Origin of the sequence: Reyranella sp. (genome assembly GCF_965229815.1) — a bacterium.
Classification (GTDB): Bacteria; Pseudomonadota; Alphaproteobacteria; order Reyranellales; family Reyranellaceae; genus Reyranella.
Window position 1 is genome coordinate 727004 of record NZ_CBDDJN010000006.1, and the last position, 112796, is coordinate 839799.

Genomic DNA, 112796 nt, shown 5'->3' on the forward strand with positions numbered 1-112796 from the left:
ACGTCGAGGAATTCGAAGACCCGAACGAGGCCATCGCCCGCGAGAAGCAGCTCAAGGGCTGGAAGCGCATCCGCAAGAACGAGCTCGTCCGCGCGGCCAATCCCTCATGGGAAGACCTGATGCCGCCATCGTCGTGAGCATTGGCGACAGGGGGCAGGGTTGCCGCCGTCGATGAGGTCCTTCGCTTCGCTCAGGACGACACAAGGTCGAGGGGGCACCGGCCAGGCCATCCGGAACGGGACCGACCGGCAGGGGACTGTCGGTCCCAAAGGACAGGACGTTGCGCGCTGGCTCTCATGTCGTCCTGAGCGAAGCGAAGGACCTCATCGCCTTCCGCCATGGGTGATCGGCGGCACTACCGGGTGACGACGCTCGTCCATGTCGAGGAATTCGACGATCCGACCGAGGCCATCGCATTGACGCCGGCGATGAGGTCCTTCGCTTCGCTCAGGACGACAAGAGGGTCCCGTCAACGATCGGGCCGGGCATCTCAGGGGCGACGAACTGTTCCCGCCAGCCCGGCCACCTCTGTCATCCTGAGCGCCAGCGAAGGATCTCATGCCGGTTGTTACCGGCGATGAGGTCCTTGGGAATACTCGGACAGCCGGATCAACCCAGTTCCTTGCGCACGATGGCGGCACCCTCGGCGAGGGCCTTGAGCTTGCCGAAGGCGGTGTCGCGCGGGAGGTACTTCATGCCGCAGTCGGGGGCGGGCAGGAGCTTGTCCGGCGACAGGTACTTCAGGCCGGCGCGGATGCGGTCGGCGATCTTCTGCGGCGTCTCGACCTCGGGGTCGGCGAGGTCGATGACGCCCAGCATGACCTTCTTGGGCGCGAGGTCCTTCAGGACGCCGAGATCGAGCTTGGGCTGGGCCGATTCGATCGAGATCTGCTGGGCGAGCGAATCCGCGAGCTGTGGCAGGAAGGCGTAGCCGGTCGGCTTGCCGCCGGTGACCACCGCGGCGTAGCCGAAGCAGAGATGGACCACGGTCGGCACGGTGATGCCCTGCAGGGCGCGGTTGATCACCTTGACGGCGTAGCGCTTGGCTTCCTCGGGGTTGTTGCGCAGCCACGGCTCGTCGAGCTGGATGACGTCGGCGCCGGCCTTGACCAGCTCCTGCGCCTCCTCGTTCACCGCCGCGGCGTAGTCCATGCACATCGCCTCGGCGTCCTTGTAGAACTCGTCCTTGACCTGCTGGCCCATGGTGAAGGGGCCGGGCAGGGTGATCTTGGCCAGCCGCTCGGTGTTGCTGCGCAGGAACTGCATGTCGCGCAGCTCGACCGGCTTGCTGCGGCGGATCTTGCCGACTACGCGCGGCACGGCGGTCTTCTGGCCGGTGCTGTTCACGATCTCGGCCGGATTCTCGTCGTCGATGCCTTCCAGCGCCGTGGCGAAGCGGTTCGAGTAGCTCTCGCGGCGCATCTCGCCGTCGGTGATGATGTCGATGCCGGCTCGCTCCATGTCGCGGATGGCAAGCACGGTGGCGTCGTCCTGGGCTTGCTCAAGGTAGGGCTCGGACACCCGCCAGATCTCGCGGATGCGGGTGCGCGGCACGATCTTGCTCAGCATCTTGCGGTCGATCAGCCAGTCGGGCTGCGGATAGGAGCCGACGACGGTGGTCTGCAGCAGGGTCGAGGTCATGGGTACGCTCCTTGGCGGGAAAAGGGGATCAGACCGGGGCAGGCGCCGGCATGCCGGCGGCATCGCCGGCCGGCCGGCCGCGGCCCGCGGTCTGCCAGGCCAGCGTCCGGCGCTCGACGGCGCGGGCGCCGAGGTCGAACAGGATGGACAGGACCAGGATCATCAGGATCGCGGCGAAGACGCGCGGGCTGTCGAGGATGGTGCGGTAGCGCGTCACCAGGTAGCCGATGCCGGCCGAGGAGGTCAGCATTTCCGACACGACGACGCCGATGATCGTGAGCGCGCCGCCCAGCCGGAGGCCGGTCAGCACGGTCGGGATCGAGGCGGGAATGATGACCCGCGTGATCTGCTGCGGCACGGTCGCGCCCATGCTGCGGGCGGCCAGCAGGTACTGCGGGTCGATGGTGCGGATGCCGGCGGCGGTCGAGAGCATCACCGGGAAGAAGCCGTAGAGGCCGGCGAAGGCGATCTTGGATTCCGACCCGATGCCGAACCAGGCGGTGAAGATCGGGTAGAGGATGACGATCGGCACGGCGTAGAGGCTGGAGAAGACCGGCAGCAGCAGACCGCGCAGCGCCGCCAGGCCGCCGACCAGGGCGCCGGTCAGGATGCCGGCGCCGCAGGCGATCAGCATGGAGATCGCCACCTCGTAGAGCGTGACCAGCAGCGCATGGAAGTACTCGCCGCGGCCGGTCCACAGCACCGTCAGAGTCTTGGAGAGCGAGGGCAGGAAGAGCTCGGGGATGAGTCCGGTCTGCGGCACCAGCTCCCAGAGGACGAGCAGGAGGACCAGGATCCCCCAACGGACGGTGACGGGCTTGGGCAGGCGCATCGCCGGCTAGACCTTGCGGATCTGCTGCCAGATGCGCTCGCGCAGCTGGCCGAAGGTGTCGGTCGCCATCATCTCGTAGGTGCGCGGACGGGGCAGGGTGACCGGGATTCGATCGATGATGCGGCCCGGCCGCGCCGACATCACCAGCACCTCGTCGGCGAGATAGACGGCCTCGGTGAGGCTGTGGGTGATGAAGACCACCGTCTTGCGCGTCTGCGACCAGATGCGCAGCAGCTCGTGACCCATGGTCATGCGCGTCTGCTCGTCCAGCGCGGCGAAGGGCTCGTCCATCAGCAGGACCGGCGGGTCCTGCACCAGGCCGCGGGCGATCGACACGCGCTGCTTCATGCCGCCCGACAGTTCGTGCGGATAGCGGGCGCCGAACCCCTCGAGGCCCACCAGGCGAAGCATGTCCTCGGCACGCCGGCGCCGCTCCTCGCGGTCGATGCCGCGCAGGGTCAGGGGGAACTCGGTATTGTCCTGTGCCGTCAGCCAGGGGAACAGACTCGCCTCCTGGAAGACGACGCCGACGCGGCCGGGATCGGGGTCGGTGATCGGCCGGCCGTCGCACAGGATCGTGCCCGAGCTCTGGTGGCGCAGGCCGGCCAGCATCATCAGCAGCGAGGTCTTGCCGCAGCCGCTGGGCCCCACGATGACGACGAACTTGCCGGGCTCGACGCTCAGCGAGATCTCCTCCAGCGCGGGAACGCCGCCCTCGGCGCCGGAATAGACGTGACTGAGGTTGTTGACCTGGATTGCCGTCATGGGATCGCCGTCATGTACGCCACTTCGATACGCGGACCTCGACATGGCGCACCGCCTCGTTGAAGGCAATGGCCACGGCGGCCAGGAGGATGACGCCGGCGAACAGTTCCGGCATCTGGTAGTTCTCGCCCCAGTTGGCGATGAGATGGCCGATGCCCGTGCGCGAGGCGTACATCTCGGCGATCATCACGCCGGTGAAGTTGAAGATCATCGAGATGCGCAGCGCCTCCAGCAGCACCGGCATCATGCTGGGCACGTAGATGCGGCGCAGGATCTGCGCTCGCGTGGCGCCATAGGAGCGGGCGACCAGCACGTGCTCGGCCTTGACCGATTCGACGGCCGCCGTCGCGCTCATGATGACGATGAAGACCGTCGAGAAGGCTGCGTAGGCGACCTTCTGCGGAAAGCCGATGCCGAAGACCAGGATGAACATCGGCAGGAAGATCGATTTCGGCACGCTGAAGACGTAGAACAGCATCGGCTTGAAGATCTGGCCGAAATACTCGTTCTCGGCGGCCAGCACCCCCAGCGCCGCGCCGAGCGGCAGGGCGATCACGAACGCCACCACGACCTCGAGGGCGGTGACGCCGATCGCCTCGTGGACCAGCGGCCGGCCGAGCTGCTTCACCAGCATGGCGAGCACGTCGCCGAGCGGCGGCAGCAGCAGCGGGTCTACGACGCCCCAGCGCGGAAGGAAGGCCCAGGCGGCCAGCACTGCTCCGAGCAGTGCCAGCCGTAGGGCGACGATCTGGACCTGGCTCACGCCGGGGTCGGCACCGGCTTGAAGGTGTCGACGTACATCTGGTCGACGGGGGCGAGGTCCTTCATGCCGATCATCTGTGCCATCTCCAGGGCGCGGACCATCCATTCCTTCTCGAAGTGGCCGTCCTTGGACAGTTTCTTGATGTTGCCGTCGAGCTCGGCGGCCGCGATCGGGTCGGGAATCTCGTCGATCTCCGCGATGATCTTGACCGCCTGCTCGCGATTCTTGTCGGCCTGCAGGAAGGCGACGCCGCCGTAGATGGCGTTCAGGGCCTTCTGCAGCGCCTGGGGCCGCTCCTTGATGATCTTGTCGGTGGCGATCCAGCTGGCCGTGGAATGCGGCGGCACCTCGGCGCCGTAGTCGATCAGCGGCCGCGCCTGCTTCGCCTGCATGACCTTGTAGGTGAGGGGCGAATAGAGGACCGTGGCGTCGATGTTGCCCGACAGGAGGTTGGGCACCAGCCCGCCGCCGCCCAGGGGCACGCGGGTGAACTCGACCTTGCGCGCGTTGACCGTCCACAGCGCCAGGATGTCGGAGCCCGATCCGGCCGAGGTGATTCCCACCTTCTTCCCGGCCAGCTCCTCGACCTTCTGCACCTTGGAATCGGGTTTAACGACCAGGTACCAGCCGTAGTAGCCGTTCGAGCCGTTGGCGACGCACTTGACGTTCACGCCCTTCTTGATGCCGGCGGCGACGCTCGACGACGAATTGAGGATGAGGTCGGCGGCGCCCGCGGCGATCGCCTCGAAGCCCTCGGCGCCGCCGCGATAGATCGTCAGCTCGGCATCGACGCCGGCCTTCTCGAACAGCTTCTGGCGGATCGCCGTCTCGCAGACGATGGTGGGCCAGTAGGTCTTGGTCGGCACGCCGATGCGCACCTTCTCGCGGCCCTGGGCAATGGCGAAACGCGGCAGGCTCGCCGCCGCCGCCGCGCCGGCAAGCACGGCGCGCCTCGAAGTCTTGATCATGTTGCTTCCTCCCGAAAGTGGCGGCGACTTTACAGCGCGACTGCGCGCCGATGCCAGCACTCTCGGCAGGACGACCGTGCATTAATGAGAGGATGCCGTCCGCGTGGGGCCGCTGGCCGCTGCGTACCGCATGGCGCGACGAAACTGCGTGCCGTCATCCCTTCTCGGGGTCGATCGGCGTCACCACGCCTTCGCAGGCCTCGATCACCTCGCCGGCATCGAGGCACAGATCCTCGCGGTTGCGCATCGCCATGATCTGGACCCCGGTGCGCAGCTTCTCGTGGCTGCCGACCGGCACCGCGAGCCCGGGCAGGCCGAGCAGCGGCGCGAGCAGCGCCGAGCGCATCGATTCCAGGATCGCCTTCTGCCCGTCGACCGTGACATCGCCGCGCTGCTTGGGCGGCAGGTCGCACAGCGTCGGCAGGATGACGAGCGGCCACTGGTGCATGAAGGTCATCCAGCGCAGCAGCAGGGCCTCGCGCTCGGTGAGCGCGGCAACATAGGTCGCGAGGTCGACCGGCTTGTGCAGCTCGAGCCAAGCCTTCATCGCCGCGATGCCGTCGGGATCGCCCATCTTCTGCATCTGCGGCCACAGGCCGCCGAACACGTCGGTGACGCAGATCATGTGCCAGAGCTCGACGCCGCGCTCGAGGTCGGGCGGCAGGATCTCCTCGACGACATAGCCCGCCGCCTGCAGGTGCTTGCCGGCCAGCCGCACGGCGGCCGCCTGCGCGGGATGGGTCTTGCCGCCCGGCATCTCCGGCACGATCGCGACCTTGATCGGACGGGCCGGCGGCGGTCCCTGCATCGGCACGTCGTTCCAGCGCCAGTCGCGGCGGTCGCCGCGCGCCATCACCTGCAGCGCGAGGCGGGCGTCGCGAACCGAGCGGGTGTGCGGCCCCTGGGTGGCCATCAGCACGGCGCCGATCGGCCGGCCCGTCGGTGCGCTGGGATTGAGCGACGGAATGCGCGCGAAGCCGGTACGCAGGCCGACGACACCGTTGCAGTAGGCCGGGATGCGCACCGAGCCGCCGATGTCGTTGCCGTGGGCGATGGCGCCGATGCCGGTCGCCGTCGCGGCACCGGCACCGCCGCTCGAGCCGCCGGGCGTCACGCTGCGGTCGCGCGGATTGTAGGTGCAGCCGTGCAGGGCGTTGTCGCTGAAGATGCGCATCGAGAAGGCGGGTGCGTTGGTGCGTCCGACGATGATGGCGCCGGCGTGCTTCAGGTTGGCGACGACGGGGCTGTCTTCCTTCGCGATGAAGTCCTTGAGCGGGACGACGCCGTTGTCGGTCGGCAGGCCGGCCTGGTCGACGTTGACCTTTGTCGTGACCGGAACGCCATGCAGCGGCGGCAGAGCATGGCCGCGGGAACGGGCGGCGTCGGCTGTCTCGGCGGCGGCGCGGGCCTCCTCGTCGAGCACGCGGACGACGGCGTTGATCGTCGGGTTGACCGCCTTCAGGCGGGCGAGGACCGAATCGACGGCCTCTGTCGCCGAGGCCTGGCCGGTTCGGATGAGGCGGGCGAGGTCGGTCGCGTCGTACTGCCAGAGTTCCATGATTCGTGTCCCCGCGGAGAGAAAGCGCCAGAAGATCATGGCGCCGGCCGCGAGGGCAACGCCCATGTCCTGCGGCCTTGCCGCGCGTCACGTGCGCCGAGCGTGGCCTCGTTCGGGCAGAATCGCGTCGAGAAGCTGGTCGACGAAGCTGCGGGTGATCGGCGCATGGCCCATCAGCAGGCGGTAGAACAGCGCGCCGAAGACGAGGTCGAGCGCGAGGTCGACGCCGGCGCGCGGGGCGACCAGGCCCTCGGCGATGCAGCGCTCGACCAGCAGACGGGCGGCATCGCGATTGCGCGCGATGAACTCGTTGCGGAAGGCCTTGGCGAGCTCGGTCTCCGACTGCGCGGCGGCGACCATGGCCGCGACGCTGCGGCCGGCGGGAGCGGCGAAGGCGTCGGCGACGGCATGGAGCTGGGCGCGGAGCGCGACCAGCGGCGAACGGGCGTTGCGGCCCGCGGTGGACTCACTCGAGGCTTCGAGAAAGGCGGCCATCGCGACCGCGGGCGCGTTGGGCCAGTAGCGGTAGATGGTCGGGCGGCTGACGCCCGCCCGTGCGGCGATCGCCTCGATGGTGACGGCGGTCAGCCCGCCCTTCTCGAGGAGCGCGCGCGCGGCGGCCAGGATGGCGGCGCGATGGCGCGGGTCGCGGGGACGGCCGCGCGTTGCGGTGGGGACTTGACTGGACATGTATTAACGTTACGATACGTAAAGTAAATATAACATGGGTGACGTCATGAGCGCAAAGACCGAGCAGACGCTGCGAGCCCACATGACCGTGCACGACGCGGGCGAAGCCCTCGCGTTCTACGCCAGGGCCTTCGGGGCGACCGAGCTGTTCCGCCTTTCCGAGCCGTCGGGCAAGGTGGGCCACGCCGAAATCCGGATCGGCGACAGCGTGTTGATGCTGAACGACGAGTATCCCGATTTCGGTGCCCGGAGCCCGGCGGCGACGGGAGGCTCGCCGGTGGCCTTCCACATCCGCGTCGACGATGCCGATCGGGCGGTGGCGCGGGCGGTCGAGGCGGGCGCCACGCTGATGCGCGCGGTGGAGGACCAGTTCTACGGCGACCGCTCCGGCATGGTCGCCTGCCCGTTCGGCTACCGCTGGTTCCTGGCGGCCACCAAGGAGGTGGTCAGCCCCGCCGAGATGCAGAAGCGCTGGAGCAGGATGCTGGAAGGCGGGAAGGTGGAGTAGGGCCGGCGAGGCACGCCACTGAAGTTGTCATCCCGAAGCGTGGCGATTGACCTTTCCCGCGGCTTCAAGGGTCCCTCGCTTCGCCCGGGATGACACCGAGCTCTTATCCGCCGGCATTCTCCGCGATCCAGTCGGCGTAGTCGGGATCGACATGCTCGAAGGCGTAGGCATGGATCGCCGGCAGGTCGTAGGGATGCAGCTCGCGGATCGTGCTCTCGACCAGGGCGTATCGCTCGTCGGTGGTCTTGAACAGGAGCCGCAGCTCCGGCTCCTGCTGGATCGCGCCCTTCCACTGGTAGAAGCTCTCGATCTCGGAGATCTGGGCGCAGGCGGCGAGCTTGCGCTCGACGAGGGTCCGCGCCAGCCGGTGCGCGTCCTCGCGATTGGCGACGGTAGTGACGACGGCAATGGGCTTCATGACTTTGCCTCCGCGGTGCGTTCGGTCGGCACGACGACGATCTGCTTCAACGCGGCGCCGGCGATCACGGTCAGCGTGGTCTCGATCCCGATGCGGGCGCCTCCCAGCAGGCGCACCAAGTCGTCGGCGCCGGTTACCGGCTCGCAATCCAGGGCCAGGACGATGTTGCCGGTCTGCAGGCCGGCCTTCGCCGCCGGACCCTCGGCCTCCAGGTTGGCGATCGCCACGCCGTAGGCCTGGCGCAGGCCCAGCGCCACGGCGAGGCGGCGCGGCAACGGCACGGTCTGGCCGGCGACGCCGATGAAGGCCCGCCGCACGCGGCCGTGGCGCACGATCTCGCTCACGACGTGGCTCGCGGTGTTGCTGGCGACCGCGAAGCAGATGCCCTGGGCACCGGCGATCACCGCCGTGTTGATGCCGATCACCTCGCCGCGCGAGGACACGAGCGGCCCGCCGGAATTGCCGGGATTGAGCGCGGCATCGGTCTGCACGACGTCGTCGATCAGCCGGCCGCTGTAGGAGCGCAGTGAGCGGCCGAGCGCCGACACGACGCCGGCCGTCACCGTCGATTCGAAGCCCAGCGGGTTGCCGATGGCGACCACGAGCTGGCCGCGCCGCAATTCCTTCGAGTTGCCGAGCCGCGCCGTCGGCAGCGACACGTCGTCGACGACGCGCAGCAGCGCGAGATCGGTGTGGGGATCGTCGCCCAGCACGCGCGCCTTGACGGTGCGGGTGTCGGCGAGCGCCAGCCTCACCGAGGACGCGCCCTGCACGACGTGGCTGTTGGTGAGCACCAGCCCATCGGGCGAGATCACGACGCCCGAGCCGGTGCCGCCGCGGTGGCGCTTCTCGCGGTCGGGCGGCGTCTCGACCCGCACGACGGCGGGACCGACGCGGTCGACGACGTCGACCACGGCTTCGGAATAGGCGTCGATCAGCGGCCGGTCATCGGGGGCGGTTTCCGCGGAGGAACCTGCTTCCCCCGATGGGATCGCCTCGTCGAGGACGAGGGAGGGATGGAGGTCGAACATGCCGGTATATGGGGTGCGGTCCGTAAAACGTCATGTCGTCCTGAGCGCAGCGAAGGACCTCATCGCCGTGGGCAACAGGGATGAGATCCTTCGCTGCGCTCAGGATGACGGCTCCGCCGTCAGAACAGCGAAAAATATTCCCGCTGCTCCCAGTCGCTGACCTCGGCCTCGAAGCGGTCGATCTCGGCCTGCTTGAGGCGCCGGTAGTAGTCGATGAAGAAGTCGCCGAAGCCCGCGCGCAGCGCCGTGTCCCCGTCGAGGGCCGCCAGGGCCTCGGCCAGCGACTTCGGCAGCGCCTCCGCCGTGCTGTCGTAGGGCGTGTCGGCCGAGGGGCCGGGATCGAGCTTGCGGTCGAGACCGTCCAATCCGCTCACGATCTGGCTCGCCATGTAGAGATAGGGGTTCGCGGCCGGCTCGCCGACGCGGTTCTCCAGATGCGTCGCCGGGTCGCCCGGGCCGCCCAGCACGCGCACCATGACGCCGCGATTGTCCTGGCCCCAGACCGCGTGGTCGGGCGCCAGCGAAAAGGGGCGGTAGCGCTTGTAGCCGTTGAGCGTCGGGGTCGAGAAGGCGGCCGCGCCGCGGGCATGCGCCAGCAGCCCCGCCATGTAGTGCCGGCCGACGGCGGAGAGCGGCTCGCGCCCGTCCATGAAGGCGTTGGCGTGGGTCTTCCGGTCCGTCAGCGACTGGTGCAGGTGCCAGCCGCTCGACATGACGTTGGCCAGGCGCGGCCGGCACATGAAGGTGAGGTGGAAGCCGTTGCGCTGGGCGATCTGCTTGGCAGCGCTGCGGAACAGCACCATGGCGTCGGCCGGCTCGAGGCCCGTGCCGGCGCGGAAGGTGAACTCGACCTGGCTCGGCCCGAACTCGACCTCGATCGAGCGCAGCGGCAGGCCGAGATCGACCAGGTTGGTGCGCAGGATCTCGAGGATCGGGTCCATCTCGTCGTAGCGCTGCTCGGTCAGGTACTGGTAGCCCTGGTTCAGCAGCGACACGTCGGGCGGCTCGCCGGGCTGGCCGGGAGCGCCGGCGTCGCGCACGCCGAGCCGGCTCTGCTCCAGCTTGAAGAGATGGAACTCGACCTCTAGGCCGGCCACGAAGTCGTAGCCGCGGTCGGCCAGGGTCGAGAGGGCGCGACGGTAGACGTGGCGCGTGTCGAAGGGCACCGGTCGGCCGTCGGCGAAGACGATGTCGCACAGCATCCAGCCCGAGTGCGGCGCCCAGGGCAGGGCGCGGAAGGTCGCGGGATCGGGCAGCATCAATACATCGGCCGCGCCCTCCAACTCCTTCATCGCGAAGCCGGCGCCCGGCTGCCAGACGGGAAACACGGTCTTGTGCGACGTGTCCTTGAGCAGCATCGTGGCCGAGAAGCCGACGCCGTTCTTCAGCGCCGCGTCGATCTCGCCGGCGGCGTAGGTCTTGCCGCGCAGCACCCCGTGCTGGTCGGCGAAGGCCAGCCGCACCACCGACATCTCGCCGGCCTGGATGCGCCGCTCGGCCTCGCGCGTGGCGGCCTTGCGGTCGTCCGTCCAGAGGCCGGCCCGTTCGACCAGCGTCATTTGTTGCCGCGCTCGTACCAAACAACTGTCATGCGGAGGAAGGTGGCCACGCGATCGCCTTATGCGACCAACGGCGATCGGGTGGCGGCTGCCCAGCTCGAATCGCTGCGGCGGCGGGCGTCGAATTCCTTCCAGTAGTCCTGCCAGCCCTGGGTCGGCCCCATGCCGTCGACGGTCACGGGACCGCGGACGGACGCCGCGCCCGCGGGGTCGAGCCACATCGGCGGCTTCTCGCCGCGCGCAACCTGGCCGATCGCCGAGAGCAGCAGGCGGCGATAGGCGACGATCGCCTTGTCGCTGTAGCCGAGATGCTCGCGCGTGCGGTCCTGGATGCGGCCCTGGCTCTCGACCGCCCACTGGTCGTGGACGTTGATGTCGAAGCCCATGCCGGTGAAGGTCCGCGTCTTCTGCTCGGCGATGTCGTAGCCGTAGTTGTTCTGCCGGCCGATGCGCGGCCGGTAGTCGGGCAGGTCGTAGAGTTGCAGCCGCTGCTCGCGCATCTGCCGGTGGTCGACCGGCTTCCCGAAGCTGGTGAAGATCGCGTACCAGTAGCAGGACTGGTCGTCGATCGGCACGTGCCACTGGGTGATCGTCATCTCGGTGCTCATCGGGATGACGAAGGCGTAGGGGAAGACGAGGTTGGTGACGCGGACGTGGGTGTGCTTCTCGCTGATCCGTCGCAGGGTGAACAGGCGCAGCCCGTAGTCGGTGCCCTCGAAGTCGATGGTCGGGCGGGCGTACTCGCGCATCATGCGCGTCATCGGGATGTTGGAATCGGCCGAGTTGGCGCGGAACTGCTTGCCGTAGGCGTCGCCGCTCGGATCTTCGTCCTCGTAGAAGCGGTGCAGGTAGGAGGCGTGGGCGGGGTCGATACCGACCTCGAGCGCCTGCAGCCAGTTGCAGTCGATCAGCCCCTTGAAGGCAAAGGCGTGGGTCGAGGGCGCCAGGAAGCAGTCGAAGTCGGGGAAGGCGGGCGCTTCTCCCTCGCCGAGGTAGGCAAAGATGATCCCGTTCTTGACCACGACAGGATAGCTCTTCTGGCGCACGCGCTGGCAGAGGACGCTGCCCTCCGGCTCGGCCGGCGTCTCCAGGCACTTGCCGTCGACGTCGAACAGCCAGCCGTGGAACAGGCAGCGCAGGCCGCCGTCCTCGAGCCGGCCGTAGGCAAGGTCGGCGCCGCGGTGGGGGCAGTCGCGGTCGAGCAGCCCGTGGCGGCCGCGCTCGTCGCGGAACAGCACGAAATCCTGGCCCAGCACCCGCACGGCCTTGGCCGGACGCTCCTCGGGAAGCTCGTCGGCCAGGGCGACCGGATGCCAGTAATGTCGCATCAGGTCGCCGCATTTCGTGCCGGGACCGACGCGCGTGATCAGCTCGTTCTGCTCGGGGCTCATCATGGGGCAAAGAGTGACGGAATCCGGAGGGAGGCGCTATAGAGAACGCATGAGTCTGACCAACGGCATGCCGGGACCGACGTCCCGCCACTACTATTCCCAGCGTCTGCGTTTGCACTATGTCGACTGGGGCAACCCCGACGCACCCCCCTTACTGCTCGTGCACGGCGGCCGCGATCACTGCCGCAACTGGGACTGGGTCGCGCAGTCCCTGCGGAAGGACTGGCACGTGATCTGCCCCGACCTGCGCGGTCACGGCGACAGCCAGTGGTCGCCCGACGGCAACTACGCCATGTCGTCCTACATCTACGACCTCGCGCAGCTCGTCCACCAGCAGGGGCTGGCGCCGGTGACCATCGTGGCGCATTCGCTGGGCGGCAATATCTGCCTGCGCTACGCCGGCATCTATCCCGAGAAGGTGCGCAAGCTGGTGGCCATCGAGGGGCTCGGCCCGTCGCCCAAGGTGATCGCCGAGCGCGGCACCCGGTCGATGGCGGAGCGCATGCGCGAGTGGGTCGACGAGCAGCGCAAGCTCTCGGGCCGGCTGCCGCGGCGCTACCCCACCATCGAGGATGCCTTCAAGCGCATGCAGGAAGAGAACTCCCACCTGTCCGCCGCCCAGGCCCGGCATCTCACCCAGCAGGGCGTGAACCAGAACGAGGACGGCACCTACAGCTGGAAGTTCGACAACTATGTCCGCGCCTGGCCGCCCTATGACATGAGCTACGGCGACATCGAGCAGTTGTGGACGCAGATCACCTGCCCGACGCTGCTGGTCTACGGCAAGGAGAGCTGGGCCTCCAACCCGGAGAAGGACGGCCGCATCGCCCACTTCAAGACGGCGCGCGTCGTCGAGTTCGACCGCGCCGGCCACTGGGTGCATCATGACCGGCTTGAGGATTTCCTGACGACGGTGAAGGAGTTCATCGCATGAAGGCAGCGATCTTCCGCGCCGGCGACATCGTCGTCGACGAGATTGCCGATCCCAGGCCGGCGGCCGGCCAGGTGCTGGTGAAGACACTCGCCTGCGGCATCTGCGGGTCGGACCTGCATGCCGCCAAGCACGCCCACAACATGGTCGAGATGTCGCGCCGCGTCGCGGGCCGCGTGCCGATGGACCTGTCGCGCGACGTCGTGTTCGGGCACGAGTTCTGCTGCGAGGTGCTGGACTACGGGCCGGACACCGAGCGCTGCCTCACGCCCGGCAGCCGGGCGGTCTCCATGCCGGTCATGCCGCTGGGCGAGGCCCGCCAGACGGTGGGCTATTCCAACGACTATCCCGGCGGCTATGCCGAGCGCATGGTGCTGGCCGCGCCGCTGCTGCTGGCGGTGCCCAATGGGCTGCCGGCCGAGCATGCGGCCCTCACCGAGCCGCTCGCGGTCGGCATCCATGCCGTGGAGAAAGCGACGCTGTCGGTGGAAGACGCGCCGCTGGTCGTCGGCTGCGGCCCGGTCGGCCTTTCGGCGATCGTCGGCCTGCGCCTGAAGAGCGTACGGCCGATCGTAGCGGCCGACTTTTCGCCCAAGCGGCGCGAGCTCGCCACCCGCATGGGCGCCGACATCGTCGTCGATCCCGCCGTCGAGAACCCCTATGCAAAGCTGCCGGCCGGGCGCCGGGCGGTCGTCTTCGAATGCGTCGGCGTGCCCGGCCTGCTGCAGCAGATCTTCGAGGCGGCGCCGCGCGACACGCGCATCGTCGTCGCGGGCGTCTGCATGGAGCCCGACCGCATCGAGCCCTTCTTCGGAATCGTGAAGGAACTCGCGCTGCAGTTCGTGCTCGGCTACACGCCGGAGGAGTTCGCCTGGTGCCTCCGCCTGCTGGCGGAAGGCCAGGTCGACGCCCAGGCGCTGATCACCGGGAAGGTCGGCCTGGCGGGCGTGAAGGACGCCTTCAGCGAGCTCGCCAATCCCGAGCGTCACACCAAGATTCTGGTGGAACCGTGGCGGTGACGACACGCGCCGGCTGTTGACCGCCGGGCGGCCGGTTGATAGCGCTGGCCCCGCTCAGGGAGGAGCCAGCCCATGAAGTTCTTCAATTCAGTCGGACCGAATCCGCGCATGGTCAGGATGTTCATGGCCGAGAAGGGCTTCGACGTCCCGAAGGTCGAGGTCGACCTGCGCGGCGGCGAGAACCGGCGCGAGCCCTATGTCAGCCAGGTCAACCCGTCCGGCCAGTGCCCGGCCCTGGAGCTCGACGACGGCACCGTCCTCGCGGAGATCACGGCGATCTGCGAGTATGTCGACGAGAAGAAGAAGGACACGCCGTCGCTGATCGGCGAGACGCCCGAGGAGCGGGCGAAGACCCGCATGTGGGTTCGCCGCATCGACCTCAACATCGTCGAGCCGGCGGCCAACGGCTTCCGCTTCTCGGAAGGCCTCAAGATGTTCCAGAATCGTATCCACTGCATTCCCGAGGCGGCCGAGGGGCTGAAGGCGACGGCGCGCGAGAAGCTGCAATGGCTCGACGGGCTGATGGGATCGAAGCCGTTCGTCGCTGGCGACAAGCTCACCATGGCCGACATCATGCTGTTCGCCTTCCTCGACTTCATGGGGAACGTCGGCCAGCCGCTCGATCCGGCCTGCAAGAACCTCACCGCCTGGTTTGCCCGGATGAAGGCACGGCCGAGCGCGGCCGCCTGATCCGGAGACCCCTACGATGCGCCGTCTGATCGCCCTGCTTGGTTTTCTGCTCGCGGCCGTCGTGCCGGTCCCCGGCTTCGCCCAGCCCGAACAGCCGCCGCGCGGCCTGTTCCTCACCACCGACTATCCCTCGCAGACCGTGCGCGCGGGCGAGGTGACGACCATCCGGCTCAAGCTGACCAATGCCGGACTGCCGCCAGAGCCGGTCGCCCTGTCGCTGGCCGATGTGCCGGCGGGCTGGAAGGTCGACATCCTGGGCGCCGGGCAGCCTGTCGCCGCGGCGATGCCGGGGGTCAACCAGGATGTCAGCCTGCAGCTTCGCGTCGATGTGCCCAAGGACGCGAAGCCGGCCGCTCACACGATGACGATCAATGCCAGGGGACCGGTCGCCCAGGCGATCTCGCTGCCGCTCACGCTCACCGTCGGCACCGAGGCGCCGGCCAAGCTCAGCATCAAGTCGCGCCTGCCGTCGCTGCGCGGCACGCCGCGCTCGACCTTCGACTACACGGTGACGATCGGCAACGACAGCGGCAAGGACCTGACGGTCGCGCTGTCGGCGCAGGGGCCGGCCAACTTCCAGACCACCTTCACCGAGGGCTATGGCAGCAACGAGATCAGCTCGATCCCGATCGAGGCCGGCCAGACCAAGGACATCAAGGTCAAGGTGACGCCGCCGCGCGACGTCAAGGCCGGCGACTATCCTGTGCTGGTCAAGGTCGCCTCCGAGGGCGCCACGGCGGAGATGCGCGTCACGCTGCAGATCAGCGGCCAGGGCCGGCTCGCTCTGTCGACGCGGGACGGACGCCTGTCGGGCGAAGCCGAGGTCGGCAAGACGGCGACCTACACGCTGGTCCTGTCGAACGACGGCACCGCCCCAATCGACGAGGTCGAGATGGCGGGCACCGCGCCCACCGGCTGGAAGGTCGAGTTCAGCCCCAAGACCCTGCCCAGCCTGGCCCCCGGCGAGAAGAAGGACGTCCAGGTGGCGGTGACGCCGGGCGAGAAGGCGATCGCCGGCGACTATGTCGCCTCGTTCCGCGCCAACGGCCGCGGCGAATCGGCCTCGGCCGATTTTCGCATCACCGTCACGACCTCGACCCTGTGGGGCGCGGTCGGCATCGCCATCATCGCCATCGCACTGCTGGTCATGCTGGGCGCGGTCGCGCGCTTCGGCCGGCGCTAGGCGCGGCGATGGCCAGTCCGGAGTCAGCCGACGACACCGTCATCGCGGCGCGCGGGCTGCTGAAGCTCTACGGCAGCCAGCGCGCCGTCGACGGCATCGACCTCGACGTGCGGCGCGGCGAGATCTTCGGCTTGCTGGGCCCCAACGGCGCCGGCAAGACGACGACCATCCTGATGATGCTGGGACTGACCGAGATCAGCGGCGGCTCGATCCGTGTCCTGGGATTCGATCCGGTGCGCGAGCCGCTCGAGGTCAAGCGCCGGGTCGGCTACCTGCCGGATTCGGTCGGCTTCTACGATCATCTGACGGCGCGCGAGAACCTGTCCTACACCGCCCGCCTGCTGCAGATCCCGCGCGCCGAATCGGGCCGGCGCATCATGGAGGCGCTGGAGAGCGTGCGGTTGGCTGACGTCGTCGACCGGCGGGTGGCGACCTTCTCGCGCGGCATGCGCCAGCGCCTGGGCATCGCCGAGATCGTCATGAAGCGGGCGGAGGTCGCGATCCTCGACGAGCCGACCTCCGGCCTCGATCCGCACGCGACGTTCGAGCTGCTGGAGATGATCCGCGGCCTCAAGCGTGCGGGCATTGCGGTGCTGCTGTCCTCGCACCTGCTCGACCGGGTCCAGAGCGTCTGCGACCGGGTGGCGCTGTTCAGCAAGGGCAAGGTCGCGCTGGTCGGCACGGTGGTGCAGCTCGCCAATCAGGTGCTGGGGGCGGGGCACCCGATCCTGGTCGAGGCGGCGGGCATCGACGTCGCGAGCGTGCTGCGCGGCCTGGACGGCGTCCAGAGCGTGCGGCCGGAAGGCGCGGCGTGGCGGGTCGTGGCCGATCGCGACGTGCGGGCGGCGGCGGCGCGAGCGATCGTGTCCGCAGGCGGCGCGCTCACCCGGCTCGACGACCTGCAGCCCAGCCTCGAGGAGGTCTACACGCGCTACTTCGAGGAGGCGCGCCATGCCGCGTAGCGGCGCGCGTCGCACCGGATCGCCGTTCACCGGGCTCGGGCCGGTGTTCATGAAGGAACTGTCCGATCACCTCGGCAGCACCCGGATGCTGGTGCTGACCCTGTTCGTGATCGTGTTCGGCGCCCTGCCGGTCGGCTTCGCGCTGCAGGACCTGCGCACCGTCATCTCCTCGGATCCCTACCTGTTCCTGCGCATCTTCACCGTCGCGCCGGAGCGGGTCGGCCTGTCGTTCATCCTGGCGCTCAGCTTCGTGATCCCGCTGATGGCGATCGGGCTGGGCTTCGATTCGGTCAACAGCGAGTTCAACCGGCGCACCCTGTCGCGCGTGCTGTCGCAGCCGCTCTATCGCGACGCCCTGCTGCTCGGGAAGTTCCTCGGCGGCCTCGCCACGCTCGCCATGGCGCTGGTGGCGCTGTGGCTGATCGTGGTGGGCGCGGGGCTGCTGCTGCTCGGCCTCCCGCCGCGCGGCGTCGAGGTGGCGCGCGGGATCGGCTTCCTGGTCGTGGCGATCGCCTATGGCGGCGTGTGGCTGGCGGTGGCCATGCTGTTCTCGGTGATCTTCCGCTCGACCGCGACCTCGGCGCTGTGCGCGCTCGGCCTGTGGCTGTTCTTCTTCATCCTGTGGCCGATGATCGCCTCGGCCATCACCGTCGGGTTCGCGCCGGCCCAGATGACCTCGGTCGACGAGTACGTCGCCCTGCAGGAGCTGGGGCTCGCCCTTCAGCGCCTGTCGCCGGGCACGCTGTTCAGCGAGGCCGTGGTCGGGCTGCTCAATCCCGAGACGCGGACGCTGGGCTTCGTGCTGCCGATGCAGATGCGCGGCGCCATCCCCGAATCGCCGCTGCCGCTCGACCAGAGCCTGGTGCTGATCTGGCCGCAGGTCACGGGCCTGATCGCCAGCATGATCGGGGTGTTCGCGATCGCCTACGTGATCTTCCAGCGAGAGGAAGTCAGAGCCTGAAGGACTGGACGCGCGCCGCCGCCCTCAACAATGCCCGCTGGTGCGATGCCGTCTGCCGCGTGCAGGCCCGGCCGGGCACGTTCCTGCCGCACGCCTGGGTCAATGCCGAGACCGTGCCGCGCTTCTACCCGAACCTCGTCACACTGGACCCGGGCGAGGCCGCCCTCGGCGAGCAGCTCGGAACGGTCGAGATCCTCGGCCAGTCCAACCTGCCGGGCCGCTGGGCGGTGAAGGACAGCTTCAACGCGCTCGACCTGTCGCGCCGCGGCTTCGAGCTGCTGTTCGAGGGCTCGTGGATCCGGGCCGGCATGCCGGCCGGCGAGGCCGCGAGCGACATCGAGTGGCGGCGCGAGACGACAGGGAAGGGGCTGCCGTTCGACGATCCGGCCTTCGCCATGTTCACCGGCCGTCGCGGCTTCGGGGTCGTCGCGGGCGGCATGCTCTATTCCAGCGACGGCGTCGTCGGCCTGTCCAACGTCGTCGCCGAGGCGGCCGACGCCGTCGCGGTCTGGCGGTCCCTGATCCTGCAGGCGGCCCGGACGTTCCCACGCCTGCCGCTGGTCGGCTACGAGGCCGGCGGCGATCTGGCGGCGGCGCTGGATGCCGGCTTCGAGATTGGCGATCCGCTGCGGGTCTGGGTCAGGTCGGAGGACTGAAGCCGCAGGCGCGCAATGCCGCCAGCATATGATCGGGCGGCGGCGCCTCGACCACGATCGGCGGCTTGGCCTTCGACAGCGGCAGGACGATGCGGCGTGAATGCAGATGGAGCTGGGCGCCGGGCTCGGCCTGGCCGTAGAGCCGGTCGGCGATCACCGGGCAGCCGGCGGCCGCGCAGTGCACCCGGATCTGGTGCGTGCGGCCAGTCTCGGGCCTGAGCTCGAGCCAGCTCATGTCCGGGCCGCGACCCAGCACCTTGTAGCAGGTGACCGCCTCCTGGCCCTTGTCCGAGACCATGACGGACCAGCCGGCGCGGCTGTTCACCTTCAGGAGCTTCTGGTCGAATGTTCCTTCATCGGCCGGCGGCGCGCCGCGCACCACGGCCCAGTAGGTCTTCTCCGTGTCGCGGCCCGAGAACAGCCGGCCGAGCTTGCTCAGCGCCTTGGGATGGCGGCCCAGCACCAGCACGCCCGACGTGTCGGCATCGAGCCGATGGGCCAGTGCCGGCGGCCGCGGCAGGCCGAAGCGCAGCGCGTCGAAACACTCCTCCAGGTTGGGCGCGCCGCTGGGGCCGGCGTGGACCGCGAGGCCGGCCGGCTTGTCGATCACCAGGATCAGCCCGTCGCGATGGAGGACTCGCGCCTGGATCTCTTCGGCCGTCAGGGGCGGGGGCCGCCTGGAGCGCGCCACTCCCGTGGCGCGTCTTGTGATGCTCTTCTGGACCGCGCGCATCCTGCGCGCTCAGGAATCATGAGCGAGCCGGAGGCTCGCGGTCCGGAAGGCCATGACGCGCCACAGGAGTGGCGCGCCCCCGGCTACAGGTCCGGCCATCGGTCGAGCCAGGATTCGCTCGCCTCGTAGAGCGCGGCGGCGCGCAGCACCGAGGCTTCATCGCGGAAGCGGCCGACGATCTGCAGGCCGATCGGCAGGCCTTCGCGGTCGTAGCCGCAGCACAGGCTGAGTGCGGGGTGGCCGGTGATGTTGAACGGCATCGTGTAGGGGAACCAGTTGGCCCTGAGCTCGCCCGCCTCGACGCCGTCGATGTCGATGGGATCGAACAGGTCCTGGTCGATCGGCAGGGCGGTGCGCGACAGGGTCGGGGTCACGAGATAGTCGGCCGTCTCGAACCAGTCCTGCATCTTCCGGAAGAGGTTGGTGCGCTGGAACATGGCCTTCTGGTAGTCGGCCCCCGACCAGTCGGCGGCCATCTTCACCTGGCGCACCAGCGAGGACGACAGCCGGTTGTCGGGGCGCCGCACCAGCTCGTCGAAGCGAGCCCGCCAGGTCGTGTGGTTGATGACCTTCCAGATCGGCTCCATGTCGGGCAGCGCGCCGTCGAGCTCGACCAGCTCGGCGCCCAGCGCCCGCAGGCGGCCGAGGGCGGCCTCGAAGGCGGCGCGGACGTCGCGGGCAACGAGCGTGTTGCCGAGCGTGGCGCTGTACAGGATGCGCCTGCCGGCGAGGTCGCCCTCCGGGTGGGCGGCGGCAAGATAGTCCTGCGGCTGGACGCCGATCGACCACGGGTCCGAGGGATGGGGACCGGCCATCGCCTGCAGCATCAGCGCCGTGTCCATGACCGTGCGCGTCATGGGCGTCACGTAGGTGTAGTTGCCGAAGGCGTCGGCCACCTGGCTGTGCGGGATGACGCCGTTGCTCTGCTTCAGGCCGACCATGCCGTTGGCGGCGGCGGGGATGCGGGTCGAGCCGCCGCCGTCGGTGGCAATGCCGATCGGGCCGATCCCGGCCGCCACCGCGACCGCCGCGCCGCCGCTCGAGCCGCCGGACGTGCGCGCGGCGCTCCAGGCGTTTCGGGTGCGGCCGAACAGCGGCGCGTCGGTCAGCGACTTGTGGCCGAACTCCGGCGTCGTGGTCTTGCCGAACAAGATGCCGCCTGCTGCCTTCACGCGCGCCGCAGAGACGGCGTCCTCCCGGGGTACATTGTCCTCGTGGTGCAGCGAGCCGAAGGTCGTGCGCACGCCCTTCGTGTTCACGAGGTCCTTGGCGGCGAAGGGGATGCCGTGCAGCAGGCCGAGCGGCTGGCCCTTCATGACGGCATCCTCGGCGGCGCGCGCGGCGGCGCGGGCCTGCTCGGGCACGAGCGTGACGAAGCAGTTCAGCACGGGCTGCAGCGCGTCGGCGCGCGCGAGCACCGCGTCGGTGAGTTCGACGGGAGACACCTTCTTCGCGGCGATCTGCTCACGCAGCACCGACGCGGGCAGGCGGGTCAAGTCGCTCATGCCAGCAGGCCGCGGCGGGCGAGATTGCGCATCAGGGCCGACACGCCGAACGTCCAGGGCGCGATCTTGTCGCAATAATTGACCCGGTTGGTGAGCGTGCCGAGCTTGGGCGAGCGGATGGAGACGACGTCGCCCACCATGTGGGTGAAGCCGTGGCCGCCCGGCGTGCGCTGCTCGGTGGGCGCGAACAGGGTGCCGGTCATCAGCACCATGCCGTCGGGATACTGGTGGGTGTCGCCCATGGCGTGGCGCACCAGGTCGGTCGGGTCGCGGCTGATCTTCGACAGGTCGCTGGCACCGCGCAGGCGGAACTGGTCGGGGCCCGTGACCTCGAGTTCGACCTTCGCCTGGCGCACATCGTCCAGGGAGAAGGTCCGGTCGAACAGCCGCACGAAGGGACCGAGCGCGCACGAGGCGTTGTTGTCCTTGGCGATGCCCAGGAGGAGGGCGCTGCGGCCCTCCATGTCGCGCAGGTTGACGTCGTTGCCGAGGGTGGCGCCGACGATCGCGCCGGCGGCGTTCACCACCAGCGTCACCTCGGGCTCGGGATTGTTCCAGTCGGAGTCGGCGCGGATGCCGATCTCGGCTCCGTAGCCGACCGCCGCCATCGGCGGCGCCTTGGTGAAGATCTCGGCGTAGGGGCCGATGCCGACCTCGAGATAGGGCGACCAGGCACCGCGGGCCATCAGGGTCTTCTTGAGCGAATCGGCCTCGGGCGAGCCCGGCCGGATCGTCGTCACGTCGGCGCCGATGATGGAATTCAGCTCCTTGCGAACCTGCTCGGCGCGGCCCGGGTCGCCCTTGCACTGTTCCTCGATCAGGCGCTCGAGCAGGCTGACGGCGAAGGTGACGCCGGCCGCTTTCACCGCCTGCAGGTCGATCGGGGCGAGGAGAGCGGGCACCAGCTCCTCCAGCGCGCCGATCCGCTCGCCCGGCGTCCGGGCCAGGCCGACAGGATCGGCCGCGTTGCACAGGTCCGCGACCGTCGGCACGGCCCGGGTGATGTCGAACACGCCCCCGGCGCGGACCGCCACCACGCAGGGGCCGTCGGGACCCTGGACGCGGCCGATCAGGGTGCCCGTCGTCCCGTCCTCGGGAAGGATTTCCGCTGTCGAAGGTGCCACGGCCAAGCTCCTACTGGACGTTCCCGGCGCTTCGTTGCAGAAAAGGCGCGCCATCCCGGGAGAAGTAATCATGGCCGCTCAGCGGATCAAAGGCGTTCTTTCGCCGGTCGTCACCCCCTTCAAGCGCGACCTGTCGCCGGATGTCGGCCGCTTCATCGCCCACTGCAAGTGGCTGCTGAGCCAGGATTGCGGCCTGGCGGTGTTCGGCACGAATTCCGAGGCCAATTCCATGGCGGCCGACGAGCGCATGGGCCTGCTGGAAGCGGCCGTCTCGGCCGGCGTTCCGACCGACCGCATGATGCCCGGCACGGGCGCCTGCTCGATCACCGAGGCGGCAAAGGTCAGCGCGCATGCGACCAAGCTCGGCGTCGGTGGCGTGCTGATGCTGCCGCCCTTCTACTACAAGGGCGTTCCGGAGGAGGGGCTGTTCCGTTTCTTCTCGGAAGTGGTGCAGCGGGTCGGCGACGACCGCCTGCGCGTCTATCTCTATCACATCCCGCCGGTCTCGGCCGTGCCCATCACGCACAAGCTGGTCGAGCGGCTGATGAAGGCCTATCCGAAGCAGATCGCCGGCATGAAAGACAGCGCCGACGACTGGCCCCACACGAAGAGCATGATCGACGCCTTCGGCAAGGATGGGTTCGACGTTTTCTCGGGCAACGAGAAGCCGCTGATCGAGAACATCAAGGCGGGCGGCGCGGGCTGCATCAGCGCCACGGCCAACATCAACCCGGGCAAGATCGCCGAGACCTACAAGAAGCACGCGACGCCGGAGGGCGAGAAGCTGCAGGCCTGGATCAACGAGGTCCGCGGCGTCATGCAGGGCTACGTCATGATCCCGGCGCTGAAGTACTGCATCGCCCACTATGGCGACGATGCCGCCTGGACGCCGGTCCGACCGCCGCTGGTCGAGACCGACGAGAAGGCCGGCAAGGACATGATCGCCAAGCTCGACAAGCTCGGCTTCACCATGCCCGGCCTCAAGCAGGCGATGGCGGTGGCGGCGGAGTAGCCGCCGCCCCATTCATGGTCGCTACTGCCGGGTGATGTCGGCGCCGCAGGCTGCCAGCTTCTCGGCCATGCCGTCGTAGCCGCGATCGAGATGGTCGAGGCCGTCGAGCACGGTCTCGCCTGACGCGCCCAGCCCGGCCAGGACGAGGGCGGCGGCGGCCCGCACGTCTGTGCACGTCACCGACGCGCCGTTGAGGCGGCGGACGCCGCGGATGCGCGCGGTGCGCCCGTGAATCGCGATGTCGGCGCCCATCTTGCGCAGCTCGTCGACGTGGCGGAAGCGCTGCTCGAAGATGGTCTCGTCGACCGCGCTGACACCGGTGGCGAGCGTGAGCAGGGCCATGGTCGGCGCCTGCATGTCGGTGGCGAAGCCGGGATAGGGACCGGTGACGAAGTCGACCCCGGTCAGGCCGGACTTCGAGCGGCGGGCGATCGCGCCGTCGCCGGTATCGTAGAGGTCGACGCCGGCCGCCTCGAACGTCGTGGCGGCGACTCCCAGAAGGTCCATCCGGCCGTTGGGCAGGACCAGCATGCCGTCGGTGAAGGCGGCAGCACAGGCCATGGTGGCGAACTCGATGCGGTCGGGCAGCACGCCGTGTACTGCGCCCTTGAGCGCGGAGCCGCCCCGCACGGTGAGCCGGTGCGTGCCGATGCCCTTGATGGCGGCTCCCATCGCGCGCAGGCATTGCGCCAGGTCGGCGATCTCGGGCTCGCGGGCGGCGTTGCGGATGGTCGTCGTGCCGTCGGCGCCGACCGCTGCCAGCAGCAGGTTCTCGGTGGCGCCGACCGACGGCTGCGGCAGCAGGATGTCGGCGCCGCGCAGGCCGCCGGGTGCCGTCGCATGGATGACGCCGCCCTCGATCTCGACGGTCGCGCCCATGGCGCGCAGGCCGGCGACGTGGAAGTCGATGCCGCGCAGGCCGATCGCGTCACCGCCCGGCATCGGGAGCACGGCTTCGCCGCTGCGGGCGAGCAAGGCCCCCAGCAGAAGGACCGAGGCGCGCATGCGCGTCACCAGGCCGGGGTCGATCTGCCGCGCCTCGACCCGGTCGGCGCAGATCGTGACCGAAAGCCCGTCGCTGCCGGTCGACCAGTGCATCTCGCAGCCCAGGCGCTGCAGCAGCGCGGCCAGCACGGCGACATCGAGCGTTGCCGGCACATTGCGCAGGGTCACGAGGTGCGGCGTGAGCAGCGCCGACACCATGAGCGGCAGGACGGCGTTCTTGGCGCCGCTGATCGGATAGGTGCCGTTGAGCGGACGGCCGCCGCGGATCGCGAGGCGGTGTCCGCTGTCAGGCCGCCACCAGGGAGCGGCCGACGCGAGAGGAACGTTCATGGCCGACCGGTATAGGGGCGCCGCGTTGACAGTGCCACCATGCCGGCGCTATATGATCGTCATGCTCACGAACCTGCTCCAGAAGGGTTGGTACTTTACGCTGCTGACATAGGCGGCGCGAAGGGTTGTGACCTGACGAAGCCGCCGCTTCCCGGCGGCTTCTGTGTTTCTGGAATAGGGCCTCCGGGCCGCGGCGGGACCGCAAACGGAGGACGAGATGTCGATTACCGAAGCCGAAGAGTCCGAAGCGCCGCCGCCGTCCATACGCGTGCGCCTGGCAGGTCCGCGCGACTGCGAGGCCCTGGCCGCCCTGCTCGACGATGCCAACCATGCTCGCGACCAGGTGATGACCTGGCTGGAGACTCCCGGCACGACGCTGCTGGTGGCTCAGAGCGAGATCGGGGTGCTGGGCGTGGCCGTGCTGCTCACCCGCATCATGCCCAAGCCGGGCGGCGGGATGCACAAGGTGATCGAGGTCGACAATCTCGTCGTCCATCGCGATCGCCGCGGCCAGCGCATCGGGCGGCGCCTGCTCGCGGCTGCCGTCGAATGGTCCCGCCAGCGGCGCGCCGCCCAGGTCGAGGTGCTGGTGGGCGACGCCAACCGGGACGCCCGCCGCTTCTACGAGAGCTTCGGATTCGCGACGTCGGTCGACCGGCTGGTGCTGGCGGCGTGACGGGCCCGGCGCCCGTCCTCGTGCGAACGGCGCGTCCGGGCGAACACGCCGCCCGGAGCGAGCCGTTCGCCGCGCTGGACGCGTTCCATCGGAGGACGCGGCCCGATGCCTTCCGGATCGATGGGTTCGGCTTCGTGTCCTCGGTCGACCGTCTGGTGCTGCGGGCCTAGTCCTGCCAAGCTCGCGTGAAGGCCGGCCGCTGACGGCGCCGGACCGACCGAGCATCGGGGGGAAAGTCATGCCGACGAACAGCAAGCATCCGGAGACCGTCGTGCTGCATTCGGGCTACCGCAGCGATCCGGCGACGAACGCCGTGGCGGTGCCGATCTACCAGACCACGAGCTACCAGTTCCGCGACACGCAGCACGCGGCCAACCTGTTCGGCCTGGCCGAGCTCGGCAACATCTACACGCGCATCATGAACCCGACCAACGACGTTCTGGAGCAGCGGGTCGCCGCGCTCGAGGGTGGCGTGGCGGCGCTGGCGCTGGGCTCGGGACAGGCGGCCTCGCTGTTCGCCGTCCAGAACATCTGCCATGCCGGCGACAATTTCGTCGCCTCGACCGATCTCTACGGCGGCACCTGGAACCTGTTCGCCAACACCATGAAGACGATGGGGATCGAATGCCGCTTCGTCGATCCGGCCGATCCCGAGAACTTCCGCCGCGCCACCGATGCCCGGACGCGCTGCTACTACGCCGAGACGCTGCCCAATCCCAAGCTCACGGTCTTTCCGATCGGCGAGGTGGCGCGCATCGGCCAGGAGCTCGGCGTGCCGCTGATCATGGACAATACGGCGGCGCCGGTGATCTGCCGGCCGCTCGACCATGGCGCGGCGATCGTCATGCATTCGACGACCAAGTATATCGGCGGCCACGGCACCTCGATCGGCGGCATCCTGGTCGACGGCGGCACCTTCGATTGGGAGAAGCACAAGGACCGCTTCCCGATGCTGAACACGCCCGACCCCAGCTACCACGGGGCGGTGTGGACGCAGGCGGTGAAGCCGCTGGGACCGATCGCCTACATCCTGAAGGCGCGGGTGACGCTGCTGCGCGACGTCGGCGCGCCGATGAGCCCGTTCAACGCCTTCATGTTCATCCAGGGCCTGGAGACCCTGCCATTGCGCATGCGGGTGCATTGCGACAATGCCGACAAGGTGGCGCAGCACCTGTCCAAGCACGCCAAGATCGCCAAGGTGATCCATCCGTCGTTGATGAAAGGTGAGGCGAAGAAGCGGGCCGAGACCTACCTGTCACGAGGCATGGGCGCCCTGCTTGGTTTCGAGCTGAAGGGCGGCGCCGACGCCGGGCGGAAGTTCATCGACAGCCTGAAGATGTTCTATCACGTCGCCAATATCGGCGACGCGCGCAGCCTCGCCATCCATCCCGCCTCGACCACCCACAGCCAGCTTACTCCAGAGGAGCAGGCGCAGACCGGCGTGACGCCGGGCTACGTCCGCCTCTCGATCGGCATCGAGCATATCGAGGATATCCTGGCTGACCTCGACCAGGCGCTGGCGGCGGCGTGAGGCAAGGCGATGGGGGCCGGCTAAGCCGGCTCCTTCTCGCGGTCTTCCCACATCTTCCGAAAGGCCGGACGCGCCTGGCAGGCGTCGAGCCAGGCCTTCACCCTTGGATTGGCGTCGAACAGCTCCCGGGCCGGCGTGGCGTAGCGCACGACCTCGGCGACGTTGATGTCGGCCACGGTGAAGCGGCCGCCGACCAGCCAGCCACCGGACACGGCGTCGTTCAGCACGGCGAAGGGCGCGCGCAGGGCATCGACAGCCTCGCGGGGCGCTCCCTGCTGGAGGACCGCCAGCGCATGGCCTTCCACCTCGGTGGCGGCCCACAGGGACCACATGATCATCTGGCCTTCCTCGGCGATGTCCTTCGGCGCCAGCGGTCCGCCGTGCTTGCGCGCGAGGTAGAGGTTGATGGCGAGCGATTCGTGCAGCACCAGACCGTCATCGTCGATCGAGGGAACGTGCCCGTTGGGATTGACCTTGAGGAAGGACGGCGAGCGCGTGTGGGTGACGCCGGCCGGGATGGGCTCCTTCAGGCGGTAGAGCTGCATGACCGGTTCGAGCCGGAAGGGCAGGCCGAGCTCGTGCGCCAGCCAGATGTTGCGCGAGGCGCGGGAGCGGTGAACGCCGTAGATCGTGAGCATGGGACCTCGTCCTGTCGATGGGAACGCCAACGGAAACGGGTCATAATCCCTCCCGGACCAGCGGGAAAGGACGCGCCATGACGGCAGACCACAGGCTCAAGCCGGTGCCGAACGCGGACCATCTCTACGAGGTCGAGCGGAGGGACCGCCACGCCGAGCGCCCCGGCTTCCGCATCAGCGAGCTGCAGCTCTCGCCGACGCAGACTGTGCCCTGGCACTACCACACGAGCGTCAGCGACACGTTCTATGTGCTGGCGGGCGAGATGCGGCTCTTCCTGCAGAAGCCCAAGCAGGAGGTGCGCCTGAATCCGGGCGAGAGCTTCGTCGCCGCGCCCGGCCGACCGCATCTGGTGACCAACGCCGGGCAGACCTCGCTTACCTTCCTTGTCCTGCAGGGGATCGGCACCTACGACTACGTGCCGATGGTGTAGACGACGAAGCTCAGGTGATCGCCGGCTTGTCCGTGCCGACGAACTGGACGCGCAGTTCGCGCTTCAGGACCTTGCCGGTGGCGTTGCGCGGCAGCACGTCGACGAAGACGACTTCCTGGGGAACCTTGAACTTGGCGAGCTGGCCGAGGCAGTGGCGGATGACGTCGCCTTCCTCCAGCGCCGCATCCGTCTTGCGCACGATGACGGCGAGGCCGACTTCGCCCCAGCGCTGGTTGGGCACGCCGATGATGGCGGCGTCGGCGACCTGCGGGATCTGGAACAGGACATTCTCGACCTCGGCCGGATACACGTTCTCGCCGCCCGAGATGTACATGTCCTTCCAGCGGTCGACGATGTAGACGAAGCCTTCCGCGTCCTGGCGCGCGGCGTCGCCGGTATGCAGCCAGCCGTCGGTGAAGGACCGCGCCGTGGCCTCGGGCTTGTTCCAGTAGCCGGGCGTGATGTTGGGCCCCTTGATCAGCAGCTCGCCGATGCCGCCGGGCGGCACGTCCTCGCCCGCATCGTCGACGATGCGGATGGCCGTGTGCATCAGCGCCTTGCCGGCCGAGCCGACCTTGCGGATCGCGTCGGCGGCGTCGAGCATGGTGCCGGCCGGGCTGGTCTCGGTCATGCCCCAGCCCTGGACCAGCGGCACGCCGCGGGCGCTCCAGGTCTCGAGGATGGCCAGCGCGCAGGGCGCGCCGCCGACGCCGGCGATGCGGAGCCGCGACAGGTCGGCGCCCTGGAACTTCGGATGCTGCATCATGAACTGGTAGGGCGCCGGCACCGCGAAGAAGTGGGTGATGCCGAGCGCGGGGTCGGAGATGCAGTCGAGCGCGGCGCCGGGGTCGAAGGTCCGCATGATCAGGATCGTGCCGCCGGCGTGGAGCACGGGATTGGCGTAGCAGTTCAGCCCCCCGGTATGGAACAGCGGCAGGACCACGAGCTGCACGGTCTGCGGTGTGATGAGGGCCGGGATGCCGAGGTTCACGCAGTTCCAGAAGTTCATGCCATGCGTGATGATGGCGCCCTTCGGATGGCCGGTGGTGCCGGACGTGTACATCACCATGGCGATGTCGTCGTGGGTAAGCGCCTGTGGTGCGGGCGCCGGCGGTGCGGCCGCGAGGGCCCGTTCGTATTCGCTGCCGGGATCGCCGGAGTCGATCTCCAGCCTGGGGTAGGACAGCTGCTGCGCCGCATCGGCGAAGCCGCGGTCGTGGACCAGCAGGGACGGCGTCGAATCGTCCAGGATGTAGCGGAGCTCCGGGACGGCGAGCCGCCAGTTGAGCGGCAGCAGGATGGCCCCCAGCCGTCCGCAGGCGAACTCCAGCTCGAAGTACTCCGGTCCGTTCTGTGCCAGCAGCGCGACGCGGTCGCCGCGGCCGATCCCGCGCGCCGTGAGCGCCGCGGCCAGGCGGTCGGCGCGGGCGTGCAGGGCGGCGTAGCTGAGGCGCCGGCCGGTCTGCAGGTCGTGGATGGCGAGATGGTCCGGGCGACGCCCGGCGTGATGGGCGATCCAGTCGAAATAGGGGATGACGGGCATGTCAGTTCACGGCCTTGGGCGCGTCCTTCCAGTAGGGAGCGCGCAGCTCGCGCTTCAGCACCTTGCCGGCGCCCGACAGGGGTAGGGGCGTGTCGCGGAACTCGACGCTGCGCGGGCACTTGTAGCCGGCGATGTGGTGGCGGCAATGCGCGGTCACGGCGTCGGCCGTGAGCGTGGCGCCGGACTTGGCGACGATGACGGCGTGCACCCGCTCGCCCCAGCGCTCGTCCGGGACGCCGATCACGGCCACCTCGGCCACTTCCGGCATCAGCGAGATCGCGTTCTCGACCTCGGCCGAGTAGACGTTCTCGCCGCCCGAGATGATCATGTCCTTCAGCCGGTCGACGATGAAGACGAAGCCTTCCTCGTCCATGTAGGCACCGTCGCCGGAATAGTACCAGCCGTCCTCGAGCACGGCCGCCGTCTCCTCGGGTTTGTTCCAGTAGCCCTTCATGATGTTGGGACCGCGCACGGCCAGTTCGCCGGTCGTGCCGCGCGGCACCTCGCGGCGGTCGGCGTCGACGATCCTCACCTGGCAGGCAAGGGCGGCCTGGCCGCACGACTTCAGCCGGCCGGCGAACGGCCCGTCGAGGGTCGTGTAGCGCGGGTCGAGCAGGGTGACGATCGGGGCTGCCTCGGTCATGCCGTAGCCATGCATCAGCTGGACGTGCGGCATCACCTCCATGGCGCGCCGCAGCACGCCCTCGGGCATCGGCGAGGCGCCGTACAGGATGAAGCCGAGCGAGCCGATGTCGAACTCGCCGAACCTGGGATGGTTGACCAACATGTTGATCATGGTCGGCACGAACTGGGCGTGCGTCACTTTCTCGGTCTCGATCGTCTGCAGCACCTCGAGCGGCTCGAAGCGCGGCACGAAGGCGTGGCGGCCGCCGGCCAGGGTGACGCCGAACGTCGAGGCGCCGTCGGCCAGGTGGAACATGGCGCCGGAATGGAGATAGGCGGTGTCGGCGGTGAATCCCATGCCGGCCACGGCGTTGAGCGCGTTCACCACCAGGTTGGCGTGGGTCAGCATGACGCCCTTGGACCGGCCGGTGGTGCCGCCGGTATAGAACAGCCCGGCCAGGTCCTCGCGGCCGGCGCCGGCGTCGGCGACGGGTTCGGCGGTCGCGAGATCCTCGTAACGGAGCATGCCTTCGGGACCGGCCGTGTCGTCGAGCCAGACGATCTCGCGCAGCGCGCCGACATCCGTCTCAATCGCCGAGAGATGGTGCGCCATGGCGGTGTCGACGAAGAGGACGACAGCGCCGGAATCGGCCAGGACGTAGGCGATCTCGGGGGCGGCCAGGCGCGTGTTGATCGGCACCATGGCGGCGCCGGCCCACGGGATGGCGTACATCAGCTCGAGGTAGCGGTCGCTGTTGAGCGCGAGGATCGCGACCCGGTCGCCGGTCCGCACGCCCAGCGCGGAAAGCGCGCCGGCCACCCGGCTCACCCGGCCCTGCGTCTGGCGCCAGGTGAAGCGCCGCCCGGCGAAGTGGGTCGAGATCGCGTTCGGCCTGATCTGGACGGCGCGGCGAAGTCCCTGGGTCAGAGAGAACATGGCCGGATGCTAGTAGGGAATCCCGGCTGAGAAAACGGCCTGCGTTCGCGCCGCGAATGCCTTCGTGCTAAGAAGCGGCATGAACGACATGACCCCGCCCGCCCAGGCCGGAGAGCCGCTTGAGTTCAATCCGCTCGACCCGGCATTCATCGCCGATCCGTATCCTCTCTACCGGCGGCTGCGCGAGACCTCCCCGGCCTTCCGGACACCGCAGGGCCTGTGGCTGATCACCCGTTACGAGGACGTGGCCTTCGCGCTGCGCGACCGTCGCTTCGGCAAGGATTTCGCCGGCAACATCGAGCGCCGCTACGGCGACACGAGCCGGATGAGCGAGCCGGCCATCGCCAGCCTGTCGCACACGATGCTGGTGCTCGACCCGCCCGACCATACGCGCCTGCGCGGGCTCGTGACCAAGGCCTTCACCGCCCGGCGCGTGGCCGACATGCGGCCGCGCATCAAGGCGCTGGTCGACGAGCAGCTCGACCGGGTGATCGACAAGGGCGAGATGGACGTCATGCGCGACCTCGCGCACCGCCTGCCGGTGATCGTGATCTGCGACATGCTGGGCATCCCCGAGGACCAGCGCGCGCCGTTCCTGGCCGCCAGCAACGTCAACGGGCGCATCCTCGAGCCCGTGCCCATGACGCGCGAGGAGATGGACCTCGCCAACCAGAACACGCTGATGGCCAGCGTCTACTTCCGGCATCTCTGCGAACTGCGCCGCCGCGAGCCGCGCGACGATCTCACGACCGAGCTTGTGCGGGCGGAGGAGGCGGGCGACAAGCTCAGCGCCGAGGAGCTCGAGGCCAACATGGCGCTGCTGTTCGGCGCCGGGCACGAGACGACGACCAACCTTATCGGCAACGGCCTGCTGGCGCTGCATCGCCATCCCGACCAGTGGGAGAAGATCAAGGCGGATCCCTCGCTGATCCCCAACGCCGTCGAGGAGCTGCTGCGCTACGATTCGTCGGTCCAGCTCACCGGCCGCGTCACCAGTACCGAAGTCGAGGTGGGCGGCATCACGCTGCCGGCAAAGTCGAGTGTGGTGGCTCTGCTAGGCGCCGCCAACCGCGATCCTGCGCAGTATCCCGATCCCGACAGGCTCGATATCGGCCGAGAGCACATCCGCCCGCTGTCGTTCGGCGGCGGCATTCATCATTGCCTGGGCGCACAGCTGGCGCGCCTCGAGGCCGAGCTGGTGTTCACTGCCCTGGTCGAGCGGCTGCCGACCCTCTCGTTGCCGGAAAAGGACGCGCCGGCCTGGCGTCGCAGCTTCACCCTGCGCGGACTGAGCCGGCTGCCGGCTGTCTGGCACTAGACGTCGGGGAGCGGAAGAGGCGCATGCCGGGACGCTGGCGGGGCGAGGGCGCCCAACACCAGGGTGCTCGCCCGTATCAGGAGGACTGCTGGGCGCTGCGGCCGCTGGCCGACGGGTCGCTGCTGGCCGTGGTCGCCGACGGGATGGGCGGCCATGCTGGCGGCGCGGTCGCCAGCAAGGTCGCGGTCGAGGCCTTCGTCAATGCCGTCGAGCAGGGGGGCGGGCTGGCCGACGGGCTGGCCGAGGCCAATGCCGCTGTCGGAAAGGCCCAGGCGGGCCGTGCCGATCTCGCCGGCATGGGCGCCACGCTGGTCGGTGTGCAGGTGCGCGGCGACGAGGTGCGCTGGATCAGCGTCGGCGATTCGCCGTTCTTCCTGGTGTCGCCGGCGGGGCTCGAGCGCCTCAACGCCGATCACTCCATGGCGCCCCAGATTGACGCGCTGGTGAAGCGCGGCATGCTGACGGCGGAGGAGGCCGAGCACCATCCCGGCCGTCACACGCTGCGCGAGGCCGTCATGGGCCAGCCGCTCAGCCTGATCGACAGGGGCAGCCGGCGCGTCGACGGCGGCGCGACGCTGCTGGTCTGCAGCGACGGTGTGCAGTCGCTCGGCGACGCCGCCATCGCGACGGGCGGGCGACAGTCGGCCGAGGCTCTGGTCGCCGCCGTCCTCGGCGCGGCCAAGGCGCACCAGGACAATGTGACGGTGGTGAAGCTGGAGCGTACTTCGTGAGCGGCCCCGTGGTGATCGAGGTGACGCGCGGCCCGATCGTCGAGAGCCGCCACGAGGGCATCGCGGCCATCGTCAAGCCGGACGGCAGCGTCGTGGCGTCCTGGGGCGACATCGACCAGCCGATCCTGCCGCGGTCGGCCAACAAGCCGATCCAGGCGATGGCCTTCGTCGAGAGCGGTGCCGTCGGGCGCTTCGGCCTGGGTGACGAGCACATCGCGCTGGCCTGCGCCTCGCACAGCGGCGAGAAGCGCCATGTCGAGACGGTCCAGGACTGGCTTGGCCGGATCGGGCTGAGCGAGGCGGATCTCGAATGCGGCGTCCACCCGCCGCGCCTGCAGGGCACGATCGAGGAGCTCGCGCGCGCCGGCCGCCAGCCGACGCCCGCCTTCAACAACTGCTCGGGCAAGCATTCGGGCTTCCTGACCACGGCGGTGCAGTACGGCGAGCCGACCAGCGGCTACATCGGCTACGACCATCCGGTGCAGCAGCGCCTGCGCGCGGTGATGACCGATCTCTGCGGCAGCAACGCGGACGAGTTCCCGTGGGGAACCGACGGCTGCGGCATCCCCACGCTGGCCACGCCGCTGCGAAGCCTGGCGCGCGCCATGGCGAGCATGGCCGATCCCTCGCTCCTGTCGGACCGGCACGCCGAGGCGGCCGGCCGCATCCGCACCGCGATGAACGCCGAGCCGTTCATGGTGGCGGGCAGCGGCCGCTTCTGCACGCGCCTCAACGCGGCATTGCCCGGCGTCGCCCAGGTCAAGACCGGGGCGGAAGGCGTTTTCTGCGGCATGCTGCCGACCCTGGGGCTGGGCGTGGCGCTCAAGATGTGGGACGGCGCGGCGCGGGCCTCCGAGGTCGCCATGGCGGCGCTGCTCGACCATCTCGGTGTCCTGCCTGCCGACCAGCGCGAGGCGATCGTGCACCCGCCGGTCAGGAACGTCGTCGGCCTGCTGGTCGGCGAGATGCGGCCGGCCCGGAGCTGGCTCGGCTGAGACGGCGCGTGTCCGTCACGCTCGACATAATGGAGATCGGCTCGCGCGGCGACGGCATCGCCGAGGCCGAAGGGCAGCGCTGGTTCGTGCCCTTCGTGCTGCCCGGCGAGACGGTCGAAGCCGAGCCGCGGGAAAAGCGCGGCGAGGGGATCGCGGCCGACCTGGTGGAGATCCTGTCGCCGTCGCGCCATCGGGAGCCGGCGCCCTGCGGTCATTTCGGCACCTGTGGCGGCTGCGCGCTGCAGCACTGGCGGCACGATGCCTATACGGCATGGAAGGTCGAGCAGGTCGGTCGCGCGCTGGCCCAGCACGGGGTCGCGCCGCCGCGCTTCGAGCCGGCGCTCGCCGGCGCGCCGGGCGAGCGGCGCCGGGCAGACTTCGTCGTGCGGCGCCAGGGACGGCGCATGATCGCCGGCTTCCACGAGCGTCGCAGCCGCGGGCTGGTCGATGTCGGGACCTGCGTCGTGGTGCGACCGGAGATCACGCGGCTGCTGGAGCCGCTGCGGGCCGGGCTCGCCGCCGTGCTGCCGGACGGCGGCGCGGCCGACGCCATCGTGAACGAGACCGACAGCGGCCTCGACCTGCTGCTGCGGCCGCACAAGCGCCTCGACCTGTCGCTCGGGCGCCGCGAGGCGCTGGTCGCGCTGGCCGAACGCGCCGACCTGGCGCGCGTGAGCTGGGGCGACCGCGCGACGGCGGAGCCGGTTGTCATGCGGCGCACGCCGATCCTCGTGTTCGGCGACGTGCGCATCGAGCCGCCGCCGGGCGTCTTCCTGCAGGCGACGCGTCGGGCCGAGGCGACGATGCGGGCGGCGGTGACAGCCTGGACCGGCGCGGCGGCGAGCGTCGCCGACCTGTTCGCCGGCATCGGCGCGCTGTCCCTGGGACATGCCGGCCGGCTGGCGCTGTTCGAGAGCGATCGGCCGGCGGTCGCCGCGGCCGATGCGGCGGCCCGGCGGCTCGGCGGCAAGGTGCGCGTCGAGCGGCGCGACCTCTTCCGCAATCCGCTGACGGCGCGCGAGCTCGCGGCGTTCGACGCCGCGCTGCTCGATCCCGCGCGCGCCGGCGCGGCGGCGCAGGCGGCCGAGCTCGCCCAGGCGAGCGTGCCGCGCATCGTCTACGCCTCGTGCGATCCCGGCAGCTTCGCGCGTGACGCGCGCACCCTGCAGGATGGCGGATACCGGCTGGAGAAACTGATGCCGCTCGACCAGTTCCTGTGGTCGCCGCACGTCGAGCTGATTGCGCTGTTCGTCCGCCCGCCGCTAAGGTCGCGCCACGACTGAAAGGGCAGGAGACACGACGATGATGTTCGACCTCAGCGGCAAGGTGGCGGTGGTCACGGGCGGCAGCCGCGGCATCGGCCGCTCGATCTGCGAGCAGATGGCCGCGCACGGCGCCAAGGTCGTCGTCTCCAGCCGCAAGCTGCCGGCCTGCGAGGAGGTGGTGAAGGCGATCAAGGAGAAGGGCGGCGAGGCCACCGCCGTCGCGGCCTCGATCTCCGACAAGGCGCAGCTCGAGAACCTGGTCGCCAGTGCGCGCAAGGCCTACGGCCGGATCGACATCATGGTCTGCAACGCGGCGTCCAATCCCTACTTCGGCCCGCTCAGCGGGCTGAAGGAGGAGGTGTTCGCCAAGATCATGCAGAACAACGTCATGTCCAACCTCTGGCTGATGAACATGGTCGGGCCGGAGATGGCGGAGCGGAAGGACGGCGTGTTCATCATCATCTCGTCGATCGGCGCGCTGGTCGGCTCGGCCCATATCGCCGCCTACAACATGAGCAAGGCCGCCGACCTGTCGCTGGTGAAGTCGCTCGCCATGGAATGGGGCAAGCACAATATCCGCGTCAACGCCATCGCGCCGGGCCTGATCCAGACCGACTTCGCCAAGGCGCTGTGGGACAATCCCGAGATCCGCCGCGCCAACGAGAGCAAGGCGGCGCTGAAGCGCATCGGTCAGCCCGACGATATCGGCGGCGTGGCGGTGTTCTTGGCCTCGAAGGCCGGCAACTTCGTCTGCGGCCAGTGCATCATCGCCGACGGCGGCGTGATCGGGTCGGGAGCGGAATGACGGCCCGTGGCCGTCATCCCGAGCATTTGGCGAGGGATCCGATTACGTGAAGGATCATCGCCTCACGGCAGCGGCGATGAGATCCTTCGCTTCGCTCAGGACGACTGAAAGTCCAATTCGCACCATACCGGCACATGGTCCGAGGGGTCGGGCCGGCCGCGCTCGGGCTTGTCGATGGTGACGCCGGCCAGCCGGTCGGCGGCCTGCGGCGACAGCAGCAGGTGGTCGATGCGCAGGCCCCAGTCCTTGGCCCAGGCGCCGGCCTGATAGTCCCAGAACGTGTAGCAGGGCGTGTCGGGATACCAGGCGCGCACCGCGTCGGTCAGGCCGAGGTTCAGCAGCATGCGCAGCGCGGCGCGCGACTGCGGCTGGCACAGCGCATCGTTGGCGAAGCCCTTGGGATCGTAGACGTCGCGATCGGTCGGGCAGACATTGTAGTCGCCGCCGAGGACGAACATCTCCTCGCGCGCGAGCAGCTGCCGGGCGCGCTGGAGGAGCCGGTCCATCCAGGCGATCTTGTAGGCGAACTTATCGGTGTGGATCGGATTGCCGTTGGGCAGGTAGATGCCGCCCACCGTCAGCGGCCCCTTCGGGGTCGCGATGCGGCCCTCGATGTAGCGCGCCTGCTCGTCGCCTCCGCCGTCGGGCAGGGCGCGGGCGGTGATCTCGACCGGATGGAGCGAGAGGAGGGCGACGCCGTTGAAGCCCTTCTGTCCGACGATCTCGACCTTGTAGCCGGCGGCCTCGACCTCCAGCCGCGGGAACTGCGCCTCCTGGGCCTTGATCTCCTGCAGCACCACGACGTCGGGCCGGGCGGTCTCCAGCCATGCCAGGAGGTTTCCCGTCCGCTTGCGGACGGAATTGACGTTCCAGGTCGCGATCTTCATCGCCGCCGGATCAGAGGCTGAACGAGTTGCCGCAGCCGCAGGACGAAGTGGCGTTGGGGTTCTTCACCTGGAAGGACGAGCCGACCATTTCCTCGACATAGTCGAGCTCGCTGCCCTTCAGCAGCTCGAGCGACGTGCTGTCGACCAGGACCGAGGCGCCGTCGCGCTCGATCACGAGGTCATCGTCGTTCCGCCCCTCCTCGAAGGAGAAGTTGTACTGGAAGCCTGAGCAGCCGCCGCCCAGCACCGCCACCCGCATCATGACGGGCCGGGCTTCCTTGGAAGCCAGGAAGGCGATCCGCTTGGCAGCATTCGGGGTCACGGAGAACGAGGTGTCGATCATGCCTACAAGATGTGGTGGCCGGAGCCTTTCGTCAATGCCGCGGCGCGGCAATAAAACCCCAATCCATCAAGGGGTTACGCCGCCGTTTCCGGTGCCAGGGCGACGTCGTGCTGGCGCGCCCGGACGCGCTCGCGATGGAGGATGTAGAGGCCCGAGGCGATGACCAGCGGCAGGCCGAACCAGACCGTCCAGGACGGCGTCTCGCGGAACCACAGGAAGCCGTAGAGCATGGCCAGCACGATCGAGGCATAGTCGAACGGCGCCAGCACGGCCGCCGGCGCGAGCCGCCAGGCCCGGGTCATCAGGATCTGGGCGAAGCCGCCCAGCAGGCCGAGCAGGATCAGCCACAGCCAATCGAGCGGTGTCGGCCAGATCCAGACCGGGATGGCGCCGGCCAGCGACACCGCGCTGGCGGACAGCGAAAACCAGAAGAGCATGACGAGGTCGGAGTCGTGGCGGCTCAGCAGGCGCACCATCACGGTCGACAGCGAGTAGCAGAAGGTCGCCCCGAGCACGATCAGGGACATGGCGTGGAACTCGATCCCCCAGGGGTCGAGCATGACGAGCACCCCGGCGAAGCCCACGCCGACCGCGCTCCACCGTCGCCAGCCGACCGGCTCGCCCAGCAGCGGCACCGACAGCGCCACCATGAACAGCGGCGCGGCATAGGAGATGGCGTAGGCGTCGACCAGCGGCATGCGCGGGAACACGTAGAAGAAGCCCAGCATGCTGCCGAAGCCGACGCAGATGCGCAGCGCCTGCAGCCACGGTCGGTTGGGGCGCAGCGAGCGCAGACCGCCGGAGCGCCAGATGATGAAGGCGAGCGGGGCCATGGCAATGGCGCTGCGGGCCAGCATGAGCTGGAACGCGTCGTAGACGCCGCCGAGTGCCTTCACCATGGCGTCCATGGTGCAGAACAGCAGCAGCGAGCCCAGCTTGAAGTAGATGCCGTGCAGGACGGCGGATTTGGGTTCGGGCGACAAGCGGCGCAATTTGGCTTGCCCGCCATCCTTCCGTAAAGTGACTCGGCAGGAGGGCAGGGGCGTCTGATGCGCATGCGTTGGCTGTTGGGCCGCAACAATGTGCGGTTGCCCTGGATCGTCTCGCTCCTCGTGCTGTTCGGTGCGCTGGCGCTGCGGGCCGGCGATCCGGAGGGCCTGTCGAGGCTGCGCGACTTCGCCTTCGACACCTACCAGCGGCTGAAGCCGCGAACCTACAATCCGCAGACTCCGGTGCGCATCGTGGACATCGACGAAGCGGCGCTGGCCGAGCACGGCCAGTGGCCGTGGCCGCGCACGATCGTGGCCAAGCTGGTCGACCGCCTGACCGAGAAGGGCGCGGCGGTCATCGCCTTCGACGTGCTGTTCTCCGAGCCCGACCGCTCCTCGATCAGCCGCATGGTGCGCAGCCTCGTCTCCTACACCGACCCCGAGACCGTGCAGCGGCTGGCGGCGGCCATCCAGGACAACGACCAGGTCCTGGCCGATGCGATGGCGCAGTCGACCGTGGTCCTGGGGTTCGGCTTCGACCTTAACGCCAGGCTGGAGCCGCCACGGCGCTACCATGGCGTGGCCTTCGCCGGCGACGATCCCAGCCAGTTCCTGCCGGTGCAGCAGGGCGCGGTGAAGGCGATCCCGATCCTCGAGGCCGCGGCGAAGGGCAACGGCAGCGTCAACACGGACCTGGGCGGGGCGGTGATCCGGCGGGTGCCCATGCTCTATCGGCTGGCCGGCCAGGAAGGGCTCTTTCCGGCGCTCGCCATCGAGGCCCTGCGGGTCGGCCAGGACGCCAGCACCTACGTGGTGAAGTCGTCCGGTGCCAGCAGCGAGCTGTCGTTCGGCGTCAAGAGCGGCATCGTCGCCATCCGGACAGGCGACCTCGAGGTGCCGACCGACGCGCATGGCCGGCTGGCCCTCTACGACACCGGGCACCGTGCCGAGCGCTACGTGTCGGCTCGGGACGTGCTCGACGGAAAGGCACCGCCCGACCGGCTGGAGGGCAACGTGGTGTTCGTCGGCACCAGCGCGATCGGCCTCAAGGACCTGCGCGCCACACCGATCGATTCGGCCGTGGCCGGGGTCGAGGTGCATGCCCAGCTCGCCGAGCAGATGCTGGAGCAGAAGTTCCTCTCGCGGCCGGACTTCGCCGACGGCGCCGAGCTTCTGTATCTGGCCGCGATCGGCGCGCTGTTCGTCTTCCTGCTGCCGCGCCTGGCGGCCGGCCGCATGGCGATCACCGCCGCGGTCTTCATCGCCATCGGCCTGGTCGTGCCGTGGATCGCCTTCTCCCGCTACGACCTGCTGTTCGACCCGATCTATCCGCCGGTCACGCTGGCGGCGATCTACGTCAGCGGCACGGCGCTCGCGTTCATGCGCACCGAGCGCGAACGGTCGGCGATCCGCGGCGCCTTCGGCCTTTACCTGTCGCCGGACGTGGTCGAGCAGCTGGCGCGCCACCCGGAGCTTCTGCAGCTCGGCGGCGAGATGCGCGAGATCACCGTCATGTTCACCGACGTGCGCGGCTTCACCCGGATCTCCGAGCAGTTCGATCCGCACGGCCTGACGCGCTTCATGAACCGCTTCCTGACGCCGATGACCGACCTGGTGCTCGGCCACCGCGGCACGATCGACAAGTACATGGGCGATGCCATCATGGCGTTCTGGAACGCGCCGCTCGCGGTGGACGGTCATGCCGCGCGGGCTTGCGACACCGCGCTCGCCATGCAGGAGCGGCTGCGCATCCTCAACGAGGAATGGCGCGTCGAGGCCGAGGCGGAGGGGCGCCACCACTTGCCGGTCAACATCGGCATCGGCCTCAACACCGGCATGGCCTCCGTCGGCAATTTCGGCTCGACCCAGCGTTTCACCTATTCCTGTCTGGGCGACGACGTGAACCTGGCGTCGCGGCTGGAGGGCCAGTGCAAGGCCTACGGCGTGGGCATCATCATCGGCGACAAGACCCGGATGGCGGTGCCGGGCTACGCGGTGCTGGAGCTCGACCTCATCACGGTCAAGGGCAAGTCCGAACCCGAGCGCATGCACGTGCTGATGGGCGGCATTGAACTGGCGCAGACGCCAGCCTATCACGAGCTGGTGCGCCGGCAGGCGGCGTTCCTCGCGCAATACCGCAGCGGCGGATTCGCCGAGGCTCTGGAGCTGATCGCGGCGTGCCAGGAGGCGGCCGAGTCTGTCGGCTGGCGCCAGGGCTACTACGAGATGATGCGGGCGCGCGTCGACAGCCTGATCGACGATTCGCCGACCGACTGGACGGGAGTGTATGTCGCCAGGGAAAAGTGAGGCGGAGCGTATCGCCGCCATCGAAGCGCTGGTCTGTCGCGATGTCGGACGCCGGACGACGGAGCTGATCGCGGCCAGCCGGGGCGGGCTCCAGGCCGCCGCCGAGGCGCTCGCCGGGGCGACCAGCGTCGGCCTGATCACCGGGTTCTTCGTGCCGCGCGACGGCGTCGAGGCGCCCGAGACCGACGGGCCGGTCGGCACCGTGCTGCTGGCCGCTTCCCTGGCGGACTGCGGCCTGCCGGTGCGCATCGCCGTCGACTCGCCGTGCGCCGGCGCGGTGCGGGCCGCCATCGCCGCCGTCGGCCGTCCGATCGCCGTCGACGAGGTGGGGGTGGCCGACGCGGCGGGGCTGCGCGCCCTGACCGAGGCCTGGCGTCGCGACGGGGTCAGCCATGCCGTCGCGATCGAGCGATGCGGCCGCAGCGCCGACGGCCGGCCGCGCAACATGCGCGGCGTCGACGTCTCGCCCTGGACGGCGCCGCTGGACGATCTCTTTCTCGGCGGGCCGTGGACCCGGCTGGCGGTCGGGGACGGCGGCAACGAGATCGGCATGGGCAAGCTGCCGGCCGGGCTGATCGCCACCACCGTGCCCAACGGCGAGTCGATCGCCTGCGTGACGGCGTGCGACCATCTCGTGGTCGCGGGCGTCTCGAACTGGGGCGCCTACGGGCTGATGGCGACGCTGGCCGTCGTGCGCTCCGACTGGGCAGCGGCGATCGCGCCGTTCCTCACGGCCGAGCGCGACCTCGCCGTCACGCGGGCGACGGTCGAGCAGGCCGGCGCCGTCGACGGCGTCACGGCGCGGCGCGAGCCCACGGTCGACGGCTTCGGCGCCGATGTCCACGGACCGCTGGTCGACGCGCTGGGCCGCCTGGCGCAAGGACCGGCTGTTCAAGGCGCGTCGAAAGTGCTCTAGGGTCGCCCGCCATGGACAATCCCTACGCCCCCACGCACCCCGAAATCCGCGATGCGGTCCGCCAACTCTGCCTCAAGTTCGATGGCGCCTACTGGCGCAAGCTCGATCGCGACCGCGGGTATCCGACGGAATTCGTGCGGGCGCTGACCGAAGCCGGCTGGCTCGCCATCCTGATCCCGGAGGAATATGGCGGCTCGGGACTCGGCATCTCGGCTGCCGCGGCAGTGCTCGAGGAGGTGCAGCGCGCCGGCTGCAATGGCGCCGCCTGCCACGCCCAGATGTACATCATGGGCACGCTGCTGCGGCACGGGTCCAAGGAACAGAAGGAACGCTACCTGCCGAAGATCGCCACGGGCGAGCTGCGCCTGCAGGCTTTCGGCGTCACCGAGCCGACCAGCGGCACCGATACGCTGGCGTTGCGCACGACGGCGGTGAAGAAGGACAACAGCACCTACCTGGTCAACGGCCAGAAGGTGTGGACCAGCCGCGCCGAGCATTCCGATCTGATGCTCCTGCTGGCCCGAACGACGCCGCGCGAGCAGACCAAGAAGCGCACCGAGGGCCTGTCGGTGTTCCTGGTCGACATGCGCGAGACGCTGTCCAAGGGGCTCACCATCAAGCCGATCCGCACGATGATGAACCACAACAGCACCGAGGTGTTCTTCGACAACATGGAAGTGCCGGCGGAGAACCTGATCGGCGAGGAAGGCCAGGGCTTCCGCTACATCCTGAGCGGCATGAACGCCGAGCGGGTGCTGATCGCCGCCGAGACCATCGGCGACTCCCGGTGGTTCATCGAGAAGGCGACCGAGTACGCCAAGGGCCGAAACCTGTTCGGCCGGCCGATCGGCCAGAATCAGGGCGTGCAGTTCCCGATCGCGCGCGCCTATGCCCAGACCGAGGCGGCCGACCTGATGGTGCGCAAGGCGGCCACGCTCTACGAGGCGGGCCTGCCCTGCGGCGCCGAGGCGAACATGGCCAAGATGCTGGGCTCGGAGGCCGCCTGGGCAGCCGCCGACATGTGCGTGCAGACGCATGGCGGCTTCGGCTTCGCCGAGGAGTACGACATCGAGCGCAAGTTCCGCGAGACGCGCCTCTACATGGTGGCGCCGATCTCGACCAACATGATCCTGAACTTCATCTCCGAGCACGTGCTGGACCTGCCGCGCTCGTATTAGTCGTCGCTCCGGTTCGCTCCTGCCGTTTCGTCGTCCCGACCAAGGCCCGAAGGGCCGCGTGGAGGGACCTCGATGCTACGCCAAGCCCCTGGTCGTGGAGAGAGGATCCCTCCACTTCGCGCTCCGCGCTCCGGTCGGGATGACGAGAAGGGCGCGCCCAGTCACGCGCCCGCCCAGGTAGCTAAACGGCAGAGGCGCCGCTCAGGGCTCGCGCGATCATCTTCTGGAACTGGATCACCAGCTGCTCGCTCCGGGTAAGGAAGCGGCCACGGGCCGGCAGGCCGCCGGCGAGACCCTGCTGGACGGAGTCGGTGAGATCGTCGTCCTCCTGGGCCACCTGCCGGTTGAAGCCGACCAGCGCCTCGGCGAACTGCGGATCGACGCCGGGGGCGAAATACTGCTCGGAGAAGCCGCGCGTCGCGCCGGTGCCGTCGGGCAGCCAGACGTCGACCGACAGGTTGGGGAAACCCGGATTGATGTTGATGGTGAGGTTCGGCCACAGGAAGTGGTACTGCGATTCGGCCACGGCGCCGCGCACGTCGTAGAGCTCGATCTTGCTCCTGCCCTCGAGGGCAGCGGGTCGCACGCGGCCGGCCTGGCTGGAGAACCAGCCGTGCGACGCCAGCGTGTAGACGTCGGGACGCACGTCGATCGCCGCGCTGAAGCCGGGATGGGCGACGGCGCAGTGATAGCATTCGAGATAGTTCTCGAGCATCGCCTTCCAGTTGGCGCGCGCCGCCCAGTCGCCGCGGCTGTGCAGCTCGATCGTCGCGAGATCGACGCCGCTGCGCGCGATGATGTCGAGCACAGGGCCGTAGCAGGTCTCGGCCGCGGGCGCGTCCGGATCGAGATTGACGAACACGAACGGCCCGACCGCCTCGGCGCGGACCGGCAGCAGGGGGAAGTCCTCCAGCCGGAAGCCGGGCTCCTCCGCCGATCGCGGCGCGCGGCGCAGGCCGCCGGCGAGATCGTAGGTCCAGGCGTGATAGCTGCACTGGAGGAGGGCCGCCTTGCCGCGGCCTTTCATGACGAGGTGGCGGCGGTGTCGGCAGACGTTCACGAAGCCGGCCAGCCCCTCGTCGTTGCGCACCACCAGCACGGGCACGTTGCCGGCGTGGCCGGTGACGTAGTCGCCGACTTCGGCGAGTTCGCGCAGCGGCCCGACATAGTTCCAGCTCCGGCGGAAGACCTGCAGCATCTCCTGCTCGAGGATCGCGGGATCGGTGTACCAGTGCGCGGGCAGGGACTCGCCCCTGTCGAGGGCGGCCAGCAGGTCGGACGCCGGTTCGATCGCGGTGGTCATGTGGGGGCTCCTAGTCGAACAGGAGATGGCGCAGGTTCACGATCAGCGCGACGACGGCGGCATGGCCGAGCAGCAGCAGGAAGAGAGTCCAGGCGGCCGTGAGGAGGGTGAAGAACCAGCCCAGCATCGCCATGAGGCCGTCGTCCTCGATCAGGGCGAGGCTGAAGAACAGGATCGCCCAGGCCGGCAGGAGATTGTCGAAGGGAATCGGCACGGCGAGGATGGCGATGTTCGTCGCCAGGGCGAGGCGTACCAGATGCCGCGGCAGGCCGCTCACCCAGCCTTCGAAGCGGGCGTGGACGTTGCGCTCGAGCCACTGGATGTGGCGGCGGGCGCGGCCGAGGAAGGCCTGCAGCCGCCCGCGCGACAGGCCGCGCTGGCCGATGAAGGCGGGCAGGGAGGGGGCCGGCCGGCCGGCCAGCGACTGCACGAACAGGAAGAGCATCGGCACGCCGGTGATGGTCGACAGCCAGGGGATGCCGGTGGGGACGCAGTTGGGCAGGTTGATTGCCGCGATCGCGAAGGCGTAGGAGCGGCCCTGCAGCCCGCCGAGGAAGTCGTCGAGGGTCAGGATCGATCCGGTGTCGCCGGAGAAGAGTTGGTCGAGCGTGGCGAGGAGGCCGAAATTGTCCTTCATCCCGCGCGGGCCAGGAGCCGGCGGGCCAGCACGAGATGCGGACGGTCGAGCATCTTGCCGTCGAGGGTCAGCACGCCGGCGCCGGGATTGCTCTCGAAGGTGGCGACCACCCGCTGCGCCCAGTCGACCTCCTGCGCCGAGGGCGTGAACACCTCGTGGATCGTGGCGACCTGGTCGGGATGGATGGCGATCTTGCCGCCGTAGCCCATGCGGCGCGCGTCCGTCGCCTCGGCGCGCAGGCCCGCGACGTTGCGGATGTCGGGATAGACCGTGTCGTAGGCGGTGACGCCGGCTGCCACCGAAGCCATCAGGTTGACGGTGCGGGCGAGGCGGAACGTGTCGTCGTAGTCGCCCGGTGCCGCGCCCTTGGCCAGCGCGCCGAGATCGGCCATCAGGTCCTCGCCGCCCCACGAGTGGCCGACCAGGCGGGCATGCCGGGCCGGCGCGGCGGCAAGCGCCAGCACCGCCGCGGCGCTCTCGGTGGCGATCGTGAGGATCCGGGTCGTGCCGGCCGCGACGCCTTCGCGGGCCTCCAGCGCGTCGAGATAGTGCGCGAGCAGGTCGAGATCGGCCTGGCCGACGCATTTGGGAAACACGATGCCGTCGGGCCGGCCCTGCATCACGACGGCCAGGTCGCCCAAGGTCAGGCCCGTGTCCAGCGCATTCACCCGGACGTAGAGGCGGGGGCCCGACCGGCTCGCCGACTTGAGGTAGTCGAGCACCATGCCGCGCGCCGCTTCCTTGCGATCGGCCGCGACTGAATCCTCGAGGTCGAGGATCAGCCCGTCCGGACCGGAAGCAGGGCCCTTGGCGAGCTTGCGCTCCGAATCGCCGGGCACGAACAGAAAGGAACGCATCAGGTCTCCTGGGTCGAACTGTCACCCCGTGCGGAGCGAGGGGTCTCTGGGGCGATACGAAAGGTCCCTCGCTGCGCTCGGGATGACAACCTCGCTATCAGCCATTGGGCCGCTTCCGCATCAGGGCCTGGCGGGTGCACTCGGCCACCGTCTCGCCGCGCTGGTTGATGGCCATGTGGTTGAACTCGACAATCCCGGCATCGGGCCGCGACCGGCTCTCGCGCACGCTGGCCACGGTCGTGCGCACCCGGAGCGTATCGCCGTGGAACACCGGCTTGGGAAAGCGGACGTCGGTCATGCCGAGATTGGCGATCGTGGTGCCGAGGGTCGTGTCGTTGACCGTGATGCCGATCATGAGGCCGAGCGTGAACAGGCTGTTGACGATGCGTTGCCCGAACTCGGTCCTGGACGCGAACTCCTCGTCGAGATGCAGCGGCTGCACGTTCATCGTGAGCGAGCTGTAGAGCACGTTGTCCATCTCGGTGACGGTGCGGGTCCAGGCGTGCTCGAACACCTGGCCCGGCTTGAATTCCTCGAAGTACAGGCCTGCCATTTTCCTCCCCGCGAACAGGCCCTTCTAGCACGGATGGACGCTGCACGGTCCGCCATCGTATCAATGGGCCCGCAGGAACGAACGCAAAAGACGGAGCTGAGCCGATGCGGGCGATGATGAGCGAGACCCCGGGCGGACCGGAAAGCCTGAAGCTCATGGACGTGCCCTCCGCGGCGCTGGGCAAGGGCCAGGTGCGTGTCGCGGTCAAGGCGGCCGGCGTCAACTTCCCCGACACGCTGATCATCGCGGACAAGTACCAGTTCAAGCCGCCGCGCCCCTTCGCGCCGGGCCACGAGGTCGCGGGTGACGTCATCGAGGTGGGCGAGGGCGTGAGCGCGTACAAGCCGGGCGATCGCGTCATCGCCGCGGTCGGCCATGGCGGCTATGCCACCGAGGTGGTCGCCGACCAGGGGCAGCTCCTGCCCATGCCCGCCAACATGAGCTACGAGGACGGCGCGGCGTTCACGATGACCTACGGGACCTCGTACTACGCGCTGAAGCAGCGCAGCAGCTATCGCGTGGGCGAGACGCTGCTGGTGACGGGCGCCTCGGGCGGTGTCGGACTGACCGCGGTGGAACTGGGCGCGCTGATGGGCCTCAAGGTGATCGCCGCGGTCGGATCCGACGAGAAGATGGAGATCTGCCGGAAGTACGGCGCCACCATGTTCGTCAACTACGCCAAGGAGAAGATGCGGGACAAGGTGAAGGAGCTGACCGAGGGCAAGGGCGCGGACATCATCTACGACGCGGTCGGCGGCGATGCCTTCGACGAGGCGATCCGCTGCATCGCCTGGTACGGGCGCCTGCTGGTCGTCGGCTTCGCGGCCGGGCGCATCCCGTCGCTGCCGGCCAATCTCGCCCTGCTGAAGAGCTGCGACGTGCGCGGCGTGTTCTACGGCGCCTGGCGCGGCCGCGAGCCGGTAGAGGCGCGCAAGAACTTCGACGAGCTGCTGAAGTGGTACGGCGAGGGCAAGCTGAAGCCGCACATCTCCATGCGCTTCCCGCTGGAGAAGGCGCCGGAGGCCATGAACGCCCTGCTGTCCCGCAAGGCCACCGGCAAGGTCGTCCTCACCGTCGCCTGAGCCGGGCCGCGATGCTCCGGCCAGCGCTGCTTCCGGGGTCAGGATGGAGTGAAGGAACATGGGACGGCTGACAGGCAAGATCGCGATCGTCACGGGGGCGGGCTCGGGCATCGGGGCGGCCTCCGCCCGACTGTTCGCCGAGGAAGGCGCATCGGTGCTGGCGGTGGACCGGCCGGAATCCGCGGTCGCCGAAACGGCGTCTGCAAGCGCCGCCATCGCGGCGCTGGGTTGCGACATCACCGGCAAGGACGCCCCGAAGACCATCGTCTCGGAGGCCCTGTCGCGCTTCGGCGGGCTCGACATCCTGTTCAACAACGCGGGTGTGAGCGGCCGGGCGTTCGTCGAGGAGATGACCGACGAGGAATGGGATCGGGTCAACGGCGTCAACGTCCGCGCCATGTTCCGCCTGTGCCGGGAAGCCATTCCGGCCCTGAAGGAGCGCGCGCGCGAGAAGGGACGGGCCCGCATCGTCAACACCGCCTCGGTGATGGCCTTCGACACCGACTACGGCCTCGCCGCCTACTGCGCGTCCAAGGCGGGCGTCGGCGGGCTCACCCGCACGCTGGCGCTCGAGCTCGGCAAGTTCAACATCACGGCCAACTATGTCTGCCCCGGAGCGATCTACACCGGCATGACGCGGACCAACTTCGACAATCCGGAGATCCGGGCGGTCTGGGAGAAGAAGGCGGCGCTGCGCCGCCTCGGCCAGCCGATCGACATCGCCCGCGGCGCCCTGCTGCTGGCCTCCGACGAGGCCGACTTCATCACCGGCCACGAGCTCGTGGTCGATGGCGGCCTGACGCTGCGGACCTGAGGGGATGTCGATGCCGCATATCCATTCCTTCGCCGCGAGCTACGGCGAGGCACGCGACAAGTTCCTGGCCGCCGCGCGTATCGCCGGGGCCGCGACCTTCCGCTACGACAATCCCCACAAGGGGCCGGCCGGCGAGGCGCTGTCGACCGACGTGGCGCGCCTCGGTCCCGACGACGCCTCGCGCGTGCTGGTCGCCATCTCGGGCACCCACGGCGCGGAGGGCTACTGCGGCTCGGGCTTCCAGGTCGACTGGCTGGCGGGGACGGGCGCGGCCGGGCTGCCGGCCGACACGGCCGTCCTGTTCGTGCACGCGATCAACCCCTACGGCTTCTCCTGGACGCGCCGGGTGACGGAGGAGGGCAACGACCTCAACCGCAACTACGTCGACCACGACAAGCCCTATCCGGCGAACGACGGCTATCTCGAGATCGCCGATCTTCTGATCCCGCGCGACCTTTCCCCGGCGACCCTGGAAGCCGCCAACGCGAAGCTCGCCGACTATCGCAAGAAGGTGGGCGACGTCGCCTTCTTCCAGGCCGTGTCCGCCGGGCAGTACACCCATCCCGACGGCATGTTCTTCGGCGGGGGCGGACCGGCCTGGGCCAACCGCACGCTGCACACCATCGCCGAGCGCTTCCTGCGCGGGCGTCCCGACGTCGCCGTCATCGACTTTCATACCGGCCTCGGCCCCTACGGCTACGGCGAGCCGATCACCCACTACGACATTGATTCGCCCGGTTCCCGGCGGGTCAGGGCCTTCTGGGGCGAGTCGGTGACCGAGTCCAAGCGCGGCCAGACCGCCTCTCAGGCCCGTGATGGGCTGGGCCACTACGGTCTCAACCGCCTTCTGAAGGAGCCCGAGACCCGGCTGACCATGTGCACCCTCGAGTTCGGCACATTCGACCGCGACAGCGGGCAGAAGGCTTTCCGCGCCGACCACTGGCTGCACAAGTACGGCGATCCGCTGGGCCAGGAGGCCGGCCCGATCCGGGCGGCCATGCGGCGGCAGTTCTACCCGGAGACCGACGACTGGAAGGAGGCCGTCCTGTTCCGGGGGCATCAGCTGGTCCGCCAGGCCCTGGCCGGGCTCGCCCGGGGACCTCTCTAGGGGCCATTTGGGGACAACCGCCCGCGAAAAGCCATACGTCCTGCAATCGATCCTGCTAAAAGCCTGCCCATGCGTGTCCTGACGGCGCTGATCGCCTTCCTGGTGATCGGCGCGCTGAACTTTCTGTGGTGGTGGTGGCCCAACAGGCCGGTCGAGATCGCCGGCTGGACGCAGGCGCCGCTGCAGAGCGTGTCCTTTGCGCCCTATCGGCCGGGGCAGAGCCCGCTCACGCGCACCTTTCCGACGCCCAGCCAGATCGAGGACGACCTGCGGCGGCTGCAGGGCAAGGTCCGCGCCGTGCGGACCTATTCGTCGGGCGAGAACCTCGAGACCGTGCCGCAGCGCGCCGGCAAGTACGGGCTGAAGGTCTGGCACGGCGCCTGGCTGAACGACAACGACAAGGAGAACCTCGAGCAGATCAACCTGCTGATCGACCATGCCAACAAGTACAAGGACACGGTCGAGCGGGTGATCGTCGGCAACGAGGTGCTGCTGCGCAAGGACCTGACCGCGAGCCAGCTCCGCAGCTACATCCGCCAGGTCAAGCAGCGCGTGTCGCAGCCCGTGACCTATGCCGACGTCTGGGAGTTCTGGCTGCGCAATCCCTCGCTGGCCGACGAGGTCGATCTCATCACCATCCACATCCTGCCCTACTGGGAGGACGAGCCGATCGGCCTGGAGCGCCGCGAGCCCGACGGGAAGCCCAGCATCGAGAAGCACATCGTCGACATCTACAAGAAGGTGCAGGCGCGCTTCCCCGGCAAGCCGATCGTCATCGGCGAGACCGGCTGGCCGAGCGACGGCCGCATGCGCTCCGATGCGCGCCCCGGACGGGTCGAGCAGGTGCGCTTCTTCTCGATCTTCCGCGGCATCGCCGAGCGCGAGAAGTTCGACTACAACATCGTCGAGGCCTTCGACCAGTACTGGAAGGCGCGCCAGGAGGGCACGGTGGGCGCCGCCTGGGGCCTGCTCGACGCCGACCGACACGACAAGTTCGCGCTCGGCAAGCCGGTCTCCGCCGAGCCGCAATGGCCGATCCTGTTCACGCTGTCGACGCTGGCGGCGGGCCTCATGCTCGGTGGGTTCTTCGGGCTTCGACGCCAGGCCCGCGGCAAGGCCCTGGTCGTCTTCGCCCTGTTCGCCCAGCTCGTCGCCACCTGCTACGTGCAGGCGACATGGATCGACCTGTCGCGCATGTTCTACTTCGAGCGCATGGTCGGCGTCGTCTTCTGGGCCCTGCTGCTTGCGCTGTTCAGCTACGCCCTGCTGCGCGGGGTCGCCGACAGCCTGACGGGCCGCATGGCCGATCCGTCGCTCTACGGCGCGCGCGTGCGCGAAGCGTGGCGCGCGTGGCGGGCGCTGCCGCGGCTGCGCATCTTCCAGCGCGCGGACCTCATGGCGCAGATGCTCTATCTGGTGCTGACCGGTCTCTGCATCTTCTATCTGATCGTCATCAGCATCGACTGGTACGACGGCGTCATCCGCATCGGCGACTTCTTCCGCCAGATCGCCATCGACGGCCGCTACCGCGACTTCCCGATCTGGAGCTTCGTCATCCCGAGCCTCGTCCTGATGGCGTGGAAGCTGCTCACGATCGCCCGCCGCGAGCAGGTGTCGAGGCCCGGCAGGCTGGCCAAGGCCCTGTCGTTCGGCCGGCTGCTGGGCTACGACGGCAGCCGCGGCTACGTCCGCATGGACCGCTCCTACAGCCGCATCCGGCCGGTCCTGCCGGAAATCGTGCTGGCGAGCCTGCTGATCTTCTGGGCCATCGTGATGGTCGTCACCGAAGGGGCCATCAAGCTGCACGACGGCGGCTCCGGCGGCCTGGTCGCCGTGGACGGCGGCCGCTGGGTGATCGGGACGCTGTTCTGGAACACCCAGGCCGACTGGTTCGCCGCCCTGGCGATCGTCATGGCGATCCCCTACCTGGCGACGATCTACGTGTCTTTGCGCGAACCTCTGGCAGAACCGCCGCCGGACTCCTATACCAGCAAGTGGTAGGCGTCGGCCGGGGAGTTACCGCATGGAAATCAAGGGTGAATACAGGATCTCGGCGCCGCGCGAGAAGGTCTTCGCCGCGCTGAACGATGCATCCATTCTGCAAGCCTGCATTCCGGGCTGCGAATCGCTGGAGAAGCTGTCCGACACCGAGATGACGGCCAAGGTCCGCCTGCGCATCGGGCCGGTGAGTGCCAGCTTCTCGGGCAAGGTGACGCTGTCGGACATCGACCCGCCGAACGGCTACCGGATCACCGGCGAAGGGCAGGGTGGCGTCGCGGGCTTCGCCAAGGGCGGGGCGGTCGTCACGCTCAAGGAAGACGGCAGCGACACGATCCTCGACTACAATGTCGACGCGCAGGTCGGCGGCAAGATCGCCCAGGTCGGCGCGCGCCTGATCACAGGCACCGCCCGCAAGCTGGCCGACGAGTTCTTCGGCAAGTTCGCCAACACGATCAACAACCCGTCGCCGGCGGCAGTCGCCGGCGTGCCGAGCAACCTCGGGCCGCCGCCGGTGCCGCCCTCTGCTGCGGCGCAGCGAGGTTTTCGTCACTGGACCGTGATCGGGATCGGCGCCGCCGTCCTGATCATCGTCTACCTTGCGAGTCGTTAGCAGCCGAGCTGTTCCGCCGAGTCGGTCGTCACCTGCAATTCGCTTGACCGGCCCACGAACGGCTTGCCAGAGTTGTTCAATGCCCTTGGGGCGCGCTTTTTGATGCCCGCGCAAACCAACAAATGTGAGGGAGAAGACTAGATGACCATTCCCGTCGCCATGACCGTCAATGGCAAGCCCGTCTCGGGGAAGGTCGAGGCGCGCACGCTCCTGGTCCAGTTCCTGCGCGAGCATCTCGGCATGACCGGCACGCATGTCGGCTGCGACACCAGCCAGTGCGGCGCCTGCGTCGTGCACGTCGACGGCAAGTCGGTGAAATCCTGCACCATGCTCGCCGTCCAGGCGGAAGGCGCCAAGGTGATCACCATCGAGGGCCTCGCCGAGAGCGCCGAGAAGCTGCATCCGATGCAGGAAGCCTTCCGCGAGAACCACGCCCTGCAGTGCGGCTTCTGCACGCCGGGCATGGTGATGAGCGCGATCGACATGGTGAAGCGCCACGACTACAAGCTCGACGAAGCGACCGTGCGGCGCGAGCTCGAGGGCAACCTCTGCCGCTGCACCGGCTACCACAACATCGTTAAGGCCATCCTGGCGGCTGCGCCCGCCATGAAGTCTGCGGGGGTGTAGCCATGACCGCGCAAACCGGAATCGGCGCCCGGGTCAAGAGGACGGAAGACAAGCGCTTCCTGACCGGCACGGGCCGTTACGTCGACGACCTGGCGCTGGCGCGCGCCACCCACGCCCACTTCGTCCGCTCGCCGCATGCGCATGCCAGGATCAAGGGCATCGACATCTCGGCCGCCAAGGCGATGCCCGGCGTGGTCGACATCTTCACCGGCAAGGACGTCGCCGACGCCAAGGTCGGCGGCCTGATCTGCGGCTGGGTGGTCAAGGACAAGCACGGCCAGCCGCACAAGGCGCCGCCCCATCCCGTGATGGCCGCCGACACGGTGCGCTATGTCGGCGATACGGTGGCGATGGTCGTGGCCAACAGCGCCGACGAGGCCAAGGATGCCGCCGAGGCGATCAAGGTCGACTACGAGGTGCTGCCGGCCAACGTCGATCTCGCGAAGGCGCTGGACGGCGGCATGCCGCAGATCCACGCCGAGGCGCCGGGCAACCTGATCTACGACTGGGAGATCGGCGTGAAGGCCGACGTCGACGCCGCCTTCGCCAAGGCCGCGCACGTCACGAAGCTCGACATCGTGAACAACCGGCTGATCCCGAACGCCATGGAGCCGCGCGCGGCGGCGGCGGAGTACGACAAGGGCACCGGGAACTACACGCTCTGGTCGACGTCGCAGAACCCGCACGTTCTCCGGCTCATCCTGTCGGCATTCGTGCTCGGCATTCCCGAGCACAAGCTCAGGGTCATCGCCCCCGATGTCGGCGGCGGCTTCGGCAGCAAGATCTTCTGCTACAACGAAGAGACGATGGTCTGCTGGGCGGCGAGCCGCGTCGGCCGGCCCATCAAGTGGACCGCCGAGCGCACCGAGTCGTTCCAGACCGACGCCCACGGCCGCGACCACGTCACCCATGCCGAGCTGGCGCTCGACAAGGACGGCAAGTTCCTGGCCCTCAAGGTCGAGACCATCGCCAACATGGGCGCCTACCTGTCGACGTTCTCGACCGCGGTGCCGACCTACCTCTACGCCACGCTGCTGGCGGGGCAGTACACGACGCCGCTGATCTACGCCAACGTCAAGGCGGCGCTGACCAACACCGCGCCGGTCGACGCCTATCGCGGCGCCGGGCGGCCGGAGGCGACCTTCGTGGTCGAGACCATCGTCAGCAAGGCGGCGATGGAGCTGAAGATGGATCCCGCCGAGCTGCGGCGGAAGAACTTCATTCCGTCGACGGCCTTCCCGTACCAGACGCCGGTGGCGCTGCAGTACGATTCGGGCAACTACCCACCGATCATCGACGAGGCGATCAAGATCGCCGACTACAAGGGCTTCGAGGCGCGGCGCGCCGAGGCCAAGTCGCGCGGCAAGCTGCGCGGCATCGGCTTCTCCTCCTACATCGAGGCCTGCGGGCTGGCGCCGTCGCAGGTGATCGGCCAGCTGGGCGGCGGCGTCGGCCAGTGGGAGTCGGCGCAGATCAAGTTCAACCCGACCGGCAACGTCCAGGTCCTGACCGGGGCGCACAGCCACGGCCAGAGCCACGAGACGACCTTCGCCCAGATCGTGTCGGACAAGCTCGGGGTGCCGATCGAGCAGATCGAGGTCGTCCATGGCGACACGGCGACGACGCCCTTCGGCATGGGCAGCTACGGCAGCCGCTCGCTGGCGGTCGGCGGCTCGGCCATCATGAAGGCGGCCGACAAGATCATCGCCAAGGGCAAGAAGATCGCCGCCCATTTGATGGAGGCCTCGGCGGCCGACGTCGTCTTCGAGGACGGCGTGTTCAAGGTGGCCGGCACCGACAAGAACGTGCCGCTCGCCCAGGCCGTGTTCGCGGCCTACGTGCCGCACAACTATCCGCTGACCGAGCTCGAACCCGGCATGGACGAGAACGCCTTCTACGATCCGGCGAACTTCGTCTATCCGGCGGGCACGCAGATCTGCGAGGTCGAGATCGATCCCGACACCGGCGTCGTCGAGGTCATCAGCCACACGGCGGTGGACGACTTCGGCAACATCATCAATCCGATGATCGTCGAGGGGCAGGTCCATGGCGGCATCGTCCAGGGCGTGGGCCAGGCGCTGCTCGAGAACGCCGTCTACGACAAGGAAACGGGCCAGCTGCTCAGCGGCTCGTACATGGACTACACAATGCCGCGCGCCAGCGACGTCCCGTCGTTCAAGCTCGGCTACAAGGTCACGCCCTGCCCGCACAATCCGCTGGGCGTGAAGGGATGCGGCGAGGCCGGCGCGATCGCCGCACCGGCCGCCGTGATGAATGCCGTCCACGACGCGCTGGCGCCGCTCGGCGTCGGCCACGTGCCGATGCCGGCCACGCCGCTCGCGGTGTGGCAGGCGATCCACGGCGCGGGCCGCCCGGCGGCCGAGTAAGGGGAGGAATAGAGATGTACGATTTCGCCTATCACCGTCCGAAGTCGCTGGCCGACGCGGCCAACCTGCTGAAGGGCAAGGAAGAGGCGCGGGTCATGTCGGGCGGCATGACCCTGATCCCGACCCTGAAGCAGCGCCTGGCGCGGCCGAGCGATGTCGTCGACCTGGGCGGCATCAAGGACCTCGCCGGCATCAAGGTCGAGGGCAGCAACGTGGTGATCGGCGGCATGACCCGCCATGCCGACGTCGCGACCTCCAAGGACGTCAAGTCGGTCATCCCGGCGCTCGCCGAGCTCGCCGGGCACATCGGTGACCCGCAGGTTCGCAACCGCGGCACCATCGGCGGTTCGGTCGCCAACTCCGATCCGGCCGCCGACTATCCGGCTGCCGTGGTGGCGCTCGGCGCCACGATCACGACCAACACCGGCAAGCACGCGGCCGACGGCTTCTTCAAGGGCCTGTTCGAGACGGCGCTGGCCGACGGCGAGATCATCACGTCGGTGAGCTTCCCCAAGCCCGAGAAGGCCGCCTACATGAAGTTCCCCAACCCGGCGTCGCGCTACGCGATGGTCGGCGTCTTCGTGGCCAAGACGGCCGGCGGCGTGCGCGTCGCCGTGACGGGCGCAGGGCCGAGCGTCTTCCGCGTCAAGGCTATGGAGGACGCGCTGGCGAAGAACTTCACGTCGGATGCGATCAAGGACATCAAGGTCCCGGCCGACGACCTGAACAGCGACATCCACGGCAGCGCCGAGTACCGCGCCCACCTGGTGACCGTGATGGCCCGCCGCGCGGTCGACGCGGCGAACAAGTAGCCGGCCACGGCCCGAAGGACTAACGTCGGGGCGCCCGCGAGGGCGCCCCTTTCGTTTTGGTGCGAGTGTGTCATGAAGGCTCTGGTCACCGGCTTCGACCCGTTCGGGGGCGACAAGGTCAATCCCTCGTCGCTGGCCGTCGGGCGCCTGCGCAAGCGGCTGGGCGGGCTCGCGGTCCATACCGCCGAGCTGCCGACCTCCTATGCCCGCTCGGCCGGCGTGCTGCGGGCCGCCATCGACAGGGTGAAGCCCGAGCTCGTCCTGTGCGTGGGGCAGGCGGGGGGACGGAGCGAGCTCTGCCTCGAGCGGGTAGCGATCAACGTCCAGGACGCCCGTATCCGAGACAATGACGGCAAGCAGCCGATCGACAGGCCGGTGGTCAAGGACGGGCCGGCGGCCTATTTCGCGACGCTGCCGATCAAGGCCTGCGTCGCGGGGCTGCGTGAAGCCGGGCTGCCGGCCGCGGTCTCGAACACGGCCGGCACCTTCGTCTGCAACCACATCCTCTATGCGCTGATGGATATCGCCCAGGACCATCCGGCGCCGTTCCGCGGCGGGTTCCTGCACATCCCCTTCGTGCCCGAGCAGGTGGCGCGGGCCGGCGCCGCGCCGTCGATGGCGATCGACGACGTGGTGCGCGGCATCGAGATCATCCTCGAGGTGAGCGCCGCCCGCACGAGCGACCTGCGCACGGCCGAAGGCGCCATCTCGTAGACTCGGGATCATGTTCTTCCGGAGCGCGGACCTCCAGGTCCGCTCATGATCATGATGCGGACCTGGAGGTCCGCGCTCCACTGAGGCGCAGCAGGATGCTGCGGCCCATCGCTACTCCGCCGCGAGGGCCAGCGGCGGGGGCGCCGGCACGGCGACCGGCACGGGCTCCGCGGCCGGCCGCTTGACCCGGAACCAGGCGGCGTAGAGCGCCGGCAGGAAAAGCAGGGTCAGGGCGGTCGCCACAAGCAGGCCGCCCATCAGGGCGACGGCCATCGGACCCCAGAAGACGCTGCGCGACAGCGGGATCATGGCGAAGATCGCCGTTCCCGCCGTGAGCAGGATGGGACGGGCTCGGCGCACGGTGGCGTCGACCACGGCGTCCCAGGCGGCATGGCCGGCGGCGATGTCCTGGTCGATCTGGTCCACCAGGATGACCGAGTTGCGCATGATCATGCCGGCCAGCGCGATCACGCCCAGCAACGAGACGAAGCCGAACGGCTGGTTGAACAGCAGGAGGAAGAGCGAGACGCCGATCAGGCCGAGCGGGGCGGTCAGCACGACCAGCGCCAGCTTGGAGAAGCTCTGGAGCTGCAACATCAGGAACAGCATCATCAGGAAGGCCATGACCGGCATCATCTTGAAGATGGAGCCCTGGCTCTTGGCGCTCTCCTCCTTGTCGCCGCCGACCTCGATCCGATAGCCGGCCGGAAGGTTGTCGCGCACCGGCTTCAGCGCCGTGTCGATTCGGGCGGCGACGTCGGGACCCTGCACGCCGTCGACCACGCCGGCACGGACCGTCATCAGGAGGTCCTTGTTGCGCCGCCACAGGATCGGCTCCTCGAGCTCGAAACGCAGCGTCGCGAGCTGGGCGAGGGAGACCACGCCGCCGTTGGCGGTCCGCAGGTTGATCGCCTCCAGCCCCTCGACGCTCAGCCGCTCGTCGGGCACGGCGCGGGCCACCACGTCGATCGTCTCGGTGCCCTCGCGGTACTGGGTCACGGTCACGCCGGACAGCAGGGTCTGCAGCGTGTTGCCCAGCAGCTGCGAATCGACGCCGAGCGCGCGCGCCTTGTTCTGGTCGACCTCGAGGCGCACGGTCTTGGCCAGCTCGTTCCAGTCGAAGTTGATGTCGCGGGTCGCGGGATCGGCCTTGAAGACCTGGCGGACCTGTTCGGCCACGGCGCGGACCTGCTGCGGGTCCTCGCCCAGCACGCGGAACATGACGGGGTAGCTCACCGGCGGGCCGTTCTGCAGGCGCTGGACACGGGCGCGCACCGCCTCGAAGTCGGTGGCGAACAGCCGGTCGAGCGCCGCCACGACGCGCTCGCGGGCCTCGAGGTCGCGCGTCATGACGATGACCTGGCCGAAGTTGGCGTTGGCCAGCTCGGGCACGGTCGGCAGGTAGAAGCGCGGGCTGCCGGCGCCGACATACGAGGTGTAGAAGGCGACGTCGGGATCGCGGGCCAGCCAGGATTCGAGGTGCTTCACCTCCTTGTTGGTCGCCGCCCACGAGGCGCCCTGGGCCAGCCGCAGGTCGACGATCAGCTCCGGCCGGTTGGCTGTCGGGAAGAACTGCTTCTGCACGAAGGTGAAGGCGCCCATCGCGCCGACGAAGGCGAGCGCCGTGATGGCGATCGTGGTCTTGCGCCAGGTCACGCACCAGACGACCAGCCGACGGAAGGCGCGATAGAGGCGGCCGCTGTACGGGTCGTGGTGCTGGACCTTGGGGGTCGGCAGCAGGTGGTAACCCATCCACGGCGTGAACAGCACGGCCACGAACCACGAGATGATCAGCGACAGGCCGACCACCCAGAAGATCGAGTTGGTGTACTCGCCGGCGCTTGAGCGGGCGAAGCCGACCGGCACGAAGCCGACGGCGGTGACCAGCGTGCCGGTCAGCATCGGGAAGGCGGTCGAGGTATAGGCGTAGGTGGCCGCTTCCATCCGGCTCGCGCCCTGTTCCAGCTTCACCATCATCATCTCGACGGCGATGATCGCGTCGTCGACCAGCAGGCCGAGGGCGATGATCAGGGCGCCGAGCGAGATGCGCTGGAAGTCGATGCCCAGCAGCAGCATGCCGACGAAGGTGATGGCGAGCACGAGCGGCACCGACATTGCCACGATCACGCCGGTGCGCACGCCCAGGCTGATGAAGGAGACGACCAGGACGATGGCCAGCGCTTCGACCAGGGCGGAGATGAATTCCTCGAACGACTTGGCCACGACTTCGGGCTGGTTGGCGACGCGGTGCACGGTGATGCCGACCGGCAGGTCCTTCTCGACCTCGGCCATGGCGGCATCGAGGGCCTTGCCCAGGGTCTCGACGTTGCCGCCGGGCGCCATGACGACGCCGAGGCCGATCACGGGCTTGCCGTTGAAGCGCATCGCGAGCCGCCGCGGGTCCTGGTAGCCGCGCTTGATCTCGGCGACATCGGACAGAGCGAGGTTGCGGCCGTTGGCGCTGAACGGAAGGCTCGCCAGGTCCTCGGCGGAGGCGGGCGCGCCGTCGACGCGCACCGCGACGCGCTCGCCCTTGGTCTCGACCGTGCCGGCGGCGACGATCGCGTTCTGGCGGCGGATGACGTCGAGGATCTGGTCGACCGGGATGCCGAGCATCGCCAGCCGCGCGTGGCTGAACTCGATGTAGATCTTCTCGTCCTGGAGGCCGAGCAGGTCGGCCTTGGTGACGTCGGGCACGCGCAGCAGGCGCTGGCGGACGTCCTTCACAATCTCCTTCACGTCGGCCGGCGAGAATCCGTCGGCCTCAAAGGCCCAGATCATGCTGTAGGTGTCGCCGTACTCGTCGTTGAAGAACGGGCCCACCACGCCCTGGGGCAGGGATCCCTTGATGTCGCCGACCTTCTTGCGCACCTGGTACCAGAGGTCCTGCACCTTGCCCGGCGGAGTGTCGTCGCGCAGCGAGACGTAGATCACGGTCTCGCCCGGCTTGGTGTAGCTCGTGACGTTGTAGAAGTAGGGCAGCTCCTGCAGCTTGGTCTCGATCTTGTCGGTGACCTGCTGCTCGACCTCGCGCGAGGTGGCGCCGGGCCACGAGGCCGACACGACCATCTGCTTGATGGTGAAGGGCGGGTCCTCGGCACGGCCCAGGCTGAAGAAGGCGTAGGCGCCCGCAGCGACCAGCGCGATCATGAAGAAGACCGTGAGCGTGCTGTGCCGCAGCGCCAGTGCCGACAGGTTGGTGCGCGTGGTCATGGCTTCATCCCCCGCGGGAAAGCGTCAGCGTGCGGCCTGCAGTTGCTGCCGGACCGGCTTCACGGTCTGGCCCGGCTCGAGCTTGTGGACGCCGGCCGTGGCGATGAGCTCGCCGTTCTTGACGCCCGCTTCGATCGCGGCGGTGTCGTTGCGCCACCGGGCGATCGTCACCGGGCGCAGCGAAACCCTGCCGCTGTCGCCATCGACGACCCACACGGCAGGCTGCGTGCCGTTCTGGAAGATCGCCGACAGCGGCACCTCGGCAACGGTCTTCGCATCGGGCCGCTCGAGAGCGAGCGTGGCCGTCATGCCGAGGCCGATGAACTCCGGCGGCTGCATGACGCTGAAGCGCGCGGGATAGGTGCGGGTCACCGGATCGGCGCTGGGCGAGAGCTCGCGCAGCCTGGCGGCATGGGCATGGCCGGGATCGGACCACAGCTCGAAGCTCGCCTGCCGGGCCTCGCGAACGGCCTTCAGCCGGTGCTCCGGCACGCCGACCAGAATCTCGAGCTCATCAGTGCGCGCGACCCGGGCCACGCCCTGTCCCTGCGCCATGACCTGGCCGATCTCGGCCAGCACCGCGGTGACCACGCCAGCTGCGTCGGCACGCAGCTCCGTGTAGGCAAGGTTGTTCTCCGCCGAGGCGAGCTGGCTCTTCGCCTGCTCGACCCGGGCCTGCGCCGTGGCGGCCAGCGACTGGCGCTGGTCGAGCGTCTGGGGAACGAAGGCTGCGCTGCCGCGCAGGTTGAGATAACGGTCGTAGTCGGCCTTGGCGCGCACATGGTCGGCCTCGGCCGAGGTGAGCGCCGCCCGGGCATTGTCGACGGCCAGGCGATAGTCGGCGGGATCGAGCTCGGCGATCAGGTCGCCCGGCTTCACCGTGGTCCCGACGTCGACCGAGCGGGCGACGATCTTGCCGGCGACGCGGAAACCCAGCGTGCTCTCGATGCGGGGGACGACGGTGCCCGCGAGGACGAGGTCGCGGGTCTGGCGGAGATAGGCGATTTCGACGACGCGGGCCGGGCGGACCACAGGCTCGCTCGCCCCGGCGCGTGCCGCCTCGGGTTTCAGATGCGTGACGGTGGCAAAGGCCGCGGCGGCCGTCGCACCGGCGACCAGCACGAGGGCGACAATCTTGAAGGGAACCTTGCCCAAGCGCTCAGCGTACGGGACACGCATGGCTTACCGTCCTTCCAGGGCATACAATGTCCAGGTGTCTGAACGACGTTAACTGAACGTTGATAACTTATCGTCGTTCAGTTAAGAGTCAAGGGGAAGGAGACAGTTTTTGGCCGGGTTCTCGTCAGTTCCTGCCAGCAGCCGCAAGCGTCGGGGCGAGGGCCATACGCGCCGGGAGGAGATCCTCCAGGCCGCGAAGGAGCTGTTCCTGGACGAAGGCTACGATTCGACGACGATCCGCAAGATCGCCGACCGGGTCGGCATCTCGGCCCCCGCCCTGTACCTCTACTTCAGGGACAAGGAAGCGCTGATGCTGGCGCTCTGCGACCAGGCGTTCGGTCACCTGCTGGCCGCGATCGACGAGATCGAAAAATCGGTTCCCCACCCCCTGGACCGCGTCTATCGCTTCGGCGAGGCCTATGCCCGCTTCGGCCTGTCCCATCCGGACGAGTACCGTCTCGTCTTCCTGGGCGCCAACATGCCCGAGTCGCTGCGCAAGATCGGGCACAAGGCGCCGACCGACGATCCGACCCAGCCGGGCGTCGGCGGAGCGCTGGTCTTCAAGCGCCTCGTGGCCTTCCTCGGGGAGGCGCAGGGCGCCGGTGTCCGGCTGCTCTATCCGCCCGAGACCTGCGCCGAACTGTGCTGGATGGGCATGCACGGGCTGGTCTCGGCCTTGATCATGAAGCCCGAGTTCCCCTGGTCGGACCGCGACGTCCTGATCAAGGGCATGCTCGACATCCATCTCAAGGGAATCGTCGAGGCTCCCGGCCGGTCCTAGCTTGCCCCGGCTAGCCCGCCGGCCAGGCCCGCGGGAACAGCTCGCAGGTCATGGGCGCGCCGGGCGGAAGGTCCGGCTGGTAGGGAAACTGGAACGTCCCCGGCCGCGGGTCGTAGCGCGCGTCGTCGCCGGTGTAGCGCAGCGACAGGCCGCGCCGCCGGGCGCCCGGCGTGTCGTTGCCCGGCGCGCCGTGGACGATCATCGCGTGGAAGACGAGGCAGTCGCCCGGCGCCATCGCCCACCAGCGGAGATCGTAGCGGCCGCGATCGGCGTCGATGTCAGGGATCGCCGCCAGCTCGCTCGACGTGAACTTGATCTCGTGCCCCCTGCGGAACGGCGTGGGCCGGTAGCTCACGCCCCAGCGGTGAGAGCCGGCCACGAACTCGACGGCACCGTTGCTGCGGTCGATCGCATCGAGCGCGATCCACACCGAGGTCACCTGCCAGCCCTTCACCGGCCAGTAGGGCTGGTCCTGGTGCCATGGCGTGGGATGGGCGGTGCCGGGCTCCTTGACGAAGAGCTGGTCGTAGAAGAAGTCGGACGCGGCCGAGCCCATCAGCCGCGCCGCGATCGCCGCCGCCGGCGAGGCGAGGGCGGCCGCGCGGAATTCGGGGTCGTGCCGCCACATGAACATGTCGCCGAAGAACCGGCCGCCGCTGCTGCCCTCGGCGAAGTTGGTGGCATGCGGGCCCGGCGTGGCGAGATCGCGCTCGACCGCGTCACGCAAGCGCCCGACCCAGGACGGGTCGAACGCCTGCCGCAGGCAGACGACACCGTCGCGCTCGTAGGCGGCGACGTCGGCGTCGGAGATCAAGCGTTCTGCAGGACGTGGACGGCGCGGTCGGCCAGCAGGTCCTTGTTCTTGGCCGCATAGGCCTTCATGTGCTCGGACGCGCCATGGGCCTTGAGATGGTCCATGCTCTCCCACTTCTCGACGACGACGAAGGTGTCGGGGCCGAACTTGGCGAAGGGCCCGCCGTCGATGTCGACCGTGGCGCCGTACTCGATGCAGCCCTTCTCGGCGTGCACGGCCGGCACGTTCGCCTTGAAGTTCTTCAGCACCTCGTCGCGCTTGCCGGGCTTGGCCGTGATGATGGCGATGACGTGGATCATGATGTTTCCTCCTGGATCGGGTTAGGCGGCGCGGCCGTGGCGGAGCAAGCGACCGGGCAGCCGGTCGTTGGCCGCGACCGCGTCCTTGCCGTCGCGACGGACCAGCGTGCCGTTTACGATGACGGCGTCGATGCCGCTCGCTTCGGACACGAGGCGATCGGCCCCGGCCGGCAGGTCGAAGACCCGCTTCAACGGGCCGGGCGCCACGGTTGCCGGGTCGAACACGACGATGTCGGCTGGCCGGCCCTCGGCCAGCAGGCCGCGGTCGGTGATGCCGAACATCTCGGCCGGCCGCTGGGTGAGTTGGTGGACGGCCTGCTCGAGGGTGAGCGTCTTCTTCTCCCGCACCCAGTGGCCGAGCAGGTGGGTCGAGTAGCAGGCGTCGCAGAGCTGGCTGGCATGGGCGCCGGCGTCCGACAGGGCGATGATCGTGTTGGGATCTGTGATGAGCTCGGCGACTTCCTGCTCGTCGAAGTTCATCACGGCCATGCGGAAGCGCGCCTGCAGGTCATTGGCCAGCGCAAGGTCGAGGGCGAGGTCGACCGGGTCCTTGCCGAGGCGGGCCGCGGCGGCGGCGAGCGGCTGCTCCTCCAGCTCGCGGGCTGACGGCGCCCAGGCGATGACGACCCGGTCCCACCAGTTGCGGAAGAGGGGCGTCACCTCGCTGCGCAGCTTCTCGCGCCAGGCGGGATCGGCATAGGCGCGGCGCCGCGTGCCGGGCTCCTTGGCGTCGGCGACGGCGAGCTCGTTCATGAACTTCATGACGTCGAAGATGAACGGCTCGGCAAAGGTGAATTCGAAGTTGAGCGGCCGGCAGCTCACCTGCGGGATGACGATGGCGCCCGAGCGGCGCTGCTCGGCGGCGAGGTCGAGCTGCTTGCGATGGCCGCCCGGCCCATAGAGGTGGGAGAGCAGGGCGGTCCAGGTGACCGGCACGCCGTACTTGCGGCTGACCTCGGCCATGTGGCGGGTCGAGAAGTCGCGGCCGATCGTGATCTGCATCAGGCCGCGCTTCAGCTCGCCCATGACGGAGACCAGCGCGTCCATCTCCTCGACGGTGGCCTGGCGGCTCGGCACAGGCTTGCCGGCATAGCCGTTGTGGCTGACCGACACCGAGGTGCCGAAGCCGATCGCGCCGGCGTCCATCGCCTCGCGCACCAGCTTCTTCATGGTGCCAACCTCGTCTTGCGTCGCGGCCCGCTCGGTCGATTCCTCGCCCATGACGTAGAGGCGCAGCGGCGTATGGCCGAACAGGGCGGCGACGTTGATGGCCGAGCCCTGCCTTTCGAGCGCGTCGAGATACTGCGGGAAGGTCTCGAACGGCCAGGCCGTGCCGAGGCCCGCTTCCAGGGCCTCGAGGCTCATGCCCTCGACCTTCTCCAGCGTCTGCATGATCAGCTTGCGATGGGCGGCCCGCGTGGGGGCGACGCCGAAGCCGCAATTGCCGATCACCGTCGTGGTGACGCCGTGCCACGGCGAGATGCTCAACATCCGGTCCCAGAGGATCTGGGCGTCGTAATGGGTATGGACGTCGACGAAGCCCGGCGACACGGCCTTGCCCGTGGCGTCGATGGTCGACGTGGCCGGGCCCTCCGCCTTGCCGAGGGCGACGATCCTGCCGTCCTTGACGCCGACATCGCCCACGAAACCCGGCTTCCCGGATCCGTCGACGATCGTTCCTCCCGTGATCTTGAGATCGTAGCTCATGGTTTGCTCCTGAACTTGCGTCCAGTATACGTCCAACGGCGCCGCAGGAGGAAACGCATGGCCAAGCATAAGATCGCGCTCATTCCGGGGGACGGAATCGGCAAGGAAGTCCTGCCGGAGGGTGTTCGCGTGCTGGAAGCAGCCGCGCGCCGGTTCAACTTCGAGCTCGAGTTCACCGACTTCGACTGGTCGTGCGATCGCCTGCTGCAGAGCGGCAAGATGATGCCGGACGACGGCATGGAGCAGCTCAAGGCCTTCGAGAGCATCTTCCTGGGCGCCGTCGGCTGGCCGGGCGTGCCCGACCACGTGTCGCTGTGGGGCCTGCTGATCCCGATCCGTCGTGACTTCGACGAGTACGTGAACCTGCGGCCCGTCCGCCTGTTCGAGGGCGTGCCGTCGCCGCTCGCCAACCGCAAGCCGGGCGAGATCGACTTCTGGGTGGTGCGCGAGAACACCGAGGGCGAGTACAGCCAGCTCGGCGGCCGCATGTTCCAGGGCACCGAGAACGAGATGGCGGTGCAGGAGGCGGTGTTCACTCGCAAGGGCGTCGACCGGGTGCTGAAGTTTGCCTTCGAGTTCGCCAGCAAGACGAAGAAGAAGCACGTCACCTCGGCCACCAAGTCCAACGGCATCATCCACACGATGCCGTTCTGGGACGAGCGCTTCGCCGAGATGAAGAAGAACTATCCCGGCATCAAGGCGGACCAGTACCATATCGACATCCTGACCGCGCACTTCGTCCGCAATCCCGACTGGTTCGACGTCGTGGTCGGCTCCAACCTGTTCGGCGACATCCTGTCGGACCTCGGCCCGGCCCTGACCGGCTCGATCGGCGTCGCGCCCTCGGGCAACATCAACCCGGAGCGCAAGTATCCGTCGATGTTCGAGCCGGTCCACGGCTCGGCTCCCGACATCGCCGGCAAGGGGATCGCCAACCCGATCGGCCAGATCTGGTCGGGCGCCATGATGGTCCGCCATCTGGGCTACCCGGAGGCTGCCGAGGCCATCGAGCGGGCCATCGCGGCCTCGCTGGTGGAGGGGGGACCCCGGACCCGCGACCTCGGCGGCAACGGCGACACGAAGACGGTCGGCTCGGCCATTGCGGAGCTCGTAAAGACCGTGTAGCTCCCCGCCCCGGTTGAATTGTTTCAAAGGGGTTTCACATGAAAAGACGCGCACTTCTCGGTGCGGTCACAGCCTCGGGCCTGGCGGCTCTTCCGTTCGCCGCCCGGGCCCAGGCATATCCTTCCAAGCCGATCACGGTCATCGTGCCCTTCGCGGCCGGTGGCCCGACCGACGCGCTGGCCCGCATCCTGTGCCAGCGCATGGGCGAGGCGCTCGGCCAGCAGATGATCGTCGAGAATGTCGGCGGCGCCGGCGGTACGATCGGCGTCAACAAGGCGGCCAAGGCGGCACCGGACGGGTACACGCTGGCGTTCACCCACATGGGCACGCTGGCCGTCAACATCGCGCTCTACAAGTCGCTGCCCTACGACAGCCAGAAGGACTTCGAGCCGGTCGGCATGGGCGGCACGAACCCGATGGTCCTGGTGGTCAAGAAGGACCTGCCGGCCAAGACCTTCGCCGAGTTCGTGGACTACGTGAAAGCCAACCAGAAGAAGGCGCAGTACGGGATGGCCGGCATCGGCGCGGCCTCGCACCTGGGCGGCCTGATGCTGAACAGCATGATGAAGGTCGACGTGCTGGAGATTCCCTACAAGGGCACGGGACCGGCGCTGAACGACCTCGTTTCCGGCCAGTTCGACTACATGGTCGATCAGGCGGTGAACGTCCTGCCGCAGATCAAGAGCGGCAATGTCCGCGCGCTGGGCGTCTCGACGCTGAAGCGCCTGCCGCAGCTTCCCGACGTTCCGACGATCGACGAGGCGGGTCTGAAGGGCTACGAGGTCACGATCTGGAACGGCTTCTTCGCGCCCAAGGGCACGCCGAAGGACGCCATTGCCAAGGTCAACCAGGCCCTGGTCACGGCGCTGTCCGACGAGAAGGTGAAAGTTCGCCTCACCGAGCTCGCGGTCGATCTGCCGAGCGCCCAGGAAGCCTCGCCGGAGGCCCTGCGCGCCCAGCTCAAGGCCTCCATCGACAAGTGGGTGCCGGCCGTGAAGGCCGCCGGCGTGAAGCCGGAGTAGCTCCGTCCTCGAACATGGAGCCGGTGCGGCATGCTGCCGTCCGGCGAAGGCAGGGCCGCCCGTTGGGCGGCCCTGTTCGTTTCAGAGGGAGGCGTGACCTAGACTAATCCTGCTGGGTGGACGGGGCGCCGCCCGGGGCCTGGCCCCGCATGCCGTCCTGCATTCGGCCGGGCGCCTGTCCCTGGCGCTGCTCGTGGGCCTGGCCGGGCCGCGGATCCTGACGTCGGGTCTGGCTGTTCTGGCCGTCCCCGCGGGGCGCCTGGGCCTGGTCGTGGTGGCGATGACGGGACCGGCCCGAGCCGTCGGCCTGGCCGCGATCGCCGCGCATCATTCCGTCGCCGTTCCGGTCGGTACGGTGCGGAGCTTTCGGCGGGCCGCGGCGTCCGTCGGTATCGCCGGGAGACTGGGCCCTGGGAGACGACGGCGCGTCGCTGTCGATGCCGCGGCTCTTGTCGGCAGGAGTGGCGTCGCGAGACTGCGCGATGGCTGGTGCGGCGGAGAGGGCGACGGCGGCAAGCGGCAGGAGGAGGAAACCCTTTACACGAAGCATGCACACCCATGGGGGCTGGATCGGCCAGTCACGTGCTGGCGTTGCCGAGCTTACGGCCGCGCCACGGCGGCCATCCCTTGGCGCATGTGCGACGTTTAGGCGGGCAGGCCGAGTTCGCCGAAGCTCACGGTGGCGGAGCGACAGACCGCGCCGCTCTCCTCGCGCAGCGCCACCGTGACGCTGCGTCCCGTCCAGTCGATGTCGATCGCGCCGAAATTGGGTGCCGCATAGAGCTCGCCCAGCCGGTTGGGGCCGGGCTCGCGCGCCGCGGCAAACGACTTGTTCAGGCCGCTGGACGTCACCTCGTAGAGCGGAGGCATGCCGGGCGGCGCCTCGCGGTAGAGCGCGCCGATATGGCGGTCGCCGCTCAGCAGCAGCACGCCCCTGGCGCCGCTGTCGCGAATCGTGGCGATCAGCTTCTCGCGCTCCAGCGGGAAGTTGCCCCAGCGCTCCCAGCCATGGCCCTCGGCCAGGACCTGGATGCTCGACACCAGCAGGCGCAGCTCGGCCGGCTGGCGCAGCGCCTCGGCCAGCCAGGTCCATTGCGTCGCGCCCAGCATCGTCTTGGCCGGATCGGGATCGGGCAGGTAGCGCTCCTTGCCGGGAGCGTTGCGCCGGTCGGTCGGCCGCAGCGGCGAGCGGAACCAGCGCGTGTCGAGAATGATGATCTGGACGCGCTGGCCGGCCGGACCGCGAAGCCAGGACTCGTACAGCCCCTCGCGTCGCCGCCGCATGTCGTCGGCCGGCACCTTCCAGAAATCGAGGAACAGGTCCTTGGCGAGCGCCTTGTGGGGAAAGTCGGCGCCGCCGTCGTTGGCGCCGTAGTCGTGATCGTCCCAGATTGCCAGATGCTCGACGCCGGCGCGCAGGCGCGCATAGCCCGCCACCTCGTCGGCCCGGGCGTAGGCACGCCTCAGGTTGGCGGCGTCGGGCGCCCGGAAGTCGCCGTAGACATTGTCGCCGGCAAAGATGAAAAGCTCTGGCCGATAGGCGAGGATGGCGTCCCAGATCGGCTGCGGCTGGTCCTGGTCGGCGCACGAGCCGAAGGCGATGCGCGACAGGCCGCGCGGGCCCTGGGCGACGAGCGGGGCCGGCGCCAGGGCGGCGGCGGTCATGATCTGGGCAAGGGTACGGCGACGGAACATGGCGGTCACTCAAAAGCCAGTATTGCAGCCTTATTTGGCAGGATCGTGAAGCAGCATCTCAAGCGCATCCTGCAGCTCCTCCTCATTCCGGTCGCTGCGGCGATCGTCTTCATCGAGGACACGCTGCTCCACTACCTGGGCCTCGCCATGGCGAGGCTCGCGGTCTGGCCGCCGGTGGCGCGGCTGGAGCGCTGGCTGCGGGGCCTGCCGCCGTGGGCGGCACTGGTCGCGTTCGTAACGCCCTCGCTGCTCGTGGTGCCCATCAAGCTCTCGGCCGTGTGGTTCGCGCTGCATCATCACTTCGCGCTTTCGGCCGCCAGCATCATCCTGGGCAAGATGCTGGCGACGGCTCTGGTCGCGCGCCTCTACCAGGTTCTGCGGCCGACCCTCGTCACCATTCCCTGGTACCTGCGCGCCGAGACTCGGCTGTTCGCCTGGCGGGACCGGCTCTATGCGTTCATGCGCGCCCTGCCGGCCTGGCAGCAAGCGACGACGATGGTGCGCCGCTTCCGTGCGTGGATGCGGGACATGGTGTTCGGCACGTCGGCGCGATAGGCTCGGCCATGCCCGAGATCGTTCCCTGCAAAGGTCCCCTCGGCGCCCGCATCGAGGGGCTCGAGCGCTGCCGGGCAGGGGAGCCCGAGATGGCGGCGCTGCTCAACAGGGCACTGGCCGAGCACCTCCTGGTCGTCGTTCCCGGCGAGCGCATGGCGCCCGCGGATACCCTGGCCTTCGCCCGTGCCTTCGGTACGCCGCGCACGCAGCTTCTGCGCTACAAGCGCAACGGCGACGTGCCCGAGGTCTCGATCATGGTGTCGACCCTGATGGCCGACGGATCCACCGACAAGACGGCGATCCGCGCCGAGGACTGGCACACCGACGATTCATATTTCGCGGTGCCTGCCAAGGCGACCCTACTGCACGGCATCGAGATCCCGAGCCGCGGCGGCTCGACCTGGTTCTGCAACATGCACTCGGCCTACGACGCGCTGCCGGAGGCGATGCGCCGGCGGATCGACGGGATGCGGGCCATTCACGGCTACGATACGCCGCGCGCGCGCAACCGGCCGTCGGCGCGCACGGCCCAGGAGATCGCCGAGACGCCGGACGTCGAGCATCCGCTGGTCCGGACCCATCCCGAGACCGGCCGCAAGGCGCTCTACCTCAACCCCAACCGGCTGGACCGCATCGTCGGCCTGGAGCGGGCCGAGAGCGACGCGCTGCTCGATGCGCTCACCGACGAGGCGCGCAGGCCCGAGCACCATTTCGGGCATGTCTGGCAGGCGGGCGACATCGTGATCTGGGACAACCGCGCCACGATGCACCGGGTCGTGATCGACTACCCGGAAGGCGAGCCGCGCGTCATGCAGCGTGTCCTGATCGAGGGCGAGAAGCCGGTCTGACAGCGGCCCCCAGAGCGTGAAAGGTCCCTAGCGCAGCGAGGGACCCTTCCACTTCAGCGGACGGCGCCGGCAGCGCGCATGGCGGCGATCTCGGCCGCCGAATAGCCGGCCTCGCCGAGGACCGCGTCGGTGTGCTCGCCGAGCGTCGGGGCATGGCTCGTCGTCTCGCGGCCGCCGCCCGAGAAGGTGTTGGCCGGGCGGCTGCGGCGGATGCGGCCTTCGCTCGGATGCTCCTCGGCGCGGAAGAAGTCGACGTCGGCGAGATGCGGGTCGGTCAGCAGGTCGTCGATCGAGTTGTAGCGGGCCGCCGGCACGTCCAGCCGGTCGAAGATCTCGAGCCACTCGTCCGTCGTCTTCTGCGCCAGCCCGTCCTTGCGGACCTCGAAATAGGCGGCGGCATTGGCGGTGCGGACCGCGGGGCTGTCGAAGCGCGGGTCGGTCTTGAGCTCGGGCCGGCCGATCGCGTCGAAGAAGGCGAAGGCCTGGAGATTGGTGTTCGGCCCGACGGTGATGTAGCCGTCGCGGGTCGGCAGGGGCCGGTAGTCCGGGCTGAGCAGGCGATTGTCGCCGCTCGGACCGACCGGGGGATCGAAGGTCATGGCGCCGAGATGCTCGCTCGAGACGAACGAGGCCATGTTCTCCAGCATCGGCACGTCGATCGCCTCGCCCTTGCCGGTCTTCTCGCGCCGGAAGAGGGCAAAGCCGATCGCCTGCGCGGCGATCAGGCCCGTCGTATGGTCGCTCATCACCATGGGCACGAAGCGCGGCTCGCCGGTGGCGCGGGCGAGCGTGCCCGCGACGCCCGAGAGGCTCTGCACGATGGGATCGTAGGCGGGGCGGTTGTAGTACCGGCCGCCGCGGCCGAAGGCGAGGATGGAGCAGTGGATGAGGCGCGGGTTGCGCGGGGCCAGGCTCGCATGGTCTAGGCCGGCGCGGGCCAGCGCCTCGGGCCGGACGTTGCTCACGAACACGTCGGCCCGCTCGATCAGGCGGTGCATCGCCGCCAGGGCATCGGGCTTCTTGAGGTCCAGCACGATCGAGCGCTTGTTGCGGTTGAAGTTGATGAACTTGCCCGACATGCCGGGATGGCGGCTGCCCTGCGCCATGGTGCGCAGAAGGTCGCCGCCCGGCGCTTCGACCTTGATCACGTCGGCGCCGTAGTCGGCGAGGGTGCGGGTGCAGATCGGACCGACGACGACGGTCGTTAGGTCGACGACCCGCACGCCGTCGAGCGGACCGCCGCTCACGCCGCGAACTCCAGGTCCATCTCGCCGCACAGCACGCCATTGCGGTCGGCCGCCCAGATCTTCAGGCGGCCGTCCTTCTGGCCCTCGCCGCGGACCTCGATGCGCTCGCCGACCCACAGCGGATGGACGAGGCGCGCGGTGAAGCCGGCCAGGCGGCCGCTGGCGTGCTTCAGCGCCGCGTCGACCATCAGGTGCATCGACAGGCCGCCGTTGGAGACCAGCGCCGGATAGCCTTCCTCGCTGCGCGTGTAGTCGCCGTCGTAGTGGATGCGATGGGCGTTCCAGGTCATCGCCGAGTAGCGGAAGTTGAGCGCGTTGGTCAGCTCGGTGGTCTCGCTCCAGGCATGGTCGGTGCGCGCCTGCGTCGGCACCGTCGCCGTCGTCTTCTGGCCGGGCGGGACGGCGGGCCGGTAAATGGCGTCGAACTCGTCGACGGCGATCGTCTTGCCGGCCTGCTCGATCGTGTGGCGCATGGTGAGCACGAAGATGTCGCCCGAGCGCCCGGTCTTGGGGACGATGTCGGCCACCTCCGCCTTCTTCACGGCCGGTTCGCCGGCCCGCAGGCTGCCCATGACCTTGACGCGCCGGCCGGCGCCCATGCGGCGCGGCATCGGGATCGGCGGCAGCACGACGCCCTTCTTGGCGTGGCCGTCGGGACCGATCTCGCTCTGGCGCACGGTCTCGGCGAAGAACAGGCCGAACCAGTGCGGGGGCAGCGCGCTTCCGGTCGTGAAGGCGGCGGGATCCATGTCGAAGGTGCCGGCCGCGCGGCGCACCGCCATCAGCCCGACATCGTCCTCGACCGTGCGGACGCGACCGATCCACGGCCGCAGGTCCTTCATTGCCTCGTCCATCCAACCCGTCATTGCGCTTCTTCTCCCGTGCTCGGCGGAGCGGAGAGTTGCATGCGCATCCGAAAAGAAGAAGGGCCCGCTTTCGCAGGCCCTTCCATGGATCGAAATGTCGGCGCGATCAGATCGAGTAGTACATCTTGTACTCGACCGGCGCGGGCTGGTGCTCCCAGTTGTAGACCTCTTCCCACTTGAGCTCCATGTAGGCGTCGATCTGGTCGTCGGTGAACACGCCGCCCTTGGTGAGGAAGCTGCGGTCGCCGTCGAGGGCGTTCAGCGCCTCGCGCAGCGAGCCGGCCACGGTCGGGACCTTGGTCAGCTCTTCCGGTGGTAGGTCGTACAGGTTCTTGTCCATCGGGTCGCCCGGATGGATCTTGTTCTGGATGCCGTCGATGCCGGCCATCAGCATCGCCGCGAAGGCGAGGTAGGGATTGGCCGACGGGTCGGGGAAGCGGACCTCGACGCGCTTGCCCTTGGGCGAGGACGCGTAGGGGATACGGCACGAGGCCGAGCGGTTGCGCGAGGAGTAGGCGAGCAGCACCGGCGCCTCGAAGCCCGGAATGACACGCTTGTAGGAGTTGGTGCTGGCGTTGCAGAAGGCGTTCAGCGCCTTGGCGTGCTTGATGATGCCGCCGATGTAGTACAGCGCCGTCTCCGACAGGTCGGCATAGCCCGAGCCCGCGAACAGCGGCTTGTTGTCCTTCCAGATCGACTGGTGGGTGTGCATGCCCGAGCCGTTGTCGCCATAGAGCGGCTTCGGCATGAAGGTCAGCGACTTGCCGTAGCTGTGGGCCACGTTGTGCAGCGTGTACTTGTACTTCTGCACGTTGTCGGCGGTCTTGACGAGCGTGTCGAAGCGGAAGCCGAGCTCGTTCTGTGCCGGCGCCACCTCGTGGTGGTGGATTTCCATCACCAGGCCCATGTCGGTGCAGACCGACATCATCTCGGCGCGCAGGTCGTTCATCGAATCGACCGGCGGGACGGGGAAGTAGCCGCCCTTGACGCCCGGCCGGTGGGCCATGTTGCCGCCCTCGAACTCGACGCCGCTGTTCCACGGCGATTCGCTCGAGGTGATCTTGTAGAAGCTGCCGCCCATCTGGACGTCGAAGCGCACGTCATCGAACACGAAGAACTCGAGCTCGGGACCGAACACCGCCGTGTCGCCCACGCCCGAAGACTTCAGGAAGGCCTCGGCGCGCTTGGCCGTGGAACGCGGGCAACGGGCATAGAGCTGCCCGGTCGAGGGCTCGACGACGTCGCAGTTGACGATCAGGGTCGTCTGGGCGGCGAAGGGATCGAGCACGGCGGTCGAGGGATCGGGCATCAGGATCATGTCCGACTCGTTGATCGCCTTCCAGCCGGCGATCGACGAGCCGTCGAACATCACGCCGTCCGAGAACGTGCCCTCATCGGTGGCCGACCCCATCCGGGCTGTATGCTGCCACTTGCCGCGCGGATCGGTGAAGCGGAAATCGACGAACTTGACGTCCTTTTCCTTCATCAGCGCGATGACTTGTTTGGCATCCATATGTCGTGTGTCCCTTTCTGTGGTCACGTCGGCCTCTACCCCCAGAGGCGTGGTCTCATACGGCGGCGTCTCCGCGCTCGCCAGTACGAATTCGGATGGCATCGTCGATTCCCGACACGAAGATCTTGCCGTCGCCGATGCGCCCTGTGTGCGCCGATGCGCGGATCGCCTCGACCGCCTTCTCGACCATCTCGTCCTCGATCACGAGTTCGATCTTAACCTTGGGCAGGAAATCCACGACGTACTCGGCGCCGCGATAGAGCTCCGTATGGCCCTTCTGGCGTCCGAACCCCTTGGCCTCGAGCACCGTGATGCCCTTGAGGCCGATCTGGTTCAGCGCATCCTTCACCTCGTCGAGCTTGAAGGGCTTGATGATCGCTTCGATCTTCTTCATTGGCTTGGCAGACCCCGCAGACAGACGCCGGTGCTGCCGAATGGGGCAGCCCGCTAGCACTGGAACAGCAGACTTCGTGCCAAAGTTTTCTACAGCGCCTGACGGCTAATTCGGACGTCGACTGACTGCACATTGGGCGAGATGAGCAAATACAGGGCAAATATCTGCCCATTTTTTGGACGCGAGAGATGAACGGGATGAAGCCGGCGAATACCCTGATGTCGGGCCTTGGAACGACGGTCTTCGAAGTGATGTCGGCGTTGGCGCGCGAGCACCAGTCGGTCAACCTGGGGCAGGGCTTTCCCGATGATAGGGGGCCACAGGCGGTGCGGCAGGCAGCCGCCGACTTCCTGATGACCGGCCACAACCAGTATCCCCCCATGATGGGCCTGCCTGAGCTGCGCCAGGCCGTGGCCGAGCATGCACGACGCTTCCAGGGGCTCGACATCGACTGGCAGGCCGAGGTGCTGGTGACTTCCGGCGCCACGGAGGCGCTGGCCGACTGCCTGTTCGGGCTGATCGAGCCCGGCGACGAGGTGGTACTGATCGAGCCGCTGTACGATTCCTACCTGCCGATCGTGCGCCGGGCTGGCGGCATCCCGCGCCTGGTCCGGCTCGAGCCGCCGACCTGGCGTCTGCCGCGCGAGGAGCTTGCGGCCGCCTTCGGTCCGCGCACCAAGCTCATCCTGTTCAACACGCCGATGAACCCCTGCTCGAAAGTGTTCGACGAGGAGGAGCTCGCCTTCATCGCCGGCCTCTGCCGGGAGCACGATGTCTTCGCCGTCTGCGACGAGGTCTATGAGCACATCATCTTCGACGATCGCCGGCACCTCTCGATCATGGCGCTGCCCGGGATGCGCGAGCGAAGCATCCGCATCGGCTCGGCCGGCAAGAGCTTCAGTCTGACCGGATGGAAGGTGGGCTACGTCACGGCCGCGCCCGACCTCATGAAGCCGATCGCCCGGACCCATCAGTTCATGACGTTCACCACGCCGCCCAACCTCCAGTGGGGGGCCGCGACCGGGCTCCGCCTCGACGACGGCTACTTCTCTACTCTTGCCACGGACATGCAGCGCAAACGCGACCGACTCGCAGGCGCGCTGTCGACCATCGGCTTCGATGTCCTGCCCACGCACGGCACCTATTTCGTCACCACCGATTTCCGGCCACTGGGATTCAATGGAACGGACGAGGAGTTTTGCCATCACATGACGGTGAAGGCGGGCGTGACGGCCGTTCCGGTCAGCGCGTTCTATGACGATGCCGGCAAGGCGCCGCGCAATTTCGTGCGATTTTGCTTCTGCAAGAACGATGAGACGCTCGACGAGGCTATCAACCGTCTAAGGGATAAACTAAAATAGAATCAATTAGTTATAAAATTTCTCTGAACAATTGATCGAGATGTACTCAATAAATTCGCAGCGGGGATCGCAGTATTTGCATGGACGTAACTGCACCACTGTTGCTAATATGAAATTGCATTGACAGGGCTCGAGCCCGTAGGGTTTCGACGCCACTTGGGATTGGGGATCAATTTTTGGCTACCGGGACGTCCGCGCATCCGCCGAGGATCGACGGCCGCCGCTTGCGCAGCGAGCGGACAAAGCAGCTGATCATCGAGGCCTATCTGGCCCTCCTGCGCGAAAATCCCGGGATCCAGATGCCGACGGCGGCCCGGATCGCGGAGCGGGCGGGCTATTCCGTGCGCTCGATCTTCGAGCGCTTCCCCGACCTCAACAAGCTTCGCGCCGCGGCGGCGGACTACCAGCTCGCGCATGCCGCCGCGCTGGCGCCGCCGCGCAACGTCGATGGCGATCGGTCACTTCGCATCAGGTCGCAGGTGGAGACGCGGGCAGGGACCTGCGAGCGCGGCATCGCCCTGTGGCGCGTCCTCATGATGAGCGTCGACCAGGACGAGGAGCTCAAGCCGCGCGTGCGCGTGGCACGAGAACGCACCATCGAGCGCATGGAGATCATGTACCGGCCGGAGCTCTCGACGATGTCCCCGCGCGAGCGCAGGCACCTGCTGATCGCCCTCGAAGCCATCACAGACATCGAGAGCTGGGCACGCATGCGCGAGCTTCACGGGCTCACCATCGAGGAGGCCTCCGCCGTCTGGGTGCGGGCCATCGATCGCCTGCTGCCTCCGACACCATCCGCGACCCCATAGCCATGGAAATGCCGCCCCCAGCTTCTCCCGTCCATGGCGACGGACGGCGTCGACGCAGCGAGCGTACGCGCCAGACGATCATCGAGGCCTTTCTCTCGCTGCTGCGCGAGCGGGCCGACATTCCCACGGCCGCCCAGATCGCGTCGCGGGCCGGCATATCGACCCGATCCGTGTTCGAGCGGTTCGACGACCTGCAGACGCTCGCCATCGCCGCCGTCGACCATGCGTTCGCGCAGGGCGAGTCCCTGGCGATCGCCCGCAACGTCGACGGCCAGCGTCACGAGCGCATCCGCACGCATGTCGAGACGCGGGCGCAGACCTGCGAGCGCTGGCTGCCGCTGTGGCGTGTGGCGGTGGCCAACCAGGCACGCCTGGACGAGCTCCAGATCCGGCTGCGCTTCATGCGTCAGGTCGTGATCCGGCGCATCGAGCTCATGTACGCCCCCGAGCTGACGAGCGTCGGCGAAATGCATCGACAGGACCTTCTGATCGGCATCGATGCCCTGATCGACTTCGAGAGCTGGGGGCGGCTGCGGGAGTTCTACGGTTTCTCGGTCGAGGACGGCGTCGGCCTGTGGATCCGCACCATCGATCGCATGCTGCCGCCGACGCCTGTCGCCTCGGCGGTGCAGCCATGAACGGCAACGACTCATCGGTCCAGCGGCCGCGCACGGTACCGTCGGTGCGCATCGACGGCCGCCGGCTGCGCAGCGAGCGGACGAAGCAGCTCATCATCGAGGCCTACCTGGCGCTGGCCTACGAGAAGTCGCCGCAAGTGCCGACGGCGGCCGAGATCGCCCAGCGCGCCGGCTATTCCGTGCGCTCCGTCTTCGAGCGCTTCCCCGATATCCACGCGCTGCAGGTGGCGGCGGCCGACTATGCCCTGGTGCAGGTCGCGGCGCTCGCACCGGCGCGGGACCATGACGGGGACCGCCAGACGAGGATCAAGACCCAGATCGGCACGCGCGCGCGCACCTGCGAGCGCTGGCTGCCCCTGTGGCGCTCGCTGATCGTGAACCAGGGGGATTCCCCGGAGCTGAAGCAGCGGATCCTGCTGTCGCGCGAGCGTGCCGTGGCGCGTCTCGAGCTGATGTATGCGCCCGAGCTCGCGACCCTCTCGGCGCAGGAACGCCGCGACGTGCTGATCGTCCTCGAGGCGCTGACCGACGTCGACAGCTGGGCGCGCATGCGGGAGTTCTTCGGCCTGTCCTTCGAGGAGGCATGCGAGGCGTGGGAGCGGGCGACCGACCGGCTGCTGCCGCCGACGAGAGGCGAGGGCGCTTGAGCGTCCTGGAGGAACCGGCGGACGTCCGCATGGACGGCCGCCGACTGCGCAGCGCCCGGACCAAGCAGCGCATCGTCGAGGCCTACATCGCGCTCCTCCGGGAGAATCCGAGGATCCCCACGGCCGCGCAGGTGGCCGAGAAGGCCGGTTATTCCGTGAGGTCGGTCTTCGAACGATTTCCCGATCTCCATTCGTTGCGGCTGGCGGCGACGGATCATGCGTTCGCGCAAGGCGTGGCACAGTCTGCCGCCCTGGATTTCGAGGGCGATCGGGAGACCCGGATTCGCAACCACGTCCGGGGGCGCTCCGCGATCTGCGAGCACTGGCTGCCTCTCTGGCGGGCGGTGATCGTGAACCAGCGCGATTCCGCACCGCTCCAGTCTCGGGTCATGCTGATGCGGCAGGCGATCCTGAAGCGCATCGAGCTGTCCTATGTCGCCGAACTGTCGACCCTCGATGCCGTCGATCGCCGGGCGACGCTGATCGCCATCGACGCGCTGATCGACTTCGAGAGCTGGTCGCGCATGCGGTCGTTCTCGGGCCTGTCCGTCGAGGAGGCCCAGGAGGTCTGGATCGCCGCCATCGACCGGCTCCTCCCGCCCACCCCGATTTCTTGACGCTGCCGCGCCGCGAGCGTAGGAAAGCGCCGCTTCGCGGGAGCGACCACGGTGGCGGCCGTAGCTCAGTTGGTTAGAGCGCCAGATTGTGATTCTGGATGTCGCCGGTTCAAGTCCGGTCGGCCGCCCCAGTCGGTCGCCCGTCGTGGCTCCTGAGCCGCCGCCGCGCGACCTCGCTTCGCGCGACGACCTCGTTCTCCTGACCTGTGCCGAGATGGCCAAGGCCGACGCCGCCGCGATCGCGGGCGGCGTGCCGGGCACGACCCTCATGGAGGCGGCGGGCCGCGCCGTCGCCGAGACCGTCATGGCGCACCACGCGCCGCGGCGCGCGGCCGTGCTGTGCGGGCCGGGCAACAACGGCGGCGACGGGTTCGTCGCCGCCCGCTACCTCCAGGCCGCCGGCTGGTCGGTGCGCCTCGGCCTGCTCGGGGAGCCGTCGGCGCTGAAGGGCGATGCCGCCTGGGCGGCGCGGGGCTGGAAAGGGAAGGTCGAGCCGCTGTCCCCGGCGCTGCTGGAGGGACACCCGCTGGTGGTCGATGCGCTGTTCGGCGCCGGGCTCACGCGGCCGATCGACGGGCCGGCGGGAGAGGTGATCGACCGCGTCAATGCGCAGGGCCTGACGGTGATCGCCGTCGACGTGCCGAGCGGCCTGCACGGCGACACCGGCGAGATACTGGGGCGCGCGCCGCTCGCCGCCCAGACCGTGACCTTTTTTCGCGGCAAGCCGGGCCACCATTCGCTCGAGGGGCTCCGCCATTGCGGCCGGCTGACGGTCGCCGACATCGGCATTCCGCCCCGCGTGCTGGACACCATCCGGCCGCTTCTGTGGCTGAACGCCCCGGCCCTCTGGCGCGGCGGGCTCGGCCATCGCGATCCGGCCGACCACAAGTACGTCCGCGGACATGCCACGATCCTGGGCGGGGCGGTGGCTACCGGCGCCGCGCGCCTGGCGGCGCTGGCCGCCCGGCGGACCGGCGCGGGCCTCGTCACAATCGCGACGCCGCGATCGGTCCTGCCGGTCTACCAGGCGGCCGAGCCGGGCAATCTGGTGGTCGACTGCGACGATGCCGCCGCCTTCGGCGGGATGATGGCCGATTCCCGTCGCAACGCGATGCTGATCGGGCCGGGATCGGGCCTCGTCGAGCGCACCGAGGGGGCCGCGCGGGCCGCCCTGGCCACGGGCCGGGCGGTCGTGCTCGATGCCGATGCCATCACCCTGCTGGCCCGGGCGCCGGCGTCGCTGTTCGAGGCGATTCACGGGCCGGTCCTGCTGACGCCCCACGAGGGCGAGTTCCGCCGGCTCTTCCCCGACCTGGCCGAGATGCCCGGCAAGGTCGAGCGCACGCGCGCCGCCGCGCGGCGCAGCGGCGCCACCGTGCTGCTGAAGGGCGCCGACACGGTGATCGCCGCGCCCGACGGGCGCGCCGTGATCAACGTCCATGCCTCGCCGGCCCTGGCGACGGCCGGCGCCGGCGACGTGCTGGCCGGCATCGCCACCGGCCTGCTGGCCCGGCATCTCACGCCGATCGCGGCCGCGGCCGCGGCCGCGTGGCTGCACGGCGAATGCGCGCTGGGCTTCGGCAAGCCCGGACTGGTGGCCGAGGATCTTATCGGGCGTTTGCCCGAGGCGCTGGCGGCCGCGATGGCCGCGAATTGACCGTCCCGCGCGCGCGGGCTAGGAAGCCCGCGATTCGGCCCTGCGGCATGGCCCGAAAGCCCTCGCTGGTTGCGGGCGGGAGTCTCGGGCGGGCGTGGTGGAATTGGTAGACACGCGAGATTTAGGTTCTCGTGCCGCAAGGCGTGGGGGTTCAAGTCCCTCCGCCCGCACCAGACGGAAATGGAAGTGAAGCGATGCAAGTGACGGAACTGTCGGCCGAAGGGCTGAAGCGGCAATTCAAGATCGTGGTCCCGGCCGGCGAGCTCAGTGCCAAGGTCGATGCGCGGCTGGCCGAGTTGGCGCAGACGGCGCAGATGCCCGGCTTCCGCCCCGGCAAGGTGCCGGTCGGCCTGCTGAAGAAGCAGTACGGCCAGGCGCTGTTCGGCGAGGCGCTCGAGCAGGCGGTCAATACCAGCACCAGCAAGGCGATCGAGGATCGCGGCCTGCGGATCGCCATGCAGCCGCGCGTCGACCTGAAGCAGCTCGAGGAAGGCAAGGACGTCGAGTTCGAGGTCGCCGTCGAGGTGATGCCGGAGATCGGCAAGCTCGACTTCTCGGAGCTCAAGCTCGAGCGGCTGAAGGCCACCGTTCCGGACAAGGATGTCGACGAGGCGATCGATCGCATCGCCAAGGCGAATCGCGAGCAGCAGCCCGTCGATCCGCCGCGTCCGGCGCGCAAGGACGACGCGATCCGCCTGGATTTCGTGGGCTCGGTCGACGGCACGGAGTTCCCCGGCGGCGCGGCGCAGGACTACACGCTCGAGCTCGGCTCGGGTGCGTTCATTCCCGGCTTCGAGGATCAGCTGATCGGGGCCGAGGTCGGCCAGACGATCGACGTGAAGGTGACGTTCCCGGCCGATTACGGCAACGCCGAGCTCGCCGGCAAGGACGCCGTCTTCAAGTGCACGATCAAGGAGATTCGTGAGCTTGTTGACCAGCCGATCGACGATTCGCTGGCGAAGAAGAGCAATTTCGAGACCCTCGAGGCCATGCGCAAGGCCGTGGCCGACAGGATCGGGCAGGATTACGCCCAGGTCTCGCGCTCGATGATCAAGCGCCAGCTGCTCGACAAGCTCGCCGACGAGCACAAGTTCGCGGTGCCGGAGGGCCTGGTCGACGGCGAGTTCGAGGCGATCTGGCAGCGCATCGAGGAGGCCAAGAAGGCCGGCGAGAAGGTCGAGGACGACGAAGAGAAGATGCGCAAGGAGTATCGCGAGATCGCCGAGCGCCGCGTGCGGCTCGGGCTGCTTCTCGCCGAGGTCGGGCGCTCCAACTCGATCGACGTCACGCCCGAGGAGCTGAACCAGGCCGTCATGCGCGAGGCGATGCGCTATCCCGGCCAGGAGCGCCAGGTGCTGGAGTTCTACGGAAAGAACGCCGAGTTGAAGGAGCGCCTGCGCGCGCCGATCTTCGAGGAGAAGACCGTCGACTTCATCCTCGAGCTGGCCAGGGTCGAGGAGAAGGCGGTTACCCCGGAGGAACTCCTCAAGGCGGCACGCGAGGCCGAGGAGACCGAAGAGTCCAAGGACCAGGAACCGGCGGCGAACTGATCCGGCGGGCGGGCTTGAACCGTACCGCCGGTATTGCCACTTTTACAGGACTGTCACCGAGGGGGCCTGCGATGAGTCGCGACCGCGATCCGCTGGAAGTCTACAACAACTACTACGTGCCGATGGTGGTCGAGCAATCGGCGCGCGGCGAGCGCGGCTACGACATCTGGTCGAGGCTGCTGAAGGAGCGCATCATCTTCCTGAACGGGCCGATCGAGGACAATGTCGCCGGTCTGGTCTGTGCTCAGCTCCTCTATCTAGAGGCCGAGAATCCGACCAAGGACATCTCGTTCTACATCAACTCGCCGGGCGGCGTGGTCACCTCGGGCATGGCGATCTACGACACCATGCAATACGTGCGCCCGCAGATCTCGACCCTGGTCTTCGGCCAGGCGGCGTCGGCCGGATCGCTGCTGCTGATGGCCGGGCAGAAGGGCAAGCGGTTCTCGCTCCCCAACGCCCGGATCATGATCCACCAGCCCTCCGGCGGGGCGCAGGGCCAGGCGACCGACATCGAGATCCATGCCCGCGAGATCCTGTCCACCCGGGCGCGCCTCAACCAGATGTACGTCACCCATACCGGCCGCACGATCGAGGAGATCGAGCGGGCGATGGAGCGGGACAAGTTCTTCTCCCCGCCGGAGGCCAAGGAGTTCGGCCTGATCGACGACGTGCTCGAGAAGCGACCGACCCCGACCGTCCAGGCAGCTGCCTCCTGAGGTGCAGTTGCATTCCATTGTCTTCGGACCGGCCTGCGACACACAACATTTTGAGGTTGTCGCGGTCCCGGAGGCACGTTTAACATAGTCTTGCGTGCGAGCCCGCCCTCGCGGGCCGCCCAAGCGGAGGTGCGTTAACGACATGCCAGCCGCCAAGTCCGGGGGCGACTCCCGCAACACCCTGTACTGTAGCTTCTGCGGTAAGAGCCAGCACGAGGTCAGGAAGCTGATCGCCGGCCCGACGGTGTTCATCTGCGATGAATGCGTCGAACTCTGCATGGACATCATCCGGGAGGAGAGCAAGACCACCCTGGTCAAGTCCAAGGACGGCGTGCCGTCCCCCAAGGAGATCCGGCAGATCCTCGACGACTATGTGATCGGCCAGGACCAGGCCAAGCGCATCCTGGCCGTCGCCGTGCACAATCACTACAAGCGCCTCGGACATGGCGGCAAGGCCAACGACGTCGAGATCGCCAAGTCGAACATCATGCTGATCGGGCCCACCGGTTGCGGCAAGACCCTGCTGGCCCAGACGCTGGCGCGCATGCTGGACGTGCCCTTCACCATGGCCGATGCCACGACCCTCACCGAGGCGGGCTATGTCGGCGAGGACGTCGAGAACATCATCCTGAAGCTGCTGCAGTCGGCCGACTACAACGTCGAACGGGCGCAGCGCGGGATCGTCTACATCGACGAGGTCGACAAGATCAGCCGAAAGTCCGACAACCCCTCGATCACGCGCGACGTGTCGGGTGAGGGCGTGCAGCAGGCCCTGCTCAAGATCATGGAAGGCACGGTCGCGTCCGTGCCGCCGCAGGGCGGGCGCAAGCATCCGCAGCAGGAATTCCTGCAGGTCGACACGACCAACATCCTGTTCATCTGCGGCGGTGCCTTCTCGGGCCTCGACAAGATCATCTCCATGCGCCGCCAGGGCACGTCGATCGGCTTCGGTGCCGAGGTGCGGGGACCCGAGGACCGTCGCACGGGCGAGGTCCTGCGCGACCTCGAGCCCGAGGACCTGCTCAAGTACGGGCTGATTCCGGAGTTCGTCGGCCGCCTGCCGGTGGTCGCGACGCTCGACGATCTCGACGAGAACGCGCTGATCGAGATCCTGACGCGGCCCAAGAATGCGCTGATCAAGCAGTACCAGCGTCTCTTCGACATGGAGAACGTGAAGCTGAAGTTCTCGGACGACGCCCTGCGGGCGGTCGCCCAGAAGGCCATCCTGCGCAAGACGGGCGCGCGCGGCCTGCGCTCGATCATGGAAACCGTGCTTCTCGACACGATGTACGACCTGCCGTCGCTCGACGGGGTCGAGGAGGTGGTCATCAACCGCGAGGTCATCGAGGGTCGCGCCCAGCCGCTCTACGTGCACGGTGAGCGCAAAGAGGGTGTCGCGGCAGCTCCGGCCTGAGTTTTGCTGCGTCGACGGCACGCCGCCGCCGGCGGTACCGCCTGGGTCTTGAACAACCCCCTGTTCAGGACAATTTCTGTTAGCGAGTGCGCGCGCCGTCAGGCCGGAGACCGCCCGTCAGGGGGCTCCGTCCAGGTGCGGGCAGCTCTAACAGCGTAGATTGCGAGGCATCATGAACGCCCCCACCCAAGAAGCCACCAGTTATCCCGTCCTGCCGCTGCGCGACATCGTCGTGTTCCCGGGCATGATCGTCCCGCTCTTCGTCGGCCGTGAGAAGAGCGTGAAGGCCCTCGAAGAGGTCATGAAGGACGACAAGCAGATCCTGCTGATCGCCCAGAAGAACGCCAGCCAGGACGATCCCGGCCCCGAGGACATCTACACGATCGGCACGCTCGGCACGGTGCTGCAGCTCCTGAAGCTGCCCGACGACACGGTCAAGGTCCTGGTCGAGGGCGGCCGCCGCGTGAAGATCGTGGGCTACAGCGAGCGCGCGGACTTCTTCGAGGCCAATGCCGTCGACATGGCGGAGACGCCGGCCGATCCGGCGGAGCTGCAGGCCGCGGCCCGCACCGTGGTCTCGGAGTTCGAGAACTACGTCAAGCTGAACAAGAAGGTCCCGCCCGAGGTCGTCGTCTCGATCAACAAGATCGAGGAGCCGGCGAAGCTCGCCGACACGATCTCCGCTCATCTCGCGCTCAAGGTCGCCGAGAAGCAGCAGCTGCTCGAGCTCGACTCGGTGAGCAAGCGGCTCGAGCGCATCCTCGGCCTGATGGAGGGCGAGATCGGCGTCCTGCAGGTCGAGAAGAAGATCCGCAATCGCGTCAAGCGCCAGATGGAGAAGACGCAGCGCGAGTACTATCTGAACGAGCAGATGAAGGCGATCCAGAAGGAGCTTGGCGAGACCGAGGACGGTCGCGACGAGGTCTCCGAGCTGGAGAAGCGCATCAAGAAGACCCGGCTCAGCAAGGAGGCGCGGGAGAAGGCCAACGCCGAGCTGAAGAAGCTCAGGACGATGAGCCCGATGTCGGCCGAGGCGACGGTGGTGCGCAACTACCTCGACTGGCTGCTGTCGATCCCGTGGCGCAAGCCGACCAAGATCATCAAGGACCTGAAGTACGCCGAGGACGTGCTGAACGCCGACCATTACGGCCTGGAGAAGGTGAAGGAGCGCATCCTCGAGTACCTCGCGGTGCAGCAGCGGGTCGACAAGATGAAGGGCCCGATCCTGTGCCTCGTCGGTCCTCCGGGTGTCGGCAAGACCTCGCTCGGCAAGTCGATCGCCAAGGCGACCGGCCGCAACTTCGTGCGCATGTCGCTGGGCGGCGTGCGGGACGAGGCCGAGATCCGCGGTCATCGCCGGACCTATATCGGCTCGCTGCCGGGCAAGGTAATCCAGAGCATGAAGAAGGCGAAGTCGTCGAACCCGCTGTTCCTGCTCGACGAGATCGACAAGCTCGGCGCGGATTTCCGCGGCGACCCGTCATCGGCGCTGCTCGAGGTGCTCGATCCCGAGCAGAACGCGAGCTTCAACGACCATTACCTCGAGGTCGACTACGACCTGTCCAACGTGATGTTCATCACCACGGCCAACTCGCTGCGCATGGCGCAACCGCTGATGGACCGCATGGAGATCATCCGGCTGGCGGGCTACACCGAGGACGAGAAGGTCGCGATCGCGCGCACGCATCTCATCCCCAAGCAGGTCGAGGCCAACGGTCTCAAGGAAGGCGAGATCGATATCCACGACGATGCCGTCCGCGACCTCGTGCGCTACTACACGCGCGAAGCGGGCGTCCGTAACCTCGAGCGCGAGATCGCCAACCTGGCGCGCAAGGCCACCAAGGAAATCCTCATGAAGGGGACGTCCAAGGTGAAGATTCGCGCCAAGAACCTCGACAAGTATGCCGGGGTCCGCCGCTTCCGCTTTGGAGAGGCCGAGCTCGAGGACCTGGTGGGCATCACGACCGGCCTGGCCTGGACCGAGGTCGGCGGCGAGCTGCTGCAGGTCGAGGCCGTGCTGGTCCCCGGCCGCGGTCGCATGACCGTGACCGGCAAGCTGGGCGATGTGATGCAGGAGTCGGTGCAGGCAGCGAATGCCTACGTCCGCTCGCGCGCCAACTCGTTCGGCATCAAGCCGCAGATGTTCGAGAAGCGCGACATCCACGTGCACGTGCCGGAAGGTGCCACGCCCAAGGACGGTCCGTCGGCGGGCGTCGCCATGATCACCTCGATCGTCTCGGCCCTGACCGGCGTGGCCGTGCGGAAGGAAGTGGCCATGACGGGCGAGATCAGCCTGCGCGGCCGCGTCCTGCCCATCGGCGGGCTCAAGGAGAAGCTGCTCGCGGCGCTGCGCGGCGGGCTCAAGACCGTGCTCATTCCCAAGGAGAACGAGCGCGATCTGCCGGAGATTCCGGACAACGTGAAGAAGGGGCTGGAGATCGTCCCGGTCTCGACGGTCGACGAGGTGCTGGCCCGCGCGCTGGTCAAGCCGCTGGTCGCCATCGAATGGCCGAACGATCTCGAGGCCGTGGCGGCCAAGGCGGAGGGCGCCGAGGTTCGCGCCCACTGAGCCGCCGGACCGGAACCCGGTCCTTCGAAGAGACAGAAACCCCGGATCGCAGGATCCGGGGTTTTCTGCTTTCTGGGCCTACCTATGCGGCCTCGCGCCTGCAGTGCCTACAAAATGTGGTATTGGGCGTTGACGCGCTTTTCCGGCCAACCCTAAACTCGCGCGCCGGATCATTGGGGGGCCACCTGTGAACAAGCACGATCTGATCGCCGCCGTTGCCGCTTCCACCAACCTCTCCAAGACGGATGCGGCCGGAGCGATCGATGCCGTGCTCACCGTGATCACCAAATCCCTGAAAAAGAAGGAAAAGGTCCTCTTGGTCGGCTTCGGGACCTTCCAGGTCTCCCGCCGCAAGGCGGGCGAGGGGCGAAACCCGCAGACCGGCGAGAAGATCAAGATTCCGGCGTCGAACGTGCCGCGATTCAAGGCGAGCAAGCAGCTCAAGGACGCGATCAACTAGCGCTTCCGACGGCTGCCTGTGATACCACCCCGTCCGGGCGATTAGCTCAGCGGTAGAGCATTCCCTTTACACGGGACAGGTCGGCGGTTCGATCCCGTCATCGCCCACCAGCTTCACGCGGCGCAGATGCGACCGCGTCGACCTTCGCCGCCGCCAAGGGTCTTTCTCGGGGCGGGGATAGATTTGTTTCGCCAGTCGCCGGCAACGCGCGGAAAGCATCGATATTTCCGGCACTTACGCACGCCTTCGCTAGTGCGGTATGCTTGACACTATATAGGGTGTCCTATATTTCTCGCGCGCCGTTGGGGACTATGCGGGCGTAGTTCAGTTGGTTAGAACGCCGGCCTGTCACGCCGGAGGTCGCGGGTTCGAGTCCCGTCGCTCGCGCCAGCCCCCAACGCTGGCTGCCCGAACGGAGCGAAGGGGTGGGACGATGGAAGATCTACTCAGGGAATACCTGCCGATCCTGATCTTCCTCGGACTTGCCCTCGTCATCGTTTGTGCCATGGTCGGCGGGTCGTACCTGATCGCCCGACAGAACCCGAACTCCGAGAAGCTGTCTCCGTTCGAGTGCGGCTTCGCTCCGTTCGACGATGCGCGCGGCAAGTTCGACGTCCGCTTCTACCTGGTCGCCATCCTCTTCATCATCTTCGACCTCGAGGTGGCGTTCCTGTTTCCGTGGGCGGTGGCCCTGGGCGACATCGGCCTGTTCGGCTTCTGGTCGATGATCCTGTTCCTCGGCGTGCTGACCGTGGGCTTCATCTACGAATGGCGCAAGGGAGCGTTGGAATGGGAGTGACGACCCCGGCCAGGACGAATCCGGCCGCCGAGGCGGCCCTGTCCCGGGCCCTGAACGACGAGCTGGCGGACAAGGGGTTTGTGGTCGCCCAGCTCGACAAGCTCATCACCTGGGCGCGCACCGGCTCGATGTGGGGCCTGACCTTCGGTCTTGCCTGCTGCGGCGTCGAGATGATCCACTGCTGGATGAGCCGCTACGATCTCGATCGCTTCGGCTTCGCGCCGATGCCGAGCCCGCGCTCGGCCGACGTCATGATCGTTGCCGGCACGCTGACCAACAAGATGGCGCCGGCGCTGCGCAAGGTCTACGACCAGATGGCCGAGCCGCGCTACGTCATCTCGATGGGATCGTGCGCCAACGGCGGCGGCTACTACCACTACAGCTACTCCGTCGTCCGCGGCTGCGACCGTGTCGTGCCGGTGGACGTGTACGTGCCGGGCTGCCCGCCGACCGCGGAGGCGCTGCTCTACGGCGTGCTCCAGCTCCAGAAGAAGGTCCGCCGGACGGGCTCGCTGGTGCGCTAGATGAGCGAGACGCTGCAGGACCTTGGAAAGCACATCGCCGATTCCACGGCCGGTGCAGTGACGGCGACGACCGTGCGGCTGGGCGAGCTCATGCTCGAGACGACGCCTGGCGGCCTGACCGCGCTGCTGACCTTCCTCCGCGACGATCCGCGCTGCCTGTTCAAGCAGCTCATCGACGTCTGCGGTGTCGACTGGCCGGAGCGCGAGAAGCGCTTCGACGTCGTCTACAACCTGCTCAGCCTGAAGAACAACCAGCGCGTCCGCGTGAAGGTCGCGACCGACGAATCGACTCCCGTCCCGTCGGCCTCGCCGATCTTCAGCTCGGCCGGCTGGTTCGAGCGCGAGACCTACGACCTGTATGGCGTCTGGTTCGCCGACCATCCCGATTTGCGCCGCATCCTCACCGACTACGGGTTCGAGGGCCATCCGATGCGCAAGGACTTCCCGCTCACCGGCTTCGTCGAGGTGCGCTGGGACGACCTGCAGAAGCGCGTCGTCTACGAGCCGGTGAAGCTCACGCAGGAGTTCCGCCGCTTCGACTTCCTCAGCCCCTGGGAAGGCGCCCACCAGGTGCTGCCGGGCGACGAGAAGGCCGGCGACGGCAAGGCGCAGGAGAAGGGCGGGGCGAGCTGACGATGTCCGACGTCGAGATCAAGACGCTCACCATGAATTTCGGGCCGCAGCACCCGGCGGCCCACGGCGTGCTGCGCCTGGTCGTCGAGATGGACGGCGAGATCGTCGAGCGCTGCGATCCGCATATCGGCCTGCTGCACCGCGGCACCGAGAAGCTGATCGAGTACAAGAGCTACCTGCAGGCGGTGCCGTACTTCGACCGGCTCGACTATGTGTCGCCGATGAACCAGGAGCACGCCTTCGCCCTGGCGGTCGAGAAGCTGATGGGCATCGCCGTGCCCGAGCGCGGCCAGTACATCCGCGTCCTGTTCTCCGAGGTCACGCGCATTCTCAACCATCTGCTGAACGTCACGACCTTCGCGATGGACACGGGCGCGCTGACGCCACCGCTGTGGGGCTTCGAGCAGCGCGAGCTGCTGATGGAGTTCTACGAAGGCGTGAGCGGTGCGCGCATGCATGCGGCCTACTTCCGGCCGGGCGGCGTCCACCAGGACATGCCGGACGGTATGCTCGATGCGATGGACGGCTGGATCAAGCAGTTCTACCCGTTCCTCAAGGACATCGAGAACCTGCTGAACGAGAACCGCATCTTCCGCATGCGCACCGTCGACATCGGCGTCGTCGATTCCCAGCAGGCGCTCGACTGGGGCTTCAGCGGGCCGATGATTCGCGCCTCGGGCATCCCCTGGGACCTGCGCAAGGCGCAGCCCTACGACGTCTACGAGCGGATCGACTTCGACATCCCGGTCGGCAAGAGCGGCGACTGCTTCGCCCGCTACCTGGTGCGGCTCGAGGAGATGTACCAGAGCGCCCGCATCATGGAGCAGTGCATCGCGGCGCTGCGCACGGTGACGGGACCGGTGCGCATCGACGACCGCAAGATCTCGCCGCCGCGCCGCGGCGAGATGAAGGGCTCGATGGAGGCCCTGATTCACCATTTCAAGCTCTACACCGAGGGCTACAAGGTCCCGGCCGGCGAGACCTACACCGCCGTCGAGGCGCCCAAGGGCGAGTTCGGCGTCTATCTCGTGTCGGACGGGACCAACCGTCCGTATCGCTGCAAGATCCGCGCGCCGGGCTTCCCGCATCTCGCCGCGCTCGACATGATGACCAAGGGGCACCAGCTCGCCGACATGTCGGCGAACATCGGCTCCCTCGACATCGTGTTCGGCGAGATCGATCGCTAGGAGTCGCGGACATGTCGATGATCACCGCCGATCCCAAGGACGTGCCGCACGTCGAGCATTTCGAGTTCACGCCGGAATACCTCGCCAAGGCCCAGGAGCTGATCGCGAACTATCCGCCCGGCCGGCAGGCGAGCGCCGTGATCGGCGTCCTCGACCTCGCACAGCGCCAGCAGGGCTGGCTGCCCCGCGTGGCGATGGATGCGGTGGCGAAGCTCCTCGGCATGGCGCCGATCCGCGTCTACGAGATCGCGACCTTCTACACGATGTTCCAGCTGCGACCGAAGGGCCGCTACCTCCTGCAGGTCTGCACGACGACGCCCTGCTGGCTGCGCGGCTCTGACGCGATCATGAAGGCCTGCCAGGCCGCGGCCGACGGCGAGACGTTCAGTGTCCAGGAGGTCGAGTGTCTCGGCGCCTGCGTGAATGCGCCGGTGGTGCAGATCAACGACGACTTCTACGAGGATCTCGACGAGGTCTCGCTCAAGAAGGTGCTCGACACCTTCAAGGGCGGCGGGACTCCCAAGCCGGGACCGCAGATCGACCGGCAGACGTCAGCGCCCGAAGGCGGGCCGACCACGCTCAGGAGCGAGTAGACGATGCTTGCCGACAAGGACCGCATCTTCACCAATCTCTACGGCATCCACGACTGGCGTCTCCCGGCGGCCCGCGCACGCGGGGCCTGGGACAACACCAAGGCGATCCTCGACCGGGGCGTCGACGCCATCATCGACGAGATGAAGAAGTCGGGCCTGCGCGGCCGCGGCGGCGCAGGCTTCCCCACCGGCCTCAAATGGTCCTTCATGCCCAAGGAGGTGAAGGACCGGCCGCACTACCTCGTGGTCAATGCCGACGAGTCGGAGCCCGGCACCTGCAAGGATCGCGACATCATGCGCCACGATCCGCACCTGCTGATCGAGGGGTGCCTGGTCGCGGGCTTCGCGATGCGCGCCAACGCGGGCTACATCTACGTCCGCGGCGAGTTCTACAACGAGGCGCAGACGCTGAAGGCCGCCATCAAGGAGGCCTACGAGGCGGGGCTGCTGGGCAAGAACGCCTGCGGCTCGGGCTGGGATTTCGACCTCTACGTCCATCGCGGCGCCGGTGCCTACATCTGCGGCGAGGAGACGGCGCTGCTGGAGAGCCTCGAGGGCAAGAAGGGCATGCCGCGCCTTAAGCCGCCGTTCCCGGCGGGCTCCGGCCTCTACGGCTGCCCCTCGACGGTGAACAACGTCGAATCGATCGCCGTGGCACCCACCATCCTGCGCCGCGGCGCGGCATGGTTCGCGGGCATCGGCCGGCCCAACAATACCGGCACCAAGCTCTTCTGCATCTCCGGGCACGTGAACAGACCCTGCAACGTCGAGGAGGAGATGGGCATCCCGCTGCGCGAGCTGATCGAGCGCCATTGCGGCGGCGTGCGCGGCGGCTGGGACAATCTGCTGGCGGTGATCCCCGGCGGCGCCTCGGTGCCGCTGCTGCCCAAGTCGATCTGCGACACGGTGCTGATGGACTTCGATTCGCTGCGCGACCAGAAGTCGGGCCTCGGCACGGCGGCGGTAATCGTCATGGACAAGTCGACCGACGTCGTGAAGGCGATCGCCCGGCTCAGCCAGTTCTACAAGCACGAAAGCTGCGGCCAGTGCACGCCCTGCCGCGAGGGCACGGGCTGGATGTGGCGGGTCATGGAGCGCATGGTGACCGGCAACGCGCGCCTCGAGGAGATCGACGCGCTGGAAGACGTCACCAAGCAGGTCGAAGGCCACACGATCTGCGCCCTGGGCGACGCGGCCGCCTGGCCGATCCAGGGACTGATCCGGCATTTCCGCCCCGAGATGGAGCGCCGCATCCGCGCGCGCACCGAAAAGCTGGCGGCCGAGTAGGGCAGGGAGCGGCGCATGCCCAAGGTCAAGATCAACGACGTCGAGATGGAAGTGCCGGCCGGCATCACGGTGCTGCAGGCCTGCGAGCTGGCGGGCATCGAGATCCCGCGCTTCTGCTACCACGAGCGTCTGTCCATCGCCGGCAACTGCCGCATGTGCCTGGTCGAGGTGAAGCCCGGTCCGCCCAAGCCCCAGGCGAGCTGCGCGCTGCCCGTGGCCGACAAGCAGGAGATCTTCACCAACACGCCGGTCGTGCAGAAGGCGCGCAAGGGCGTGATGGAGTTCCTGCTGATCAACCATCCGCTCGATTGCCCGATCTGCGACCAGGGCGGCGAGTGCGACCTGCAGGACCAGGCGATGGCCTACGGCTTCGACCGCAGCCGCTATCACGAGAACAAGCGCGCGGTGCCCGACAAGGAGCTGGGCCCGCTGGTCAAGACCTCGATGAACCGCTGCATCCACTGCACGCGCTGCATCCGCTTCGCGACCGAGGTCGCCGGCGTCGAGGAGCTGGGTGCGACGGGCCGCGGCGAGGCCATGGAAGTCACGACCTATGTTGAGCATGCGCTGTCGACCGAGCTTTCGGGCAACCTGGTCGACCTGTGTCCCGTCGGCGCACTGACCTCCAAGCCCTACGCCTACGAGGCGCGCTCCTGGGAGCTGCAGAAGACCGAGTCGGTCGACGTGCTGGATGCGCTCGGCTCGAACATCCGCCTCGACGCCCGCGGCGCGCAGGTCATGCGCGTGCTGCCGCGGCTGAACGACGACGTCAACGAGGAGTGGATCTCGGACAAGAGCCGCCATGCCGTCGACGGGCTGCGCTACCAGCGTCTCGACCGGCCCTACGTGCGGCGCGGCGGCAAGCTCGTCGAGGCGACCTGGGAGGAGGCCTTCGCGGCCATCGTCGCCAAGCTGGGCAGCCTCGAGGGCGGCAAGGTCGCCGCGATCGCCGGGGATCTCTGCGACGCGGAGTCGATGGTGGCCCTCAGGGACCTGATGGCGAGCCTGGGCTCGCCCAACATCGACTGCCGGCAGGACGGCGCCCGTCTGGAGGGCGGTCCGCGCGGCAGCTACATCTTCAATCCCGGCATCCGCGGCATCGACCAGGCCGATGCGATCCTGCTGCTCGGCACCAATCCGCGCTGGGAGGCACCGGTGCTCAATGCCCGGATCCGCAAGCGCTATCTCCACGGCAACTGCGCCATCGCCAGCATCGGCCCGGCGGTCGACCTCACCTATCCGGTCGAGCGGCTGGGCGCCGGACCGGCGACGCTGCGCGAGCTCGTCGACGGCCGCCTGGGCTTCATGGAGAAGCTCAAGGCCGCCAAGAACCCGCTGGTCATCGTCGGCATGGGCGCGCTGGCGCGGCCCGACGGAGCGGCGGTGCTGGCAATGGCCCGTGAACTGGTGTCGAGCCTGGGCGCGGTGCGGGATGACTGGAACGGCTTCGCCGTGCTGCACACGTCCGCGGCGCGGGTCGGCGGCCTCGATCTCGGCCTGGTGCCCGGTGCGGAGGGCCGCGACGTCGAAGGCATCCTCGCGGGCTGCGAGAAGGGTGAGATCGCCGCCGTCTACCTGCTGGGGGCCGATGAGATCGACACGAAGCGCCTGGGCAAGGCCTTCGTGGTCTACCAGGGCCATCACGGCGACGCCGGCGCCCATCGCGCCGACGTGATCCTGCCCGGGGCGGCCTATACCGAGAAGCCCGGCACCTACGTGAACACGGAGGGCCGCGTGCAGCTCGCCCAGCGGTCGGTCTACCCGCCGGGCGATGCGCGCGAAGACTGGACGATCCTGCGCGCCCTGTCGGAGCGGCTCGGCAAGACGCTGCCCTATGACACGCTGGCCCAGGTCCGCTCGCGGCTGGTGGCGGTGAACCGCAGCTTCGCCGCTCTCGACCAGCAGGCGCCGGGCGCCTGGGGCGAGTTCGGCCAGCCGGGTCCCGCCGGCGACGCGCCGTTCGTCGCGCCGATCGACAATTTCTACATGACCTGCCCGATCAGCCGCGCCTCACGGACCATGGCCGAGTGCACGGCCTCGCGCGCCCATCGCATGGCGGCGGAGTAGGGAATGATTGCCGATCTGACGACCTTCTTCACGACGCACTGGCTGGGCCAGGCCATCGTGATCCTGGCCCAGTGCCTGGCCGTGACAGTGCCCCTGCTGGTGTCGGTCGCCTACATGACCTACGCCGATCGCAAGATCTGGGCGTCGATCCAGCTCCGGCGCGGTCCAAACGTCGTGGGGCCGTTCGGTCTGTGGCAGCCCTTCGCCGACGGCCTGAAGCTGCTGCTCAAGGAGACGATCGTCCCATCGAGCGCCAACGGCGTGCTGTTCATCATCGCACCCATGATCGCCTTCATGACGGCGCTGATCGCCTGGGCCGTTGTGCCGTTCGACGACGGCTGGGTGATTGCCGACATCAACGTCGGCATTCTGTACCTCTTCGCGATCTCGTCGCTCGGGGTCTACGGCGTCATCATCGCTGGCTGGGCCTCCAACTCGAAGTACGCCTTTCTCGGCGCCTTGCGCTCGGCGGCGCAGATGGTCTCCTACGAGGTCTCGATCGGCTTCGTGCTGATCACCGTGCTTCTCTGCGTCGGCTCGCTCAATCTAAGCCACGTCGTCCTGGCGCAGTCCGGCTGGTTCTGGAACTGGTTCTGGCTGCCGCTGCTGCCGATGTTCGTGATCTTCTTCATCTCGGCCCTGGCGGAGACCAACCGCACTCCCTTCGACCTGCCGATGTCGGAGGCGGAGCTCGTCCAGGGCTTCCAGACCGAATATTCGTCGATGCCCTTCGCCCTGTTCTTCCTGGGCGAGTACGCCAACATGATCCTGCTCTCGGCTCTGGGCGCGGTGCTGTTCCTCGGCGGCTGGATGTCGCCGGTGCCGTACGCCCCCTTCACCTGGGTGCCGGGCGTGATCTGGTTCGCGCTCAAGATCGCCTTCCTTCTCTTCGTCTTCTCGTGGACCAAGGGAACGCTGCCCCGTTACCGCTACGACCAGCTCATGCGGCTGGGCTGGAAGGTCTTCCTGCCCGTGTCGCTCGGCTGGGTCGTCCTCACAGCCGCCGTACTGCAGTTCGGCGGCTGGGTCCCGAAGCCCTAGGGAGTCGCACCATGGCCTCTCTCGACCGCGCCGCGCGCTCGTTCCTGCTGTCCGAACTGGTGGCGGGCTTCGCGCTCACCTTGAAGTACATGTTCAAGCCCAAGGTGACGGTGAACTACCCCTATGAAAAGGGACCGCTCGGCCCGCGCTTCCGCGGCGAGCACGCGCTGCGCCGCTATCCCAATGGCGAGGAGCGCTGCATCGCCTGCAAGCTTTGCGAGGCGGTCTGCCCGGCCCAGGCCATCACCATCGAGGCCGAACCGCGCGACGACGGCAGCCGGCGCACGACTCGCTACGACATCGACATGACCAAGTGCATCTACTGCGGCTTCTGCCAGGAGGCGTGCCCGGTCGATGCGATCGTCGAAGGCCCGAACTTCGAGTTCTCGACCGAGACCCGCGAGGAGCTGATGTACAACAAGGACAAGCTGCTCGCGAACGGCGACCGCTGGGAGCCGGTGATCGCGGCCAACCTCCGGTCCGACGCGCCCTATCGGTGAGCCGGGACGGGTAGGGGGAGATCATGATCGTTCAGGCTCTGGCCTTCTATGTGTTCGCGTTCATCGTCATGGCGTCCGGCGCCATGGTCGTCGTCTCGCGCAACCCGGTCTATTCGGTGCTGTTCCTGATCCTGGCCTTCTTCAATGCCGCGGCGCTGTTCGTGCTGATCGGGGCCGAGTTCATCGCCATGATCCTGGTGATCGTCTATGTCGGGGCCGTGGCCGTGCTGTTCCTGTTCGTGGTGATGATGCTCGACATCAACATCACGCAATTGCGCGAGGGCTTCCTGAAGTATCTGCCTGTGGGCGCGCTGATCGGCGTCGTCCTGCTGGCCGAGATCCTGCTCGCGCTCGGCGTGCTGGGGAGCCATGAGAGCCCGGTCGCCGTCCTCAGCCAGGCGGGGCCGCAGGTCCTGCCGATCGACAATACCCGCGCCATCGGCCGCGTGCTCTATACCCAGTACTTCTACCTGTTCCAGGTCGCCGGCCTCGTGTTGCTGGTCGCCATGATCGGGGCGATCGTCCTGACGTTGCGCACGCGTCCCGGCGTGCGTCGCCAGCGCGTCAGCGAGCAGCTCTACCGGCCCAAGGAAGAGGCCGTCACCGTGGTCAAGGTGCCGACCCGGGGAGGCGTGTGATGACCATCGGGCTCGGCCACTACCTGACGGTCGCCGCCGTCCTGTTCACTCTCGGCATCCTCGGGATCTTCCTGAACCGCAAGAACGTCATCGTCATCCTGATGTGCGTCGAGCTGATGCTCCTGGCCGTGAACATCAACCTGGTCGCTTTCTCGGTTTTCCAGGGCAACGTGGTCGGGCAAATCTTCGCCATGCTGGTCCTCACGGTCGCCGCGGCCGAGGCGGCGATCGGGCTGGCCATCCTGGTGGTCTATTTCCGCAACCGCGGAACGATCGAAGTCGAAGACATCAACGCGATGAAGGGCTAGGGCGCATCATGGATCTCGCCATCAAGCTCATTGTCCTTCTGCCGCTGCTGGCGGCCGCGATCGCGGGACTGTTCTGTCGCGTCATCGGCGACCGGCCGGCGCAGGTCGTGACCTGCGCGGCACTGCTGATTGCCGCCGCCCTGTCGATCTTCGTCTTCGTCACGATCGGCTTCGGGCCGGAGAATGCCAAGCTGGTCACCGTCAAGCTGTTCCCCTGGATCGCCTCCGGAACGCTCGACGTCTCGTGGTTGCTGCGGGTCGACACGCTGACCGCCGTGATGCTGATCGTCGTGACCGGCGTGTCGTCGATGGTCCACGTCTATTCGGTCGGATACATGGCCGACGACAAGAGCATCCCGCGCTTCATGTCGTATCTCAGCCTGTTCACCTTCTTCATGCTGATGCTGGTGACCTCGGACAACCTGGTCCAGCTCTTCTTCGGCTGGGAGGGCGTGGGCCTCGCCTCGTACCTGCTGATCGGCTTCTACTACGACAAGCCCTCGGCCAACGACGCGGCCATGAAGGCGTTCATCGTCAACCGCGTCGGCGACTTCGGCTTCGCGCTGGGCATCTTCGCGGTCTGGATGCTGTCGGGCTCGGTCGGCTTCGCCGACATCTTCGCCAAGGGCCCCGAGATGGCGAAGATGACCATCCATTTCCTCGGCATGGAGCTGCCGGCGCTGGAGACGGCCTGCCTGCTGCTCTTCGTCGGCGCGATGGGCAAGTCGGCCCAGATCGGCCTCCACACCTGGCTCCCGGACGCCATGGAAGGCCCGACGCCTGTCTCCGCGCTGATCCATGCGGCTACCATGGTCACGGCCGGCGTCTTCATGGTCTGCCGCCTGTCGCCGTTGTTCGAGCTGGCGCCCGTTGCCTCGACCGTCGTGACCCTGGTCGGCGGCTTCACCGCCTTCTTCGCGGCCACGATCGGCATCACCCAGTTCGACATCAAGCGGGTCATCGCCTATTCGACCTGCAGCCAGCTCGGCTACATGTTCTTCGCCGCGGGCGTCGGCGGCTATTCGGCCGCCATGTTCCACCTCATGACGCACGCCTTCTTCAAGGCCCTGCTGTTCCTCTGCTCGGGCTCGGTGATCACCTGCCTGCACCACGAACAGGACATGCGGGCGATGGGCGGCGTGAAGGCGAAGGCGCCACAGACCTTCTGGCTGATGTGGGTCGGCACGCTTGCCCTGTCCGGCATTGGCGTGCCGTTCATCCTGGGCGACGGCCTGGGCTTCGCCGGCTTCTACTCCAAGGACTTCCTGCTCGAATCGGCCTACGGGGTGCACAGCGTGGCGGGCCTTATCGCCTTCTGGCTGGGCACCATCGCGGCCTTCCTGACGGCGCTCTACTCGACCCGCCTGATGTTCATGACCTTCTACGGCAAGTATCGCGGCGACCATCACACCTGGGACCATGCGCATGAATCCCCGGCCGTGATGCTGATCCCGCTGTACGTGCTGGGTGCCGGCGCCGCCCTGTCGGGCTACATCGCCTACGACTGGTTCGTCGGCCACGACTGGCAGCATTTCTGGGGCACGACGTCGATCGCCGTGGCATTGAATGGCGAGGTTCTGCACCACGCCCACGAGGTGCCGGTCTGGGTCAAGCTGGCGCCCCTCGTGTTCGCGCTGACCGGCATCGGGCTCAGCTACTGGTGCTACATCGCGCGGCCCGAACTGCCGGCCGCGATCGTGCGCCGCTTCCCGGGGATCCACGCCTTCCTGTTCAACAAGTGGTACTTCGACGAGCTGTACGACGCGATCTTCGTCAAGCCGTCGGTCGCGCTCGGCCGGATGCTGTGGAAGAAGGGCGACGGCGCGGTCATCGACGGGCTCGGGCCCGACAACGTGGCGGCGCGGGCGCAGGACATGGCGGGCGTGCTCAGCCGCCTGCAGAGCGGCTACCTGTATCACTATGCCTTCGTGATGCTGGTCGGCGTGGCGGCTCTCGTCACCTACTTCATGTACCCCGTGCTGATGGGAAGATAGGGCGATGTCGAGCTGGCCGATCCTTTCGCTCGTCACCTTCCTGCCGTTGGTGGGGGCACTCTGCTGCCTCGTCGTCAACGGTCCCAAGGAGGCGGTAGAGCGCAACTGCCGCAGCCTGGCGCTGATCACGTCGCTGCTGACCTTTCTGATCTCCCTGCTGCTGTGGGCCAACTTCGACGGCACCAAGGCGGGCTTCCAGTTCGAGGAGAAGGCGGAGTGGGTGCCTGCGCTGGGCATCGGCTACCACATGGGCATCGACGGCATCTCGCTGTTCTTCGTGCTGCTGGCGACGCTGCTGACCCCGATCTGCATCCTGTCGAGCTGGCAGGCCGTGCACATGCGGGTGAAGGAGTACATGGTCGCCTTCCTCGTGCTCGAGACCTTCATGGTCGGCATGTTCTGCGCCCTGGACCTCGCCCTGTTCTACGTCTTCTTCGAGGGCGTGCTGATCCCGATGTTCCTGATCATCGGCGTCTGGGGCGGCCCGCGGCGCGTCTACGCCGCTTTCAAGTTCTTCCTCTACACGCTGCTCGGCTCGGTGCTGATGCTGCTGGCGATCATCGCCATCTACTGGCAGATCGGCACCACGGACCTGCCGACCGCGATGGAGCGGCTGCAGCTGCCCTTCGCCTGGCAGTGCTACCTGTGGCTGGCCTTCTTCGCCTCGTTCGCGGTCAAGGTGCCGATGTGGCCCGTCCATACCTGGCTGCCGGATGCCCACGTCGAGGCGCCGACCGCGGGCTCCGTCATCCTGGCCGGCGTGCTCCTGAAGATGGGCGGCTACGGCTTCCTGCGGCTGTCGATCCCGCTGCTCCCCGAGGCGACACAGTACTTCGCGCCGCTGGTCTTCGGCCTGTCCTGCGTCGCGGTCATCTACACCTCGCTGGTGGCGCTGGTGCAGGAGGACATGAAGAAGCTGATCGCCTACTCGTCGATCGCCCATATGGGCCTGGTCACGATCGGCGCCTTCGTCCTCAACATGCAGGGCGTTCAGGGCTCGATCTTCCAGATGCTGAGCCACGGCATCGTTTCGGCCGCGCTCTTCCTCTGCGTCGGCGTCGTCTACGACCGCATGCACACGCGCGAGATCGCGGCCTATGGCGGCCTCGTCCACCGCATGCCGAAGTACGCCTTCACCTTCCTGTTCTTCACCCTGGCCAGCGTCGGGCTGCCTGGACTGTCCGGCTTCGTCGGCGAGTTCCTGGTCCTGCTCGGCGCCTTCAAGGTGAACACCTGGGTGGCGACGCTGGCCGCGACCGGCCTGATCCTGGGCGCGGCCTACGCGCTCTGGCTCTACCGCAAGATCATCTTCGGTCCGCTCACAAAGGACTCGCTCAAGGCCATCCTCGACATGAACCGGCGCGAGATCGCCGTGTTCCTGCCGCTGGTGCTGCTGACCCTGTGGATGGGCATCTATCCCAACTCCTTCCTCGATCCGATGGCGGCCTCCGTCGACAAGCTCGTCGGCGACTACCAGGCCGCGATCAAGCTCGCCCGCACCGCGGCGCTGTCGCCGTAGTCGGCCGGGGGTAACGAACATGCTTGTCGGTCTCGAATCCTGGACGCTGGCCCGGCCCGAGCTCTTCCTCGCGGCGGTGACGGCGCTCCTCCTGATCTACGGTGTCGTGCGCGGCGAGGGCTCGGCGCCCTTCGTGTCGGTGGCGACCTCGGCGGCGCTGCTGGTCACGGCGGTGCTGCTCTTCGTGCCGTACCGCGAGGGAACGGCCTTCGCCTCGCTGTTCATCGTCGACCGCCTGACCGTGACCATGAAGGCGCTGGTGCTTGTGGGCTCGGCCATCGCCATCCCGATGTCGCGCGCCTACTTCGAGCGAGTGCAGTCCTGGCGGTTCGAGTATCCGCTGCTGGTGGCGCTGGCCACCCTCGGCATGATGCTGATGATCTCGGCCAACGACCTCATGGCGCTCTATGTCGGTCTCGAGCTGCAGTCGCTGGCGCTCTACGTCGTGGCGGCCTTCCAGCGCGACAGCGTGCGGTCGACCGAGGCGGGCGTGAAGTACTTCGTCCTGGGCTCGGTGGCCTCGGGCATGCTGCTGTTCGGCTCCTCGCTGATCTACGGCTTCTGCGGCGGGACGGCGTTCGTCGAGATCTCCAGGGCGCTGCTCGACGGCCGCAGCGGGGATATCGGGACGATCGTCGGCCTGGTGTTCGTGGTCGCGGGCCTCGCCTTCAAGGTGTCGGCCGTGCCGTTCCACATGTGGACGCCGGACGTCTACGAGGGCGCGCCCACGCCGGTGACGGCCCTGTTCGCGGTGGCGCCCAAGATCGCCGCCATGTCGCTGATGGTCTCGGTCCTGATGGGTCCGTTCAAGCCGCTGTTCGAGCAGTGGCAGCAGATCGTCGTGGCGGCCTCGATCCTGTCGATGGCACTGGGCGCCTTCGCCGCCATCCGCCAGCAGAACATCAAGCGACTGATGGCCTATTCGTCGATCGGCAACGTCGGCTATGTCCTGCTCGGGCTGGCGAGCGGCAGCGCCAAGGGCATCGAGTCCGTGGTGTTCTACCTCGCCATCTACCTCGTCATGACCCTCGGCGTCTTCGCGGTCATCCTGCTGATGAAGCGCCGCGACGTCATGGTCGAGAATATCGGCGACCTGGCGGGCCTTGCGCGCAGCCAGCCGGTGATGGCGCTGTCGCTCCTGCTGTTCATGTTCTCCCTGGCCGGCATCCCGCCGCTCGCCGGATTCTGGGGCAAGCTCTACATCTTCATCGCCGCGGTAGAGGCCAAGCTCTACGTCCCGGCCGTGCTGGGCGTCCTCGCCTCCGTCGTGGCCTCCTACTATTACCTGCGCATCGTCAAGGTGATGTACTTCGACGAGCCGGCGGAGGCCCTCGACCGGCCGGCCTTCGGGGTCAACCGGGTCGTCGCCGTCGCGGCGGCGATTCTCGTCGCCGTGTTCTCGCTGGCGCCTCAGCCGCTCAGCCTGATCGCGGCCGCCGCCGCAAAAGGCCTCTTCCCGTGACGTCGGCACCCGTCCTGCCGGACGGGTGGCGTCTGGTCGCGCTCGACAGGGTCGGCAGCACCAACGACGAGGCCGCCCGGCTGGCCGAGCAGGGCGCAACCGAGGGCACCATCGTCTGGGCCCGCGAGCAGACGGGGGGCCGCGGCCGCCGTGGCCGCGCCTGGGCCTCGCCGCCCGGCAATCTCTACACCTCGACCGTGCTCAGGCCGGCTTGTCCGGCGATGCGCGCCGCCGAGCTGGGCTTCGTCGCCGCGCTCGCCGTGGCCGACATGGTGCGGGACGGGCGCTCGGTCCGGGTCAAATGGCCGAACGACGTCATGGTCGACGGCGGCAAGGTCGCTGGCATCCTGCTGGAGAGCGCCATCGGCCAGGGCGGCACCGTCGAGCATGTCGTGGCCGGCATCGGCGTCAACGTCGGCTTTGCCCCCGACCTGCCCGAGATGCGCTACCCCGGTGCGACGCTGGGCGGCACCGTCGAGGCCGCGCTGGAAGGGCTCGCGGCGGCCCTGGCGACACGCCTCGCCGAATGGCGCCGGGACGGGTTCGCCGCGGTGCGCGCCGCCTGGCTGCGCTGCGCCGGCCCGCTCGGGACCGAGGTCGACGTGCGGCTGGGCGACGAACTGGTGCGCGGCCGCTTCGGCGGCGTCGACGGCGAGGGCGCGCTCCTGCTGGAGACGGACGCCGGGCCTCGCCGGATCGTGTCGGGCGAATTGATGGGCCGAGCGGCCTGAGGAGGACGCCATGCTGCTTGCCGTCGACGTCGGCAACACCAATTCCAAGTTCGCGGTCTTCGACGGCGACCGGCTGGTCTCGCAGTTCCGGCTGCGCACCGAGGCCAAGCGCACGGCCGACGAGTATGCGGCCTGGCTGACCCAGCTCATGCACCTGCAGGGCTTCGACCCGGGCTCGATCAAGGGCGCGATCCTGGCCAGCGTCGTGCCGGCGGTTAACCCGCATCTGCGGCGGCTGTGCGAGACCTACTTCAAGACCCGGCTGCTGATCGTGGGCGAGCCTGACGTCGAGCTCGGCATCAAGGTGCTGATCGACCGGCCGCAGGATGCAGGCGCCGATCGCCTGGTCGGCGTCATCGCCGGCTACCAGCGGCACGGCGGGCCGCTGATCACCATCGACTTCGGCAGCGCCACCACCTTCGACATGGCCGACAAGGACGGCAACTTCATCGGCGGCGTCCTGGCGCCGGGCGTCGAGCTGACGATCGAATCGTTCTACCTGATGACCGCGCGCCTGCCGCGCATCCGCGTCGAGAAGCCCGCGCACGTGATCGGCAAGTCGACCGTGCCCGCCATGCAGTCCGGCATCTTCTGGGGCTATGTCGGCCTGATCGAGAGCCTGATCAAGCGCATCCGCGCCGAGTACGGCCAGCCCATGAAGGTCGTCGCCACCGGCGGCCTGGCCGAAGTGTTCAAGGACGAGATCGGCCTGTTCGACGCGATCGAGCCGGACCTGATGTCGGTCGGCCTCCTCGAGATCTGGCGGCGCAACCGGCGATGACCGTCCCCGGCAGCGACGAGCTCCTCTTCCTCGCCCTCGGCGGGGCAGGGGAGATCGGCATGAACCTCAACCTCTACGGCCATGCCGGCAAGTGGCTGATGGTCGATCTCGGCATCGGCTTCACCGACGGTTCCGAGCCTGGCATCGAGGTCGTGATGCCCGATCCCGCCTTTATCGTGGAGCGACGGGCCGACCTGGTGGGCATCGTGCTGACGCATGCCCACGAGGACCATCTCGGCGCCGTCGCCGACCTGTGGCCGCGGCTGAAGGCGCCGGTCTACGCCACGCCGTTCGCCGCCTCCGTCCTGCGGCGGAAGCTCTCCGAAGCCGGCCTGCGCGACACCGTGCCGGTCCGCGAGATCCCGCTCGGCGGCAAGTTCAGCCTGGCGCCGTTCGAGCTCGAGCTGGTCACCATGACCCATTCGATCCTCGAGCCCAACGCGCTCGCCGTGCGCACGCCGCTCGGTACCGTGTTCCACACCGGCGACTGGAAGATCGATCCGGAGCCGCTGCTGGGCGACCTCACCGACGAGGCGATGCTGCGCCGGATCGGCGAGGAGGGGGCGCTCGCCATGGTGTGCGACAGCACCAACGTCTTCGTGGAGGGGGAGGCGGGCTCCGAGGCGACGGTGCGGGCGAACCTGGCCGCCGAAGTCGCCAAGGCGCGCCAGCGCGTCGCCGTCACCTGCTTCGCCTCCAATCTGGCGCGGGTCGAGAGCGCGGCGCTGGCCGCCGTCGCCGCCGGCCGGCATCCGGTCCTGTCGGGCCGAGCGCTGCAGCGCATGGTCGAAGCGGCACAGGAATGCGGCTACCTGCTGGACTTTCCGGAGTGCGTGCCCGAGCAGCAGGCGGGCTACCTGCCGCGCGACAAGGTCCTCTACATCTGCACCGGCAGCCAGGGCGAACCGCGGGCGGCGATGGCCAAGCTGGCCTTCGGCGAGCATCGCGACCTGACCCTCGAGGCAGGGGACACCGCCATCTTCTCCTCGCGCATCATCCCCGGCAACGAGCGCTCGGTGGGGCGCCTGCACAACGCGCTGATGGCGCGCGGCGTGGAGATCGTCGACGACAGCGAGGCCGACATCCACGTGTCGGGCCACCCGGCGCGGCAGGAACTGATCCGCATGTACCAGTGGGTGCGGCCGAAGATCGCCGTGCCGGTCCATGGCGAGGTCCGGCACATGATCGAGCACGCCGCGCTCGCCCGGACCTGCCAGGTGCCCGAGACGGTCGTGGCGCCCAACGGCTCGCTGGTGCGCCTGGCGCCCGGGCCCGCGGAGGTCATCGACCATGTGCCGGCCGGGCGGCTGGCCCGCGACGGCGACGGACTCGTGGCCCTCGACAGCGCCTCGCTGCGCGACCGGCGCAAATTGCTTTGGAACGGCGCCGCGGCGGCGACGCTGGTCATCGATCGCAAGGGTCGGCCGATGGCCACGCCCAGGGTGTCCCTGCGCGGCATCGAGGACGAGGATGGCGCCCTGTCCGCCGCGATCGTCGAGGGGCTGGGCGAGATGCTGGCCGATCTCAGCGGCAGCGAGCGGGGCGACGACGGGCGCATCGAGGAGGCGGCGCGCCAGGCCGTGCGGCGCGTCGTGCGGGCGCACCTCGGCAAGAAGCCGTTGACGGACGTGCACATCGTCCGCATCTAAGGTCGCAGGGGCTTGGAGAGATCGATGATCGGACGCCTGAACCATATCGCCATCGCCGTGCCGGACCTCGAGAAGGCGTCGGACCTCTACCGCAGCGTGATGGGCGCCAAGGTGAGCGAGCCCAAGGCGCAGCCCGCGCATGGCGTCACGGTCGTGTTCGTCGAACTGCCCAACACCAAGATCGAGCTGCTGCATCCGCTCGGCGAGAAGTCGCCGATCGCCAACTTCCTGTCGCGCAACGCCGACGGCGGCATTCATCACGTCTGCTACGAGGTCGAGGACATCTACGCCGCGCGCGACCGCCTGAAGGCCCAGGGCGCCCGCGTGCTGGGCGACGGCGAGCCCAAGATCGGCGCGCACGACAAGCCCGTGCTGTTCCTGCATCCCAAGGACTTCACCGGCACGCTGATCGAGCTCGAGCAGGTCTGACGGGCCGCGCCATGGGCTGGGCGACCGGCGTCACGGTCTATTTCGTGATCTGGTGGACGGTTCTCTTCACCGTCCTGCCGCTCGGCGTGAAGCGTGCCGAGAATCCCGGCAAGGGCGAGGAGCGGGGGGCGCCCGAGCGTCCGGACCTGGTGCGCAAGGCGATCATCACGTCGCTCGTTGCCGGCGCGCTGTGGCTCGCCTTCTACGCCATCCACCAAGCCGACATCTTCAGCTTCCGCCGCATGGTCGAGTAGCCGCGCCGGCCTTGGTCCGGAACATGCATTGTCGTCGGCCAATGCAACCGCCCGGAAAGGACAATGCGTGGGGTCAGCCGGCCCGGTCGATCAGGGTTTCGAGGAGCCGTTTGAGCTGCGCGGTGGCCTTGTCGCCGTAGCTGTGGGCGATGTGTGCCTCCTGGCCGAGCGCCAGGGGGGCGAGACGCTGGGCAAGGGCCTTGCCGCGTTCGGAGCAGAAGATCAGCACCTTGCGCCGATCGGCCGGATCGGAGATGCGGTAGACGAGCGAATCGGCGACCATGCGGTCGATGGTCTTGGTCAGGGTCGGGTGGTTGAGCAGGGCATGCTCCGCCAGCTCGCCCATCGACCGGCCGTTGCCGTCGGACAGGAGTTTGAGGATGCGCCACTGCTCGACCGGAACGCCTTCCGTACGCAGGCGGGCGTCGAGCTGGCGATTGATCTCCCGGTTGGCCTGGGCCAGCAGATAGGCGAGGTGGCCGGTGATCGGCGAGTCGTCGGAGGTCGGGTCGGACACTTGGGAAGGTCCCGGGTCGGCAAAAGGGCGCCTATTTGAGCGTGAATCTTTGAAAGTTCAATGAATTCCTCGATCGCCGGTCGGATCATGGAGGAGGGTCGGAATGCACATGGCCGCATTGCCTTTCTCGACGCTGGGATCGGGACCCGTCGCGGCGCCCGGCTGGCCGGGCCTCGCGGGCCGGGTGCGCCCCTCCCCGCGCGACCGGCGTCGCCTGCGGGTCGCCCATTTCACGACCCTTACCGGGACGGCCGGCATCTGGGGGCCGTCATCGATCAACAGTGCGGCGCTGGCAGCGAGCGAGATCAATGCCGGCGGGGGCGTTCTCGGCCGCGAGCTCGAACTCGTCACCTACGACGCCGGCGTGCCGGCTGACGAACTCGCGCGGCAGGCCGAGGCGCTGGTCGCCGACGACACGGCCGACATCGTGCTCGGCTGCCACATGAGCGCCATCCGGGTCGCCTTGCGGCGGACCTTTGCCGGTCTCGTGCCCTACATCTACACGCCGATCTACGAGGGCGGCGAGCGCACGCCGGGCGTGCTGGCGATCGGCGAGACGCCGCCGGACCAGGCCCGCCCGGCCATCGCCTGGCTGGCCGAGCGCAAGCGCGCGTCGCGCTGGTACCTGATCGGCAGCGACTATGTCTGGCCGTGGCAGTCGCATCGGGCGGTGAAGCGCTACATCGCGGCCGCCGGCGGTCAGGTAGTGGGCGAGGACTTCGTCGCGCTGGGCGAGGAAGACCACGATCCCTATCTGGCGAGGATCCGCGCCGCGCGGCCCGACGTGGTGTTCATCTCGCTGATCGGCCTGGACGGGATCACGTTCAACCGCGCGTTCGGCGAGCGCGGCCTGGGCAGTCAGATGCTGCGTCTCGCCAACTGCGTCGACGAGACGGTGCTGCTGGGGATCGGCGCGGAGAACACGCTGAACCTCTTCGCCGCCTCGGGCTACTTCACGGGCGTGGAGTCACGCGCCAACGACGCTTTCCTGTGCGCCTACGAGAGTGCGTTCGGGAGGTTCGCACCCGTGCCCGGCGCGACGGCGCAGTCGAACTACGAAGGTCTCTACTTCCTCGAGGCGCTGGCCCGGCGTGCCGGCGCGGTCGATCCCGCCGACCTGATGCGCGCCGCCGACGGGCTGACCTACCGCGCGGGGCGGGGACCGGTCGGTCTGCGGCGCCGACGCGCCGAGATGCCGATCTATCTCGGCGAGGCCGACGGCTTCGACTTCCGGTTGCGCCAGTCCTTCTGACCGCCGGTGCCGCACATTATTGGTTGAAACGGAAAAGATTTCTGTTTTAACTAAGATCATGTGACGGCAATCGACGCCCGCGGGCGCGGTCAGGGGTCCATGGGCATCGAAGTTAAGCTCGCGTTCGACCTGCTCGCCTTCATCTCCGTGATGGTGCTGATCGTGCTGGGGCTCGGGATCATCGCCAGCATGATGGGCATCTTCAATTTCGCCCATGGCGAGTTCGTCCTGCTCGGCGCCTATACCGTCTACCTGTTCGAGAGCAGCGGCCTGTCGGCCTGGGCGGGCATCCTGGCCGCACCCCTGGTGCTGGCGCTGATCGGGCTGGTGCTCGAGAGGCTGGTGATCCGCCGCTTCTACGCCGCGCCCATCATCGCCATGTTGGGCACCTACGCCATCGGCCTGGTCATCCGCGAGATCGTGCGCGGCCTGCTGGGCGGCCACTACAAGTCGATCTCCGAGCCGCTGCCCGGCGTCATCACCCTGTTCGGCATCGACTTCTCGGCGTGGCGCACCGTGATCGTGCTGACCACCGCCTGCATCGTCGCCGGCACCTGGCTGTTCCTGGCGCGCACGTCGATCGGCCTGCAGGTCCGCGGCTCGCTCGAGAACCCCAACCTGGCGCGGGCCTGCGGCATCTCGACGACCCGGCTCTACGCCTTCACCTTCGCCTTCGGCGCCGCGCTGGCGGGTCTCGCCGGCGCGCTGATCGTGCCGCTCTACCAGCTCTCCGCCGACATCGGCACGCGCTTCCTGGTCCAGGCCTTCCTGTCGGTGATGCTGGGCGGCGTCGGCACCTTCGAGGGCCCGGTGCTGGGCGCCGCCGCCGTCGGCGGCATGGCCGCCGGCCTGCCGTGGCTCGTCATTCCGGTGCTGGCCGATCCGCTCGTGTTCGTGATCGCGCTGATCATCGTGAAGCTCCGTCCACAGGGATTCATCACGCAGGGGAGGCTGTGACATGACAGACGACCATTCCGACCGCACGAACCCGCGGCTCGGGCGCCGCCGCCTGATGGGCGCGAGCGCGCTCGCCGCGGCAGGCTGGGTGGCGGGCGGCGGCGGCTGGATGCTGGCCCCCCGCCAGGCGCGCGCCGCCGATCCGATCAAGATGGGCATCGCCACCGACATCACCGGCGCGATCGCGCCGTCGGGCAACGCCAACTGGCAGGTCGCCCAGTTCACCGTCGAGCAGATCAACAAGGCGGGCGGCGTCGCCGGCAAGCAGATCGAGCTCTACCTCGAGGACACGGCCTCCGACCCCAAGGTCGCCGTCGGCAACGTCCGCAAGCTGATCCAGGAGCGCAAGGTCAACGTGGTCCTGGGCGGCATCACCTCGGCGATGCGCCAGGCGATCAAGGACCCGATCGTCAATCGCGGCCGCACGCTCTACATCTACCCGCAGCTCTACGAAGGGCAGGAGTGCACCAAGAACCTCTACTGCACCGGACCGACGCCGGCGCAGCAGTGCGACAAGCTCATCCCCTACCTGATCAAGACGGTCGGCAAGAAGCGCTTCGCCATGCCCTCGGCCAACTACGTCTGGCCGCAGCTCCTGAACAAGTATGCGCGCAAGGTGATCGAGGCCAATGGCGGCGAGGTCGTGTTCGAGGAGTACTACCCGCTCGATCAGGCCGAGTACTCGGCGACCATCGGCAAGATCCGCGACGGCAAGGTCGACTGCGTCTTCAATACGGTGATCCCGCCGGGCCTGCAGCCCTTCGTCAAGCAGCTCTACGAATCGGGCTTCCAGAAGAACGGCGGCGTGCTGAGCTGCGTCTACTACGACGAGAACCTGCTGAACTACCACCCGGCGCAGGAGATGGAGGGGCTGTACAGCTGCCTCGACTATTTCCAGTCGATCGACGATCCGTTCAGCAAGAAGCTCCAGGAGGAGTATTCCAAGCGGTTCCCGGACACCAAGTACCTGTTCACCGCCGGCTCGGCGGCGACCGGCATGTACCGCGGCATCAAGTTCTACGAAGCGGCGGTGAAGGCGACCAACGGCGACCTGTCGCGCGATGCGGTGTCGAAGGCGATGGATACGGCCAAGATCGCGCAGGGCCCGGGCGGCGGCGCCGAGATGGTGCCGGGCAAGATGCACTGCAAGATGAACATGTACATCGCCCAGTGCAAGGTCGACGCCGGCAAGACCCGCTACGACGTGATCGAGAGCGACAAGATGGTCGATCCGAAGGAATGCTGAGCGAGGCCGGGTCCGGTCTGGCGGCGGCGCCGGCGGCCGTCGCCGGCGGGGAGATGCGGCGCCGACCGGCGTGGAGCCGGCGCCTCCTGCCGGTGATCGAGGGGCTGGCGCTCGTCGTGGCGCTGGCCGTTCCGTTCGTGCTGGGCGAGCGGACCGATCTCGTGACGCTGGCAACCAACGTCCTGATCCTGTCGCTGCTCGCCATCAGCTTCGACCTGTGCTGGGGCCTGTCGGGCATCATGAGCTTCGGCCAGGCGCTGTTCTTCGGCGTCGCCGGCTACGCCATCGCCCTGGTCGGCCGCGATCTCGAGTTCAGCCAGCTCTGGGCGACGCTGCCGCTCGCCATGCTGGTGGGCTTCGTCCTGTCCGGCCTGTTCGCGGCCTTCCTGCTGCTCGGGCGCAAGCCGCCATCCAGCATCTTCGTCGCGCTGGGCACGCTCACCGGCTCTTATGCCGCTGAGCGGCTGGTGTCGGGCTGGCAGTATGTCGGGGCCGGCAACGGCCTGTCCTCCGTGAAGCTGCTGCAGTTCGGCAGCTACGAGTTCCTGGAGGGGATCGAGTTCTACTTCCTGGCGCTCGGTCTACTGGTCCTGGTCTATGCCGGCGCCCGCTTCCTCAAGGGCTCGCAGCTCGGCCTCGTGCTGGCCGGCATGCGCCAGAACGAGGAGAGGCTGGCCTTCTTCGGCTACCGGGTGCAGCTCTTCAAGGCGCTGGTCTTCTCGCTGGCCGGCATGGTGGCGGGGCTGGGCGGAGCGCTCTACAGCTACCACCAGGGCTTCATCGGCCCCGGCAACATGGGGCCCGGCCTGTCGACGACGGCGGTGATCTACTGCCTGTTCGGCGGCTCGGGGACGCTGATCGGCCCGATCCTGGGCACCGCGACGGTCGAGGTCCTGTCCTACGTCCTGTCCGACATCGACGCCATCAAGCGTGTCTGGCCGGTGATCCTGGGGCTGGTCCTGCTGGTGGTCGTCATGTTCCAGCCCAAGGGCATCCTCGGCCTGCTCGTGTCGGACCGCGAGCGCATCGGCTCCTACGGGCGGCGGCGCGAGCGCCGGGGCGGACGCTGACATGGCGCTGCTGGAGATCCGGGGCGTCAGCAAGACGTTCCGCTCGCTCCGCGCGCTCGACGGCGTCGACGTCGACGTGCAGGCGGGCACCTTCCACGGCCTCATCGGCCCCAACGGCTCGGGCAAGAGCACGCTCCTGAAGGCGATCGCCGGCGCCCATTTCGCCGACGCCGGCACCATCGTGTTCGACGGCCACGACATCACGCGGGCGACGCCCTACGAGCGCGCGCGCCTGGGGCTCAGCCTCAAGTTCCAGATCACCGCCGTGCTGCCCGAGCTCTCGGTCTACGACAATGTCCTGCTGGCCACCCAGTCGGGCGGCAGCCTGCCGCGGCTGCTGCTCTCGTCCTCGCGCCGCGTGCTGGACGGGGAGGTGGGGGCGCTGCTCGAGCGCTTCCGCCTGATCGACCGGGCCGACGACCTGGCCGGCGAGCTGAGCCATGGCGAGCAGCAGTGGCTGGAGATCGCCATGGCGCTGGCGCTGAAGCCCAAGCTGCTCCTGCTCGACGAGCCGACCGGCGGCATGAGCCCGGAGGAGCGCCACGCCACGGGCAAGCTCCTCGAGCCAATCAAGGCGACATGCGCCCTGATCATCGTCGAGCACGACCTGCATTTCATTCGCGACATCTGCGACCGGCTGACCGTGCTCGACCAGGGCAGGGTGCTGGACCAGGGCGACGTCGAGACGATCCAGCGCTCGCCCAAGGTCCAGCAGGTGTTCACGACCCGTGTCTGACGACCTGCTCCTCCAGGTGGACGGCCTCGACGGCGGCTACGGCCGAAGCCAGGCGCTGTTCGGCGTTTCGCTGCGCGTCCCGCGGCGCGGCGCCATCGCCGTGCTGGGCCGCAACGGCGCCGGCAAGTCGACCCTGCTCAAGACCCTGTTCGGCGAGCTGCCGCCGATGGCCGGTGCCATCAGGCTCGACGGCGCCGGCATCGAGGGCGAGCCGGCCGAGCGCCGGGTGCGCCGCGGCATCGGCTACGTGCCCCAGGAGCACGCGATCTTCGCCAAGCTGACGGTGCGCGAGAACCTGCTTCTGGGCTGCGTCCGCCAGCCCGACCGGTCCGGCCTGGACTATGTGCTCGACTTCTTTCCCAAGCTGGCCCAGCGGCTGCCCCAGACGGCCGGCACGCTGTCGGGCGGCGAACGCAAGATGCTGGCGATCGGCCGGGCCGTGCTGGGCCGGCCGCGCCTCCTGATGCTCGACGAGCCGACCGAGGGCGTGTGGGTGGGCGTGATCGAGGAGATTGCCGAGCGCCTGAAGCAGCTGTCGCGCGAGATGGCGGTGATCCTGGTCGAACAGCACATCGAGCTCGCGCTCGAGGTCGCCGGCTACGCCTACGTCATGGACCGCGGCCACGTCGCGCTCGAGGGCGCGGCGGCGCCGGTCAAGGCCGATCCCAAACTGATGCACCATCTCGCGCCCTAACGACCGAAGTTCACCAGAGGAGGAAACCATGGCCGTCCAAGTCCCGACCGAAGAGCAGCTGCGCCAGGCCGCGGCCGATGTCGGACTGTCGCTCAGCGACGCCGACGTCAGATCCTATATCGAGCTGATGCGGCCGAGCGTCGCCGCCTACAACGTCGTCGACGCCATGCCCGACAACCTGCCGCGCGTGAAGTACCCGCGCACGCCGGGCTACCGGCCGACGGGCGAGGAGAACAAGCGCAATGCCTGGTACGTGAAGACCACGGTCGAGGGCGCGAGCCGCGGCAAGCTCAAGGGCCGGACCGTGGTGCTCAAGGACAACATCATGCTGGCCGGCGTGCCGATGATGAACGGCGCCGCCACGCTCGAAGGCTATGTGCCGGACATCGACGCCACCGTGGTCCAGCGCATCCTCGACGCCGGCGGCACGATCGTCGGCAAGGCGCATTGCGAGAATTTCTGCCTGTCCGGCGGCAGCCACACCAACGCCGCCGGCGCCGTGCACAATCCCTACAAGATGGGCTACTCCGCCGGCGGCTCCTCGTCCGGCAGCGCCGTGCTCGTGGCGCTGGGCGAGGTCGACATGGCGCTGGGCGGCGACCAGGGCGGATCGATCCGCATGCCTTCCTCGTTCTGCGGCACCTACGGGATGAAGCCGACGCACGGGCTGGTGCCCTACACCGGCATCATGCCGATCGAGATCTATGTCGACCATACCGGCCCGATCACCGCCAACGTCAGCGACAATGCGCTGCTGCTCGAGGTGCTGGCCGGCGCCGACGGCTACGATTCCCGCCAGATCTCCATCAAGACGCATCCCTATACCAAGGCCCTGAAGGACGACATCAAGGACCTCCGGATCGGCGTCGTGACCGAGGGCTTCGAGCAAGCCAATGCCGAGGACGACGTCAACGCCAAGGTGAGGGCGGCGGCCAAGGCGTTCGAAGCGCTGGGCGCCACGGTGGGCGAAGTATCGATCCCCATGCATCTCATGGGGCCGGCCCTGTGGATGCCGATCGGTACCGAGGGGCTCACGCAGACCATGATGTGGGGCGACGGCTACGGCGTCAGCCGCCCCGACCTCTACGTCACCAGCCTCATGGACTTCCATCGCAACTGGCGGCAGCGCGCCAACGAGATGTCGGAGACCACGAAGCTGTTCACCATGTTCGGCACCTACATCCGCCGCCACTACGGCAGCCGCTACTATGGCAAGGCGATGAACCAGACCCGGCTGCTGACCGCCGCCTACGATGCGGCGCTCGAGCAGTACGACCTGCTGATGATGCCGACCACGCCGATCAAGGCGACCGAGCTGCCGCCGGCCGACGCCTCGCGGGAACTCTACGTCGAACGCGCGCTCAACATGATTTCCAACACCGCGCCCTTCGACATCACCCACCATCCCGCGATGGCCGTGCCCTGCGGCATGTCGGACGGGCTGCCGGTCTCGCTCATGCTGATCGGCAAGCACTTCGACGAGCCGACCATCTACCGCGCGGCGTTCGCCTTCGAGCAGTCGGGCGACTGGAAAAAGATGTAACGGAAACAGGGCCGTTGGCCGACTCGTTCCACTGAGCGGCCATCCGCACGGCGTGTGCAGCCCAACAAACAGGCACAAAAAGAAGCGGCGAGCCATCGGCTCGCCGCTTCTCTACCCCCCCGAAACTCGTCACAGGCGGCTTTCGCCGTTCTCCTCCCTAAACTCGGGCCGAGCCCAAGACGTAGGCTGTTTACCCGTAAGTGCGTGCGTTGCCAAGACCTTTTCTTTCGATCCGTCGATCCATGCAGAACGAATGTTAGGCGCCGCGATCGTTCGTAGACGTACTAATTTCCGCCGTAACCGAATGATCATCCAATGACCATGTATTTGACCACGAAGAGGACAGCGAGAATCCCCACGGCCGGATGGATATCGCGGAAGCGGCCCGTCACGAGCTTGAGCGCGGTGTAGGAGATGAAGCCGAAGGCGATGCCTTCGGCGATCGAGAAGGTGAACGGCATGGCGAGCGCGGTGATCACTGCCGGCATCGACTCGGTGACGTCGTCCCATTCGATCTCGGTCAGTCCGCGCGCCATCAGGCAGGCGACGTAGAGCAGCGCCGGCGCGGTGGCATAGGCCGGGATCGATCCCGCCAGCGGCGCAACGAACAGGGCGAGGAGGAACAGGATTCCGACGGCGGCGGCGGTGAGGCCGGTGCGTCCGCCGGCGTTGATGCCCGACGCGCTCTCGATGTAGCTGGTCGTGGTCGAGGTGCCGACGGCCGCGCCGATCATCGCCGCGCCGCTGTCGGCCATCAGGGCGCGCTTGAGGCGCGGCACGGTCCCGTCCGCCCGCATGAAGCCGCCGCGATGGGCGAGCGCGATCAGCGTGC

Annotated in this window: 109 protein-coding genes, 4 tRNA genes and 1 pseudogene (2 of these 114 running past the window's edge); 76 read left to right on the plus strand and 38 right to left on the minus strand. The window is 68.3% G+C overall.

What is annotated here, in order from left to right; genetic code table 11:
* On the plus strand, positions 1-137 hold the end of the coding sequence (locus ACO073_RS14890) for a GIY-YIG nuclease family protein (protein WP_421998355.1). Its footprint begins 157 nt before the window's first position; 137 of the gene's 294 nt are visible here — the last part of the coding sequence; its start codon lies off the left edge, out of view; its stop codon occupies positions 135-137.
* A gap of 472 nt (positions 138-609) precedes the next feature.
* On the opposite strand, the gene ACO073_RS14895 is transcribed toward ACO073_RS14890, so the two are convergent.
* The 7 genes from ACO073_RS14895 to ACO073_RS14925 form a co-directional block, all read right to left on the minus strand.
* Entirely contained in the window at positions 610-1641 is a 1032-nt protein-coding gene (locus tag ACO073_RS14895) for a 5-methyltetrahydropteroyltriglutamate--homocysteine methyltransferase (protein WP_421998356.1), read from the minus strand.
* 28 nt (positions 1642-1669) lie between these two features.
* A complete protein-coding gene (locus ACO073_RS14900) occupies positions 1670-2473 on the minus strand; it encodes an ABC transporter permease (protein ID WP_421998357.1) in 804 nt (267 codons plus the stop codon).
* Positions 2474-2479: 6 nt separating this feature from the next.
* Positions 2480-3238, minus strand: a complete 759-nt coding sequence (locus ACO073_RS14905; protein ID WP_421998358.1) for an ABC transporter ATP-binding protein — start codon at positions 3236-3238, stop codon at positions 2480-2482.
* Positions 3239-3248: 10 nt separating this feature from the next.
* Positions 3249-4001, minus strand: a complete 753-nt coding sequence (locus ACO073_RS14910) for an ABC transporter permease (protein ID WP_421998359.1) — start codon at positions 3999-4001, stop codon at positions 3249-3251.
* On the minus strand, positions 3998-4969 hold the full coding sequence (locus ACO073_RS14915) for an ABC transporter substrate-binding protein (protein WP_421998360.1): 972 nt from the start codon (positions 4967-4969) through the stop codon (positions 3998-4000). Before ACO073_RS14915 ends, ACO073_RS14910 begins: the two co-directional genes overlap by 4 nt.
* Before the next feature lie 154 nt (positions 4970-5123).
* Entirely contained in the window at positions 5124-6593 is a 1470-nt protein-coding gene (locus tag ACO073_RS14920) for an amidase (protein ID WP_421998361.1), read from the minus strand.
* A gap of 21 nt (positions 6594-6614) precedes the next feature.
* On the minus strand, positions 6615-7217 hold the full coding sequence (locus ACO073_RS14925; protein ID WP_421998362.1) for a TetR/AcrR family transcriptional regulator: 603 nt from the start codon (positions 7215-7217) through the stop codon (positions 6615-6617).
* A 46-nt stretch (positions 7218-7263) separates the two neighbouring features.
* On the opposite strand from ACO073_RS14925, the gene ACO073_RS14930 reads away from it, so the two are divergent.
* Entirely contained in the window at positions 7264-7725 is a 462-nt protein-coding gene (locus ACO073_RS14930; protein ID WP_421998363.1) for a VOC family protein, read from the plus strand.
* 103 nt (positions 7726-7828) lie between these two features.
* Here the strand turns inward: ACO073_RS14930 and cutA are convergent, their stop codons facing one another.
* The 4 genes from cutA to ACO073_RS14950 form a co-directional block, all read right to left on the minus strand.
* Positions 7829-8143: a divalent-cation tolerance protein CutA gene (gene cutA, locus ACO073_RS14935; RefSeq protein WP_421998364.1), complete on the minus strand. Its 315-nt coding sequence runs from the start codon at positions 8141-8143 to the stop codon at positions 7829-7831.
* Positions 8140-9174 carry a S1C family serine protease gene (locus ACO073_RS14940; protein ID WP_421998365.1) on the minus strand — a complete coding sequence of 345 codons (1035 nt, stop codon included), beginning with the start codon at positions 9172-9174 and terminating at the stop codon, positions 8140-8142. The genes cutA and ACO073_RS14940 overlap by 4 nt, the downstream gene beginning before the upstream one ends.
* Positions 9175-9293: 119 nt before the next feature.
* Positions 9294-10733, minus strand: coding sequence for a glutamine synthetase family protein (locus ACO073_RS14945; RefSeq protein WP_421998366.1), 1440 nt, complete (start codon positions 10731-10733; stop codon positions 9294-9296).
* 59 nt (positions 10734-10792) lie between these two features.
* A complete protein-coding gene (locus tag ACO073_RS14950; protein WP_421998367.1) occupies positions 10793-12127 on the minus strand; it encodes a Rieske 2Fe-2S domain-containing protein in 1335 nt (444 codons plus the stop codon).
* A gap of 46 nt (positions 12128-12173) precedes the next feature.
* Here ACO073_RS14950 and ACO073_RS14955 point away from each other — a divergent pair, with 46 nt between their 5' ends.
* The 7 genes from ACO073_RS14955 to ACO073_RS14985 all read left to right on the plus strand — a co-directional run bounded on the left by ACO073_RS14955 (position 12174) and on the right by ACO073_RS14985 (position 18526).
* A complete protein-coding gene (locus ACO073_RS14955) occupies positions 12174-13058 on the plus strand; it encodes an alpha/beta fold hydrolase (RefSeq protein WP_421998368.1) in 885 nt (294 codons plus the stop codon).
* On the plus strand, positions 13055-14074 hold the full coding sequence (locus tag ACO073_RS14960; protein WP_421998369.1) for a zinc-binding dehydrogenase: 1020 nt from the start codon (positions 13055-13057) through the stop codon (positions 14072-14074). Before ACO073_RS14955 ends, ACO073_RS14960 begins: the two co-directional genes overlap by 4 nt.
* A gap of 72 nt (positions 14075-14146) precedes the next feature.
* Positions 14147-14764, plus strand: coding sequence for a glutathione S-transferase family protein (locus ACO073_RS14965; protein ID WP_421998370.1), 618 nt, complete (start codon positions 14147-14149; stop codon positions 14762-14764).
* A gap of 16 nt (positions 14765-14780) precedes the next feature.
* Complete coding sequence (locus ACO073_RS14970) at positions 14781-15947, plus strand: NEW3 domain-containing protein (RefSeq protein ID WP_421998371.1); 1167 nt, start codon at positions 14781-14783, stop codon at positions 15945-15947.
* Between the two features lie 8 nt (positions 15948-15955).
* Positions 15956-16909 carry an ABC transporter ATP-binding protein gene (locus tag ACO073_RS14975; protein WP_421998372.1) on the plus strand — a complete coding sequence of 318 codons (954 nt, stop codon included), beginning with the start codon at positions 15956-15958 and terminating at the stop codon, positions 16907-16909.
* Positions 16899-17870, plus strand: a complete 972-nt coding sequence (locus tag ACO073_RS14980) for an ABC transporter permease (RefSeq protein ID WP_421998373.1) — start codon at positions 16899-16901, stop codon at positions 17868-17870. Before ACO073_RS14975 ends, ACO073_RS14980 begins: the two co-directional genes overlap by 11 nt.
* A gap of 59 nt (positions 17871-17929) precedes the next feature.
* Positions 17930-18526, plus strand: coding sequence for a hypothetical protein (locus tag ACO073_RS14985; protein WP_421998374.1), 597 nt, complete (start codon positions 17930-17932; stop codon positions 18524-18526).
* On the opposite strand, the gene ACO073_RS14990 is transcribed toward ACO073_RS14985, so the two are convergent.
* From ACO073_RS14990 to ACO073_RS15000, 3 genes are all read right to left on the minus strand, one after another.
* On the minus strand, positions 18510-19259 hold the full coding sequence (locus ACO073_RS14990) for an RluA family pseudouridine synthase (RefSeq protein ID WP_421998375.1): 750 nt from the start codon (positions 19257-19259) through the stop codon (positions 18510-18512). The two genes, ACO073_RS14985 and ACO073_RS14990, sit on opposite strands and share 17 nt — an antisense overlap.
* 83 nt (positions 19260-19342) lie before the next feature.
* On the minus strand, positions 19343-20764 hold the full coding sequence (locus tag ACO073_RS14995) for an amidase (RefSeq protein ID WP_421998376.1): 1422 nt from the start codon (positions 20762-20764) through the stop codon (positions 19343-19345).
* Entirely contained in the window at positions 20761-21894 is a 1134-nt protein-coding gene (locus ACO073_RS15000) for a fumarylacetoacetate hydrolase family protein (protein ID WP_421998377.1), read from the minus strand. The genes ACO073_RS14995 and ACO073_RS15000 overlap by 4 nt, the downstream gene beginning before the upstream one ends.
* A 64-nt stretch (positions 21895-21958) precedes the next feature.
* On the opposite strand from ACO073_RS15000, the gene ACO073_RS15005 reads away from it, so the two are divergent.
* Positions 21959-22900: a dihydrodipicolinate synthase family protein gene (locus tag ACO073_RS15005; RefSeq protein WP_421998378.1), complete on the plus strand. Its 942-nt coding sequence runs from the start codon at positions 21959-21961 to the stop codon at positions 22898-22900.
* A 21-nt stretch (positions 22901-22921) separates the two neighbouring features.
* On the opposite strand, the gene murA is transcribed toward ACO073_RS15005, so the two are convergent.
* Positions 22922-24235 carry a UDP-N-acetylglucosamine 1-carboxyvinyltransferase gene (gene murA, locus ACO073_RS15010; protein WP_421998379.1) on the minus strand — a complete coding sequence of 438 codons (1314 nt, stop codon included), beginning with the start codon at positions 24233-24235 and terminating at the stop codon, positions 22922-22924.
* A gap of 217 nt (positions 24236-24452) precedes the next feature.
* On the opposite strand from murA, the gene ACO073_RS15015 reads away from it, so the two are divergent.
* The gene (locus tag ACO073_RS15015; RefSeq protein ID WP_421998380.1) at positions 24453-24911 is read left to right on the plus strand and encodes a GNAT family N-acetyltransferase; all 459 of its coding nucleotides are present in this window, start codon (positions 24453-24455) and stop codon (positions 24909-24911) included.
* Between the two features lie 238 nt (positions 24912-25149).
* Positions 25150-26442: an O-acetylhomoserine aminocarboxypropyltransferase/cysteine synthase family protein gene (locus tag ACO073_RS15020; protein ID WP_421998381.1), complete on the plus strand. Its 1293-nt coding sequence runs from the start codon at positions 25150-25152 to the stop codon at positions 26440-26442.
* Positions 26443-26462: 20 nt separating this feature from the next.
* Here the strand turns inward: ACO073_RS15020 and ACO073_RS15025 are convergent, their stop codons facing one another.
* Complete coding sequence (locus ACO073_RS15025; RefSeq protein WP_421998382.1) at positions 26463-27080, minus strand: glutathione S-transferase family protein; 618 nt, start codon at positions 27078-27080, stop codon at positions 26463-26465.
* 77 nt (positions 27081-27157) lie between these two features.
* Between ACO073_RS15025 and ACO073_RS15030 the strand changes: the two genes are divergently transcribed.
* Positions 27158-27511, plus strand: a complete 354-nt coding sequence (locus ACO073_RS15030; RefSeq protein ID WP_421998383.1) for a cupin domain-containing protein — start codon at positions 27158-27160, stop codon at positions 27509-27511.
* Between the two features lie 10 nt (positions 27512-27521).
* Here ACO073_RS15030 and ACO073_RS15035 read toward each other — a convergent pair whose 3' ends face one another.
* Both ACO073_RS15035 and ACO073_RS15040 read right to left on the minus strand, forming a co-directional pair.
* Positions 27522-29054 (minus strand): acyl-CoA synthetase, encoded by a 1533-nt coding sequence (locus tag ACO073_RS15035; RefSeq protein ID WP_421998385.1) that lies wholly within the window; start codon positions 29052-29054, stop codon positions 27522-27524.
* A gap of 1 nt (position 29055) precedes the next feature.
* Positions 29056-30615, minus strand: a complete 1560-nt coding sequence (locus ACO073_RS15040) for an acyl-CoA synthetase (RefSeq protein WP_421998387.1) — start codon at positions 30613-30615, stop codon at positions 29056-29058.
* A gap of 79 nt (positions 30616-30694) precedes the next feature.
* Here ACO073_RS15040 and ACO073_RS15045 point away from each other — a divergent pair, with 79 nt between their 5' ends.
* From ACO073_RS15045 to ACO073_RS15065, 5 genes are read left to right on the plus strand one after another with little or no spacing between them, the layout of a single operon-like run.
* Entirely contained in the window at positions 30695-31933 is a 1239-nt protein-coding gene (locus ACO073_RS15045) for a cytochrome P450 (RefSeq protein WP_421998388.1), read from the plus strand.
* Positions 31934-31956: 23 nt separating this feature from the next.
* Positions 31957-32664 (plus strand): PP2C family protein-serine/threonine phosphatase, encoded by a 708-nt coding sequence (locus ACO073_RS15050; RefSeq protein ID WP_421998389.1) that lies wholly within the window; start codon positions 31957-31959, stop codon positions 32662-32664.
* Complete coding sequence (locus ACO073_RS15055; protein ID WP_421998390.1) at positions 32661-33659, plus strand: asparaginase; 999 nt, start codon at positions 32661-32663, stop codon at positions 33657-33659. Before ACO073_RS15050 ends, ACO073_RS15055 begins: the two co-directional genes overlap by 4 nt.
* An 8-nt stretch (positions 33660-33667) precedes the next feature.
* Positions 33668-34942, plus strand: coding sequence for a class I SAM-dependent RNA methyltransferase (locus ACO073_RS15060; RefSeq protein ID WP_421998392.1), 1275 nt, complete (start codon positions 33668-33670; stop codon positions 34940-34942).
* 19 nt (positions 34943-34961) lie between these two features.
* Complete coding sequence (locus tag ACO073_RS15065; RefSeq protein ID WP_421998393.1) at positions 34962-35729, plus strand: SDR family NAD(P)-dependent oxidoreductase; 768 nt, start codon at positions 34962-34964, stop codon at positions 35727-35729.
* A 95-nt stretch (positions 35730-35824) separates the two neighbouring features.
* Here ACO073_RS15065 and xth read toward each other — a convergent pair whose 3' ends face one another.
* The 3 genes from xth to ACO073_RS15080 form a co-directional block, all read right to left on the minus strand.
* On the minus strand, positions 35825-36616 hold the full coding sequence (gene xth / locus ACO073_RS15070) for an exodeoxyribonuclease III (RefSeq protein ID WP_421998394.1): 792 nt from the start codon (positions 36614-36616) through the stop codon (positions 35825-35827).
* 10 nt (positions 36617-36626) lie between these two features.
* Entirely contained in the window at positions 36627-36959 is a 333-nt protein-coding gene (gene erpA / locus ACO073_RS15075) for an iron-sulfur cluster insertion protein ErpA (protein WP_421998395.1), read from the minus strand.
* Positions 36960-37033: 74 nt separating this feature from the next.
* Positions 37034-37942 carry a DMT family transporter gene (locus ACO073_RS15080; protein ID WP_421998396.1) on the minus strand — a complete coding sequence of 303 codons (909 nt, stop codon included), beginning with the start codon at positions 37940-37942 and terminating at the stop codon, positions 37034-37036.
* A gap of 72 nt (positions 37943-38014) precedes the next feature.
* Here ACO073_RS15080 and ACO073_RS15085 point away from each other — a divergent pair, with 72 nt between their 5' ends.
* From ACO073_RS15085 to ACO073_RS15095, 3 genes are read left to right on the plus strand one after another with little or no spacing between them, the layout of a single operon-like run.
* On the plus strand, positions 38015-40255 hold the full coding sequence (locus tag ACO073_RS15085) for a CHASE2 domain-containing protein (RefSeq protein WP_421998397.1): 2241 nt from the start codon (positions 38015-38017) through the stop codon (positions 40253-40255).
* The gene (locus tag ACO073_RS15090; RefSeq protein WP_421998398.1) at positions 40236-41171 is read left to right on the plus strand and encodes a glutamate cyclase domain-containing protein; all 936 of its coding nucleotides are present in this window, start codon (positions 40236-40238) and stop codon (positions 41169-41171) included. Before ACO073_RS15085 ends, ACO073_RS15090 begins: the two co-directional genes overlap by 20 nt.
* 11 nt (positions 41172-41182) lie before the next feature.
* The gene (locus ACO073_RS15095) at positions 41183-42349 is read left to right on the plus strand and encodes an acyl-CoA dehydrogenase family protein (protein WP_421998399.1); all 1167 of its coding nucleotides are present in this window, start codon (positions 41183-41185) and stop codon (positions 42347-42349) included.
* Positions 42350-42530: 181 nt separating this feature from the next.
* On the opposite strand, the gene ACO073_RS15100 is transcribed toward ACO073_RS15095, so the two are convergent.
* The 4 genes from ACO073_RS15100 to ACO073_RS15115 all read right to left on the minus strand — a co-directional run bounded on the left by ACO073_RS15100 (position 42531) and on the right by ACO073_RS15115 (position 45699).
* The gene (locus ACO073_RS15100; protein WP_421998400.1) at positions 42531-43652 is read right to left on the minus strand and encodes an aromatic ring-hydroxylating oxygenase subunit alpha; all 1122 of its coding nucleotides are present in this window, start codon (positions 43650-43652) and stop codon (positions 42531-42533) included.
* Between the two features lie 10 nt (positions 43653-43662).
* On the minus strand, positions 43663-44289 hold the full coding sequence (locus ACO073_RS15105) for an exopolysaccharide biosynthesis protein (RefSeq protein WP_421998402.1): 627 nt from the start codon (positions 44287-44289) through the stop codon (positions 43663-43665).
* Positions 44286-45146, minus strand: a complete 861-nt coding sequence (locus tag ACO073_RS15110; RefSeq protein ID WP_421998403.1) for an HpcH/HpaI aldolase/citrate lyase family protein — start codon at positions 45144-45146, stop codon at positions 44286-44288. The genes ACO073_RS15105 and ACO073_RS15110 overlap by 4 nt, the downstream gene beginning before the upstream one ends.
* A gap of 97 nt (positions 45147-45243) precedes the next feature.
* Positions 45244-45699: a MaoC family dehydratase gene (locus ACO073_RS15115; RefSeq protein WP_421998404.1), complete on the minus strand. Its 456-nt coding sequence runs from the start codon at positions 45697-45699 to the stop codon at positions 45244-45246.
* Positions 45700-45803: 104 nt separating this feature from the next.
* Here ACO073_RS15115 and ACO073_RS15120 point away from each other — a divergent pair, with 104 nt between their 5' ends.
* From ACO073_RS15120 to pcp, 9 genes are all read left to right on the plus strand, one after another.
* Complete coding sequence (locus ACO073_RS15120) at positions 45804-46781, plus strand: NADPH:quinone oxidoreductase family protein (RefSeq protein ID WP_421998406.1); 978 nt, start codon at positions 45804-45806, stop codon at positions 46779-46781.
* Between the two features lie 58 nt (positions 46782-46839).
* Entirely contained in the window at positions 46840-47595 is a 756-nt protein-coding gene (locus ACO073_RS15125; protein ID WP_421998407.1) for an SDR family NAD(P)-dependent oxidoreductase, read from the plus strand.
* Positions 47596-47599: 4 nt separating this feature from the next.
* Positions 47600-48703, plus strand: a complete 1104-nt coding sequence (locus ACO073_RS15130) for a M14 family metallopeptidase (protein ID WP_421998408.1) — start codon at positions 47600-47602, stop codon at positions 48701-48703.
* Positions 48704-48772: 69 nt separating this feature from the next.
* Positions 48773-50704, plus strand: coding sequence for a hypothetical protein (locus ACO073_RS15135; protein WP_421998409.1), 1932 nt, complete (start codon positions 48773-48775; stop codon positions 50702-50704).
* Positions 50705-50726: 22 nt separating this feature from the next.
* The gene (locus ACO073_RS15140; RefSeq protein ID WP_421998410.1) at positions 50727-51314 is read left to right on the plus strand and encodes an SRPBCC family protein; all 588 of its coding nucleotides are present in this window, start codon (positions 50727-50729) and stop codon (positions 51312-51314) included.
* A 141-nt stretch (positions 51315-51455) separates the two neighbouring features.
* Positions 51456-51941: a (2Fe-2S)-binding protein gene (locus tag ACO073_RS15145; RefSeq protein ID WP_421998411.1), complete on the plus strand. Its 486-nt coding sequence runs from the start codon at positions 51456-51458 to the stop codon at positions 51939-51941.
* 2 nt (positions 51942-51943) lie between these two features.
* Positions 51944-54328: a xanthine dehydrogenase family protein molybdopterin-binding subunit gene (locus ACO073_RS15150; RefSeq protein WP_421998412.1), complete on the plus strand. Its 2385-nt coding sequence runs from the start codon at positions 51944-51946 to the stop codon at positions 54326-54328.
* Between the two features lie 14 nt (positions 54329-54342).
* Positions 54343-55140 carry an FAD binding domain-containing protein gene (locus tag ACO073_RS15155; RefSeq protein ID WP_421998413.1) on the plus strand — a complete coding sequence of 266 codons (798 nt, stop codon included), beginning with the start codon at positions 54343-54345 and terminating at the stop codon, positions 55138-55140.
* 72 nt (positions 55141-55212) lie between these two features.
* Entirely contained in the window at positions 55213-55854 is a 642-nt protein-coding gene (gene pcp / locus ACO073_RS15160; RefSeq protein ID WP_421998415.1) for a pyroglutamyl-peptidase I, read from the plus strand.
* Positions 55855-55965: 111 nt separating this feature from the next.
* Here pcp and ACO073_RS15165 read toward each other — a convergent pair whose 3' ends face one another.
* Positions 55966-59067: an efflux RND transporter permease subunit gene (locus ACO073_RS15165; protein WP_421998416.1), complete on the minus strand. Its 3102-nt coding sequence runs from the start codon at positions 59065-59067 to the stop codon at positions 55966-55968.
* A gap of 24 nt (positions 59068-59091) precedes the next feature.
* Entirely contained in the window at positions 59092-60222 is a 1131-nt protein-coding gene (locus ACO073_RS15170) for an efflux RND transporter periplasmic adaptor subunit (protein ID WP_421998417.1), read from the minus strand.
* A 133-nt stretch (positions 60223-60355) separates the two neighbouring features.
* On the opposite strand from ACO073_RS15170, the gene ACO073_RS15175 reads away from it, so the two are divergent.
* On the plus strand, positions 60356-61027 hold the full coding sequence (locus ACO073_RS15175) for a TetR/AcrR family transcriptional regulator (protein WP_421998418.1): 672 nt from the start codon (positions 60356-60358) through the stop codon (positions 61025-61027).
* A 10-nt stretch (positions 61028-61037) separates the two neighbouring features.
* On the opposite strand, the gene ACO073_RS15180 is transcribed toward ACO073_RS15175, so the two are convergent.
* The 3 genes from ACO073_RS15180 to ACO073_RS15190 are packed head-to-tail and all read right to left on the minus strand — an operon-like array spanning position 61038 to position 63847.
* On the minus strand, positions 61038-61841 hold the full coding sequence (locus ACO073_RS15180; RefSeq protein ID WP_421998419.1) for a phytanoyl-CoA dioxygenase family protein: 804 nt from the start codon (positions 61839-61841) through the stop codon (positions 61038-61040).
* The gene (locus ACO073_RS15185; RefSeq protein WP_421998420.1) at positions 61838-62140 is read right to left on the minus strand and encodes a putative quinol monooxygenase; all 303 of its coding nucleotides are present in this window, start codon (positions 62138-62140) and stop codon (positions 61838-61840) included. The genes ACO073_RS15180 and ACO073_RS15185 overlap by 4 nt, the downstream gene beginning before the upstream one ends.
* A gap of 21 nt (positions 62141-62161) precedes the next feature.
* Positions 62162-63847 carry an N-acyl-D-amino-acid deacylase family protein gene (locus tag ACO073_RS15190; protein ID WP_421998421.1) on the minus strand — a complete coding sequence of 562 codons (1686 nt, stop codon included), beginning with the start codon at positions 63845-63847 and terminating at the stop codon, positions 62162-62164.
* A 57-nt stretch (positions 63848-63904) separates the two neighbouring features.
* Here ACO073_RS15190 and ACO073_RS15195 point away from each other — a divergent pair, with 57 nt between their 5' ends.
* Entirely contained in the window at positions 63905-64972 is a 1068-nt protein-coding gene (locus tag ACO073_RS15195) for a tartrate dehydrogenase (protein ID WP_421998422.1), read from the plus strand.
* Positions 64973-65010: 38 nt separating this feature from the next.
* Positions 65011-65994 carry a Bug family tripartite tricarboxylate transporter substrate binding protein gene (locus ACO073_RS15200; RefSeq protein ID WP_421998424.1) on the plus strand — a complete coding sequence of 328 codons (984 nt, stop codon included), beginning with the start codon at positions 65011-65013 and terminating at the stop codon, positions 65992-65994.
* A gap of 103 nt (positions 65995-66097) precedes the next feature.
* Here the strand turns inward: ACO073_RS15200 and ACO073_RS15205 are convergent, their stop codons facing one another.
* Both ACO073_RS15205 and ACO073_RS15210 read right to left on the minus strand, forming a co-directional pair.
* Positions 66098-66544: a hypothetical protein gene (locus ACO073_RS15205; RefSeq protein WP_421998425.1), complete on the minus strand. Its 447-nt coding sequence runs from the start codon at positions 66542-66544 to the stop codon at positions 66098-66100.
* Between the two features lie 95 nt (positions 66545-66639).
* A complete protein-coding gene (locus tag ACO073_RS15210; protein ID WP_421998427.1) occupies positions 66640-67689 on the minus strand; it encodes an alkaline phosphatase D family protein in 1050 nt (349 codons plus the stop codon).
* A 45-nt stretch (positions 67690-67734) separates the two neighbouring features.
* Between ACO073_RS15210 and ACO073_RS15215 the strand changes: the two genes are divergently transcribed.
* A complete protein-coding gene (locus tag ACO073_RS15215; protein ID WP_421998428.1) occupies positions 67735-68244 on the plus strand; it encodes a hypothetical protein in 510 nt (169 codons plus the stop codon).
* A gap of 8 nt (positions 68245-68252) precedes the next feature.
* A complete protein-coding gene (locus ACO073_RS15220; RefSeq protein ID WP_421998429.1) occupies positions 68253-69092 on the plus strand; it encodes a TauD/TfdA dioxygenase family protein in 840 nt (279 codons plus the stop codon).
* A gap of 53 nt (positions 69093-69145) precedes the next feature.
* Here ACO073_RS15220 and ACO073_RS15225 read toward each other — a convergent pair whose 3' ends face one another.
* From ACO073_RS15225 to ACO073_RS15240, 4 genes are all read right to left on the minus strand, one after another.
* Positions 69146-70339, minus strand: coding sequence for a CaiB/BaiF CoA transferase family protein (locus ACO073_RS15225; RefSeq protein WP_421998431.1), 1194 nt, complete (start codon positions 70337-70339; stop codon positions 69146-69148).
* The gene (locus tag ACO073_RS15230) at positions 70336-71193 is read right to left on the minus strand and encodes a protein dehydratase (protein WP_421998432.1); all 858 of its coding nucleotides are present in this window, start codon (positions 71191-71193) and stop codon (positions 70336-70338) included. Before ACO073_RS15230 ends, ACO073_RS15225 begins: the two co-directional genes overlap by 4 nt.
* 118 nt (positions 71194-71311) lie before the next feature.
* The gene (gene glnA, locus ACO073_RS15235; protein WP_421998433.1) at positions 71312-72718 is read right to left on the minus strand and encodes a type I glutamate--ammonia ligase; all 1407 of its coding nucleotides are present in this window, start codon (positions 72716-72718) and stop codon (positions 71312-71314) included.
* Positions 72719-72773: 55 nt separating this feature from the next.
* Positions 72774-73112 (minus strand): P-II family nitrogen regulator, encoded by a 339-nt coding sequence (locus ACO073_RS15240; RefSeq protein WP_421998434.1) that lies wholly within the window; start codon positions 73110-73112, stop codon positions 72774-72776.
* A gap of 197 nt (positions 73113-73309) precedes the next feature.
* On the opposite strand from ACO073_RS15240, the gene ACO073_RS15245 reads away from it, so the two are divergent.
* From ACO073_RS15245 to ACO073_RS15410, 34 genes and pseudogenes are all read left to right on the plus strand, one after another.
* Positions 73310-74473: an aminotransferase gene (locus ACO073_RS15245; protein ID WP_421998435.1), complete on the plus strand. Its 1164-nt coding sequence runs from the start codon at positions 73310-73312 to the stop codon at positions 74471-74473.
* Positions 74474-74697: 224 nt separating this feature from the next.
* On the plus strand, positions 74698-75282 hold the full coding sequence (locus tag ACO073_RS15250; protein ID WP_421998436.1) for a TetR/AcrR family transcriptional regulator: 585 nt from the start codon (positions 74698-74700) through the stop codon (positions 75280-75282).
* Positions 75283-75284: 2 nt separating this feature from the next.
* Complete coding sequence (locus tag ACO073_RS15255) at positions 75285-75920, plus strand: TetR/AcrR family transcriptional regulator (protein ID WP_421998437.1); 636 nt, start codon at positions 75285-75287, stop codon at positions 75918-75920.
* Positions 75917-76567: a TetR/AcrR family transcriptional regulator gene (locus tag ACO073_RS15260; protein WP_421998438.1), complete on the plus strand. Its 651-nt coding sequence runs from the start codon at positions 75917-75919 to the stop codon at positions 76565-76567. Before ACO073_RS15255 ends, ACO073_RS15260 begins: the two co-directional genes overlap by 4 nt.
* Before the next feature lie 29 nt (positions 76568-76596).
* Entirely contained in the window at positions 76597-77184 is a 588-nt protein-coding gene (locus tag ACO073_RS15265) for a TetR/AcrR family transcriptional regulator (RefSeq protein ID WP_421998439.1), read from the plus strand.
* A 54-nt stretch (positions 77185-77238) separates the two neighbouring features.
* Positions 77239-77315: transfer RNA gene (locus ACO073_RS15270), tRNA-His, on the plus strand.
* Between the two features lie 14 nt (positions 77316-77329).
* Entirely contained in the window at positions 77330-78841 is a 1512-nt protein-coding gene (locus ACO073_RS15275; protein WP_421998441.1) for an NAD(P)H-hydrate dehydratase, read from the plus strand.
* Positions 78842-78929: 88 nt separating this feature from the next.
* Positions 78930-79014: transfer RNA gene (locus ACO073_RS15280), tRNA-Leu, on the plus strand.
* A gap of 21 nt (positions 79015-79035) precedes the next feature.
* Entirely contained in the window at positions 79036-80391 is a 1356-nt protein-coding gene (gene tig / locus ACO073_RS15285; RefSeq protein WP_421998442.1) for a trigger factor, read from the plus strand.
* Between the two features lie 71 nt (positions 80392-80462).
* Positions 80463-81110 carry an ATP-dependent Clp protease proteolytic subunit gene (locus ACO073_RS15290; protein WP_421998443.1) on the plus strand — a complete coding sequence of 216 codons (648 nt, stop codon included), beginning with the start codon at positions 80463-80465 and terminating at the stop codon, positions 81108-81110.
* Between the two features lie 142 nt (positions 81111-81252).
* The gene (gene clpX, locus ACO073_RS15295) at positions 81253-82524 is read left to right on the plus strand and encodes an ATP-dependent Clp protease ATP-binding subunit ClpX (RefSeq protein ID WP_421998444.1); all 1272 of its coding nucleotides are present in this window, start codon (positions 81253-81255) and stop codon (positions 82522-82524) included.
* A gap of 172 nt (positions 82525-82696) precedes the next feature.
* The gene (gene lon, locus ACO073_RS15300) at positions 82697-85093 is read left to right on the plus strand and encodes an endopeptidase La (protein ID WP_421998445.1); all 2397 of its coding nucleotides are present in this window, start codon (positions 82697-82699) and stop codon (positions 85091-85093) included.
* Positions 85094-85253: 160 nt separating this feature from the next.
* Positions 85254-85553: pseudogene (locus tag ACO073_RS15305) on the plus strand (HU family DNA-binding protein); the annotation flags it as partial.
* Positions 85554-85588: 35 nt separating this feature from the next.
* Positions 85589-85663 (plus strand) — tRNA-Val (locus tag ACO073_RS15310).
* 203 nt (positions 85664-85866) lie between these two features.
* Positions 85867-85943 (plus strand) — tRNA-Asp (locus ACO073_RS15315).
* Between the two features lie 43 nt (positions 85944-85986).
* Positions 85987-86352 carry an NADH-quinone oxidoreductase subunit A gene (locus ACO073_RS15320; RefSeq protein ID WP_421998446.1) on the plus strand — a complete coding sequence of 122 codons (366 nt, stop codon included), beginning with the start codon at positions 85987-85989 and terminating at the stop codon, positions 86350-86352.
* On the plus strand, positions 86343-86876 hold the full coding sequence (locus ACO073_RS15325; protein ID WP_421998448.1) for a NuoB/complex I 20 kDa subunit family protein: 534 nt from the start codon (positions 86343-86345) through the stop codon (positions 86874-86876). The genes ACO073_RS15320 and ACO073_RS15325 overlap by 10 nt, the downstream gene beginning before the upstream one ends.
* On the plus strand, positions 86877-87509 hold the full coding sequence (locus ACO073_RS15330) for an NADH-quinone oxidoreductase subunit C (RefSeq protein ID WP_421998450.1): 633 nt from the start codon (positions 86877-86879) through the stop codon (positions 87507-87509).
* A 2-nt stretch (positions 87510-87511) separates the two neighbouring features.
* The gene (locus ACO073_RS15335) at positions 87512-88696 is read left to right on the plus strand and encodes an NADH-quinone oxidoreductase subunit D (protein WP_421998452.1); all 1185 of its coding nucleotides are present in this window, start codon (positions 87512-87514) and stop codon (positions 88694-88696) included.
* 11 nt (positions 88697-88707) lie between these two features.
* Entirely contained in the window at positions 88708-89289 is a 582-nt protein-coding gene (nuoE, locus tag ACO073_RS15340; RefSeq protein ID WP_421998453.1) for an NADH-quinone oxidoreductase subunit NuoE, read from the plus strand.
* A 3-nt stretch (positions 89290-89292) separates the two neighbouring features.
* Complete coding sequence (gene nuoF / locus ACO073_RS15345) at positions 89293-90576, plus strand: NADH-quinone oxidoreductase subunit NuoF (RefSeq protein ID WP_421998454.1); 1284 nt, start codon at positions 89293-89295, stop codon at positions 90574-90576.
* A 15-nt stretch (positions 90577-90591) separates the two neighbouring features.
* Entirely contained in the window at positions 90592-92643 is a 2052-nt protein-coding gene (gene nuoG, locus ACO073_RS15350; protein ID WP_421998456.1) for an NADH-quinone oxidoreductase subunit NuoG, read from the plus strand.
* A 15-nt stretch (positions 92644-92658) separates the two neighbouring features.
* Positions 92659-93684 carry an NADH-quinone oxidoreductase subunit NuoH gene (gene nuoH / locus ACO073_RS15355; protein WP_422002149.1) on the plus strand — a complete coding sequence of 342 codons (1026 nt, stop codon included), beginning with the start codon at positions 92659-92661 and terminating at the stop codon, positions 93682-93684.
* 11 nt (positions 93685-93695) lie between these two features.
* The gene (gene nuoI / locus ACO073_RS15360; protein ID WP_421998457.1) at positions 93696-94184 is read left to right on the plus strand and encodes an NADH-quinone oxidoreductase subunit NuoI; all 489 of its coding nucleotides are present in this window, start codon (positions 93696-93698) and stop codon (positions 94182-94184) included.
* A gap of 23 nt (positions 94185-94207) precedes the next feature.
* Positions 94208-94822 carry an NADH-quinone oxidoreductase subunit J gene (locus ACO073_RS15365; RefSeq protein ID WP_421998458.1) on the plus strand — a complete coding sequence of 205 codons (615 nt, stop codon included), beginning with the start codon at positions 94208-94210 and terminating at the stop codon, positions 94820-94822.
* Positions 94822-95130 carry an NADH-quinone oxidoreductase subunit NuoK gene (gene nuoK / locus ACO073_RS15370; protein ID WP_421998459.1) on the plus strand — a complete coding sequence of 103 codons (309 nt, stop codon included), beginning with the start codon at positions 94822-94824 and terminating at the stop codon, positions 95128-95130. The genes ACO073_RS15365 and nuoK overlap by 1 nt, the downstream gene beginning before the upstream one ends.
* Before the next feature lie 8 nt (positions 95131-95138).
* A complete protein-coding gene (nuoL, locus tag ACO073_RS15375; RefSeq protein WP_421998460.1) occupies positions 95139-97124 on the plus strand; it encodes an NADH-quinone oxidoreductase subunit L in 1986 nt (661 codons plus the stop codon).
* Between the two features lie 4 nt (positions 97125-97128).
* Complete coding sequence (locus ACO073_RS15380) at positions 97129-98643, plus strand: NADH-quinone oxidoreductase subunit M (RefSeq protein WP_421998461.1); 1515 nt, start codon at positions 97129-97131, stop codon at positions 98641-98643.
* Between the two features lie 19 nt (positions 98644-98662).
* Entirely contained in the window at positions 98663-100105 is a 1443-nt protein-coding gene (gene nuoN, locus ACO073_RS15385) for an NADH-quinone oxidoreductase subunit NuoN (protein ID WP_421998462.1), read from the plus strand.
* Positions 100102-100836, plus strand: coding sequence for a biotin--[acetyl-CoA-carboxylase] ligase (locus ACO073_RS15390; protein WP_421998464.1), 735 nt, complete (start codon positions 100102-100104; stop codon positions 100834-100836). The genes nuoN and ACO073_RS15390 overlap by 4 nt, the downstream gene beginning before the upstream one ends.
* 10 nt (positions 100837-100846) lie before the next feature.
* Positions 100847-101617: a type III pantothenate kinase gene (locus ACO073_RS15395; RefSeq protein WP_421998465.1), complete on the plus strand. Its 771-nt coding sequence runs from the start codon at positions 100847-100849 to the stop codon at positions 101615-101617.
* Entirely contained in the window at positions 101614-103266 is a 1653-nt protein-coding gene (locus tag ACO073_RS15400) for a ribonuclease J (RefSeq protein WP_421998466.1), read from the plus strand. Before ACO073_RS15395 ends, ACO073_RS15400 begins: the two co-directional genes overlap by 4 nt.
* Positions 103267-103290: 24 nt before the next feature.
* A complete protein-coding gene (mce, locus tag ACO073_RS15405; RefSeq protein WP_421998467.1) occupies positions 103291-103695 on the plus strand; it encodes a methylmalonyl-CoA epimerase in 405 nt (134 codons plus the stop codon).
* Positions 103696-103706: 11 nt separating this feature from the next.
* Positions 103707-103949, plus strand: a complete 243-nt coding sequence (locus ACO073_RS15410) for a DUF1467 family protein (protein WP_421998469.1) — start codon at positions 103707-103709, stop codon at positions 103947-103949.
* A gap of 73 nt (positions 103950-104022) precedes the next feature.
* Here the strand turns inward: ACO073_RS15410 and ACO073_RS15415 are convergent, their stop codons facing one another.
* Complete coding sequence (locus tag ACO073_RS15415) at positions 104023-104466, minus strand: MarR family winged helix-turn-helix transcriptional regulator (protein ID WP_421998470.1); 444 nt, start codon at positions 104464-104466, stop codon at positions 104023-104025.
* Positions 104467-104575: 109 nt separating this feature from the next.
* On the opposite strand from ACO073_RS15415, the gene ACO073_RS15420 reads away from it, so the two are divergent.
* The 7 genes from ACO073_RS15420 to ACO073_RS15450 all read left to right on the plus strand — a co-directional run bounded on the left by ACO073_RS15420 (position 104576) and on the right by ACO073_RS15450 (position 111964).
* Positions 104576-105718, plus strand: coding sequence for a substrate-binding domain-containing protein (locus ACO073_RS15420; protein ID WP_421998471.1), 1143 nt, complete (start codon positions 104576-104578; stop codon positions 105716-105718).
* A gap of 99 nt (positions 105719-105817) precedes the next feature.
* A complete protein-coding gene (locus tag ACO073_RS15425; protein WP_421998472.1) occupies positions 105818-106675 on the plus strand; it encodes a branched-chain amino acid ABC transporter permease in 858 nt (285 codons plus the stop codon).
* A 1-nt stretch (position 106676) separates the two neighbouring features.
* Positions 106677-107921 (plus strand): substrate-binding protein, encoded by a 1245-nt coding sequence (locus tag ACO073_RS15430; protein ID WP_421998474.1) that lies wholly within the window; start codon positions 106677-106679, stop codon positions 107919-107921.
* Entirely contained in the window at positions 107915-108991 is a 1077-nt protein-coding gene (locus ACO073_RS15435; protein WP_421998475.1) for a branched-chain amino acid ABC transporter permease, read from the plus strand. Before ACO073_RS15430 ends, ACO073_RS15435 begins: the two co-directional genes overlap by 7 nt.
* A 1-nt stretch (position 108992) precedes the next feature.
* Positions 108993-109727 carry an ABC transporter ATP-binding protein gene (locus tag ACO073_RS15440; protein ID WP_421998476.1) on the plus strand — a complete coding sequence of 245 codons (735 nt, stop codon included), beginning with the start codon at positions 108993-108995 and terminating at the stop codon, positions 109725-109727.
* The gene (locus ACO073_RS15445) at positions 109720-110421 is read left to right on the plus strand and encodes an ABC transporter ATP-binding protein (protein ID WP_421998477.1); all 702 of its coding nucleotides are present in this window, start codon (positions 109720-109722) and stop codon (positions 110419-110421) included. Before ACO073_RS15440 ends, ACO073_RS15445 begins: the two co-directional genes overlap by 8 nt.
* A gap of 28 nt (positions 110422-110449) precedes the next feature.
* Complete coding sequence (locus tag ACO073_RS15450) at positions 110450-111964, plus strand: amidase (RefSeq protein ID WP_421998478.1); 1515 nt, start codon at positions 110450-110452, stop codon at positions 111962-111964.
* A 308-nt stretch (positions 111965-112272) separates the two neighbouring features.
* On the opposite strand, the gene ACO073_RS15455 is transcribed toward ACO073_RS15450, so the two are convergent.
* On the minus strand, positions 112273-112796 hold the 3' portion of the coding sequence (locus ACO073_RS15455) for an NCS2 family permease (RefSeq protein WP_421998479.1). 769 nt of this gene lie beyond the right edge of the window; only the last 524 of its 1293 coding nucleotides appear in the window; its start codon lies off the right edge, out of view — the gene reads right to left on this strand; its stop codon occupies positions 112273-112275.

Bases quoted from the DNA above. Each gene is read 5' to 3' on its own strand.
- ACO073_RS15410 (WP_421998469.1), top strand. From the start codon at position 103,707: ATGGGCTGGGCGACCGGCGTCACGGTCTATTTCGTGATCTGGTGGACG.
- ACO073_RS15040 (WP_421998387.1), bottom strand. From the start codon at position 30,615: ATGTTCTCTCTGACCCAGGGACTTCGCCGCGCCGTCCAGATCAGGCCG.
- ACO073_RS15200 (WP_421998424.1), top strand. From the start codon at position 65,011: ATGAAAAGACGCGCACTTCTCGGTGCGGTCACAGCCTCGGGCCTGGCG.
- ACO073_RS14960 (WP_421998369.1), top strand. From the start codon at position 13,055: ATGAAGGCAGCGATCTTCCGCGCCGGCGACATCGTCGTCGACGAGATT.
- ACO073_RS15430 (WP_421998474.1), top strand. From the start codon at position 106,677: ATGACAGACGACCATTCCGACCGCACGAACCCGCGGCTCGGGCGCCGC.
- ACO073_RS15260 (WP_421998438.1), top strand. From the start codon at position 75,917: ATGAACGGCAACGACTCATCGGTCCAGCGGCCGCGCACGGTACCGTCG.
- nuoF (WP_421998454.1), top strand. From the start codon at position 89,293: ATGCTTGCCGACAAGGACCGCATCTTCACCAATCTCTACGGCATCCAC.
- ACO073_RS14925 (WP_421998362.1), bottom strand. From the start codon at position 7,217: ATGTCCAGTCAAGTCCCCACCGCAACGCGCGGCCGTCCCCGCGACCCG.
- ACO073_RS14920 (WP_421998361.1), bottom strand. From the start codon at position 6,593: ATGGGCGTTGCCCTCGCGGCCGGCGCCATGATCTTCTGGCGCTTTCTC.
- ACO073_RS15365 (WP_421998458.1), top strand. From the start codon at position 94,208: ATGATCGTTCAGGCTCTGGCCTTCTATGTGTTCGCGTTCATCGTCATG.
- ACO073_RS15130 (WP_421998408.1), top strand. From the start codon at position 47,600: ATGTCGATGCCGCATATCCATTCCTTCGCCGCGAGCTACGGCGAGGCA.
- ACO073_RS15050 (WP_421998389.1), top strand. From the start codon at position 31,957: ATGCCGGGACGCTGGCGGGGCGAGGGCGCCCAACACCAGGGTGCTCGC.
- ACO073_RS15290 (WP_421998443.1), top strand. From the start codon at position 80,463: ATGAGTCGCGACCGCGATCCGCTGGAAGTCTACAACAACTACTACGTG.
- ACO073_RS15380 (WP_421998461.1), top strand. From the start codon at position 97,129: ATGTCGAGCTGGCCGATCCTTTCGCTCGTCACCTTCCTGCCGTTGGTG.
- ACO073_RS14900 (WP_421998357.1), bottom strand. From the start codon at position 2,473: ATGCGCCTGCCCAAGCCCGTCACCGTCCGTTGGGGGATCCTGGTCCTC.
- glnA (WP_421998433.1), bottom strand. From the start codon at position 72,718: ATGGATGCCAAACAAGTCATCGCGCTGATGAAGGAAAAGGACGTCAAG.
- nuoK (WP_421998459.1), top strand. From the start codon at position 94,822: ATGACCATCGGGCTCGGCCACTACCTGACGGTCGCCGCCGTCCTGTTC.
- ACO073_RS15320 (WP_421998446.1), top strand. From the start codon at position 85,987: ATGGAAGATCTACTCAGGGAATACCTGCCGATCCTGATCTTCCTCGGA.
- ACO073_RS15085 (WP_421998397.1), top strand. From the start codon at position 38,015: ATGCGTTGGCTGTTGGGCCGCAACAATGTGCGGTTGCCCTGGATCGTC.
- ACO073_RS15135 (WP_421998409.1), top strand. From the start codon at position 48,773: ATGCGTGTCCTGACGGCGCTGATCGCCTTCCTGGTGATCGGCGCGCTG.
- ACO073_RS15090 (WP_421998398.1), top strand. From the start codon at position 40,236: ATGTCGCCAGGGAAAAGTGAGGCGGAGCGTATCGCCGCCATCGAAGCG.
- lon (WP_421998445.1), top strand. From the start codon at position 82,697: ATGAACGCCCCCACCCAAGAAGCCACCAGTTATCCCGTCCTGCCGCTG.
- ACO073_RS14930 (WP_421998363.1), top strand. From the start codon at position 7,264: ATGAGCGCAAAGACCGAGCAGACGCTGCGAGCCCACATGACCGTGCAC.
- ACO073_RS14955 (WP_421998368.1), top strand. From the start codon at position 12,174: ATGAGTCTGACCAACGGCATGCCGGGACCGACGTCCCGCCACTACTAT.
- ACO073_RS15095 (WP_421998399.1), top strand. From the start codon at position 41,183: ATGGACAATCCCTACGCCCCCACGCACCCCGAAATCCGCGATGCGGTC.
- ACO073_RS14970 (WP_421998371.1), top strand. From the start codon at position 14,781: ATGCGCCGTCTGATCGCCCTGCTTGGTTTTCTGCTCGCGGCCGTCGTG.
- mce (WP_421998467.1), top strand. From the start codon at position 103,291: ATGATCGGACGCCTGAACCATATCGCCATCGCCGTGCCGGACCTCGAG.
- ACO073_RS14905 (WP_421998358.1), bottom strand. From the start codon at position 3,238: ATGACGGCAATCCAGGTCAACAACCTCAGTCACGTCTATTCCGGCGCC.
- pcp (WP_421998415.1), top strand. From the start codon at position 55,213: ATGAAGGCTCTGGTCACCGGCTTCGACCCGTTCGGGGGCGACAAGGTC.
- ACO073_RS15125 (WP_421998407.1), top strand. From the start codon at position 46,840: ATGGGACGGCTGACAGGCAAGATCGCGATCGTCACGGGGGCGGGCTCG.
- ACO073_RS14940 (WP_421998365.1), bottom strand. From the start codon at position 9,174: ATGTTCGACCTCCATCCCTCCCTCGTCCTCGACGAGGCGATCCCATCG.
- ACO073_RS15425 (WP_421998472.1), top strand. From the start codon at position 105,818: ATGGGCATCGAAGTTAAGCTCGCGTTCGACCTGCTCGCCTTCATCTCC.
- ACO073_RS14965 (WP_421998370.1), top strand. From the start codon at position 14,147: ATGAAGTTCTTCAATTCAGTCGGACCGAATCCGCGCATGGTCAGGATG.
- ACO073_RS15120 (WP_421998406.1), top strand. From the start codon at position 45,804: ATGCGGGCGATGATGAGCGAGACCCCGGGCGGACCGGAAAGCCTGAAG.
- ACO073_RS15190 (WP_421998421.1), bottom strand. From the start codon at position 63,847: ATGAGCTACGATCTCAAGATCACGGGAGGAACGATCGTCGACGGATCC.
- ACO073_RS15035 (WP_421998385.1), bottom strand. From the start codon at position 29,054: ATGCCCGTCATCCCCTATTTCGACTGGATCGCCCATCACGCCGGGCGT.
- ACO073_RS15100 (WP_421998400.1), bottom strand. From the start codon at position 43,652: ATGACCACCGCGATCGAACCGGCGTCCGACCTGCTGGCCGCCCTCGAC.
- ACO073_RS15255 (WP_421998437.1), top strand. From the start codon at position 75,285: ATGGAAATGCCGCCCCCAGCTTCTCCCGTCCATGGCGACGGACGGCGT.
- ACO073_RS14980 (WP_421998373.1), top strand. From the start codon at position 16,899: ATGCCGCGTAGCGGCGCGCGTCGCACCGGATCGCCGTTCACCGGGCTC.
- ACO073_RS15400 (WP_421998466.1), top strand. From the start codon at position 101,614: ATGACCGTCCCCGGCAGCGACGAGCTCCTCTTCCTCGCCCTCGGCGGG.
- nuoN (WP_421998462.1), top strand. From the start codon at position 98,663: ATGCTTGTCGGTCTCGAATCCTGGACGCTGGCCCGGCCCGAGCTCTTC.
- cutA (WP_421998364.1), bottom strand. From the start codon at position 8,143: ATGAAGCCCATTGCCGTCGTCACTACCGTCGCCAATCGCGAGGACGCG.
- xth (WP_421998394.1), bottom strand. From the start codon at position 36,616: ATGAAGATCGCGACCTGGAACGTCAATTCCGTCCGCAAGCGGACGGGA.
- erpA (WP_421998395.1), bottom strand. From the start codon at position 36,959: ATGATCGACACCTCGTTCTCCGTGACCCCGAATGCTGCCAAGCGGATC.
- ACO073_RS14990 (WP_421998375.1), bottom strand. From the start codon at position 19,259: ATGCGCGCGGTCCAGAAGAGCATCACAAGACGCGCCACGGGAGTGGCG.
- ACO073_RS15020 (WP_421998381.1), top strand. From the start codon at position 25,150: ATGCCGACGAACAGCAAGCATCCGGAGACCGTCGTGCTGCATTCGGGC.
- ACO073_RS15150 (WP_421998412.1), top strand. From the start codon at position 51,944: ATGACCGCGCAAACCGGAATCGGCGCCCGGGTCAAGAGGACGGAAGAC.
- ACO073_RS15145 (WP_421998411.1), top strand. From the start codon at position 51,456: ATGACCATTCCCGTCGCCATGACCGTCAATGGCAAGCCCGTCTCGGGG.
- ACO073_RS15025 (WP_421998382.1), bottom strand. From the start codon at position 27,080: ATGCTCACGATCTACGGCGTTCACCGCTCCCGCGCCTCGCGCAACATC.
- ACO073_RS15265 (WP_421998439.1), top strand. From the start codon at position 76,597: ATGGACGGCCGCCGACTGCGCAGCGCCCGGACCAAGCAGCGCATCGTC.
- ACO073_RS14915 (WP_421998360.1), bottom strand. From the start codon at position 4,969: ATGATCAAGACTTCGAGGCGCGCCGTGCTTGCCGGCGCGGCGGCGGCG.
- ACO073_RS14895 (WP_421998356.1), bottom strand. From the start codon at position 1,641: ATGACCTCGACCCTGCTGCAGACCACCGTCGTCGGCTCCTATCCGCAG.
- ACO073_RS15335 (WP_421998452.1), top strand. From the start codon at position 87,512: ATGTCCGACGTCGAGATCAAGACGCTCACCATGAATTTCGGGCCGCAG.
- ACO073_RS15330 (WP_421998450.1), top strand. From the start codon at position 86,877: ATGAGCGAGACGCTGCAGGACCTTGGAAAGCACATCGCCGATTCCACG.
- ACO073_RS15115 (WP_421998404.1), bottom strand. From the start codon at position 45,699: ATGGCAGGCCTGTACTTCGAGGAATTCAAGCCGGGCCAGGTGTTCGAG.
- ACO073_RS15210 (WP_421998427.1), bottom strand. From the start codon at position 67,689: ATGTTCCGTCGCCGTACCCTTGCCCAGATCATGACCGCCGCCGCCCTG.
- ACO073_RS15165 (WP_421998416.1), bottom strand. From the start codon at position 59,067: ATGACCACGCGCACCAACCTGTCGGCACTGGCGCTGCGGCACAGCACG.
- ACO073_RS15155 (WP_421998413.1), top strand. From the start codon at position 54,343: ATGTACGATTTCGCCTATCACCGTCCGAAGTCGCTGGCCGACGCGGCC.
- ACO073_RS15240 (WP_421998434.1), bottom strand. From the start codon at position 73,112: ATGAAGAAGATCGAAGCGATCATCAAGCCCTTCAAGCTCGACGAGGTG.
- ACO073_RS15245 (WP_421998435.1), top strand. From the start codon at position 73,310: ATGAAGCCGGCGAATACCCTGATGTCGGGCCTTGGAACGACGGTCTTC.
- ACO073_RS14945 (WP_421998366.1), bottom strand. From the start codon at position 10,733: ATGACGCTGGTCGAACGGGCCGGCCTCTGGACGGACGACCGCAAGGCC.
- ACO073_RS15185 (WP_421998420.1), bottom strand. From the start codon at position 62,140: ATGATCCACGTCATCGCCATCATCACGGCCAAGCCCGGCAAGCGCGAC.
- ACO073_RS15435 (WP_421998475.1), top strand. From the start codon at position 107,915: ATGCTGAGCGAGGCCGGGTCCGGTCTGGCGGCGGCGCCGGCGGCCGTC.
- ACO073_RS15420 (WP_421998471.1), top strand. From the start codon at position 104,576: ATGGCCGCATTGCCTTTCTCGACGCTGGGATCGGGACCCGTCGCGGCG.
- ACO073_RS15105 (WP_421998402.1), bottom strand. From the start codon at position 44,289: ATGAAGGACAATTTCGGCCTCCTCGCCACGCTCGACCAACTCTTCTCC.
- ACO073_RS15045 (WP_421998388.1), top strand. From the start codon at position 30,695: ATGAACGACATGACCCCGCCCGCCCAGGCCGGAGAGCCGCTTGAGTTC.
- ACO073_RS15325 (WP_421998448.1), top strand. From the start codon at position 86,343: ATGGGAGTGACGACCCCGGCCAGGACGAATCCGGCCGCCGAGGCGGCC.
- ACO073_RS14950 (WP_421998367.1), bottom strand. From the start codon at position 12,127: ATGATGAGCCCCGAGCAGAACGAGCTGATCACGCGCGTCGGTCCCGGC.
- ACO073_RS15110 (WP_421998403.1), bottom strand. From the start codon at position 45,146: ATGCGTTCCTTTCTGTTCGTGCCCGGCGATTCGGAGCGCAAGCTCGCC.
- ACO073_RS15205 (WP_421998425.1), bottom strand. From the start codon at position 66,544: ATGCTTCGTGTAAAGGGTTTCCTCCTCCTGCCGCTTGCCGCCGTCGCC.
- ACO073_RS15015 (WP_421998380.1), top strand. From the start codon at position 24,453: ATGTCGATTACCGAAGCCGAAGAGTCCGAAGCGCCGCCGCCGTCCATA.
- murA (WP_421998379.1), bottom strand. From the start codon at position 24,235: ATGAACGTTCCTCTCGCGTCGGCCGCTCCCTGGTGGCGGCCTGACAGC.
- ACO073_RS14995 (WP_421998376.1), bottom strand. From the start codon at position 20,764: ATGAGCGACTTGACCCGCCTGCCCGCGTCGGTGCTGCGTGAGCAGATC.
- nuoL (WP_421998460.1), top strand. From the start codon at position 95,139: ATGGATCTCGCCATCAAGCTCATTGTCCTTCTGCCGCTGCTGGCGGCC.
- ACO073_RS14975 (WP_421998372.1), top strand. From the start codon at position 15,956: ATGGCCAGTCCGGAGTCAGCCGACGACACCGTCATCGCGGCGCGCGGG.
- ACO073_RS15195 (WP_421998422.1), top strand. From the start codon at position 63,905: ATGGCCAAGCATAAGATCGCGCTCATTCCGGGGGACGGAATCGGCAAG.
- ACO073_RS15005 (WP_421998378.1), top strand. From the start codon at position 21,959: ATGGCCGCTCAGCGGATCAAAGGCGTTCTTTCGCCGGTCGTCACCCCC.
- ACO073_RS15030 (WP_421998383.1), top strand. From the start codon at position 27,158: ATGACGGCAGACCACAGGCTCAAGCCGGTGCCGAACGCGGACCATCTC.
- tig (WP_421998442.1), top strand. From the start codon at position 79,036: ATGCAAGTGACGGAACTGTCGGCCGAAGGGCTGAAGCGGCAATTCAAG.
- ACO073_RS15450 (WP_421998478.1), top strand. From the start codon at position 110,450: ATGGCCGTCCAAGTCCCGACCGAAGAGCAGCTGCGCCAGGCCGCGGCC.
- ACO073_RS15395 (WP_421998465.1), top strand. From the start codon at position 100,847: ATGCTGCTTGCCGTCGACGTCGGCAACACCAATTCCAAGTTCGCGGTC.
- nuoG (WP_421998456.1), top strand. From the start codon at position 90,592: ATGCCCAAGGTCAAGATCAACGACGTCGAGATGGAAGTGCCGGCCGGC.
- nuoI (WP_421998457.1), top strand. From the start codon at position 93,696: ATGGCCTCTCTCGACCGCGCCGCGCGCTCGTTCCTGCTGTCCGAACTG.
- ACO073_RS15065 (WP_421998393.1), top strand. From the start codon at position 34,962: ATGATGTTCGACCTCAGCGGCAAGGTGGCGGTGGTCACGGGCGGCAGC.
- nuoE (WP_421998453.1), top strand. From the start codon at position 88,708: ATGTCGATGATCACCGCCGATCCCAAGGACGTGCCGCACGTCGAGCAT.
- clpX (WP_421998444.1), top strand. From the start codon at position 81,253: ATGCCAGCCGCCAAGTCCGGGGGCGACTCCCGCAACACCCTGTACTGT.
- ACO073_RS15220 (WP_421998429.1), top strand. From the start codon at position 68,253: ATGCCCGAGATCGTTCCCTGCAAAGGTCCCCTCGGCGCCCGCATCGAG.
- ACO073_RS15140 (WP_421998410.1), top strand. From the start codon at position 50,727: ATGGAAATCAAGGGTGAATACAGGATCTCGGCGCCGCGCGAGAAGGTC.
- ACO073_RS15230 (WP_421998432.1), bottom strand. From the start codon at position 71,193: ATGGACGAGGCAATGAAGGACCTGCGGCCGTGGATCGGTCGCGTCCGC.
- ACO073_RS15440 (WP_421998476.1), top strand. From the start codon at position 108,993: ATGGCGCTGCTGGAGATCCGGGGCGTCAGCAAGACGTTCCGCTCGCTC.